Annotated in this window: 105 protein-coding genes, 1 tRNA gene and 4 pseudogenes (2 of these 110 cut by a window edge); 41 read left to right on the plus strand and 69 right to left on the minus strand. The window is 58.9% G+C overall.

Going from position 1 to position 115,343, the window contains the following annotated elements; translation table 11 throughout:
• The 4 genes from ACNAZS_RS04455 to ACNAZS_RS04470 form a co-directional block, all read right to left on the minus strand.
• Positions 1 to 17: the start of an NADH:flavin oxidoreductase/NADH oxidase gene (locus tag ACNAZS_RS04455; protein ID WP_415786541.1), read on the minus strand. The gene continues 1,135 nt to the left of window position 1, outside the view; 17 of the gene's 1,152 nt are visible here — the first part of the coding sequence; its start codon is at positions 15 to 17; its stop codon lies beyond the left edge, outside the window.
• Positions 18 to 66: 49 nt separating this feature from the next.
• On the minus strand, positions 67 to 738 hold the full coding sequence (locus ACNAZS_RS04460; RefSeq protein ID WP_415786543.1) for a TetR/AcrR family transcriptional regulator: 672 nt from the start codon (positions 736 to 738) through the stop codon (positions 67 to 69).
• A 63-nt stretch (positions 739 to 801) separates the two neighbouring features.
• Positions 802 to 1,611, minus strand: coding sequence for an IclR family transcriptional regulator (locus ACNAZS_RS04465; protein ID WP_415786545.1), 810 nt, complete (start codon positions 1,609 to 1,611; stop codon positions 802 to 804).
• Positions 1,604 to 3,733, minus strand: a complete 2,130-nt coding sequence (locus tag ACNAZS_RS04470) for an acetate--CoA ligase family protein (protein ID WP_415787071.1) — start codon at positions 3,731 to 3,733, stop codon at positions 1,604 to 1,606. The genes ACNAZS_RS04465 and ACNAZS_RS04470 overlap by 8 nt, the downstream gene beginning before the upstream one ends.
• Positions 3,734 to 3,948: 215 nt before the next feature.
• Here ACNAZS_RS04470 and ACNAZS_RS04475 point away from each other — a divergent pair, with 215 nt between their 5' ends.
• The 6 genes from ACNAZS_RS04475 (at position 3,949) to ACNAZS_RS04500 (ending at position 8,531) form a co-directional block, all read left to right on the plus strand.
• The gene (locus ACNAZS_RS04475; RefSeq protein ID WP_415786547.1) at positions 3,949 to 5,097 is read left to right on the plus strand and encodes an acyl-CoA dehydrogenase family protein; all 1,149 of its coding nucleotides are present in this window, start codon (positions 3,949 to 3,951) and stop codon (positions 5,095 to 5,097) included.
• Positions 5,094 to 6,245: a thiolase family protein gene (locus tag ACNAZS_RS04480; protein ID WP_415786549.1), complete on the plus strand. Its 1,152-nt coding sequence runs from the start codon at positions 5,094 to 5,096 to the stop codon at positions 6,243 to 6,245. The genes ACNAZS_RS04475 and ACNAZS_RS04480 overlap by 4 nt, the downstream gene beginning before the upstream one ends.
• A gap of 1 nt (position 6,246) precedes the next feature.
• The gene (locus ACNAZS_RS04485) at positions 6,247 to 6,669 is read left to right on the plus strand and encodes a Zn-ribbon domain-containing OB-fold protein (protein ID WP_415786551.1); all 423 of its coding nucleotides are present in this window, start codon (positions 6,247 to 6,249) and stop codon (positions 6,667 to 6,669) included.
• On the plus strand, positions 6,666 to 7,088 hold the full coding sequence (locus tag ACNAZS_RS04490) for a hypothetical protein (protein WP_415786553.1): 423 nt from the start codon (positions 6,666 to 6,668) through the stop codon (positions 7,086 to 7,088). The genes ACNAZS_RS04485 and ACNAZS_RS04490 overlap by 4 nt, the downstream gene beginning before the upstream one ends.
• Positions 7,088 to 7,471 carry a MaoC family dehydratase gene (locus ACNAZS_RS04495; protein ID WP_415786555.1) on the plus strand — a complete coding sequence of 128 codons (384 nt, stop codon included), beginning with the start codon at positions 7,088 to 7,090 and terminating at the stop codon, positions 7,469 to 7,471. Before ACNAZS_RS04490 ends, ACNAZS_RS04495 begins: the two co-directional genes overlap by 1 nt.
• 85 nt (positions 7,472 to 7,556) lie before the next feature.
• Positions 7,557 to 8,531, plus strand: a complete 975-nt coding sequence (locus tag ACNAZS_RS04500; protein WP_415786557.1) for a Bug family tripartite tricarboxylate transporter substrate binding protein — start codon at positions 7,557 to 7,559, stop codon at positions 8,529 to 8,531.
• Positions 8,532 to 8,635: 104 nt separating this feature from the next.
• Here the strand turns inward: ACNAZS_RS04500 and ACNAZS_RS04505 are convergent, their stop codons facing one another.
• Complete coding sequence (locus ACNAZS_RS04505) at positions 8,636 to 9,580, minus strand: LysR family transcriptional regulator (RefSeq protein WP_415786559.1); 945 nt, start codon at positions 9,578 to 9,580, stop codon at positions 8,636 to 8,638.
• A gap of 173 nt (positions 9,581 to 9,753) precedes the next feature.
• Here ACNAZS_RS04505 and pxpB point away from each other — a divergent pair, with 173 nt between their 5' ends.
• From pxpB to ACNAZS_RS04520, 3 genes are read left to right on the plus strand one after another with little or no spacing between them, the layout of a single operon-like run.
• Positions 9,754 to 10,464 carry a 5-oxoprolinase subunit PxpB gene (gene pxpB, locus ACNAZS_RS04510; protein ID WP_415786561.1) on the plus strand — a complete coding sequence of 237 codons (711 nt, stop codon included), beginning with the start codon at positions 9,754 to 9,756 and terminating at the stop codon, positions 10,462 to 10,464.
• On the plus strand, positions 10,461 to 11,465 hold the full coding sequence (locus ACNAZS_RS04515) for a 5-oxoprolinase subunit C family protein (RefSeq protein ID WP_415786563.1): 1,005 nt from the start codon (positions 10,461 to 10,463) through the stop codon (positions 11,463 to 11,465). The genes pxpB and ACNAZS_RS04515 overlap by 4 nt, the downstream gene beginning before the upstream one ends.
• Positions 11,466 to 11,475: 10 nt before the next feature.
• The gene (locus tag ACNAZS_RS04520; protein ID WP_415786565.1) at positions 11,476 to 12,246 is read left to right on the plus strand and encodes a LamB/YcsF family protein; all 771 of its coding nucleotides are present in this window, start codon (positions 11,476 to 11,478) and stop codon (positions 12,244 to 12,246) included.
• Position 12,247: 1 nt separating this feature from the next.
• Here the strand turns inward: ACNAZS_RS04520 and ACNAZS_RS04525 are convergent, their stop codons facing one another.
• The 4 genes from ACNAZS_RS04525 to ACNAZS_RS04540 form a co-directional block, all read right to left on the minus strand.
• The gene (locus ACNAZS_RS04525; RefSeq protein WP_415786567.1) at positions 12,248 to 13,711 is read right to left on the minus strand and encodes an N-acyl-D-amino-acid deacylase family protein; all 1,464 of its coding nucleotides are present in this window, start codon (positions 13,709 to 13,711) and stop codon (positions 12,248 to 12,250) included.
• Between the two features lie 73 nt (positions 13,712 to 13,784).
• Positions 13,785 to 15,398: an ABC transporter substrate-binding protein gene (locus ACNAZS_RS04530; RefSeq protein WP_415786569.1), complete on the minus strand. Its 1,614-nt coding sequence runs from the start codon at positions 15,396 to 15,398 to the stop codon at positions 13,785 to 13,787.
• A 142-nt stretch (positions 15,399 to 15,540) separates the two neighbouring features.
• Positions 15,541 to 16,182, minus strand: coding sequence for a TetR/AcrR family transcriptional regulator (locus ACNAZS_RS04535; protein WP_415786571.1), 642 nt, complete (start codon positions 16,180 to 16,182; stop codon positions 15,541 to 15,543).
• Complete coding sequence (locus ACNAZS_RS04540) at positions 16,169 to 17,101, minus strand: DUF6963 family protein (RefSeq protein WP_415786573.1); 933 nt, start codon at positions 17,099 to 17,101, stop codon at positions 16,169 to 16,171. Before ACNAZS_RS04540 ends, ACNAZS_RS04535 begins: the two co-directional genes overlap by 14 nt.
• A gap of 305 nt (positions 17,102 to 17,406) precedes the next feature.
• On the opposite strand from ACNAZS_RS04540, the gene ACNAZS_RS04545 reads away from it, so the two are divergent.
• From ACNAZS_RS04545 to ACNAZS_RS04565, 5 genes are all read left to right on the plus strand, one after another.
• Positions 17,407 to 17,967, plus strand: a complete 561-nt coding sequence (locus ACNAZS_RS04545) for a tripartite tricarboxylate transporter TctB family protein (RefSeq protein WP_415786575.1) — start codon at positions 17,407 to 17,409, stop codon at positions 17,965 to 17,967.
• Positions 17,968 to 17,969: 2 nt separating this feature from the next.
• Positions 17,970 to 19,481 (plus strand): tripartite tricarboxylate transporter permease, encoded by a 1,512-nt coding sequence (locus ACNAZS_RS04550; protein WP_415786577.1) that lies wholly within the window; start codon positions 17,970 to 17,972, stop codon positions 19,479 to 19,481.
• Positions 19,478 to 20,500: a tripartite tricarboxylate transporter substrate binding protein gene (locus tag ACNAZS_RS04555; RefSeq protein ID WP_415786579.1), complete on the plus strand. Its 1,023-nt coding sequence runs from the start codon at positions 19,478 to 19,480 to the stop codon at positions 20,498 to 20,500. The genes ACNAZS_RS04550 and ACNAZS_RS04555 overlap by 4 nt, the downstream gene beginning before the upstream one ends.
• 61 nt (positions 20,501 to 20,561) lie before the next feature.
• Positions 20,562 to 22,550 carry an oxidoreductase gene (locus ACNAZS_RS04560; protein ID WP_415786581.1) on the plus strand — a complete coding sequence of 663 codons (1,989 nt, stop codon included), beginning with the start codon at positions 20,562 to 20,564 and terminating at the stop codon, positions 22,548 to 22,550.
• 27 nt (positions 22,551 to 22,577) lie between these two features.
• A complete protein-coding gene (locus tag ACNAZS_RS04565; protein WP_415786583.1) occupies positions 22,578 to 23,003 on the plus strand; it encodes a GlcG/HbpS family heme-binding protein in 426 nt (141 codons plus the stop codon).
• Here ACNAZS_RS04565 and ACNAZS_RS04570 read toward each other — a convergent pair whose 3' ends face one another.
• The 22 genes and pseudogenes from ACNAZS_RS04570 to ACNAZS_RS04675 form a co-directional block, all read right to left on the minus strand.
• A complete protein-coding gene (locus ACNAZS_RS04570; RefSeq protein WP_415786585.1) occupies positions 23,004 to 24,449 on the minus strand; it encodes a GAD-like domain-containing protein in 1,446 nt (481 codons plus the stop codon).
• Between the two features lie 200 nt (positions 24,450 to 24,649).
• Positions 24,650 to 25,039 carry a hypothetical protein gene (locus ACNAZS_RS04575; protein ID WP_415786588.1) on the minus strand — a complete coding sequence of 130 codons (390 nt, stop codon included), beginning with the start codon at positions 25,037 to 25,039 and terminating at the stop codon, positions 24,650 to 24,652.
• 381 nt (positions 25,040 to 25,420) lie between these two features.
• Positions 25,421 to 26,059, minus strand: coding sequence for a hypothetical protein (locus tag ACNAZS_RS04580; protein ID WP_415786590.1), 639 nt, complete (start codon positions 26,057 to 26,059; stop codon positions 25,421 to 25,423).
• Positions 26,060 to 26,070: 11 nt separating this feature from the next.
• Positions 26,071 to 26,559 (minus strand): CesT family type III secretion system chaperone, encoded by a 489-nt coding sequence (locus tag ACNAZS_RS04585; protein WP_415786592.1) that lies wholly within the window; start codon positions 26,557 to 26,559, stop codon positions 26,071 to 26,073.
• 333 nt (positions 26,560 to 26,892) lie between these two features.
• Positions 26,893 to 27,348, minus strand: a complete 456-nt coding sequence (locus ACNAZS_RS04590) for a GNAT family N-acetyltransferase (protein ID WP_415786594.1) — start codon at positions 27,346 to 27,348, stop codon at positions 26,893 to 26,895.
• A 163-nt stretch (positions 27,349 to 27,511) separates the two neighbouring features.
• Positions 27,512 to 28,186 (minus strand): hypothetical protein, encoded by a 675-nt coding sequence (locus ACNAZS_RS04595; protein WP_415786596.1) that lies wholly within the window; start codon positions 28,184 to 28,186, stop codon positions 27,512 to 27,514.
• A gap of 11 nt (positions 28,187 to 28,197) precedes the next feature.
• A complete protein-coding gene (locus tag ACNAZS_RS04600; protein WP_415786598.1) occupies positions 28,198 to 28,689 on the minus strand; it encodes a type III secretion system chaperone in 492 nt (163 codons plus the stop codon).
• 165 nt (positions 28,690 to 28,854) lie between these two features.
• Entirely contained in the window at positions 28,855 to 29,448 is a 594-nt protein-coding gene (locus ACNAZS_RS04605; protein WP_415786600.1) for a DUF4202 domain-containing protein, read from the minus strand.
• 91 nt (positions 29,449 to 29,539) lie between these two features.
• Positions 29,540 to 29,809 carry a hypothetical protein gene (locus tag ACNAZS_RS04610; RefSeq protein WP_415786602.1) on the minus strand — a complete coding sequence of 90 codons (270 nt, stop codon included), beginning with the start codon at positions 29,807 to 29,809 and terminating at the stop codon, positions 29,540 to 29,542.
• 602 nt (positions 29,810 to 30,411) lie between these two features.
• Positions 30,412 to 30,831, minus strand: a complete 420-nt coding sequence (locus ACNAZS_RS04615) for a MaoC family dehydratase (RefSeq protein WP_415786604.1) — start codon at positions 30,829 to 30,831, stop codon at positions 30,412 to 30,414.
• A 15-nt stretch (positions 30,832 to 30,846) separates the two neighbouring features.
• Entirely contained in the window at positions 30,847 to 31,302 is a 456-nt protein-coding gene (locus ACNAZS_RS04620; RefSeq protein WP_415786606.1) for a MaoC family dehydratase N-terminal domain-containing protein, read from the minus strand.
• A 104-nt stretch (positions 31,303 to 31,406) separates the two neighbouring features.
• On the minus strand, positions 31,407 to 32,366 hold the full coding sequence (locus ACNAZS_RS04625; protein WP_415786608.1) for a tripartite tricarboxylate transporter substrate binding protein: 960 nt from the start codon (positions 32,364 to 32,366) through the stop codon (positions 31,407 to 31,409).
• A gap of 26 nt (positions 32,367 to 32,392) precedes the next feature.
• Complete coding sequence (locus ACNAZS_RS04630; RefSeq protein WP_415786610.1) at positions 32,393 to 34,090, minus strand: AMP-binding protein; 1,698 nt, start codon at positions 34,088 to 34,090, stop codon at positions 32,393 to 32,395.
• A gap of 92 nt (positions 34,091 to 34,182) precedes the next feature.
• Positions 34,183 to 35,016 (minus strand): SDR family NAD(P)-dependent oxidoreductase, encoded by an 834-nt coding sequence (locus tag ACNAZS_RS04635; protein ID WP_415786612.1) that lies wholly within the window; start codon positions 35,014 to 35,016, stop codon positions 34,183 to 34,185.
• Positions 35,017 to 35,061: 45 nt separating this feature from the next.
• Positions 35,062 to 36,249, minus strand: coding sequence for a lipid-transfer protein (locus tag ACNAZS_RS04640; RefSeq protein WP_415786614.1), 1,188 nt, complete (start codon positions 36,247 to 36,249; stop codon positions 35,062 to 35,064).
• Between the two features lie 360 nt (positions 36,250 to 36,609).
• On the minus strand, positions 36,610 to 37,173 hold the full coding sequence (locus ACNAZS_RS04645; protein WP_415787093.1) for an IclR family transcriptional regulator domain-containing protein: 564 nt from the start codon (positions 37,171 to 37,173) through the stop codon (positions 36,610 to 36,612).
• 48 nt (positions 37,174 to 37,221) lie between these two features.
• Positions 37,222 to 37,446, minus strand: a pseudogene (locus tag ACNAZS_RS04650) (helix-turn-helix domain-containing protein); the annotation flags it as partial.
• 146 nt (positions 37,447 to 37,592) lie between these two features.
• On the minus strand, positions 37,593 to 38,594 hold the full coding sequence (locus ACNAZS_RS04655) for a tripartite tricarboxylate transporter substrate binding protein (protein ID WP_415786616.1): 1,002 nt from the start codon (positions 38,592 to 38,594) through the stop codon (positions 37,593 to 37,595).
• A 61-nt stretch (positions 38,595 to 38,655) separates the two neighbouring features.
• Positions 38,656 to 39,891: a CaiB/BaiF CoA transferase family protein gene (locus ACNAZS_RS04660; protein WP_415786618.1), complete on the minus strand. Its 1,236-nt coding sequence runs from the start codon at positions 39,889 to 39,891 to the stop codon at positions 38,656 to 38,658.
• Positions 39,892 to 39,982: 91 nt separating this feature from the next.
• The gene (locus tag ACNAZS_RS04665; protein ID WP_415786620.1) at positions 39,983 to 40,762 is read right to left on the minus strand and encodes an enoyl-CoA hydratase/isomerase family protein; all 780 of its coding nucleotides are present in this window, start codon (positions 40,760 to 40,762) and stop codon (positions 39,983 to 39,985) included.
• A 21-nt stretch (positions 40,763 to 40,783) separates the two neighbouring features.
• The gene (locus tag ACNAZS_RS04670) at positions 40,784 to 41,827 is read right to left on the minus strand and encodes an acyl-CoA dehydrogenase family protein (protein ID WP_415786622.1); all 1,044 of its coding nucleotides are present in this window, start codon (positions 41,825 to 41,827) and stop codon (positions 40,784 to 40,786) included.
• The gene (locus ACNAZS_RS04675) at positions 41,824 to 42,972 is read right to left on the minus strand and encodes an acyl-CoA dehydrogenase family protein (protein ID WP_415786624.1); all 1,149 of its coding nucleotides are present in this window, start codon (positions 42,970 to 42,972) and stop codon (positions 41,824 to 41,826) included. Before ACNAZS_RS04675 ends, ACNAZS_RS04670 begins: the two co-directional genes overlap by 4 nt.
• Positions 42,973 to 43,401: 429 nt before the next feature.
• Between ACNAZS_RS04675 and ACNAZS_RS04680 the strand changes: the two genes are divergently transcribed.
• Positions 43,402 to 44,574, plus strand: coding sequence for a CaiB/BaiF CoA transferase family protein (locus ACNAZS_RS04680; protein WP_415786626.1), 1,173 nt, complete (start codon positions 43,402 to 43,404; stop codon positions 44,572 to 44,574).
• A gap of 36 nt (positions 44,575 to 44,610) precedes the next feature.
• Here ACNAZS_RS04680 and ACNAZS_RS04685 read toward each other — a convergent pair whose 3' ends face one another.
• Positions 44,611 to 45,063, minus strand: coding sequence for a bleomycin resistance protein (locus ACNAZS_RS04685; RefSeq protein WP_415786628.1), 453 nt, complete (start codon positions 45,061 to 45,063; stop codon positions 44,611 to 44,613).
• Positions 45,064 to 45,273: 210 nt separating this feature from the next.
• A pseudogene (locus ACNAZS_RS04690) lies at positions 45,274 to 45,479 on the minus strand (integrase core domain-containing protein); the annotation flags it as partial.
• A gap of 201 nt (positions 45,480 to 45,680) precedes the next feature.
• On the opposite strand from ACNAZS_RS04690, the gene ACNAZS_RS04695 reads away from it, so the two are divergent.
• The gene (locus tag ACNAZS_RS04695; protein ID WP_415786630.1) at positions 45,681 to 46,109 is read left to right on the plus strand and encodes an ester cyclase; all 429 of its coding nucleotides are present in this window, start codon (positions 45,681 to 45,683) and stop codon (positions 46,107 to 46,109) included.
• A 1,391-nt stretch (positions 46,110 to 47,500) separates the two neighbouring features.
• Here the strand turns inward: ACNAZS_RS04695 and ACNAZS_RS04700 are convergent.
• The 10 genes from ACNAZS_RS04700 to ACNAZS_RS04745 form a co-directional block, all read right to left on the minus strand.
• Positions 47,501 to 47,577 (minus strand) — tRNA-Pro (locus ACNAZS_RS04700).
• Between the two features lie 78 nt (positions 47,578 to 47,655).
• Positions 47,656 to 48,099: a MerR family transcriptional regulator gene (locus tag ACNAZS_RS04705; RefSeq protein ID WP_415786632.1), complete on the minus strand. Its 444-nt coding sequence runs from the start codon at positions 48,097 to 48,099 to the stop codon at positions 47,656 to 47,658.
• Between the two features lie 57 nt (positions 48,100 to 48,156).
• Positions 48,157 to 48,498: an integration host factor subunit alpha gene (locus ACNAZS_RS04710; RefSeq protein WP_415786634.1), complete on the minus strand. Its 342-nt coding sequence runs from the start codon at positions 48,496 to 48,498 to the stop codon at positions 48,157 to 48,159.
• 3 nt (positions 48,499 to 48,501) lie between these two features.
• The gene (gene pheT, locus ACNAZS_RS04715; RefSeq protein ID WP_415786636.1) at positions 48,502 to 50,919 is read right to left on the minus strand and encodes a phenylalanine--tRNA ligase subunit beta; all 2,418 of its coding nucleotides are present in this window, start codon (positions 50,917 to 50,919) and stop codon (positions 48,502 to 48,504) included.
• 13 nt (positions 50,920 to 50,932) lie between these two features.
• Positions 50,933 to 51,955, minus strand: coding sequence for a phenylalanine--tRNA ligase subunit alpha (pheS, locus tag ACNAZS_RS04720; RefSeq protein ID WP_415786638.1), 1,023 nt, complete (start codon positions 51,953 to 51,955; stop codon positions 50,933 to 50,935).
• Positions 51,956 to 52,104: 149 nt separating this feature from the next.
• Positions 52,105 to 52,464 carry a 50S ribosomal protein L20 gene (gene rplT, locus ACNAZS_RS04725; protein WP_415786640.1) on the minus strand — a complete coding sequence of 120 codons (360 nt, stop codon included), beginning with the start codon at positions 52,462 to 52,464 and terminating at the stop codon, positions 52,105 to 52,107.
• Between the two features lie 15 nt (positions 52,465 to 52,479).
• Positions 52,480 to 52,677: a 50S ribosomal protein L35 gene (gene rpmI / locus ACNAZS_RS04730; RefSeq protein ID WP_415786642.1), complete on the minus strand. Its 198-nt coding sequence runs from the start codon at positions 52,675 to 52,677 to the stop codon at positions 52,480 to 52,482.
• Positions 52,678 to 52,854: 177 nt separating this feature from the next.
• Complete coding sequence (locus ACNAZS_RS04735; protein WP_415786644.1) at positions 52,855 to 54,372, minus strand: YifB family Mg chelatase-like AAA ATPase; 1,518 nt, start codon at positions 54,370 to 54,372, stop codon at positions 52,855 to 52,857.
• 154 nt (positions 54,373 to 54,526) lie between these two features.
• Positions 54,527 to 55,714, minus strand: a complete 1,188-nt coding sequence (locus ACNAZS_RS04740) for an acyl-CoA dehydrogenase family protein (RefSeq protein WP_415786646.1) — start codon at positions 55,712 to 55,714, stop codon at positions 54,527 to 54,529.
• An 8-nt stretch (positions 55,715 to 55,722) separates the two neighbouring features.
• Complete coding sequence (locus ACNAZS_RS04745; protein ID WP_415786648.1) at positions 55,723 to 56,679, minus strand: tripartite tricarboxylate transporter substrate binding protein; 957 nt, start codon at positions 56,677 to 56,679, stop codon at positions 55,723 to 55,725.
• Between the two features lie 201 nt (positions 56,680 to 56,880).
• On the opposite strand from ACNAZS_RS04745, the gene ACNAZS_RS04750 reads away from it, so the two are divergent.
• The 4 genes from ACNAZS_RS04750 to ACNAZS_RS04765 are packed head-to-tail and all read left to right on the plus strand — an operon-like array spanning position 56,881 to position 61,084.
• Positions 56,881 to 57,597 carry an SDR family oxidoreductase gene (locus ACNAZS_RS04750; protein WP_415786650.1) on the plus strand — a complete coding sequence of 239 codons (717 nt, stop codon included), beginning with the start codon at positions 56,881 to 56,883 and terminating at the stop codon, positions 57,595 to 57,597.
• A 42-nt stretch (positions 57,598 to 57,639) separates the two neighbouring features.
• Positions 57,640 to 58,683 (plus strand): cyclase family protein, encoded by a 1,044-nt coding sequence (locus ACNAZS_RS04755; RefSeq protein ID WP_415786652.1) that lies wholly within the window; start codon positions 57,640 to 57,642, stop codon positions 58,681 to 58,683.
• A 14-nt stretch (positions 58,684 to 58,697) separates the two neighbouring features.
• Positions 58,698 to 60,299: an AMP-binding protein gene (locus ACNAZS_RS04760; protein WP_415786654.1), complete on the plus strand. Its 1,602-nt coding sequence runs from the start codon at positions 58,698 to 58,700 to the stop codon at positions 60,297 to 60,299.
• Positions 60,300 to 60,310: 11 nt separating this feature from the next.
• Positions 60,311 to 61,084 carry a GntR family transcriptional regulator gene (locus ACNAZS_RS04765; RefSeq protein WP_415786656.1) on the plus strand — a complete coding sequence of 258 codons (774 nt, stop codon included), beginning with the start codon at positions 60,311 to 60,313 and terminating at the stop codon, positions 61,082 to 61,084.
• A 41-nt stretch (positions 61,085 to 61,125) separates the two neighbouring features.
• Here ACNAZS_RS04765 and ACNAZS_RS04770 read toward each other — a convergent pair whose 3' ends face one another.
• A complete protein-coding gene (locus ACNAZS_RS04770) occupies positions 61,126 to 61,383 on the minus strand; it encodes an accessory factor UbiK family protein (RefSeq protein ID WP_415786658.1) in 258 nt (85 codons plus the stop codon).
• Between the two features lie 740 nt (positions 61,384 to 62,123).
• Here ACNAZS_RS04770 and glnK point away from each other — a divergent pair.
• Positions 62,124 to 62,462, plus strand: coding sequence for a P-II family nitrogen regulator (gene glnK, locus ACNAZS_RS04775; protein ID WP_012249555.1), 339 nt, complete (start codon positions 62,124 to 62,126; stop codon positions 62,460 to 62,462).
• Between the two features lie 37 nt (positions 62,463 to 62,499).
• Positions 62,500 to 63,738: an ammonium transporter gene (amt, locus tag ACNAZS_RS04780; RefSeq protein ID WP_415786660.1), complete on the plus strand. Its 1,239-nt coding sequence runs from the start codon at positions 62,500 to 62,502 to the stop codon at positions 63,736 to 63,738.
• Positions 63,739 to 63,837: 99 nt separating this feature from the next.
• On the opposite strand, the gene ACNAZS_RS04785 is transcribed toward amt, so the two are convergent.
• A complete protein-coding gene (locus ACNAZS_RS04785) occupies positions 63,838 to 64,488 on the minus strand; it encodes a TetR/AcrR family transcriptional regulator (protein ID WP_415786662.1) in 651 nt (216 codons plus the stop codon).
• Between the two features lie 93 nt (positions 64,489 to 64,581).
• On the opposite strand from ACNAZS_RS04785, the gene ACNAZS_RS04790 reads away from it, so the two are divergent.
• Positions 64,582 to 65,892 carry an MFS transporter gene (locus ACNAZS_RS04790; RefSeq protein ID WP_415786664.1) on the plus strand — a complete coding sequence of 437 codons (1,311 nt, stop codon included), beginning with the start codon at positions 64,582 to 64,584 and terminating at the stop codon, positions 65,890 to 65,892.
• Between the two features lie 99 nt (positions 65,893 to 65,991).
• Here ACNAZS_RS04790 and ACNAZS_RS04795 read toward each other — a convergent pair whose 3' ends face one another.
• On the minus strand, positions 65,992 to 66,702 hold the full coding sequence (locus ACNAZS_RS04795) for a GntR family transcriptional regulator (RefSeq protein ID WP_415786666.1): 711 nt from the start codon (positions 66,700 to 66,702) through the stop codon (positions 65,992 to 65,994).
• Between the two features lie 130 nt (positions 66,703 to 66,832).
• Between ACNAZS_RS04795 and ACNAZS_RS04800 the strand changes: the two genes are divergently transcribed.
• The 3 genes from ACNAZS_RS04800 to ACNAZS_RS04810 are packed head-to-tail and all read left to right on the plus strand — an operon-like array spanning position 66,833 to position 69,974.
• On the plus strand, positions 66,833 to 67,828 hold the full coding sequence (locus ACNAZS_RS04800) for a Bug family tripartite tricarboxylate transporter substrate binding protein (protein WP_415786668.1): 996 nt from the start codon (positions 66,833 to 66,835) through the stop codon (positions 67,826 to 67,828).
• Between the two features lie 53 nt (positions 67,829 to 67,881).
• Complete coding sequence (locus ACNAZS_RS04805) at positions 67,882 to 68,691, plus strand: enoyl-CoA hydratase/isomerase family protein (protein ID WP_415786670.1); 810 nt, start codon at positions 67,882 to 67,884, stop codon at positions 68,689 to 68,691.
• A 20-nt stretch (positions 68,692 to 68,711) separates the two neighbouring features.
• Positions 68,712 to 69,974, plus strand: coding sequence for a CaiB/BaiF CoA transferase family protein (locus ACNAZS_RS04810; protein ID WP_415786672.1), 1,263 nt, complete (start codon positions 68,712 to 68,714; stop codon positions 69,972 to 69,974).
• Positions 69,975 to 70,034: 60 nt separating this feature from the next.
• Here ACNAZS_RS04810 and ACNAZS_RS04815 read toward each other — a convergent pair whose 3' ends face one another.
• The 14 genes and pseudogenes from ACNAZS_RS04815 to clpS all read right to left on the minus strand — a co-directional run bounded on the left by ACNAZS_RS04815 (position 70,035) and on the right by clpS (position 93,061).
• On the minus strand, positions 70,035 to 70,760 hold the full coding sequence (locus ACNAZS_RS04815) for an ABC transporter ATP-binding protein (RefSeq protein ID WP_415786675.1): 726 nt from the start codon (positions 70,758 to 70,760) through the stop codon (positions 70,035 to 70,037).
• A complete protein-coding gene (locus tag ACNAZS_RS04820; RefSeq protein WP_415786677.1) occupies positions 70,757 to 71,563 on the minus strand; it encodes an ABC transporter ATP-binding protein in 807 nt (268 codons plus the stop codon). The genes ACNAZS_RS04815 and ACNAZS_RS04820 overlap by 4 nt, the downstream gene beginning before the upstream one ends.
• Entirely contained in the window at positions 71,560 to 72,642 is a 1,083-nt protein-coding gene (locus ACNAZS_RS04825; RefSeq protein ID WP_415786680.1) for an ABC transporter permease subunit, read from the minus strand. Before ACNAZS_RS04825 ends, ACNAZS_RS04820 begins: the two co-directional genes overlap by 4 nt.
• Positions 72,639 to 73,568: a branched-chain amino acid ABC transporter permease gene (locus ACNAZS_RS04830; RefSeq protein WP_415786682.1), complete on the minus strand. Its 930-nt coding sequence runs from the start codon at positions 73,566 to 73,568 to the stop codon at positions 72,639 to 72,641. The genes ACNAZS_RS04825 and ACNAZS_RS04830 overlap by 4 nt, the downstream gene beginning before the upstream one ends.
• Positions 73,569 to 73,684: 116 nt before the next feature.
• Complete coding sequence (locus tag ACNAZS_RS04835) at positions 73,685 to 74,830, minus strand: branched-chain amino acid ABC transporter substrate-binding protein (protein ID WP_415786684.1); 1,146 nt, start codon at positions 74,828 to 74,830, stop codon at positions 73,685 to 73,687.
• A gap of 206 nt (positions 74,831 to 75,036) precedes the next feature.
• Complete coding sequence (gene putA / locus ACNAZS_RS04840) at positions 75,037 to 78,858, minus strand: trifunctional transcriptional regulator/proline dehydrogenase/L-glutamate gamma-semialdehyde dehydrogenase (RefSeq protein WP_415786686.1); 3,822 nt, start codon at positions 78,856 to 78,858, stop codon at positions 75,037 to 75,039.
• Between the two features lie 144 nt (positions 78,859 to 79,002).
• Positions 79,003 to 79,650, minus strand: a complete 648-nt coding sequence (locus tag ACNAZS_RS04845; RefSeq protein ID WP_415787073.1) for a PqiC family protein — start codon at positions 79,648 to 79,650, stop codon at positions 79,003 to 79,005.
• A gap of 12 nt (positions 79,651 to 79,662) precedes the next feature.
• Positions 79,663 to 79,943: pseudogene (locus ACNAZS_RS04850) on the minus strand (PqiB family protein); the annotation flags it as partial.
• Between the two features lies 1 nt (position 79,944).
• Positions 79,945 to 81,315: pseudogene (locus ACNAZS_RS04855) on the minus strand (PqiB family protein); the annotation flags it as partial.
• A gap of 26 nt (positions 81,316 to 81,341) precedes the next feature.
• Positions 81,342 to 82,769, minus strand: a complete 1,428-nt coding sequence (locus ACNAZS_RS04860; RefSeq protein WP_415786688.1) for a paraquat-inducible protein A — start codon at positions 82,767 to 82,769, stop codon at positions 81,342 to 81,344.
• A 2-nt stretch (positions 82,770 to 82,771) separates the two neighbouring features.
• Complete coding sequence (gene clpA / locus ACNAZS_RS04865; RefSeq protein WP_415786690.1) at positions 82,772 to 85,081, minus strand: ATP-dependent Clp protease ATP-binding subunit ClpA; 2,310 nt, start codon at positions 85,079 to 85,081, stop codon at positions 82,772 to 82,774.
• A 56-nt stretch (positions 85,082 to 85,137) separates the two neighbouring features.
• A complete protein-coding gene (gene pbpC, locus ACNAZS_RS04870) occupies positions 85,138 to 87,408 on the minus strand; it encodes a penicillin-binding protein 1C (RefSeq protein WP_415786692.1) in 2,271 nt (756 codons plus the stop codon).
• Positions 87,366 to 92,579 carry an alpha-2-macroglobulin family protein gene (locus ACNAZS_RS04875; RefSeq protein ID WP_415786694.1) on the minus strand — a complete coding sequence of 1,738 codons (5,214 nt, stop codon included), beginning with the start codon at positions 92,577 to 92,579 and terminating at the stop codon, positions 87,366 to 87,368. Before ACNAZS_RS04875 ends, pbpC begins: the two co-directional genes overlap by 43 nt.
• Before the next feature lie 167 nt (positions 92,580 to 92,746).
• Positions 92,747 to 93,061, minus strand: coding sequence for an ATP-dependent Clp protease adapter ClpS (gene clpS, locus ACNAZS_RS04880; RefSeq protein WP_415786696.1), 315 nt, complete (start codon positions 93,059 to 93,061; stop codon positions 92,747 to 92,749).
• A gap of 221 nt (positions 93,062 to 93,282) precedes the next feature.
• On the opposite strand from clpS, the gene ACNAZS_RS04885 reads away from it, so the two are divergent.
• Positions 93,283 to 93,528 carry a cold-shock protein gene (locus tag ACNAZS_RS04885; protein ID WP_006220277.1) on the plus strand — a complete coding sequence of 82 codons (246 nt, stop codon included), beginning with the start codon at positions 93,283 to 93,285 and terminating at the stop codon, positions 93,526 to 93,528.
• A gap of 261 nt (positions 93,529 to 93,789) precedes the next feature.
• Positions 93,790 to 94,203, plus strand: coding sequence for a DUF192 domain-containing protein (locus ACNAZS_RS04890; protein ID WP_415786699.1), 414 nt, complete (start codon positions 93,790 to 93,792; stop codon positions 94,201 to 94,203).
• A gap of 103 nt (positions 94,204 to 94,306) precedes the next feature.
• Here the strand turns inward: ACNAZS_RS04890 and pcaF are convergent, their stop codons facing one another.
• The 4 genes from pcaF to xseA form a co-directional block, all read right to left on the minus strand.
• A complete protein-coding gene (pcaF, locus tag ACNAZS_RS04895; RefSeq protein ID WP_415786702.1) occupies positions 94,307 to 95,512 on the minus strand; it encodes a 3-oxoadipyl-CoA thiolase in 1,206 nt (401 codons plus the stop codon).
• Positions 95,513 to 95,630: 118 nt separating this feature from the next.
• The gene (locus ACNAZS_RS04900; RefSeq protein ID WP_415786704.1) at positions 95,631 to 97,031 is read right to left on the minus strand and encodes a chloride channel protein; all 1,401 of its coding nucleotides are present in this window, start codon (positions 97,029 to 97,031) and stop codon (positions 95,631 to 95,633) included.
• Positions 97,032 to 97,135: 104 nt separating this feature from the next.
• A complete protein-coding gene (gene sodB, locus ACNAZS_RS04905; protein WP_415786706.1) occupies positions 97,136 to 97,714 on the minus strand; it encodes a superoxide dismutase [Fe] in 579 nt (192 codons plus the stop codon).
• 132 nt (positions 97,715 to 97,846) lie between these two features.
• Positions 97,847 to 99,202 carry an exodeoxyribonuclease VII large subunit gene (gene xseA, locus ACNAZS_RS04910; protein ID WP_415786708.1) on the minus strand — a complete coding sequence of 452 codons (1,356 nt, stop codon included), beginning with the start codon at positions 99,200 to 99,202 and terminating at the stop codon, positions 97,847 to 97,849.
• Between the two features lie 357 nt (positions 99,203 to 99,559).
• On the opposite strand from xseA, the gene ACNAZS_RS04915 reads away from it, so the two are divergent.
• The 10 genes from ACNAZS_RS04915 to rpsT all read left to right on the plus strand — a co-directional run bounded on the left by ACNAZS_RS04915 (position 99,560) and on the right by rpsT (position 107,407).
• Entirely contained in the window at positions 99,560 to 100,180 is a 621-nt protein-coding gene (locus ACNAZS_RS04915) for a MotA/TolQ/ExbB proton channel family protein (protein WP_415786710.1), read from the plus strand.
• On the plus strand, positions 100,177 to 100,590 hold the full coding sequence (locus tag ACNAZS_RS04920) for an ExbD/TolR family protein (RefSeq protein ID WP_415786712.1): 414 nt from the start codon (positions 100,177 to 100,179) through the stop codon (positions 100,588 to 100,590). Before ACNAZS_RS04915 ends, ACNAZS_RS04920 begins: the two co-directional genes overlap by 4 nt.
• 92 nt (positions 100,591 to 100,682) lie before the next feature.
• On the plus strand, positions 100,683 to 101,723 hold the full coding sequence (gene lpxK / locus ACNAZS_RS04925) for a tetraacyldisaccharide 4'-kinase (protein WP_415787075.1): 1,041 nt from the start codon (positions 100,683 to 100,685) through the stop codon (positions 101,721 to 101,723).
• Positions 101,724 to 101,785: 62 nt separating this feature from the next.
• Positions 101,786 to 101,977 carry a Trm112 family protein gene (locus ACNAZS_RS04930; protein WP_415786714.1) on the plus strand — a complete coding sequence of 64 codons (192 nt, stop codon included), beginning with the start codon at positions 101,786 to 101,788 and terminating at the stop codon, positions 101,975 to 101,977.
• The gene (gene kdsB, locus ACNAZS_RS04935) at positions 101,974 to 102,741 is read left to right on the plus strand and encodes a 3-deoxy-manno-octulosonate cytidylyltransferase (protein WP_415786716.1); all 768 of its coding nucleotides are present in this window, start codon (positions 101,974 to 101,976) and stop codon (positions 102,739 to 102,741) included. Before ACNAZS_RS04930 ends, kdsB begins: the two co-directional genes overlap by 4 nt.
• A gap of 96 nt (positions 102,742 to 102,837) precedes the next feature.
• On the plus strand, positions 102,838 to 103,494 hold the full coding sequence (gene adk, locus ACNAZS_RS04940) for an adenylate kinase (RefSeq protein WP_415786718.1): 657 nt from the start codon (positions 102,838 to 102,840) through the stop codon (positions 103,492 to 103,494).
• 73 nt (positions 103,495 to 103,567) lie between these two features.
• Complete coding sequence (locus ACNAZS_RS04945; protein ID WP_415786720.1) at positions 103,568 to 104,326, plus strand: 3-hydroxyacyl-CoA dehydrogenase; 759 nt, start codon at positions 103,568 to 103,570, stop codon at positions 104,324 to 104,326.
• 54 nt (positions 104,327 to 104,380) lie between these two features.
• The gene (gene murJ / locus ACNAZS_RS04950; RefSeq protein ID WP_415786722.1) at positions 104,381 to 105,940 is read left to right on the plus strand and encodes a murein biosynthesis integral membrane protein MurJ; all 1,560 of its coding nucleotides are present in this window, start codon (positions 104,381 to 104,383) and stop codon (positions 105,938 to 105,940) included.
• Between the two features lie 149 nt (positions 105,941 to 106,089).
• Positions 106,090 to 107,058 carry a FecR domain-containing protein gene (locus tag ACNAZS_RS04955; RefSeq protein WP_415786724.1) on the plus strand — a complete coding sequence of 323 codons (969 nt, stop codon included), beginning with the start codon at positions 106,090 to 106,092 and terminating at the stop codon, positions 107,056 to 107,058.
• An 85-nt stretch (positions 107,059 to 107,143) separates the two neighbouring features.
• Entirely contained in the window at positions 107,144 to 107,407 is a 264-nt protein-coding gene (rpsT, locus tag ACNAZS_RS04960) for a 30S ribosomal protein S20 (RefSeq protein WP_415786726.1), read from the plus strand.
• Positions 107,408 to 107,600: 193 nt separating this feature from the next.
• Here the strand turns inward: rpsT and garL are convergent, their stop codons facing one another.
• The 4 genes from garL to ACNAZS_RS04980 form a co-directional block, all read right to left on the minus strand.
• Positions 107,601 to 108,368, minus strand: a complete 768-nt coding sequence (gene garL, locus ACNAZS_RS04965) for a 2-dehydro-3-deoxyglucarate aldolase (RefSeq protein ID WP_415786728.1) — start codon at positions 108,366 to 108,368, stop codon at positions 107,601 to 107,603.
• Between the two features lie 71 nt (positions 108,369 to 108,439).
• A complete protein-coding gene (locus ACNAZS_RS04970; protein ID WP_415786730.1) occupies positions 108,440 to 109,549 on the minus strand; it encodes an Ldh family oxidoreductase in 1,110 nt (369 codons plus the stop codon).
• Between the two features lie 33 nt (positions 109,550 to 109,582).
• Entirely contained in the window at positions 109,583 to 110,347 is a 765-nt protein-coding gene (locus ACNAZS_RS04975; RefSeq protein WP_415786732.1) for a FadR/GntR family transcriptional regulator, read from the minus strand.
• A gap of 113 nt (positions 110,348 to 110,460) precedes the next feature.
• Complete coding sequence (locus tag ACNAZS_RS04980) at positions 110,461 to 111,498, minus strand: SMP-30/gluconolactonase/LRE family protein (RefSeq protein WP_415787077.1); 1,038 nt, start codon at positions 111,496 to 111,498, stop codon at positions 110,461 to 110,463.
• A gap of 327 nt (positions 111,499 to 111,825) precedes the next feature.
• On the opposite strand from ACNAZS_RS04980, the gene ACNAZS_RS04985 reads away from it, so the two are divergent.
• The 3 genes from ACNAZS_RS04985 to ACNAZS_RS04995 all read left to right on the plus strand — a co-directional run bounded on the left by ACNAZS_RS04985 (position 111,826) and on the right by ACNAZS_RS04995 (position 115,001).
• Entirely contained in the window at positions 111,826 to 112,827 is a 1,002-nt protein-coding gene (locus tag ACNAZS_RS04985; protein WP_415786734.1) for a Bug family tripartite tricarboxylate transporter substrate binding protein, read from the plus strand.
• Positions 112,828 to 112,901: 74 nt separating this feature from the next.
• Positions 112,902 to 113,873, plus strand: a complete 972-nt coding sequence (locus tag ACNAZS_RS04990) for a Bug family tripartite tricarboxylate transporter substrate binding protein (protein ID WP_415786736.1) — start codon at positions 112,902 to 112,904, stop codon at positions 113,871 to 113,873.
• Between the two features lie 171 nt (positions 113,874 to 114,044).
• Positions 114,045 to 115,001, plus strand: coding sequence for a 2-hydroxyacid dehydrogenase (locus ACNAZS_RS04995; RefSeq protein ID WP_415786738.1), 957 nt, complete (start codon positions 114,045 to 114,047; stop codon positions 114,999 to 115,001).
• 101 nt (positions 115,002 to 115,102) lie between these two features.
• Here ACNAZS_RS04995 and ACNAZS_RS05000 read toward each other — a convergent pair whose 3' ends face one another.
• Positions 115,103 to 115,343: the 3' portion of a DUF3579 domain-containing protein gene (locus ACNAZS_RS05000; protein ID WP_415786740.1), read on the minus strand. The gene runs 50 nt beyond the window's last position; only the last 241 of its 291 coding nucleotides appear in the window; the start codon falls outside the window, past its right edge; its stop codon occupies positions 115,103 to 115,105.

Consider the following 115,343-nt stretch of genomic DNA (forward strand, 5'->3'; position numbering starts at 1 on the left):
GTACTGACGTCTTCCATGCGCGGCTTCCTTTGAGTTGTTCAACGACGATGATGAGTGTGGCCAAGGCTAGGCCCCGGACAATCCGTGTGTGACCAGTTTCCGGTAAGCCTCGACCACCCAATCCGGCACATCGTCTCCTGCGCTATCGTCCTGGTTGGCGTAACGCCCCAAATACAGGCGGGCCCCCATCAGCACAAACGCCACGACCTCGAGCTCTTTCTCGGAATAGCCGGGGATCTCGCCCCGTTCCCGCCCTTTCTTGAAAAAGCGCATATAGCCTTCCATGACCATATCCAGATGCGCCTGGTAGGCCTTGGGGGCAAAGCTGGGGGCTTCGTTCAGGATGCGAAAAAAATGGGGGTGAGCCTTGAGAAATGAAAAGAACCCGCGAAACCCCAGTTCTTCTCGCTCGAGCAAGGTTTTGCCCTGCTTGGTGCATTCGCCCACGTGCTCCAGCATGCTCTTGCCCAAGGTAGGCAATAGCTTGTCCAGAATGTCCTGGCGGGAATCGAAATGGTTGTAAAACGTGCCCTGCGCAACCCCCGCGCGTTGCGTAATCAGGGTAATGGACGCATCCTGATAGCCGCGCTCCCCGACGATCTCGCCCGCAGCATTGAACAAGGCCTCGCGGATCAGCCGGCCCCGCTCATTGCGTGAGCTGCCTTCGCGCCAGTCCTGAGTCGCGGGCGGCGGTGCCGGGGGATTGATTTTTTTTGAGGGGCGGCCTCGAGTAGCCATGGCAATTAATGAACAGTGATTCACACATCACCAATAATGAGCTACCTGAGGCGTCTGGTCAACCTACGACGGGCTTTTTCTCCACACCGCGCCACCCGACTTGCCGCCGGAGATGGACAAACTGGCTTCGTGGCAACGCTCCCGCAGGTCTTCGCCCAGAGATTGAATGGCCGACGGCGAAAACCGTGCGGCGATACCCACGGCGCTGATGGCCATCAATGGAATTTGATGTTCGTCCAGAATGGGCGACGACACGGTGGTAATACCTTTTACGAAATGCCCCTCGTCCGTCGCGTAGCCGATCTCGCGCACGTTTTCGACGTCGCGCATGTAGGCCTCGAAACTCGGACCGTCTTCCCAGCGCAACCCACTGATATTTGTTCGCAGCTCGGCCGGCGATAGCGTCGAATAGGCGGCCATGCAGCGGCCCAGCGCCGCAATGTACATAGGCAGGCGCTGGCCAATGCTCAGATGTACCCGCATGGTGGCCCCGCTTTCTGCCAGATCGACCAAGACCACGCGGTCATTCGTCGTGCGTTGCCACAGCGTGATCGTCACGCGATGGCGGCTGGCGAGCTCCTGCAAATGCGGGCGCAGCAGGCGCACATACGAGGCTTGCTCCAGAGAGCCTTTGGCGAGTTCGACCAAACCCAGCCCCATGCGATAGGTCTTGGTATCCTCATCAAAATTCACCAGACGCTCTTGCACGAGGGTCTTTAGCAAGTTAAAGCAGGTGCTGGAGTTCAGGTCCAGATCCCGAGCGATCCGCGTCACCCCCAGCGGCGTCGTCGCGCTCGCCAAATGGCGCAGAATGCTGATACCGGCGCTCAGCGCACCGACTTTTTTTTCGGGCGATGCGGGTGCCTCAGCCATGAGGCGTCACCAATGCATCCAGCGCCCAGGCTTGATCACCCCGCACGGCCAAAGGGTTGATTTCCAGTTCTGTCAACGGCTGCTGTACAAACCACGCGCACAGTTGCGCAACGCGCGCGGCCAGTGCCGGGACATCGGCAGCGGGCCGGCTGCGGAAACCCTCAAGCAGTCGACCGATCCGCAATCCACGCAGCATGACTTCGACATCATGGGCCGACAGCGGCAAGAGCCGACTCACCACATCAGGCCACAACTCTGCCTCGACACCGCCTCGGGCCAGTGTCAGCGTCGCGCCAAATCGTTCGTCCATTCGCAGCCCCAGCAATAACTCGTGATCAAACGGGATCATTTCCTCGACCAGCACCCCTTGACTATCGATATTCAGTTGCTGACCAATGGCTTGCAATCGGCTGATCGCCGCACGCAGCGCATCCGCATCCCGTATCGGCAAAATCACGGCGCCCGCGTCACTTTTATGCAGTAAATCGGACGATTGTAGTTTGGCCACGAGTGGATACGAAAGCCCGTTGATTGTGCCGTCAGGCGAAACACGGATCTCCTCGTCGCTGGCGATCAATTGCCCACACGGTAACGCAATCACCGGACAATGGCGCAACCGTTGTTTCCCGTCCCATTCCGAGATGGGCCGGCCCGCGGCGCGCTGTGGCGCGTCGTTGGGCGGTGGCAGCTTCACCGCCATAGCGGCTCGCTGCCTGTCGCGTACTTGCAAAGACTGCGCGATGGCGCGCATCGCCTGGGGGATATCGAGAAAAACGGGGATGCCTTTATCTTCCAGCGCACGAATGCTGGATTCCAGCGCGCCAATCCACACGACAATGATGGGGCACGCAATCTCGCGGCGAGCCTCGGAGAGTTCGCGCACAAAGACATCCGCGATGCTGTGCATCATGCCGATGAACAAGACAATGCCGTCAATGCCGGGATCCGCCCCCAGCGCGCGAAAGGACGCGCCGATCATTGCCGTGTCTTGCAGCACGTTGCCAGTGATATCGAGCGGATTGGCCGGATGCACAAAGGCAGGCAGCACGGGCGTGAGCGCATCGACCGTGCTCGCCGACAAAGCCGGTAGCGCCAAGCCCAACGATTCGCACGCATCGGCGATCAGCACCCCGGCCCCGCCCGACACGCTCATCACGGCCAGCTTGGGTCCGAGCGGCGTCGCCCCGCGCAGGAAAATGCGGGCGGCGTCCATCATCTCCGTCAAGCTGTCGACCCGCAGCGCCCCGTATTGCTGCAGGCAAGCGTCATATAACGCATCGTCACCGGCCAACGCACCGGTATGAGACGCCGCCGCGGCCGCCCCCGCCTGAGAGCGTCCCGATTTGATGGCGATCACCGGTTTGCCCGCGCGCGCCGCGCGCTGCAAGGCATGGCGAAACGCATCCGGACGCCGAATGTCTTCGATGTAAAGTCCGATCACCTCAGTCCCGGGATCTGAGGCCAGAAAGTCGATTGCTTCGGCCGCATCGACATCGCACTCGTTGCCCGTCGTGATCCACTGACCGGCGCCTATCCCGGAACGCAGCACGATATCGAGCCAATACGCACCTAACGCGCCGCTTTGGCTCACGAACGAAAAACGTCCCGCATGCAGCTTGCTGCTTTCCACCGCCGTCGTGAACGACGCAATCAAACCCGTATGGCTATTCGCCACGCCGAGACAGTTCGGGCCCACAATCGTCACGCCGTGCTCGCGCGCCAGCGCGCCGAGGCGCTCTTGCATGCGGCGGCCCTCTTCGCTCAGCTCGGCGAATCCGGATGAGAACACCACAAACGCCTTGACCCCCGCGGCGACGCCCTCGAGCACAATGCCTTCGACATGTGCACTGGCCGTCCCGATGATGACCAGATCAACGGGCTGGCCTATCGCGGACAGTGAGGGATAACACGGCAATCCCTGAACCTCGGTGCGCGACGGGTTAACAGGAAACAGCTTTCCCTGATAGCCGCTCGCCAGCATGTAAGCCAGTGGCCTGCCGGATATCTTCGAACCATCGGCGCTCGCCCCGACGATCGCGACACTTTGCGCGTTAAGCACACTGGCCAGGCGATGAACGGAGGGTGCAGCCGATGCAGGCGTAGCAGGCTGTTCCGGCTTGATCGAGGCAGCAGATGACACGTGAGGCGTCCTTATCAGAGGTGGCGAAATCTCGATGATGATCGCCTAGTCGTAGAATTTTATTCTATATAAAGAATTTCACTTACCCAAGTCGAATTTTTCATCGCTTTATTTATACGTATAAACCCTATATCTAAACAGTTCTTTCGAATGATAAATTCTCTATATAGAATTTTATTCTTGAAACGAGATATTCGATGAGCCTTGATTTTTCCTTTTCGCCTGAGCATGAAGCCGTGCGCGATACGGTCCGCCGCTTGTGCCGCGAGGAGCTTGCACCCCTCGTCGCCCCCGCCGAGGAAACCGAGACCTTCCCCAAACAGGTATTCAAGCGCTGGGGAGAGCTGGGCTTGTTTGGTGTGCGTTATCCGGAAGCCGACGGCGGCAGCGGCCTGGACAAGGTCAGCGACTGCATCGTACGTGAGGAGCTGAGCTACCTGAGCCAGGCCTTTGCCACGAGTTGGTCGGCTCACTCGCATCTGGGCATCTGGCCCATCTGGAAAATTGGCACCCCCACGCAAAAACAACGGTACTTCGAGCCGGCGTTGTCGGGAGAAAAAATCTCGGGCTTTGGTCTGAGCGAACCGGATGGCGGCTCGAATATCCGCGCGATGAAAACACGGGCGGACAAGGTGCCGGGCGGCTGGAAGCTCAACGGCAGCAAGCTCTATATCACCAACGCGCCGTTCGCGGATTTTCTGTTGGTGGCCGCGCGCACCAGTGCCGAACTCAAGCCCGAGGCCATTAGCCTGTTCATTGTCGACCTGCCCAATCCCGGATTCGATATCCACAAACTGCGCAAAGAAGGCATTCGGTCCTCTGAGACCGGGCTGATCCATATCGAGGATGCTTTCGTCCCGGATGACTGCCTGCTGGGTGAAGTCACAGGGACCTATCCCGTCATCCTGGAATGCCTGAGCGAAAACCGCGTCGGCGTTGCCGCCAACGCATTAGGCATGGCCCGCGCCGCCCTGGACGCCGCGCAATCGTATGCCAATGATCGCATCGTCGCCAACAAACGTATTGGCGACTACCAGGCCGTAGCGCACAAACTGGCGGACATGGCCGCGCAAGTCGAGTCCGCCAAATGGATGGTGTACTACGGCGCCTGGCGCGTGGATCAGGGCAATCTGGACACGGCCACCGCCGCCAAAGTCAAGCTCATCGCCACGGAGACTGCCGTGCAGGTCAGCGAGCAGGCCATTCGCATTCTGGGTGGTGCGGGCATCATGTCCGAGTACCCCGTGAGCCGCATCCACCGGGATGCGCTGGTCTATGTCATCGGCGAAGGCACCAGCGACATTCAGCGCAACATCATCGCGCGCCAGATGGGTTTTAAACCATGACGATGAACGCCTTTATCACCGGCGTGTACGACACGGCCGTGGGCGAGCTGCCCGGCAGCAGCTGCATGTCTTTACACGCGCAGGCCGCCATGGGCGCCATTGACGATGCCGGCCTGCGCCTGAGCGACATCGACGGCGTTCTGTGCGCGTACTCCTTTACCGAACCGCATCTGATGTTGGGCTCGGTATTCTGCGAATATCTGGGCATTCATCCCGGCACGTGTTTCGCCATTCAGGCGGGTGGCGCCAGCGCCTGCATCATGATCATGCAGGCCGCGGCCCTTGTCGCCAGTGGCCAGTGCAATCACGTGCTGGTGGTCACGGGCGACAACCGGCTGACCGGCCTGTCGCGCGACGGTGCCGTCGCCGCGTTGTCCGAAGTCGGGCACCCCCAGTTTGAACGGCCCTTCGGCATCAGCGTACCGGCGTCCTACGCGCTCGTCGCCCAGCGCTACATGCACGAGTACGGGACGACCTCCGAGCAATTGGCCTCTATCGCGGTGGAGCATCGCCGCCACGCCGCTCGACACCCCAAAGCGCATCTTCGCACCCCCTTGTCGGTCGCGGATGTCCTGGCCTCCAAGAAAATCGCCGATCCGCTGCACATGCTGGACTGCTGCCTGATTTCCGACGGTGGTGCCGCGTTGGTGGTCAGCAGTGCCGCCGCCCATCGCGACAGCCCGAGCAAAGCCGTAGAGATACTGGGCGCGGGACAGGGCCACACCCACGAACACATCATCAATGCCCCCAGCCTGGTGGACTTTGGCTGCAAGGCCTCATCGGCCGCGGCCTTCGCCCGCGCGGGCGTACAGGCCAAGGACATCGATGTCGCGCAGATTTATGACTCGTTCACGATCACACTCGCCGTGGAGCTGGAGTCCATTGGCTTTTTCCAACGCGGCGAGGCCGGTGTTGCAGCCGCGACCGGCCAACTGGGGCTGGGCGGCGCCCTGCCCTGCAATACACATGGCGGCCTGCTCTCGTATGGCCACTCCGGTGCCGCGGGCGGCATGTTCCATGCGGTCGAGGCCGTCCACCAGCTGCGTGGCCACGCCCAGGAACGCCAAGTCGCCGATGCACATCTGGCATTCGTTCATGGCGATGGCGGCATTTTGTCGGCCCATTGCTCTCTGGTTTTAGGAGCCTGATATGACAGCGACGCTGGCTCGTCCCCTGCCTCGGCCCGATGCACAGACGCGTCCTTACTGGGACGCTTGCGCGCAGGGACAACTTACGTATCAGTCCTGCACGCGGTGCGGGCGCGTGCAATTTACTCCGCGTGCCTTGTGCGAACAGTGCCAATGCACGGATTTGGGCTGGCATCTGTCCGAACGCATCGGCACCGTCCTCACGTTTACCACTGTGCATCGCGCACCGTTGCCGGTATTCAAGGCCATGACGCCCTACGTGATTGCGCTCATCGACATGAAGGAAGGCTTTCGTCTCATGGCCAACGCGACGGCAGACGTAAGCCAGAAAATAGCCATTGGCAGCACAGTGCAGATTGGTTTCACTGAGGTAAATGGCATGACGTTACCCATCGTTCAATCCCTTATCGAGATGCCACGATGACTATTCCCCACTCGCCTCGAAAAGTTTTTCTGTTCGATGATTTTGTCCCGGGTACCGTGCTGGGAGAAGGCACCGAAACCTATGACGCTGATCAAGTAAAGCGCTGGCAGTCGCTCTTTGGCAATACCGACGCCGACGGTGCATCGGGCCCGGCCGAACAAGCCAGCCTGGCCACTGTGATGATGATGCGGGCGTACCTGAACATCGTCGCCCCCCGACCGCCGGGCAACATCCATGCAGGCCAAAATCTGAATCTTCGTGGGCTGCCACGGCCGAGAGAAACGGTACGGCTGGCGGTGCGCTGCATCGATAAGGCACTGCGCCGAGAACGCCGTTTTGTTGAACTCGGCGTCACCTGCAACGGCGACGATGATCGAGACATCTTCTCGGGAAAACTAACCCTGATATGGGCAGCGTGATGACCGAACCCACCCCTCCCACAAGTTTTAAGACGGCTACGCTGCTCATCACCGAGCAGGCCATTCGCACCTATGCGGAATTGACGAACGACTTCAATCCGCTGCATCTGGACAGCGACTTTGCGGCACAAACCCCCATGGGTCGGGTGATCGCGCACGGCACGCTGTCTTTATGCCTGCTGTGGCAAGCCGTCTATCGAAACTTTCGAGCCGCCGACATCGCGTCGCTAGAACTTGATGTCCGGTTTATCAAACCGGTCTTTATCGGCGACTCGATCACTGCGGGGATTACCCCCAATGCGGATACGCCAGGCGGCTGGCGGGTATGGGTCCGCAACCAGGATGGACAAGATTGCGTCGCAGGAGAAATGCGCTTTTGCTAACGCGACCATGCCGGCAGAAAACCGTTTATTCACCGCAGAAAACTTACAGAAGACCCAAAAAAACACTAAAACTCGGAGACAACTGATGCCCTTTATTTACCGCTCACTGCTGCTATCCATCGCAGGTCTTGCCGCCTGCATCCTCCCCGTACACGCCCAGACCATTCCTGAGGGCAAGCAGGTGCGCATTATTGTTCCCTACTCCGCCGGTGGCACGTCCGATATCCTGGGCCGCAAGCTGGCCGAGCAACTCAGCAAACGACTGGGCCGTGTCGTCATCGTAGAAAACAAGGCTGGCGCAGGCGGAAGCATCGGCACCGAAGCCACCGTCCGTGCCGCCCCCGATGGCACCACGATCTTGCTGCATAGCGGCGCCATTGCGACCGAGCCTGCCATCAAGGCCTCTCTGCCGTATGACGTGACCAAAGATCTGGCCGCCGTCACGACCGCAGTGCGCGGACCATTTGCCTTGCTGGTCAACAACAACGTGCCAGTCTCGAGCGTCGCCGAACTGGTGCAATATGCCCGGGCGAATCCCGACAAAGTGAATTACGGCACACCCGGTGTCGGCACATCTGTGCACTTTGCCAGCGAGTACTTCAAGTCCGCCTCCCAGGCCCCGTTGACGCATGTCCCCTACAAGGGTGCGAGCGCCGCGCTGACGGGCCTGATGGGCGGCGAAGTCCAGGTCGTGATCGATCCCTTGGCTACCGCAAAGAAGTACGCCGAAGCCAGTAAAGTCAAAGCCTTGGCCGTCACCACCAAAGACCGCACGGATCTATGGCCTGAAATGCCGACAGTCGCCGAGTCCGGCGTTCCCGGCTTCGACTCCGCCGTCTGGTACGGACTATATGTGCCCGCCAAAACGCCAGCCGCCACGGTTAATCTGTTAAACGAAAATTTCGTCGCCATTTTAAAGTCACCCGAGATGCAAGAATGGCTGACCGGCCAAGGCCTGGAAGCCGTCGGTAACTCTCCTAAGGAATCTGGCGAGCAACTGGTGACGGAAATCCAGAGTTGGAAAGATCTGGCCAAGACCGCCGGCATTCAGACGCAATAACATCGTTCCTATACAGGCGTCGTACAACCCCGTATGTACAACGTTACAGGAAGCCTCCTGGGACCGGGCTCTGCCCGGTTCTTTGCCTCGTTTTCAGGGCGACCCTAAGCCGGATCGTGCGCCAATATCCACTCCTGCCCGGCGCGCTGATTCACGCTCTGCGCAGCCACATGGCACGAACGCCGGGCATGCTGAAACACCTCATGCACCGCCTTGGTCGCGCTGCGCCGCGCAAACAGCGACATGCTGATAGGCAGGGGCGTCGGCCAGTCCTGCAGCACCAAACTGCCTTCCTGAAGCTCTTTCAATATAAAAGCAGGGGGGATAGCAGCTACGCCATAACTGTTTTGCAATAGCTGCAAAATGGACTCTACCGATGGGAAGTTCTCGATTTTGACCTCTTCCAACCCACGGTCGGCAAGAAACGTCTGCAAATTGGCGTGCGGCAACGAAAACCGCGAAAAGGTCAATACACGCAGATCTGCCAGGCTGGACAAGTCGAAACTCGGCTTGCCTTGTGCAAGGGCTGGCGAGGACACCCATGCCAAGGGATAGTCGCAAACCCCGCACACCATGTAGTCCGTCGAACCAATAGCCGGCAAGAACGGCATATCCTGAATCATCAGATCGATTTTTTTCTGCGTAAAGAGATCTTGCAAATTCCGCGAGGTGTCGACCGTGACAGCCAGCGATATCAATGGAAACTCGGCCGTAATGTCCTGGATCAATTGGCTCAACCACGTCTTCACGACCGTTTCCACCACCCCCACGTGCACCGGACCCGCGCTGGGCTGGTCATTACGCGCCAGCATGCGGATGGATTTCTCGAGATGGAGAATCTTTCGAGCCTGCTCCACGACCTGCTCACCATGGACGGTCAGCTTCAGCTGCCGCGAACTGCGGTCCAGCAAATGCAGATCGAGATCGTCTTCCAAATTGGCGATGCGCTGCGACACCGCCGTCTGGGTGACGTGCAGCGCCTCGGCCGTTTCACGAAAACTGCCGACACGAGCCAGCACAATGAGGGTTTCCAGAAAGCGGGTATTCACGTAGCTATCCCATTAGGTGCATCCCGATCAAACAGACACAGCAGACTTGGCAAAGCCCGCCTCAAGAAAATGTTTTCTTGCAACTCCAAAAAAACTCGTTTGCCAAGGCTGGTGTACTGACAGGATTATCATTATCCCACCATCGCCCACGCATCGACGCCACGACCTCCCGCATGACAGAAATCCTAAGTGAAGAAGCCCCTATCACCGTGCCCGCTGCGTGCACCCCTCGCATGCACGCAGCGGGCGCGGGCGGTGTTTATATGGATTGCGGCGGGGCCGCTATCGACATGGACGTACAGGAACGCATCTGGGCAATCGCCGAACACCTGCGCGGTTCGGCGGCACTACCCGGCATTCGTGAAATCGTCCCGGGGGTCAACAATCTCCTCGTCCTGTTCGACCCGTTACAACTCAACCCCGAGATGGCGCGGGAACACATACTGGCGCTCTGGCAACACACCACACCCGCCAGCCTATCGCACAAAACGCTGAATATCCCCGTGATCTACGGCGGAGAAGATGGAATCGATTTACCGCAAATGGCCGAACAAGCCGGCCTGAGCATCACCGATTATGTCGCTCTACACAGCAGTGCCCACTATCGCGTGGTGTGCATAGGCTCCACGCCCGGCTTTACGTATCTGTCGGGCTTGCCCGAACGCCTGCATGCGCCACGCCGGTCCAGTCCGCGCCTGCGCATCCCCAAAGGCTCGGTCATCATTGGCGGCGTACAGGCCGGCATCATGCCGGGCGATGCCCCGTCCGGTTGGCACATTCTTGGCCGCACGATACTAGAGACCTTTGATGCGCAGCGCGAGCCTGCCTGCCTGCTGGCCCCCGGCGATGTCGTGCGCTTCATTGCGCAGGAGATCAACCTATGATCCAGATCATGACCTCTGGCGCCGTCAATCTGATTCAGGACGAGGGACGGCACGGCTACATGCATTTGGGCGTTTGTACCGGTGGCGCGATGGACAGCTTGTCGCTGCGCTATGCCAACGCGTTAGTCGGCAATGCACCGGACGCCGCGGGGATCGAGATTGTGCTTTTTCCATTCAAAGTAAAATTTGAACGTGACACCGTCTTTGCATGCACGGGGGGCGACGGCCGCATCGAACTCGACGATCAAGTGCTCGCCCCGTGGTGGCGCGGCCACGCCAAGGCCGGCCAGATACTCACCCTGCATCGCCCCAATCGGGGCCTGCGGCAATACTTGGCCGTGTCAGGCGGCATTGACATCGCCCCCGTACTGGGCGCCCGAGCCACCGATCTGAAATCCGGTTTCGGCGGGCTCAATGGCCGCGGCCTGAAACGCCTGGATCGATTGCCGCTAGGGCAACCCCACGGCGATACCATCGCAACAGGGTCGCTGGGTTGCATCCCCAAAGCGTTGCCCGGCCTATTGCGCCAGTTGCATCGAGGGTGTGTCACCGTGCGTGTGATTCCCGCGGCCGAGTTCAGCGAATTCACACCGGACTCCATCAAACAGCTATTCACGTCGCCTTGGCAGGTCACCGCCGATGCCAATCGCCAAGGCTATCGTCTGCAAGGAGAACACTCCTTGAGCATGACAGAACGACGCGAGCTCTTGTCCCACGGCATCGTTCCGGGCACGGTCCAGGTTCCGCCCGCCGGGCAACCCATTATCCAGCTAGCCGAGGCCAACACATGCGGCGGCTATCCCAAAATCGCAACTGTCATCGAGGCCGATCTCTGGCGCCTGGGCCAAGTCCCCAGTGGTTGCGCGTTGAGATTCGAACATGTGGATATCACTACCGCCGTCACCGCGCTACGCGAACAAACCAACGACCTGCAGGCGTTAAACGACAACCTTCCTCTTATGGCCAACCGACGCCGACACGCCGGGCGGCCGATTTCCTAAGGAGCAACGAATGGCAATCAAAGGCACTTCCGTAGACCTGAATTCCGATATGGGCGAAGGCTTTGGCGCCTATCGCATGGGGGACGATCCGGCCATCCTGAAGATCGTGACCTCCGCCAATATCGCCTGCGGCTTTCACGGCGGCGATCCGGAAATCATGGCAAGTACATTTACCCAGGCCAAGGCATTGGGCGTAACGCCGGGCGCGCATCCAGGCTACCCGGACCTATGGGGTTTTGGCCGTCGCGACATGGTTTTTTCCCCCGAGGAAATCGAACGTCTGATCGCCTATCAAGTCGGCGCGGCGCTAGGGGTCTCCACCTACGCCGGCCACCCCATCAAGTACGTAAAAACCCATGGCGCCCTGGGCCATCAAACCTACCATAGCGTGGAAGTTGCCACGGCAGTCTGCCGCGCCGTCAAAGCGGTAGACCCCAGTTTGATTCTGCTTTCTATCGCCAATGGACAACAGGACAAGATCGCCCGTGAGATGGGTATCCCATCCAAGGCGGAAATCTATGCGGATCGAGGCTACGACGAGGCGGGCTTTTTGATCTCTCGCAAGCTGCCTGGTGCACTGTTAAAAGACGCCGACCAGGCCGCGCAGCGCATTTTGCGCATGCTGGAAATGGGGGGTGTGGAAACCGCCAGTGGCAAATACCTGACGACCCCCATCGATTCGATCTGTGTGCATAGCGATACACCGGGCGCGATCGACATGGCCAGCCGAGTACGCGCCCGACTCGAGGACGCGGGCGTCACTGTCAAAGCTTTTGCCTGACTTAACGTGGTATTTCGCCGCCCCGACGCAGCACCTGCCCGGGGCGCGCGCCACTTGCTCGCCCGTCCTGCCACACCACGGCACCATTGACCAACACCGTATCGATACCGATGGATGGGGCGATGGGCTTGGCAAACGTCGCGGCCTCATCCACCGTCTCTGCGTTGAACAACGTAATGTCGGCATAGGCGCCTTCGCGCAACACACCACGATCGACCAAGCCAAAGCGATCGGCCGTCAAGCCGGTCATTTTATGCACGGCCTTTTCGAGGGTAAACAACCCCAGGCCACGCCCGTAGTGACCCAGCACGCGCGGAAAAGTCCCCCATAGTCGCGGATGGGGCTGCTCGTCATGCGGCAGTCCATCCGAACCAATCATCGTGTCGTCGAATTGCAGGATGCGCTGCACATCGGCATCGTCCATCCGAAAATAAATCGCCCCGGCCGGCAAGAGCCGTTCGACTGTCTGCTCTACCGAACATCCCAGTTCCCGCGCGAGCTCATCCAGATCACGGCCAGCGTACTGTGGCAGGCTTTTAGACCAGGTCACCAGCGTGCGCGACGCGCTGAGGGCATGCTTGTACGTCAAGATAGTGGACGACGCCGAATAGGGATAACAATCCAGGCAGACGGGCTGCTGCTTCATGGCCTCGCTGATGCGTTGCAGCGTCTGCACCGAACGGCCATAATTGCTCGCGCCCGCCAGCTTGTGATGCGAGATCACGACCGGCACAGACAACTCGCGGCCGATGCGAAATGTTTCCTCGAGCGACGCCATGATCTCGTCGCTCTCGTCCCGCATATGCGTGCAGTACAGCGCGCCGTACGTAGTCAACGGCCGACAGACCTCGATGATTTCTTCGGCAGTGGCGGCAAAGGCCGGCGCATACGCCAGTCCGGTCGACACGCCGATGGCGCCGGACGCGAGAGCCTCTTCGACATGGCCGCGCATGGCGGCGATCTCCGCATCATTGGCGGGACGCGAAAGATCATCCATCGTGATCACGCGCAAGGTCGAATGGCCGACCAGCATGGCGCAGTTGGTCGCCGCGGGCTGATCACGCAGCGCTTGCAGATAGTCGCCGTAGCGCGCATAGCGATACCACTCGCCCGTGTTGTCCAACAGATCCAGTGGCGGCGTGATCGTCGCCGGCGCGGGTTGCGGCATGGGCGCCAAAGAAATCCCGCAGTTGCCGCCTATGACGGTGGTCACGCCCTGGCTGACCTTGGGCACCATCTCGCCCGCGGACAACATGACACGGTCGTCGTGTGTATGCGCGTCGATAAACCCGGGGGCCGCCACCAGCCCCCGACCATCGATGTCCTGGCGGCCGGCAGCGCCGCCGAGATCGCCCAGACGCGCGATCCGATCGCCATTAATACCAATATCGCCATCGAAACGGGCCGCGCCCGTCCCGTCGACGATTTCCACGTGACGGATCACGACGTCATAAGTAGGTTGCATAATCAGCACCTTATATAGAAACAAGGTAGAAACAGCACTGCGTCATGGCGTTGCCATGACGTATCGACGTTCCTTATTTATCTGCTTTTTCGATATTCCAGAACACCGTCACGGGCGACTCCATCACGCCGCTCAGCTTGGTACTGTACGCTGCGGGAATCGAGAACTGCCCCAGCGGCATGACCACGCCTTCGTCGATCGCCAGCTTCTGGATCTGTGCCGCGATCTCCTTGCGCTCGGCCGGATCGACCGACTTGGCATACTTCAGCCGCAGGGCTTCGATCTCCGGCACGTCGGGCCATCCGGCCCACGATTTGCGGCCCGACGCGGCCAGCGTGGTGTTGCCAAACGGATCGCCACTGGTCGCCAGGATGCTGTAGGTGGAAAAGATATTCCAGCCACCTTCCGACGGTGCCTTCTGATTGCTTTGCTGGGTCACCACCGTCTGCCAATCCATCGGCTTCATATCGACCTTGAAACCCGCCTTACGCAGCGCCGCTCCGATCACGACCGGCTGGGCCGAGAGCATAGCGATATCGGTTGGCTGCAGCAGTACGACGGGCGTCCCGTCGTACTTGGCCTCTTTCAGCAAGGCCTGGGCCTTCTCGATCTTCGCCGGCACGATCCAGTCGGCGCCATAATTATTGGCGTTCGGGTTACCGCAGCCCATGACCGCCGGGCACGTCTTGTAGTAATCCGGATTTCCGACCAGCGCCTTGAGCACATCCTCTTGCGCGACGGCCGCCATGGCCGCCTGACGCACAAGCTTGTTATCGAACGGCGGGTACAGGTGATTAAAGCGGAAGTACGTCCAAGCCCCCAGCTTATCCAACACCGACACCTTGATATCGTCGCGACCCTCCACTAGCGGCAACAGATCAAACGGCACCTGCTGAATGAAATCGACCTCGCCATTCTGCAAGGCATTCAGAGCGGTCATCTGATCGGGCATGCCGATCCACTCCACACGATCGACCTTGACCGTCTTGCCCCCCGACGTCCAGCTCGATTTCTCGCTACGCGGGACATAGTCGGTATTTTTCTCGTAGACGACCTTCAGCCCCGGCTTGAACTCCGAGGTCACAAACTTGAAAGGCCCCGAGCCGATGTACTCCGTAATCGGCGTAGCGGATGACGTCTGGGCAATGCGTTTAGGCATCATAAAGGCCGGCCGCGAGCTGAGCTTGGACAAACCCTCGAGCAACAGCGTGGTGGGCTCTTTCAGCTTGACCTCAAACTGCTTGTCGTCGATCACCGCGATGTCGGCGACCATGGGCATCAACACCTGGCCCGTGGAATCCACGCTGGCCCAGCGCTTGATCGACGCCACGCAATCCTCGGCCTTGACGGGTGCGCCGTCATGCCACTTCAGGCCTTCACGCAGCGTGAAGGTATAGGTCTTGTTATCGTCCGAGACCGTCCAGCTCGCCATTTGCGGATGAATCTTGAAATCGGCATCCACACCCAACAGCGTGTCATAGATCATGTAGCCATGATCACGCGTCAGGAATGCGGTGGTCAGGATGGGATCCATCACACGCAGGCCCGATTGCATCACCACGGTGACCGTCGAGGCCTGCGCGTTCACGCCGGCCAGCAGCGTGCTGGCCAACAAGGCCGCGGAGGCGATGCCGCGCCACGATTGCGGGAGCGATCCCTGCAGCAAATGCGTCTTGAATATTGTCATGTTTACCCCTGATTCAGTGATTAATACGATCTTCGTCAGCGCTGTCGTATGACAGGTGTGGATCTGTTCGGACTTTCAAGGTAGAGCGTGCCCACAGTTCATCGATATTGCAGCAGCCGGGATGTGCTTGAACATCCCGGTGTCATGTAGCGGGCCGGCTGACCGCTTCTAATGCGTTAAGCGACTCAGTTTTCAAATTTTCGGGCAGACTTTGGATCAGTGTCTCCAGCGCCCCATCCAGACGGTCCCAGCCCTCATTCGTGCGCAGCGGCACGCCAAGAAAATGACTCTCTGTCTTGGATCGCAGCATCAGATACAGCACACCCGCCAGCATGATGCTGACGGTCGCCGGCACATCGGCCTCTGTCGTCAAACCGTCCACGCGATCAATAAACCCGCGCGCCGCCCGTTCACGGCGCTGCGCCAATTCCGTCGTGATCGCATTACGCTCAATCAACTCCCAACGGCGCACCTCGCGTAGCGATTCGTTGTTCGCCAGTGCGTCTATCTGCGCACGCAACATTTCCAATATCAGCGCCGCCGGCGTGCGCTGGCTCGACTCGTCGTCTTTCAGCAGCTCCGATCGCCCCGTCCAAAAATCCTGCTCTTTCATCCAGGCCAGCATCAGGCCCGGCATGCCGTCGAAATAGCGATAAATCAGTTCTTTACTGACACCGGCACGCTTGGCGATGGCATTAATGCCGACACCGCCCATGCCGGCCTCACGGATTTGATCGTCGAGGGCTTGCAGAATCTGGCGCTCGGTTCCTTCACGTCGCGACATCGTCCGTCCTCATCAGTAGCGTGTGTTGCGCCAGCTCGGTCAGAGGCGCGGCGATGCCATCGCCCAAATCCGCATAGAGCTCGGTCGCTACATGGCCCAACAGCTCGCCATCACGGCGCACTTCTGCGCCCAGATACACCACTGTGGCTCGCCGATTCAGCGACGGCACATGCGGATCCGCCGACTCCAGCCGCACGATGTCGCCGTTCTCGTCAACGTGCACGCAATCCCGCGCGGCCGCGAGAATAGGTACGCCGCGCGTCAGCCTGAGAAATTGCCACGCCTCGGCACGCTCGTGCAGATGACTCCAGGCTAACTCGGCCAACCTTTCCGACAGATCCGCTGACTGTTCAGCAAAAATGGAATTGTGCAGCAGCGCCAAACGGCCTGTCGCATCGATGCGCTGCGCGGCCCCTTGATCGGGGCGACGGCCCACACGCGCGCTATTGCCCCATCCCAATGCACCATTGGCCGTCACAGCGATCAGTCCGGCATCGACCTCCGCATGGGCGGCCAGCACCTCGTTAATCGCGTCCTGTGGTCCCTGGCCCGCCGCCAGGCGATCCAGCACTGCCTGGTTCAAAGGGGCACCGTCCTGCCCTGCCCGGTTCGGCAGGCGATGTCCGGTGACCAGACCCAGTTGTGACGCACCCGGCAGAAACTGCACCAGCGGCTCGGGTCGGTCAGGCCCACTGGAGATCATCGCCGCAACGCGCGCATCCAGCCATGCTGACGGGATGCCCAGTTGACCTACTCCCCCCTTTTGCGTCACGCGATGATGCAGCTCACCCTGCGCATCCAGGATGGCCATCACGGCAAAGCCCCCAATGGCGCCCCGCCCCAATAACTCTGCGCCCAACACCGCGGCACGCACGGCCGCCCCGGCCCGTGGGCCACTGGCGGCGACTCCAATGGTCATCCCTGAATTCCCCTGGTTGAGCGTGATGCATAGCTCATCGTTTTAGCGATGTGACCAACTGGTCACATCACGAGAATCCTACACCCGGGTGATATGGAGAAACAAGAATTCAGGAGTAGGTAATAACCCGATAAGGCACGTCTCAGAAACGTCCCACCAACGTTTCATCAACGTTCCATGCAACAAAGAAAAGGATAGAGAAAAAAACAAACCCTTTCTAATTCAAGTGCTTATAAAACAGAAGACAGATGGCATAGAACTTGCTTTCACGGCTAGATACAACATAACTATCCCAGAGAGACAAAATGGCAGCACATTCCTCGCCGGCACTTCCGGAGGACAACAAGCTAGCAAGCGACGATCTCCACGCCCCCGGTTGGGTCGACACCGCTGGACGGCGCATCTCAATATCGAGACTTGAGCCCTGGATCGATATCACCTGGATCGTCATCGGCTTGATCCTGTGCCTGTACGCGCAACGTTTGGGAGTGTGGGGAATGTCAGGGCCGGACTCTGGATTTTTCCCAATGCTCGCTGGCGTCATTGTTTTAGCTGGCGGCATTGCCCAGTTGTTGACAACAACGCGGCGACGGCACAGTGCGGAGGATTTGCCGTTCTGGGACAACGCCGGCGCGCCGAGACGTGTACTCACACTGCTAACAGGCATCGTCGCGCTGATATTACTGACACGGTATGCCGGTTTCATCGTGGCTTCGCTGACCATGCTGCCGTTTCTGCTTCGTCAAGTCGAGAAACGCAGTTGGCTATACGCCATCACGGTCGCTGTTATTGCCACCATCGCGGTGCATGTGTTGTTTGTCAAACTGCTCGGTATGCAGATGCCGCGCGGTCCGTTGGGGTTCTAAGCATGGAAGCCTTCGACGGATTACTGACGGGCCTGGGCGTTATCCTGTCGCCCGAGAATCTTTATTACTGCGTGATCGGCAGCATCATCGGCACGCTGATCGGGGTATTGCCGGGTATCGGGCCGTTAGCGGCACTATCCCTGCTCATGCCGGTGACATTCACGCTTACGCCCGTGGCCTCCATTGCCATGCTGGCAGCCATGTTCTACGGCGCAATGTATGGTGGCTCGACAACCTCCATCCTGGTGAACATTCCAGGAGAAGCGGCATCCGTCGTCACCTGTCTGGACGGCTACCAGATGGCCCGTAAAGGCAGAGCCGGCGCCGCACTCGGCATGGCCGCCATCGGCTCGTTCGTGGCCGGCACGCTCAGCCTCGTGGCGCTCACGTTCTTCTCGCCCATGCTGGCAGACGTCGCATTGCGTTTCGGCCCACCCGAGTACTGCGCCCTGATGGTGCTGGGCCTCATCTGCACCATCCTGATGATCCAGGGATCGGCCGTAAAAGGCATCATCATGATCGCCCTTGGTTTTGCGTTCGGCGCTGTCGGACTAGACACGGTCAATGGCACCGAACGGCTGACCTTCGGTCTGCCAGAACTCGCGGGCGGGATTGATCTTGTCGCCGTGGTCATCGGCCTCTACGGTATTTCCGAAATTCTCTTCAATGTCGAACAGTTGGCAAAGAATGAAATAGTGCAGGGCCGCATTCGTGACCTGCTGCCCAATCGCCAGGATTGGGCGGCGTCATGGAAGCCCATCATTCGAGGCTCGGGCCTGGGTTTCTTGCTGGGAGTCGTCCCGGGCGGCGGGCCGGTGACTGCGTCCTTCATGTCGTACGCCTTGGAACGGCGCATCGCCCGAGACCCGTCGCGTTTTGGGAAAGGCGCCATTGAAGGCGTTGCCGGCCCGGAGTCGGCCAACAACTCGGCCGTCTCCAGCGGCATGATTCCGCTGCTTACCCTTGGGCTTCCGGGCAATGCGGTGACCGCCTTGCTGATGGGCGCCTTGATCATCCAGGGCGTACAACCCGGCCCCACGATGATCAGCCAACACGCCGACGTGTTCTGGGGAGTCGTAGCCAGCATGTACGTCGGCAATGTGGTCCTGCTGATTTTGAATTTGCCCATGATCGGCCTCTGGGTCCAATTGCTACGCGTGCCCTACGCCATCCTCTTCCCGGTGATCCTGCTATTGGCCGTCGTCGGCACCTACTCCACCAATAAAAACTTCTTCGATCTCTGGGTGATGTTCGGCTTCGGGGTGTTCGGCTACGTATTGCGCAAGTTCCGCTACGAGATGTCGCCGTTCGTGCTGGCGCTCGTTCTTGCCCCGTTGCTTGAGCAATCACTACGCCAATCACTCGTGATGTCGCCCGAAGGCGCCGCGATTTTCATCAACAGGCCACTCACAGCCACATTGTTGATGCTGTCGTTATTACTCGTGCTGATCATCGTCGTCGGCAGAGTTGGCAAAGTGTTTTTCAAAAGAGCAAACCTAGGAGACAAACCATGAAAAAACTGATTACCGCGTTCGCGACTGTCGGCGCCCTGTGCGGCGCCCTGCCCTTTTCTGTTAGTGCCGCCGACGATGCGCGTACACACATTCAAAGCATCAAGCCAGCGGATTTCCCCTCTGATCCTATCGAGGTCAATGTGGTCTACCCGGCTGGCGGCGGCATGGATATCAACGCTCGCCTGGCAGCAAAGTATTTCGAAAAATGGACCGGTGCGCAGGCCATCGTCAATAACCGTACCGGAGGCGCTGGTCTGGTTGGTCACACGTATTTAGCCAATCAGGCCTCCAACGACGGCTATACCGTCGCCGTCATCGCCAATCTGATCTTTGCCGATTCCATGCTGCGCGCAAAAGGTCGGTGGGACTACAACAAGCTCGAGCCCATCGCATTTCTCAACTACGAAGGTATCAACCTGGTGGTGTCGGCCGATGGCCCCTATCGCGACAAAAGCCTCAAGGAGCTGGTGCAACTGGCCAAGGACAAGCCGGGGACCGTGCGCATCAGTATGCTGCCTGGCACCATGTTCGAGTACATGGTCGAGCAGATAGAACAAGTCTCCGGCGCAAAATTCTTGAAAGTGCCGTTCCAGGGCGGTGCCCCCTCCATCACCGCCGCGTTGGGCGGCAACGTCGACATCGCGCTGGGCTTTTACGGGGAGATTCGCAGCTTCCTGGCCGCAGACAAACTCAAACCCGTCGGCGTATCGAGCGCCGAGCGCTCGCCCTTCCTGAAAGATACGCCTACCGTCAACGAGTCATTGGGCCGCAAGGATATCGTATGGGGAGCTACACGCTGGGTAGCCGTACCCACCGGTGTCGCGCCCGAGCGCAAAGCCTATCTGGCCGCGGGTTTCAGTGCCGCGGCGCAGGACCCCGAGCTTCAGGAAGAGTTTCGCAAGCTAGGCACGATCGTCGATCTATCTCTGGACTCGCCAGAGAAGATCAAGACGCATCTGGACGAACTGGCCACGATGGAACGCGAGTTTTATAAAAAGACCGGCCGACTCGAGCAGTAATGTTGTCAAGCGCGACGCGCTTGACCTGCGCGCCGCGCATTGTCTCGATTACGGAACAGACATGCAGACCCAAACAGATTCCGCCCTGCTCACGCCCCTGAACTTGTCAGGGCAGCGCCTGCGTAACCGCGTCGTGCACACCTCGATGAGCACCTACATGGCTAAGGAGGGCCGCAGCACCAAACGCCTCATCCGCTATTACGCCAATCGGGCACAAGGTGGGGCGTCGATGATCGTGACCGAGCCGTTATCAATGGCTCAGCACCAGGTAGCCTGGAGCCGACCTCGTGTCTACGACGACACACAGTGGGATGATTTCAAGCGTTGGGCCGAGGCGGTTGAGATCCATGACAGCCGGCTGATTGGCCAGATCCAGGATGGCGGCCGCGCACGCCATGAGGCAGGACGCACGTTCAGCGCCATCGGACCCTCACCATTGCCCGACGACTTGAGCTGGTCCATGCCCTATGTGCTGAGCGCCGATGAGATTCGTGGACTGATTGAAGAATTTGCGCAATCGTCACGGCGGCTTCAGCAATGCGGATTCAGCGGTGTAGAGCTGTCCTCAGCGCACGGCCACCTGTTTCACCAGTTTTTATCCCCTTGGGCAAATATCCGCGATGACGAATACGGCGGGAGCTGGGAGGGCCGTACCCGCTTCGTTGCCGAATTGGTCAGCGCCATCCGGGCAGAATGCGGCGACGCCTTCATTATCGGCCTGAAATTGCCCGGCGATGATGGCGTAAACGGAAGCATCGGCCCAGAAGAGGCAGCCACCATCGCCGATCTGCTGACCCGCACGCAACAAGCCAGCTACGTATGCTTTGCACAAGGCGCGCACGCAAAATCGCTGGAAATGCACGTACCCGACCGCCACGGTCCCCCCATGCCCTACATGGACTTGATACGCCGTCTCAAATCCTCGACTAACGGTATTCCCGTGATGGCATTAGGCCGCATCACTGATCCTGCCGAAGCAGAAGGAATCCTCGAGCGTGGCGAGTCAGAGCTGATCGGACTAGGCCGTGCCCTGCTGGCCGATCCCGCCTGGCTACCCAAGGCGCTAGCAGGCAAAACTAACGACATCCGCTATTGCGTATCCTGCAACACCTGTTGGGATACCATCATCACGCACAATCAGCCGTTGGCCTGCATCAACAACCCTCGTGTCGCGGATGAAGCCGAAGTGAACTGGTGGCCCAAACCAGAGGCAATGACCCGACGCATTGTGGTCGTTGGCGCTGGCGTAGCCGGCCTGGAGACAGCTTGGGTGGCGGCCGCTCGTGGTCACGAGGTCATCGTCCTGGGTCGTTCAGCCGAAATCGGCGGCAAAGCCCGGCTGCGCGCACAGCTACCCGGCGGAGAAACCATCACCAGCGTCTACGATTACCAATTCGTCGCTGCGCAGCGTGCCGGCGTCCATTTCGAACTGGGGGTGGAGGCCGATCTACAAACAATTCTCGCCCACCGCCCCGACATTGTGGTGCTGGCAACCGGGGCATCCATGTTCGTCCCTCAATGGATTCCACGCGACATCGCCGAAGACGGCTTGATACCGGATTTCCACGATGCTCTTTGGGAACTAGTACGCCATACGCAGAAACAGCCGGGAACCGCGGTCATCTATGACATGGACCACACGGAAGGCACCTACGCTGGCATCGAGCTATTAGGCAGACTCTTCGACCGCACCGTCGTCGTAACACCACGCGAGAGCATTACACGTGAGGTGTCCGTCGTCGCACGTCAAGGAATTCTACGGCGCTACGCACACTTACCTATCGAGGGAATCACGTTGTCCGAGCCCGTCTGGAGCGACGCCTTTGAGTCGGGCGCGCTGGAAATCCGCAACATCTACACCGATGCGCGCCAGACGATAGATGACGTCGCATTCCTGTCCTATTCCACCCCCCGCGTGCCCAACAAGCAACTAACCGACGCCCTGCGCGCAGCAGGTCTCGACGTCCATCTAGTGGGAGACGCACGTGCCGCACGCAACATTCTCGCCGCCACCGGTGATGGTCACCGACTCGGCAACTCACTCGTATAGCCTTTTGTAGACCTTGGAGAAAAACGCATGTCCAGCACCAGCATTACGACCATTGACGACACCACCGCCCTCATCGCCACCCAGGCCGCCGCCGAAAAGGCCCGCTCGCTCGGGCTAGCCATGAGCATTGCCGTCACCGACACAGCGGGTCATCTCAAGAGCTTCTTGCGCATGGATGGCGCATCGCTCATTTCGCTGCAGATCGCCCAGGACAAAGCCTACACCTCGTCCGCCACGGGCTTGCCCACGCACATGTGGCACGAGTACATCAAAGAGGATGCGCCGCTTTTGCACGGCATTGTGCACACACCGAGATTCATCGTCTTTGGCGGAGGATTTCCGATCAAAGAGAATGGCAACGTCATCGGCGCCATCGGCCTGAGCGGAGGTCATTATTCTCAGGACATGGAATGCGCCCGCGCCGCGTTGGCTGCGATATCTGCTGAGGAATAATCACGCGTCCGGCGAACGCGTCGTCAACACGTCGCCGACGGCCGGGCCATGCTTAATGGCGCCGTCTTCCCCACGCTGGTACTTGATGCCTACTTGGCAGGCATGCGGCGCCATCTTCCAAATCCAGCCAATAAGTTCCCGCCCGGTCTCGTTGGGCGAATACAGCGGCATATTGAAGCGCAAGCCGTCGTCCTCCCCGAGATCAAGCGTGCACATGACCGTCCCTTCGCCCTCCTCTTCATCATCGAGGTTCGGTTCGGCGACGTGCATGATCGTCGGACGTAGCGGCTCGGCGGGGATCAGCGCCTGCAGCACGCGAGGCAAGTCTGCCAATGGCGGCGCCACACGACCGTCATAGGGTTCGTCAACAAAGGCATCCTCAAAGCTCACGCGCCGAAAATAATATTCACTATCGCCCATCACGTCGCGGCCGCCTATCGCGGTTGCCATATTTCCCAGCGCATCCTCTCGCAGCAACAATGTAGTCTCGCCGGAATGCATTACCACCAGGCGCTCATCATTCGCATCGCTGCCCGAAGAATCCGCATGCAGAACAATATCGAGCGCAACCGTTTCGTCACCTTCGGCATTGCGCGAGACCCGGTAAGCGCCACGATAACCCCGCACATCTATGCGCTCGAATGTCTGATAGTGGATGCGCCAGAACAGCAAGCGATACTGACCATCCGGTTGCAGCGCCAACAATCGGTGCCAGTCGCTATGTGACGCCAAATACAGACCGGAGAGTCCCGGCGTCGTAGCAACGTCTGCAAACAGAGAACGATGTGTACCGGGAAGCGAATCGGCGACCGTTGTCGGTGCCTCCTCGACGGGCTTAGGAGCATCCACGGCATCACGCAGGCGACGGTGCGCGTCGAGAGCATCGACCTTCACGATCTGCAGCATCTGCATGGAAAACAGTATTTGATTCACTTCATAGATTTCGCCCGGTGCGAGCGGGCCGCACTCTTTTCGAGCAGACCGCACCAGCGACGGATTCACGATCTCCGCCAGAAGATCCTGCTGGCAAAGGTTTTTGTTGAAAAAATCGTCCAGACTCCACGCCAAAACACTCGTTTCTTTCGACACGGGATCGATGCAGACCACATCCTCATCGGTGGGCGTAACGTTGCGGTAGTACAGCAGCGTGCCGAAAGGAGTCAAGGCGATAGGAATGCGCCGTACCGCGTCGGGTGGCGACACTATCCATCGATCCAACACCGGCTGCCAGACGCGGGGATCGATCAAGGTCAGCGGCAAAGCACCATAAAGCCCGAGGCCCTTTCGGCGCCAGAGTTCGAGTAGGCTCGCAGGGAGCAACTCCTCATACGCGGCGACGAGCTCGCCGGGAGCGGGTGAAACCTGTCTCGACGGAGGATGCTTCTGGACAAAGCGTTCAAGGGCGATTCGTCGAAAAGAATCAAACACTCGGCCAAGCAAGCGCATGCGCGGATCTCCAGATATGGCGGGCTTACCATCTACTCTGGACATCATCGTACTCGACAGCACGAGACGTTATCCTGAGGCACATAGGTAGCGGACTCAAAAGGGTCACGGCACTACCCTATCCTGCATGACACCACGACAACCCGGCCGGTAAACGAGGCCATCCATTCGGACTTGCCTCGTCTACACGGCACAATCGGTTAGGTCCCCGAAGTACTGGGCGTCATCAGCTTGCCGGCGCATATATCGGCAGCGCCATCCACAGGGGCCTTTGCATCGGCAAAGGTCACCCATCCGCCCTCTTCGATCATCGAGTCGCGCTTCCACGAGTCGGCACTTTGCAGCGCCGCCAGCGCCGTTTGCGCGTCCGGAGCCGCCATAAAGCGGTGCACGCAAATACTTGCCGCAAGTTGCGCCACGGCGGCACTAGTAGAGGCTTCGGCCTGCTCAGTGGCTGTTTTCCCGGTCACCCAGCCTCCTGCACTGAATCCCACGACCATCGTGACCACGGCAGCACCCACGCAGGACCATAGCCAGACGGCCTTACTCGGTTTGTAATCGCCCCAGGCCTTCATGATGCTATTGGACATATATCTGTCTCCTAGTTGTTTCACATGTGAACAGTCTTTTCACTGCGTAAATCACTGTAGTGCAGATTGAGGAGCATGTTAGGCGGGGATTACCCTTGTCAGATGTAACACGCGCGTCGTCATACACCGTAACTACCTAGAAACAATGGTGTACCCGTGATTATGGGGGCCAGTGGGGCCTGAAGTTCGTCCGCGCCGCGGACATCTATGCGTTGGAACTGATGGGGCTCAGCATCTAAACCACGTCGAATCCGAGTATTGGCTAGTACACGAAGCAAATTGCGCCCGATTGTCTGGCGACACCGCCGCATAGCAAAAAAGCATTCCGTCGCCGCACACGATGTGACCGGCCGACTCCGACGCCTTGCGATGGCCGACGCATTAGCCCTGCGGGCTCGGCAGGAGGGGCATTGCATTGTGCAGAACGACAGGCACCGCATCCTCCAGAACGAGAGGAGCCAGAGAATGGCGGAACACGGCAGCCGCCACCGCATCGGCACAGCCCGCAACAAACTCAATCGCAGGATTGTCACCCAAACTCACGATGGCCGACAACTTTGCAGCCGATATCGTAGCCCTCAGAAAATCGCCTTGTTGAATATCTGAGGCAAGCTTTGCACATGTCATCAAGCCACTGGTCACGGCACCATACTTTCCAAACCCAAAGGCCACACCGTCCAGAGTAATGGCCATCGTACGATCGAAACCAGATAGCAGGTTTAATCCGCTGGTCAACGCTAGAAATCCATCCGTGGTCTTCCAGTCATCGCTCAGTGCCAATTCGAGAGAATGTCGAAAAATATGCCAATCCATCCCGCGAGCAACGGCATTCGTACAACCGTAGAAAATAGCAGTCCCTTGTTCCGCAGTCACCCCAGTAACACCTGCGGAAATAGTCGTGTCAATAGCACGATTAACATGCCCGATCCACCTGTACTCGGTGCTCGCCCAATAGATTTTGGAGGGCGCCACCGGCATAAGTGCACTCAATGTAGAAGTAACACTATTGATGCTAAGCATTTTATTTTCCTTTAAACCAAATCTGAGAAATCTTCGGCCTCGATGGCGGCGGGATCCGACGAGGATGAGAAGGTCACGAACTGCTCGATCTCTCCGCTCGCAATGAGTGAGGCGAGTGCATCTACGTGTTCGGCAAACGCGGCCAATGCAGCCGCGAACAGTTGCTCTGTCCAGTTCACCTCGACGGGCATCCACGTCAATCGCAATGCGATCTCCCGGGTGTCAGGCACCAGGCCCACACTCCCTGTGCCAGTCAAGCTGGGAGTCATATTCACCGCCAACAGGGCGCGCAGCGTATTGCCACGCATCGCGTCATCGGCAACGCCCAACACTCCCGTGAATATCAACGCCTCTTCAGGCGCGGGCGTTATACCAAACACACGGCCAGCTTTGGTCTTCAATACCAGTGTCCCGCGCTCGTCAACGACCAGAGGAATATTCAGCGCTTGTTCGAGACAAGTACCCCAATCGCGCAATCGCTGTACCACATCGATAGTCATGTCTGCATCCAATCTGAATTGAGAATGCAGACTGAGTAACGGGCAATGGTGTGCGGTTCCTATTCAATTGATGATCTGGCTGCGTACCGGACGGCAGCGTGGGTATACCATCGTCGTAGAACCCACTCGAATCCGTGTATGACAGCGGGCTATTCCTCACATAGGCATAGCGTTCGTACTTCTGGCAATCGTTAAAGATGGGACGATTACCCTGGTACGTATGCGTCGTGGCGAGGCTGACCGTGAGATTGCTCTCAGCAGATCCATGAGGCGCCGCAAGCTGGCATAGCTACGGGAAGTGGCCGTACAACAACAAATCGATGCCGAATAGATTCACAGGCGCAGTGTCATGAAGACACTATTGGGATCCTCGGCGTACTCGCCAAAAGGCCCGCAATACGTAAAGCCGACGCTCTGGTAGAGCCTTTGGGCAGGCTGAAATGCTTGCATCGTGCCCGTTTCAAGGCTCAAACGCTCGTAGCCTCTCGATCGGGCAGCCTCGATGATATGCGCAAGGATGGCTCGGCCGGCACCTTGGCGACGCAGTGCCTTGGGCGTACGCATGGACTTGATCTCGCCATGCTTGCTGTCGAGTTCTTTGAGGGCGCCACAGCCAAGCAATTGTGTATCTTTCCAAGCAGTCCAGAATGTGATCCCTGGCTTGCGAAGCTTCTCAAGGTCCAGTGCGTGGACGCTCTCCGGTGGCGAGAGTTCGTACATGCTCTGCAAATGTTCATTAAGCAGTGAATGAACCTCATCGCGAGAAAGATCGTCGAGTTCAATTTTCAATTGCTACCCCCATACATAGGTAAATAACGCCATATCCTAGCCGTTTATGAGCGCGGTTGCCGTCAGCAGCGTATTGATGGCTTCGTCCCCATTGATTCACTCTGCTCGCGTAATTTGTAGTGGTCTGATTTGGCTTGGCTATTGGACCGCTATCGGAACGAATTTACACCTGCCTGTGGGGATGCTCCGGCTGAGGCGAAACTTTTTGGGGGTTCGCCGCAGCAGCATTCGCCAGAAGGAGATGCGTCGTCAGAAGAGGGGGCGGAGGGGGCGGCGTCGGATACCAAGAGCGGTAGATGTGGCACGTCAAAGCAGCAACGTCCGAGGCTAAATCAATCACAGGATTATTACCCAGGCTCACGATGGCCGACAATTTTGCGGCGGAAATCGTTGCGCCCGAAAGGTCGCCACATTCAATCGCCGAGGCAAGCCTTGCACACGTCACCAGTCCATTAGTCGCGGCGCCATACCCGCCGATCCCAAAATTCGTACCGAACACACCCGCGAAACCACGATCAAAATTAGATAGCCAATTCAACCCGCTGGTCAACGCCAGCAACCCATTGGTATTCATCACACCACCACGATCAAAACACACCTTGAAAGCATCGAGCATCACGGTAAAATTTTGGAAAGCAGAATAACTAATGATCTCAAAGTAGCAAACCGCCGTCGATTCATCCTTGCTCATCGGACTAAAACCGTTGTTCTCTATATGAGACATAGCAGATCTTAAGTTCTCGAGCCATTTGTATTCGGTGCCAGCGTAATGGGTGTCGTATGGCGCTATCCGACTAACTGCGTCCAATGCAGAAGTAACACTATCGGTACTAAACATTTTATTTTCCTTTAAACCAAATCTGAAAAATCCTCGGCCTCGATGGCGGCGGGATCCGACGATGATGAGAAGGCCACGAGCTGCTCGAGCTCTCCGCTCGCAATGAGTGAGGCAAGGGCATCCACGTGTTCGGCAAACGCGGCCAATGCGGCCGCGAACACCTGTTCTGTCCAGTTCACCTCGGCGGGCATCCACGTCAATCGCAATGCGATCTCCCGGGTTTCGGGCACCAGACCCACACTCCCCGTGCCAGTCAGGCTGGGAGTCATATTCACCGCCAACAAGGCGCGCAGCGTATTGCCACGCATCGCGTCATCGGCGACGCCCAATACTCCCGTGAATATCAACGCCTCTTGGTCAGGCGCGGGCGTTATACCAAACACGTGGCCAGCCTTGGTTTTCAATACCAGTGTCCCGCGCTCGTCAACGACCAGAGGAATATTCAGCGCTTGTTCGAGACCAGTACCCCAATCGCGCAATCGTTGAACCGCATCGATAGTCATGTCTGCTTCCAATCTGAATTGAGAATGCAGACTGAGTAACAGGCAATTGCAGGCGGTTCCTATTCAATTGTTGATCTGGCGATCATCCGATTGAACCGAACTTGGTCATGGACCTGAAAGACACGACGCCTGACGTTTACTTCGCTTCTGCCAGCGCCATTGTGATTACTGCGCAGGCAGTGTCGCCAACGCGTCCTTGATATACGCCAGCCCCTGCTCCGAGTACGGTAACGAGAGCGCCGCCTGGTGCCCCGCCGCATCCATTTTCAGCAAGGATTTCCGCAGGATATTGACGATTTTTTCGGCATTGGATTTGTGAAAATTTTCGTACTGGTATTGGAGAAATACCAGACACAGCGCATTTTCCATCACCTGGACATCAGGATCTTGTTTGATGCCGCTTTTCAGTTGTATGGCGCGCACACGTTCGATAACGTCTGCGCCGTATCCTGTTTGTCGCAGGATTTCGTCGGATTTCCGAGCATGATGGCGCATCAGATCCTTGCGCCACGTAAGATAGCCGATGCGGCCGTCCGGATAGCTTTTGCGCGGGATTTCCCAGCGGCCGATATGCTGACTGCGCGACGCCAGAATCAGCGGTTCGCTGGCATGGGGACAGAGCTTCAATACCCATTCATGCAGTTTCTGCGCGAGAAAGTATTCCTGAGGATAAGTCGCGCCGTCCCATTCGAAAAGATTGGGATCTGCCTTGTTGTAAGCGTCGAAGGCTTGCAGTGCCTGATCTAGTTGGGTATTCATGGTCTCAGAACGGCTGGTCGGGAGGGCGCCCTGGCTGCGAACAAGATGGGGGATGACAGACCGATGTATCCACCCCCCGCCTCGCGAGAACTCAACCCAACTGCTGTCCGAGTCGTGCCTCAATCGCGCGCTTCAACCTATCCAGCGTCTCAGTGGAGTGGGGATCGTCAACGTCGACCAACACGTCGGTCCAGTTCTCTACCGGCCTCGCACCGAGTTGTTCGAAGTACGGGGATTTGGAATCTACCGTCCAAACCGGGACGCTGTGGCCGTCGTCGACTCGGTCTTTGATCGCCCCGACGTACTTTACTTGACGAAAATCACCAGTCGGAATCTGGTTTTCCGTAATTATTCGCTGCATAACAGGCTCCGTCAGGATTAAGTAGATCATGATACCCCACAAGGGGCCACGCATTCGGGTCGCGAAGAAGCGTCGCGTGGGAGGAAGAAAACGCCCATGCTTGAGCACCCTAGCCTCTTTAGCACTCACGCCTGAGGGTAAAGAAGCGGGTGTGCAAACACGTCGTGAGACAACCCACGGCAAACAATAATCTAGAAAAAAAGGGATTAGGCATGAAGAAATTCAAGCTGTGCACTCTGGTCGCAGCCTTGCTCATGGCAGGCACGCTTGTCGGTTGTGGTTCAAGCAGCGACGATGACAACACCAAATCACCCTCCACTGAACCGGAATCATCTCCCGGAACTTCTCCCGAGTCTCCTCCCGAAGAGCCCGCCCCCAAGCCCGAACTTGGGTCTGGCGGACTCCAATGCCTTGCGCGGACAGAACCTGAACTTGACCCTGAACTACGACGGCCTGTCGACCACGCGTGATAGCCGTATCCCTGCCCAAACCCCGTAACACGGCCATCAAAGACGAGTATCCGCCCTTAATGGATATATCCAGGGATCGTGCATGAAAGTCGATGGACGAGGTCTGGTCGATCCGTAACGGTGCCCAGAGGCTCACACTGCCGCTACCACTGCGTGACCCGTAATTTTCACCTCACCCTTTTGATTCAGACATTGCACCTCCACACGCAATCGTTGTTCGCCATTCACCTCGAAACGCTCGACTATCTTGCCGATACAAGTCGGCTCATCGTGTACGTGCGTTACACCGGTAAAACGAATCGTTAGTTCACGCATGCGGTCTTGCCCTGCCCAGTCAGTAATCAGACGGCCGACATAGGCGGCCGAAAGCATGCCATGAGCAAACACATCATCAAGACCAGCACTCCGAGCAAAATCAATGTCGATATGCATCGGGTTGTGATCACCGGATGCACCGGCATATAGCGCCAGCATCGTCCGTGAAATGGGGGGAAGTCGCAACGACGTAATACTGTCACCTACATTCAATTGATCGATACTCGAAGTATGCATACAGCCCAATCCTATTTATGCAGAAATATGAAGTTGACGCTGAACCAGACACTTGCGGGTATCAGCTACATGTACCCCGTCCTGATTGGTAATTCTCGATTCGGAAACAACAAACTCTAGTGCGCCATTCTTCTTATCGTAGATGTCCGCTAACTTGGTCTCGTAAGTCAGCGTGTCCCCTACATAGGCCGGCGCGTGATATACGAAAGTCTGTTCAGCATGCAAGATGCGGCGGACGTCGAACTGCACGATCTGCCTAACAGCTGCACCCAATCCGAGCCTGCTTTCTAAGCAGAAAAAGAAAGCCGGAGGCACTCGCACTGCGGGTAAGCCCGCTTTGCGGGCTTCGTGCGGATCGCGGTAGATCGGATTCGATTCACCAATAGCTTTGGCATAATCCTGCAACGAGCAGAGCTCCACGGTAATGCTACGACAACCAAAATCATGGCCTATAAGCGCTTTGTCAAACATGCTTTTCCTTAAATCAACGGCTGCAGTTGGAGATAGCAACGCAAATTAAATAGAAATCACGTTCACGGAACTCAGTCGCAATAGAAACTGGAAACCCTCCAGAATCATTTGTATTCCAGCAACGGAAGAATTTCTTTGTACCGCTGTGCCTCGCTTTCGTAAAACTTAACCGCCTTTTCCCCAGTTAGAGCGATTAATTGACTAGTAGGATTATTCTTTGCTGCGAACGAACGAAAATCCTCGGAAACCAAAATAGTCCTGATTACTTTTTCTAACTTGTCGACAATAGGTTCAGGCGTTTGGCTGCGAACTACCACACCGACCCAGATCGTAAAGTGGTAATCCGAATTGATGCTTTCACCCACCGTAGGTACGTTAGGCAGGGCGGGCAAAGGCTTGGCTGTCGTCGTTGCTAACGCTCTGATTTTTCCATCCCTCACCATGGGCAACGCCGCACCGACATCCACCAAGCCGACATCGGTCGTCTCCCCAATCACATCGTTAATTAACTGCGGGAATGCTTTATAAGGAATCAAACGAAATTTGATACCTCCGCTTTGTCCCATCATGAGCGCACCCAAGCGATAAGTGCTGCTATATAGTCCCAAGGTCACGGACTCTGGTTTTTCACGGCTGGCTTGAACGACCTCGGATATGGTGTTGAAGCGTGACTTCGGTCCCACTGCCAGGAGCAAAGGCCCTTGACTGATTATCGCGATCGAGCGGAAATCCTTCAAAGGATCGTATTTGGCTGCTTTATTCGTCGCCGGTGCGTTTACCGTGGTCAAGCTGCTAAACCCCAGCGTGTATCCGTCCGCCGGTGCGTTCAGAACGCTTTGTGTCGCGACCAACGCGTCTGCGCCTGGCTTGCTTTCTACTATCACGGGTTGGCCGAGCGCGGCGGACATCCGCTCAGCCAGCGCGCGAAAGATGGCGTCTCCGCTACTGCCAGGGCCGATCGGCACCACCATGCGCAAGGGGCGGGCAGGATAATCTTGAGCCCAGGCGGGCTGAATGAGTATGACTGCGAAGAACAACACTGAAGAAAAATATTTAAGAAACATGGCCGTATCTCCTGAAATTTCGTTTTTTATTCTGGACTCATCATGCGGTCCAACCTATCTTGATGAGCCTGCAACACCTTCCACTGAATCTTGCCCGTGGAACTTTTTGGCAAGGCGTTTACGAACTCGATCATGCGAGGCACTTTGTAGGCCGCCATGCTGGCTCGGCACCATTGCTCAAGTTCCGCTGGAGTCAAATTGCTTCCAAGAACCGGTTGCAATACCACCAAAGCTTTCACGGTTTCCCCACGCCGTGTATCCCGTGCTGAAATAACACAAGCATCTTGAACTAATGGATGTTCATGCAATACATATTCAATCTCTCCCGGCCAGACTTTGAGGCCAGAAGCGTTGATCATGCGTTTCAGACGATCGGTGATATAGAAGTAGCCTTCGTCATCGTAGTAGCCGATGTCGCCGGTACGAACAAAAGGCTTACCATCTATTTCGATCATGGCGGCCCGGGTGTCCTGCGGCAGGTTCCAGTAACCCAGAAACAGAGTCACTGTATTCGACACCAATTCACCTTCCTGATTGGGGCCTAACTCTGCCCCAGTTTCAAGATCTAGCACGCGAGAATCCACGTTAATTTGTGGAATACCCGCACAATGACGGCGTGTCGCATGGGGCGGATTGAGATGCGTCGGACCACAGGTCTCGGTCATTCCATAGCTTTCCAACAGTGGTACGTGAAAGTAATGCTCAATGGCATTCGCGAGGGACTCAGGAATATGGGTCCCTCCTGCCATCACCCCTCTAACCGACGACATGTCACGCCACGGACTCGCTTTCAACAGCTCCACCATCTCCGCCATCATGGTAGCCACGCCGCCCACAATTGCGACGCTCCTTCGCTCTATCAACTCCAATGCGGCAACGGCGTCCCAACGTGTCAGCCAAATCATGCAGCGACCCGACGCCAGCGCGGTATTCATCTGACCCATGCCAGCCAAATGGTTGGCTGGCAACGCGGCCAGACTGGTTGGTACATCGCTCAGGCCGAGCCACAACATTCGCTGCTCAACTGAATGTACTAGTGCTCGATGACTGAGCATGGCGCCTTTGGGCTTTCCTGTAGTGCCTGACGTGTATGCAATCACAGCCAGATCACTACCTTTAGCACTTGAACTCGAAGGCGTTAGGCCTGCCGCCAACGCTCCGGGGAACGCGTGCAGACCACGTTGCGGCGACACTGAAAATGGAGCGCTGACAACTTGGGGAATCCGTATGTACGGTACGTGCTCAGCGTCTCCGGCATACTCCGAATATGCCCCGACCACACAGCTTGCCAAGATGCCGTTGCTCAACAAGGGCAACGCCGCCGGCAGCAAATCCTGCGTCGCAATCAGGACCGTCGCACCGCAGTCCGTGGCGTAGTGTTCGATTTCGTCGGTGGCACTCATCGGGCTGAGCGCCACCACCACCGCATCACAACGTAAAATAGCGTAATACGCGATGGCGAATTGTGGACAGTTCTGCATCAGCAGCAGCACTCGGTCGCCCCGGTGAATGTTTAACCGCTTTTGCAAATATCCGGCTAGTCGCGTGGCACCTTGGTACAACTCCTGGTAATTGATCAATCGCCCGTAATACTCGATGGCTGGCTTGCACGGCTGACTGATTGCGTATTGAGCCAGATGATCAAATAGATTTCTATCTGGCACAGCCAGCGTGTGTGGAACACCTGTCGGCCAATGGGCAAGGTGTCTAGTCAATTGCGGCATCGAAGTGTCTCCTTGATGTGCGGTTGAAAAGCCCGTACCAATCCGCAATGTGGGCTGTGCAACCTACGCGACGCAGTCATTTTGCTGTTCGCTCAGAAGCCGCCGCGCCCGCCTCCGCAAATTATGGTTTGACCGGTAACGTAATCTGACTCAGGGATGCAGAACATGTAGATCGCGCCCGCAGCCTCTTCCACAGTTCCCATACGACCAAACGGAATCGTGGCCGACAGAGGTTGTGCACTTGGGTTGACAGGAATACCCACCTTTACCTCGTGTCCATCCACCATAATGGTCTTTTTTTCCGGGACTCGCTCCGTCAGACGTGTGGCGATTGCTCCGTAGGCTACGCAGTTGACGTTAACCCTGAGGCGTCCCCACTCCTTAGCCAGCGTCTTTGTCAAACCCATGACACCTGACTTAGCCGATGCGTAGTTGATTTGCCCGGCGTTGCCCTGTGTACCGGAGATCGATGAAATATTGACCACCTTACGGAACACTTCCTTGCTCTGGTCGGCCTCCGCTTTGCTCATATCACGGAAGTAAGGTTGCACAGCGCGCAGCAGCCGGAACGGCGCCTTCAGATGGCAGTCGATGATCGCTTCGAACTGTTCGTCAGTCATCTTCTGTATAACGTTGTCCCACGTGTAGCCAGCGTTATTGACAATGATGTCGATAGCACCAAGGCGATCCAGCGTAGCCTGCACCAAACGCGTACCGAAATCAGGCTTTGTCACACTATATGGAAACGCCATCCCTTTTCTTCCCATTGCTTCGATTTCGGCCACCACTTCATTGCACGAATCCTCATCAAGATCGTTGACGACCACATTGGCACCTTCCCGTGCGAACTTGAGCGCAGTGGCCTTCCCGATACCTCGACCAGCGCCAGTAACGATGCCAACTTTGCCCTCCAACGGTTTACTCATAATGATGTTCCCTCCTCTGATCCGGTTTAAAAGCTGCAATAAGTCTTAATTCTTGCCATACAGGGTCACCACACAAGCGCCGCCCAAGCCGATGTTGTGCTGCAGGGCAAGTTTCACCCCGGTGACCTGTCGTTTGTCGGCCGTACCACGTAGCTGATTCGTCAATTCATAGCATTGCGCCAAACCCGTGGCGCCGAGCGGGTGCCCTTTGGACAACAATCCACCTGATGGATTGGTCACCACTTTTCCGCCGAACGTGTTGTCACCATCCATGACGAACTTCTCGCCCTCTCCGACGGGACAAAGGCCCAGAGCTTCGTAAGTCAACAGTTCATTGTGTGCAAAGCAATCATGCAGCTCACACACCTTGATGTCTTCCGGGCCTACGCCGGCTGCTTCGTAGACGTGCATGGCAGCCGCCTGGGTCATGTGCGAACCGACAAAACTGATCATCGAAGGCGGGTCGTAAGCATCCTCGGAGTCTGTGGTCAGAGCTTGAGCTAGTATTTGCACATCACTACGCAGACCATGTTTTTTGGCGAAACGCTCCGAAACAATGAGTGCGGCGGCCGCACCACAAGTGGGCGGACACGCCATAAGGCGCGTCATGACACCGGGCCACATAACCTTATCGCTCATCACTTCTTCTGTAGTGAGGATTTTCTTGAAGATTGCCAATGGATTATTGGCAGCATGGCGGCTAGCCTTAGCACGGATAGCAGCAAACGTATCCATCTTGGTGCCATATCGCTGCATGTGTTCGCGCCCTGCACCACCAAAGTTACGAAGCGCTAGTGGCAAATCTGGTACATCGCTTGTGAGCTCATTCACGATCGACATAAAACGCGCTCGCGTCCGAGGACGGTCATCCCAATGTGATTTAAGTGCGCCCGGTTGCATTTGTTCGAAGCCCAGTGCCAGTACGCAGTCTGCTCCTCCCAGTTCCACCATCTGACGCGCCAAGTACAGCGCGGTCGAGCCGGTTGCGCAATTGTTGTTGACATTCACAATCGGAATTCCGCTCATGCCTATTTCATACAGCGCTGACTGGCCACATGTGGAATCGCCGTAGACGTAGCCAACATAAGCTTGTTGTACCTTGTCGTAGCTTAGCCCGGCGTCGTTAAGGGCGAGGCGCACGGCTTCGGCTGCCATCTCCACGTAACTCGGGCTGGCGCCAGGCTTGGAAAATTGAATCATGCCCACACCGCCAACAATTACTTTTTCAAGCATTTCTTAACTCCTACCATGAATAAACTCCGTGAATCAGAAAGGCAGTGGTGCAGCATCTTCACGGCAGAGCCACCACTGGGTTCTGTGATGACCAACGCCGGAATGATTTCATCAGCCTAATCCTTCAATCAGCCGTCTCATGCTTTCGAGTGGGCGTTGAAGAGAATTCCAATACCTAGGCTATCCGGTGACCTTATTTTCATAAGCGTACGGTCTGCCGTCTCGTTGAGTTGCGAGTATTCCTGTACTTGTGCCAGATTTCCATCCATCTGTTCCAAGAAGCGGAATATCAGCCTGCTGCTCGGCCGCAAACTTGGGCCTCGCGAGATGATGCGCGAATACGCGCCACGACACCTTGACTCAGTTTCGTGCGCCCGACTGTTCGTACTCGCTCCAGACAGCCTGAATATCCGCCACGAGCTTATGCAGAACCGGGACAAAATGCGAAACCATTTTTCCTCCGTCCAGGTCTCCAGTGGAAACACTTAAGCTAACGGCATACGTAATACCGTCGGGACCAACTAGCGTGCAAGCAATACCCTCAAGGCCCAGTGAAGTGGAATGGCAATAGCCGTAGCGAGCCAACATGGTCAGTGACTTCTTGATAGCCGCCTGGTGCTCTGGCCATTTTTGACCGCTGGCCTTCGCCAGCCGTGCCAACAGATCCCTTTGTGGCGGGCCTCGCAGAGATCCGATGTAGGAGTGGCCCGCCGAACTCGTGGCCATGGAAAGCCGTTTGCCGGCCGCAATCTCACGTCGCAACGGTCCTCGTGATTCACGAAAGGTATCAAGGTAAATCATCGAAAGATCATCCGCGATCGACAGCGCCACATTCACCCGCAACCCTGTGGCAACCTGGCGCATTAACGGCAACGCTAGATTCAGTTCGGAACGACCCACATGAAAGGTACGCGCAAGTGCCAAAACTACCGGTCCAAGGCGATACCCCTCTGAACCACGTTCGTACTCCAGAAATCCTGACATGACCAGAGAGTGGGTCAAACGACTTACGGTTGAACGGGGTAGATTCGTGCGCTCCGCTAGCTGTGCATTCGTCAATATCGGCGCGCCTGCGGCGAATGCACGCAAAAGACCCAAGCCGCGCTCCAATGATTGCGCTCTACCGGAAGTACGAGTGAATGCGCCGCTTTCGCGTGTCAGGCGGCGCGTCGAAAAGGGCGTATTTTCCTTGTCCATCTGAGCCTAGGGATTAAGATAAAAATACCTTGAACTGGGGGAGTTGATTCTGAAGCGTGGAGCTTCTGATCCTATGACGATACCAGCCAGCGTTAACTCCTCTAGCCTATGGTCCGGGTTTTTAAAAGTCCCTCCAAAGATCATTCCTAGAGCTCGATGGATTTGATTATTTTTCTGTACTTGCTAATTTCATTCCGATAATAGTCATCGGAATACTTTCCGGTATTTCCAACATTGTCAGACTCAGGCCTGTTTTTTCGAAAGTAATCTTTATATTCGCCCATACTGAATACTTCCGCCAAGCCGGATTTAAGTTTTTTGATCACATCTGCCGGCGTACCCTTCTTTACGCCAAACCCCGTCCAGACAAATAACTCGTAGTCCTTTTTCAAAATCTCCCGGACCGTTGGGACTTCCGGCAAAGAACCCAGTCTCTGATCCCCCGCTATCGCAAGGGCTCGCAGCCTGCCCGACCGTATCAAAGGTAGCGCAGCGCCACCGTCAACCAACGCAGCATCTATCGTCTGTCCCATCAAATCATTAATGACCTGTCCGAATGCTTTGTAGTTGATGAGAGTAAATTTTGAATCGGAAATTTTTTCAAAATACTTGACACCAATACGATAGCTATTCGCGTACGCAGCAAAATTAATAGAATTTGAGTTCTCTTTCGACTCGCCAAGAAGTTCGTCCAGCGATTTAAATCTTGAATTCTCCGATGTAACGATCATCGCTGGCGTTCGGCTAGTCATTCCGATCGGAATGATATCTTCCATCGGATCATACTTTGCCGCCTCGTTTGTAAAAGGAACCGTAACGAGCGACAAGCTAGTCAGAATTATGCTGTAGCCATCTGCCGGCGCTTGCAGAACGCTTTGTGTGGCAATCCATGAATCAGCCCCTGGCTTATTTTCCACGATAACCGGAACTTTCAACTTTTCTTGCAACAGATCGGCCACATATCGGACCGTCGTATCTCCTCCGCTTCCGGCCCCAACCGAAACAACAATTCGTATTGTCCTTGTCGGAAAGGAATCCGCGTTTGCGATCAACGGAAATGCCATAAGCCTGGCCCCAAGCAAGGATAGAATCAACGAGCTTGAGAACTTACGACGACCAGCACGGTATGAATGTTCAGATGAACTCATGTGCGTCTCCAGTTTTTGCTTGATTAAATTAGGAAAATTCGCAATACCGACAATCGGCAGTTCATTTACCGATCTCACTCTTCTGCGGCATGGATTCGTAGGCAGCGCCGCAAGAAAGGAGAGCCTCAATTTCCCCCTCATCGAGTCCCGCCTCTTTGAGCACTTGCCGCGTATCTTGCCCCAGACGGCTAACAGAATGGAGCACCGGCAATTGGCCGTTGAAACGCACACCCGGCGTACTCAGCCGGGCGGAGCCCTTGTTGTCCGCTTCGGGTAGATCTTGGAAAAAACCGACAGCGTTCAAATGCGGGTCATCGAGCACTCGATCCAAATCGGTGATAGGGCCAGAAGGAATATCCAAACGTTGGCAAGTATCAAGCCAGTCCTGTGACGTGCGTGTTGTCGCGGCGTCGCCAACAATTGCGTACAGGGCTTCAATGTGTTGAGTTCGGCTCGCCATGGACTGAAACCGTGAATCAACAGCCAACTCCTTCTTTCCGATCTCAGTAAAGAAGCGTTCCCATTGAGCGGTGGTATAGGGCATCAAGCACACATATCCATCTAGCGTGCGATAAGGACGACGCCAGCGTGCCAAGACACGCGCATAGCCGATGCCACTTTCGGGTGGTACGAAGGCATTGCCTCCCCTATGCTCAAGCAGCGTGAAGTCGACCATGCTTTCGAACATCGGTACTTCGACGGCCTGGCCTTCACCTGTTCGCTCACGCGCCCAGAGTGCGGTCAGAATCGCTAGGCCACCCACCAAGCCAGAGATCTTGTCGGCTGCCACGGTTGGCAGATATTGCATTTCGTCCGTTTGTCGACGCATCAGGTCAGCCAAACCGCACATACCCTGGATGATGTCATCGTAGGCCGGTCGGCCACTATAAGGTCCTACCTCGGAAAATCCGGTCAGGCTGACGCAAATGAGACGCGGAAAGCGCGTTCGGATCGTTTCGGAATCAAGCCCTAACGCCCGAATTTTCTGCGGCCTGATGTTGTGCATAAACACGTCGGCACCGTCGAGCAGCTTGAACAAAGCGTCACGCCCCGCGGCCTGCTTAAGATTCAAAACAACGCTGCGCTTGTTTCGATTAATGGTTATATAGCTACCGGCCAGGCCTCGCTCTCGCGCGACTCCGGTCGTGCGTGTCGAATCGCCTTCGGGAGACTCTACCTTGATAACGTCGGCACCGTAGTCAGCCAGCCAACGGCTGGCAAACGGGCCAAACATTACAGTACTGAGATCAACGACCCGCAAGCCTTTCAGGGGCGGGCGGCCGGGAATACAGCTCATATTGGTCAACTTTTAAAAAAGCTAGAAGGCTTATTCAGATAAACAACGCGTCTACTCGCGCAGCGTGCTTATCCCATCCAGAAGGCAAAGTTCACTGGCCACGAAAATTCGGCATGACACGCTGCAACATGGCGGCCGAACCCTCCTTGAAATCGTCCATCAAAAACTGCCAGGATTGTTCGGTAAGTTCGCGCTCTGTTGCGCGCTCTACTTCCTCCGCCAGACCACGCCGCAACGTTTCCCGCACTGACATCACAGATTTCGGCGCCGACGCCGCAATTTCCTTCGCCAACTGCCAAGCTGCATGTCCTACTTCCGACTGCTGCACCAGCACGTCAGCCAAACCTATGCGTACAGCCTCAGCGCCACTAATACGGCGACCTGTATAGATCAACAACGCCGTCTGCTGATGGCCGATCGCACGTGGCAGCGTCGCTGTCAGCCCGAAGCCCGGGTGAGTCCCAAGGCGAGTAAAGTTGGCGCTAAAACGTGCCTGATCACAGGTGACTCGAAAGTCAGCCATCATGGCCAGACCCAGGCCTCCTCCAATCGCCGCACCATGCACCGCCGCAATAATCGGCTTGCGCGTGCGAAACAGGCGCGCCGCCTGCTTGTAGATGTTGCCTCCCGAGCGCACGATAGTTCCGCCCTCACGCGGCTTGGAGAAGTCGGCTCCGGCACAGAAAGACTTGCCTTCAGCAGCCACCACGATCGTTCGGCATTTTGAGTCTTCATCTAGTTTCTCGAACGCGTCCGCCAACTGAGCAACCAGTTGCGCGTCAAGGTGGTTATGCGGCGAACGGAGAATCGTGACAGTGGCGACAAACTGGTCGCATTGCACAGACAAATCGTTGTTTTTGATATCGTTCACGAGTAAATCTCCCTGCGCGTTTCAGTGATAGATCGTCAGGTCGGCCCACAGAGCCTTGCCGCCTCGAGCGATCGCCTCGCGCCCCAATTTTTCCGCCCATTCAGAATCGCCGCCAAACTCAGCACGCCAGGACCACAAACGACGAGTGGCAAAGTGCAGTGTGTGCTCGTAAGTGAATCCGATCGCGCCATGCACTTGGTGCGCAATACCTGCTACTACGCTGGCGGCTTGACCGCACACGACCTTGGCGATCATCGCCTGGCGCTCCCAATTGGGACTCTCCATCGCGTCACAGGCCGTAGCAACGGCCATGCGTGCAGCCACCACATGATTGGCCATCAAACTCAGCTGTTGCTGAATCGCCTGAAATTTCCCGATAGGCTTTCCAAACTGCACCCGGTCACTCGCATACTGCACGCTTTGATTCAAAATGCGCTCTAGCACGCCTGATATCTGAATGGACGTCAACAAAGCACCAAGCAGCTTTGGATCGCCCCCATATCCTCTGCACTGTGCGACAACTGGAGTCCCCTCGAACACCAGTGTGTCGCGAGGTTCTGCGGCGGCGTTCGTCGCCTGTTCGACCTGTACGCCTTCGGAGGGCAACAGCAGCCATACTGGGGAATCGTCGCTCTCATTGCGCACAGCAACCAGCACGTGTTTGATACAACGTCCCCATGGGGCCGAGACTTTGCCCGTAAAGTACCCTGCTCCATGTGACGCGAATTCCACTTCGCCTTTTGGCAAGGCAAGACACATGGCCCCACGCGGCACAGCAATACCCAGTTGACTCAGGATCCAGCCCGCAAGGACCGTTTCAACAAAAGCCACGGGCGTTAAGTTCTTGCTTGCTGCCAGCAATACGGGTAATGCTTCGCTCCATGAAGCAGACGCGCCTTCGTCGCTCTCGGTAACCAACACACGCGTGAGTCCACTATCTTCAAGCTGAGCCCAGAGTTCCGTCGACCATTGACCGGACTCCATGAGCTCGATTTGAGCGACAGTCACTTCGTTTGCAAAAATTCGACCGGCACTTTCTGCCAGCATGATTTCCAGCTCACTCATTTCAGTCCCAACCCTTTTGCGACGATTCCTCGCAGAATTTCACGCGTTCCTCCGCGGATCGAATAGCAAACGGAATATTGCGTCCAGAACGTCTGCGCGCGCTGGAACGAATCGCCGGCTTGCCGCAGTTCTTCGCCAAACAGCTTGTGTGCCAACTGTGGAATGCTCTGCTCGTGCACACCGCCCAGGTCTTTCACTATCGACGTGGCCAGACGCGGGTCTTCTCCACACGTGAGCATTTGACCAATGCCGCGCGACATAGCACGCAGATTGCTTAGTTCCGCCAGGGCTAAGCCCAATTCCACGGCTTGCAACCGATCGTTTTCATCGGCGCGGTCCAGCATCTCCGACAACAGAGGAAGGCTGCTTAGATAGCGATCGGGGCCGCTGCGCTCGAAGACCAGTTCAGTAGTGACCTGCTTCCACCCCTCACCTTCTTGACCGATCAGATGGGTATCCGGTACGAAGACATCGTCAAAAATTACCTCGGCAAAGCCATCGCCTCCCACCATGTTCCGAATCGGGCGGACGGTAATATTGGGTGATTTCATATCCACCACGAACTGAGACAAGCCAGCGTGTTTACTCGGCAAGCCTTGTGCGGTGCGTACCAGTGCGCTCATATAGTGAGTCTTATGCGCATGAGACGTCCAAACTTTGCTTCCATTGATGACCCACCCCCCAGACACGCGCTCAGCACGCGTACGGATAGAAGCCAGATCGGAGCCCGAATCAGGCTCGCTCAGGCCAATGCAGAAATAGATCTCGCCTTTAGCTATGCGCGGCACAATAGCGTCGCACAGCTCAGGTGTTCCATAGCGCATGAGCAACGGACCACACTGTCGTTCGGCCACCCAATGTGCGGACAGAGGAGCGCCTACGGCTAGTAGCTCCTCTAACACCACGAAGCGCTCCAACATCGGGCGATCACGCCCACCATACTGCTTGGGCCAAGTCATTCCCAACCAACCCGCTTCCCCTAATTTTCGGGTGAACTCAGGACAGAACTCATTCCAATACCAAGCCGAACGCGAATCTCTTGGTCCTAGGTTTTCGGCCAGAAATTGCCGTATTTCACGTCGGACTTGTTCTTGTGCCGGCGTACTGCTGGCGGGTTTGATGGCAATCTGTGGTGCTATATCCATAGAGCTTCTTTTATGTGAAAAATGCGGCCGATTCGGCTCATCGACCATTTCAGTATTCTCTAGGCTCCACTTTGCCGCCACCCCCTTATTCCGCAACATGGAATATCGGTCAGCATCGAACCGAAGTGAGGATGCATATCAACGCCGGCCACCCGATCCACCGCACCCGAACATATTGCTCAGGCGTTTTGTCAACATGCTGACACCGAAAGCTCTGAGCTTGCACTGTCATGTATTGCACAGTTCGGAATACAGAAATTGTGATTGGCCGATATAGCGTTAATACTTTGTCTCTTACGCCATCAACGGTGAGAAACCAAGAATAGTTTTCTCTCGTGGAAGATATCGCACACCGCGGGCAACCGGGTATCGCCGCCGACATCGGCACCGAATGAGTCGCCACGTCACCAGAAGAGGACAATGACTGCCATGGGGCCACTCGCTAACCTGAAAATCATAGAGCTTGCCGGCATTGGCCCGACGCCAATGGCCGGCACGGTGCTGGCCGGCATGGGCGCAACCGTCCTGCGCGTCGACCGCACAGTCGTGGCCGATCTGGGCACGCCCAAAGGCGACATCCAGTATCAGCTACTTCGACGCAGTCGCGACAACATCCAGCTCGATCTGAAAAACCCAAAAGCAGTCGAACTGGTACTACGCTTGGTAAAAAGCGCCGACGTCTTGATCGAGGGCTTTCGGCCTGGGGTAACCGAGCGACTGGGATTGGGGCCAGACGTATGTCTGCAACGCAACCCTCGCCTGGTGTATGGGCGCATGACCGGCTGGGGCCAGGACGGCCCGCTCGCCCAGTCCGCCGGTCATGACATCAACTACATCTCCATTGGTGGCGTGCTCGATGCCATCGGACGAGCGGGACAGCCGCCGACAGTGCCACTCGCCCTGATGGGTGACATGGCTGGCGGTGCGATGTTCATGGTTGCCGGTGTGCTGGCCGCAGTGCACGAATCGTACAGCTCAGGCCTGGGCCAGGTGGTAGACGCGTGCATCGTTGAAGGTGCCATCAACCTCTCAACGTCCTTTTATGGAGCAATAGCCAGTGGCAGATGGTCGTTAGAACGCGGCACTAACATTCTGGATTCGGGCGCACCGTTCTACGACGTCTACCAGTGCCAAGACGACAAATGGATATCCATCGGGCCGATCGAGAAACGCTTCCATAACGAACTACTGCAACGCCTGGGCTTCGAGCCCCAAGAGTTCGGCCATCACATGGATCGAAGTAACTGGCCCCGTCTGCGCGAGGTTTTCGCGGCGACGTTCAAGACTCAACCCCGAGACGCATGGTGCGCGCTACTAGAAGGCACCGATGCCTGCTTCGCGCCGGTACTAAACATGTGCGAGGCACCGCAACACCCTCAACTAAAAGCCCGCGGCTCCTTCATTGAAATCGATGGCATAGTACAGCCGACGCCCGCCCCTCGCTTTTCACGTACTCCCAACCCGATCCCGCGCGTACCGGAAGTAGCAACACCGGACAACTTCGTCAGTGCGTTGGCGAAATGGCTACCTGAAGCCGAGATCAAAGATTGGCTCGCCGCCCTACTGAACAGTGATAGCGATCACCCCGAGCATCCCCTTTAACGCTGAAACTGGGCCGTATCGAAAATTAAATGAGACTCAAGGATGAGCGGGAATATGTTTGGCAGGTCGTTCGCCATGTCGTGATGAGAACCGCAATAGATACCCATCCGGGTCTTGAACAATAAATTGGCGAACACCCAGTTCCGTTGAATCCGCGCGATACCACTTAACCTCGGGTTCAAGAAAAAGTGCCCAGTCTGCACGCCGGAGATCGTCGACGATCGGATCAATGTCGCTCACGGTTATTTGAAGATTGACACCCCTGCCAAACGGTCGTTCCATCGGACCCGTGACCCAGTTTCTTATGATTCCTTGTTCCTCTAGCATCACCTGCGCGCCCGCTCGATCTAGATAAGTAAACCCCTCGTCCAATCTGCTATAGGCAACTGAAAAACCACACAGGCCCACCCAAAACCGAAGGCTCTGCGACAGGTTGGTAACGAGTAATTCGGGGACGACGGTTGCCCAACGCGGTTCCATGGTTTTCATTATTTGCATGTTGATTAGGGGGAGTGCGTTTCGGATCATACCCACCTGCAGTTGCGAACAAGACGAGACTGCAAAAGTAGAATAAAGTTGGTCACAGCGGCCAATTCGTGGGCAGCCTTATCTCACTCGATCATCACAGAACTGCGACGCGCAGTGGGACAAAAGTCACCAGAAATGAAAAGTGACCTGCCCCCGGACTTAGTACGGTTTCTAGATAGAGTCCAGGGTTAATAATTTTCGTTGTGTGTGGGCCTGAGCAAACTGCTCGGGTGTTAAATATCCAAGTGCGCTATGTGGCCTGTCGGTGTTGTACTCGACGCGCCAGTCCTCGATCAAGGATTGGCTTGGCGCAACGACATGAACCAGTGCTCGTTCAAGCATTCATCACGGAATTTCCCGTTGAAACTTTCAATGTACCTGCATCGGCCTCTTTGAGCACGCCAAGAATTTGTTCTTCCGTAAATCGCTTCTTCATTGCCGTTCTTTAAGAACGGACTCTACATCGATTTCGTACTAATCATGGGGAGCAGGTCAGGCAGACTCAGGCGGGGCGTGAAAGCCTCTTCGTTGACGCAAAGCAGGTACAAGTCGCGGTGCTATAGTGAAGATCAATCTAAATGTCCCGCCTCACCTTCAGAGCGCACTTAAAGGAAGCTACTGTGAGCAGCGAAAATCTCTCCAAAATATATAGAGACTACATCGCATGCCTGAATGAGCAAGCGTGGCCAGAGCTAGAACAATTTGTCCATGAAGACCTGCATTACAACAATCAACCCATTGGACTCTCAGGCTACAAAGCTCTGTTGGAAAATGACTACGTCCAAATCCCCGATCTCCATTTCAATGTTCAGCTACTGGTTGCGGACTCAGGCACTGTTGCCGCACGTTTAAATTTCGATTGCTCGCCAAAAGGTACATTTCTTGAACTGCCCATCAACGGGAAGAAGGTTCAATTCTCTGAGAATGTCTTTTATGAGTTTCTAGACGGGAAGATTCGAAACGTATGGTCGGTGTTAGACAAAGTAGCCATCGAGGCGCAGCTGTAAAAGGAACATGCCTGCTTCCGAAAACACAGGCAGTCAAGTTCCCAAAGGAAGAAGAGGCAGCTCGAGCGCCCAGAAAAAACCCCGCACATGGCGAGGCTCATAAATTCGGCTGACAACTCGACAGTCTGCGGGATTTATTATGATTCGGGCTAGACGCTTTGGCAACGAGTCTAGACTAAATAGTTGCTGCGCTTGCCATGTGCCGCTCTGGCATTGGCAAATACCCCATCTGAAACGATAGCTGCTTAGTCGCAAACTCCAGCCGGAAGCGATCTGCGACAAATAAGACGGAGAGATAGCGAGCGACTTCGCAAGTGATGCGGCGGTCCCGCGCGGGCTTTTCGTTAGGTAAGTTTTCAGATCCATGACCCAGTTCCGTTTTTACCAAACCGTATGGTCAAGTGTTTACTAATTTAGTGTCTTATAAACTTTGCCCATGAACATCCAAGATATTCGAAAGGCCAACCTCCGTGCGTGGACACAAATCCATGGCGTCCCAGCAAAGGAGAAAAGTTATTTTTCTCAAATTCTGTCGGGGACTGCGGCTATTGGGGAACGCGCGGCTCGACGCCTTGAACTTGGCTATCGAATGGGTTTTCCGCCTGCGGATACCACCTTGAAGAATTTGAGGTCCGTAGTCTCTACTTTTCTGAGGAGGCGGGCTTTTCAGACAATATTCTCGGCGATCACGCCCCGTTTGCGCTACTGTCGGCTAGAAATGCAAAGTACTTCGTCGAACTCGTTGGAACTATCGAGAAGTCCGCACGATTCGAGTTATTTAAGTTCCTCAACGTATCGTTATCCCAACTGGGAGAACAGAAGAGGACCAACGATTCAGCACATAGATCTAGAACCATAGACCGCCTCCGGGCGGTTTTCTTTTGCCTACCGAGTTGATGTGCCGCCAACTCCAACATCGACCGTGCCGTACATCTCCACGCTCCCCTCCGTCTGTCCTGCCTCATTCTTATGTGCGCATCCTGTCAAGCCCACAATCAGCAGTGCGACGGCAACAAAGCGGGGAAGGTTCTCAGAAATCATGCGGGCCCCCTCAAGCTGTTTTGAACCCCCATTCTATGCCACCCGCCCCACTCTAGAGTACGGCCAACGTCAGCCAGGCGCGTCACCCAGCGCAAGGGCCGGCGCCTCCTAGCGGTTTTCTTTTGGGCTATTGGGAGGGCTAATTTGTTAGCGCCGGTGTAATACCGAAGCGTGACGTCGCACTATTCTGCGGCCGAGATCGGCAAGTGGATCGAGTATGCAGACAAGATTGCAGCGACCACAACGCATACACCCGCATTGACGATGCTGAAGCGGCGGATTGCGTAGATGAAGTCACGCAAAAGGAAAAGGGAGTTAGTGACTAATATCACTAACTCCCTCGGTATTGCTGGTCGGGACGGCGGGATTCGAACTCGCGACCCCTTGCACCCCATGCAAGTGCGCTACCAGGCTGCGCTACGCCCCGAAAGAAAAAGAGTATATCAGAACTAAAAAAGGCCTGCATCGAAATGCAGGCCTTTTTGAAAGGGGAACGCGAAATTTTTTACGATGCGTTGCCGCCTGATTGTGCAGCCGTATTGCCCTGCCCCGCGCTGCCCGACGACTGCGTGTTCAGCGCCTCGGCGAGCATCGCGGAGATGTTGCTCAACTCGTTGCGCAAGGACTGAATCTCCGCGCCGCTCAGGCGTACGGCGGCGTCTTGATCATGCACGGTATCGCGTGAGTCGCCGAGACGATTGCGCGCGCCGCTGATCGTGAAGCCTTGCTCGTAGAGCAAGGAACGAATACGGCGGATCAGCAGGACTTCGTGGTGCTGATAGTAGCGACGATTACCACGGCGCTTGACCGGGCTCAGCTGCGTGAATTCCTGTTCCCAATAGCGAAGCACGTGTGGCTTGACGAGACAAAGATCGCTGACCTCACCAATGGTGAAGTAACGTTTGGCGGGAATGGGCGGCAGCGCAACGGAGGGTTCGGGACGAGTCATAGGGGGATTTTATGCCGTGATAGACGATAAGCCGATAACAATTGCCGACAAAGCGTATCACTCCGCGTGAGGATTCGCAGTCGCCGGCTCTACTTGTTCGACCACACTTTTCAATTTTTGGCTGGCATGAAACGTGACGACACGCCGTGCCGCGATGGGTATGGTCTCGCCTGTCTTGGGGTTGCGCCCGGGACGGGGGGGCTTGTTGCGCACCTGAAAATTGCCAAAGCCCGAGAGCTTGACAGCGTCGCCGCGCGCCAGGGCATCGCGGATTTCTTCGAAGAAAGTATCGACGATGTCTTTGGCTTCGCGTTTATTCAGCCCCACTCGCTCGAACAATAACTCAGCGAGTTCGGCTTTCGTCAGCGTACGTGCCTCGGCAAGCATAGCGGTCCTCATGGTTCAAGTACGTTGGCGTGCGCCGTGGGCGCTGACCAGGGCCTGAGTGATTCGGGCCAAACAATCGGCAACGCGGGCTTCGTCCAGCGTGACTTCAGTGTCCTGCAGCCAGAAACGGAACGCGAGGCTTTTTTCGGTGACGGGCCGGCCATGCTGAGGCTTGTCCCGCCATACGTCGAATAACTGCGCGTCCTTTATTACAGCCAATGTAGCATCTGCAGCGATTGTTGCGGTCACTGTATCCAATATGGCCTGCGCGTTGACCGGCAAATCGACCCACAGCGCCAGGTCGCGAACCACGACGGGTTGACGCGACAGCTCGCGTACCTGGGGCAGTTGACCCTGTGACAGGGCGTCGACCTCGAGCTCGAAAACCACGGGCGCGTGCGGCAGATCGGCTTGTTGCGCCCAACGCGGGTGCAGTTCACCGATCCAGCCGACCGGCTGGCCATCGAGGTCAATACGCGCGCTGCGGCCCGGATGCATCGCGGGATGTTCTGCCGCCTCGAAACGCAGTCCACTGGCACGGGCGCCGAACAACGCCAGTACATCCATTTTGACGTCGTAAAAGTCAACCTGGCGTATCGGCGTGCCCCACTGCTCTTCGACGGAGGGCCCCCAGGCAGCACCGGCCAAACGCAATGGCTGGCGGACACCGGCGACCGCGAGCGGGCCGTCTTGCTGGGCCGCATCGCGCAGGAACACGCGACCCAGTTCGAAGACGCGGACGCGCGATTGCTTGCGGTTGGCGTTGTAGTGGATGTTGGCCACCAAGCCGGCGATCAAGCTCGAACGCATGACCGACAGATGGCTCGCGATCGGGTTGAGCAGGCGCACGGGATTGTCATTACCAGCGTAATCACGTTCCCAGTCGGCCTCGACAAAGCTGTAGTTGACGACCTCTTGGTAGTCTTGGGCTGCGGCGAGACGGCGCAAGGTATGCGGGCCACGGCGATCTTCGGGTTGCGAGAACATCTCGGCGCGCGCCATGGGCGGCACACTGGGCAGACGCTCGAAACCGTAGATACGGGCGACTTCTTCGATCAGGTCTTCTTCGATCTCGATATCGAAACGATAGGAAGGCGGCTCGACCGTGAAGTCATCGCCCTCGACCTGGAACGACAGACCCAGGCTCGAGAAGATCTGTGCGACCTCGGTTTGCGTCACGTCGACACCCAGCACACGGTGGCAACGCGACAGGCGCATGCGCACGGGTTCGCGACGCGGCAGATTGACGATCTGGTCATCGACGGGGCCGGCTTGGCCGCCGCAGATATCGATGATCAGGCGCGAGATGAATTCCAGGTGCTCGGGAATGCTGGCGTAGTCGACGCCGCGCTCGAAGCGATGGCTGGCTTCGGAGCTGAATTTGTAGCGACGTGCGCGACCGGCGATGGCCTCGGGCCACCAGAACGCCGCCTCGACATAAATATTGGTGGTGTCTAGCGTCACGGAGGTGGCTTCGCCCCCCATGATGCCGGCCAGGCTTTCGACTTGATCGCCCGCGACCACCACGCCGACCTTGGGGCTCAGCTCTACGGTCTGGCCGTTGAGCAGCGTCAGGCTTTCGCCGTCGCGTGCCCAGCGTACATCGACGTCGCCGCCAATCTTGTCCAGATCGAACACGTGGGACGGGCGTCCCAATTCGAGCATGACGTAGTTGGAGATATCAACGAGCGCCGATACCGACCGCTGGCCTGCCCGTTCGAGGCGGTTTTTCATCCAAGCGGGCGTGGCGGCGCGTGCGTTGACGCCACGGATCACACGACCCGCGAAACGGCCGCACAGGTCGGGTGCGGAGACATTGACCGGCAGGCGATCCTGCAGCGACACGGGTACGGCAACGGCGGTGGGCACCGACAAGGGCGCGCCCGTCAGGGCTGCGACCTCGCGCGCCACGCCAAGAATCGACAGGCAATCGGCGCGGTTAGGCGTGAGCTTGAGGGTAAACAGCGTGTCGTCCAGATCGAGCGCTTCGCGCAACGACTGACCCGGGGCCAGGCTGCCGGGCAGCTCGAGCAGACCGGCGTGATCTTGGGACAGGCCCAATTCGCGCGCGGAACACAGCATGCCCGCCGAAGGCACGCCACGCATTTTAGCGACGCCAATTTGCATGCCACCGGGCAGTTCGGCACCAACACGGGCCAACGGTACAGTCAAGCCCTGCGCCGCATTGGGAGCACCGCAAACGATTTGCAGCAGTTCACCGGAACCATCATCAACCTGGCAAACACGCAGTTTGTCGGCATCGGGATGCGGCTCGATCGACACAATATGGGCCACGACCACGCCCGTGAAGGGCGGCGCGGCCGGCGCGGTTTCTTCGACTTCCAGGCCAGCCATCGTGAGGCGATGAGCCAGTTCGTCGGTTGTGATCTCGGGATTAACCAGGGCACGTAGCCAAGACTCAGGAAATTGCATGATCAGCCGTCGGTTATTCGTTGAACTGGCGCAAAAAGCGCAGGTCGCCTTCGTAGAACTGGCGCAAGTCGTTGACGCCGTAGCGCAACATCGTCAGGCGCTCGAGGCCGGAGCCGAACGCAAAGCCAATGTAACGCTCGGGGTCCAACCCGAAGTTGCGCACGACTTGCGGGTGCACTTGGCCCGAACCAGAGATCTCGAGCCAGCGTCCGCGATTGGGACCCGACGTGAACATCATGTCGATCTCGGCGGAGGGCTCGGTGAATGGGAAAAACGAGGGGCGGAATCGCACGACCAGATCGTCGCTTTCGAAGAAGCGGCGCAGGAAATCGGTATAGACGCCTTTCAGGTCGGCAAAGGAGATGTCCTCGGCGATCCAGAGCCCCTCGACCTGATGAAACATCGGTGAATGGGTGGCATCGCTATCCACGCGATAGGTGCGTCCCGGGGCAATGACTTTGATAGGCGGCTTGTGCATGCGGGCATAGCGCACCTGCATGGGGCTGGTGTGCGTGCGCAGCAGCAGCGGCAAGCCATCGCCGTCTTGCATGTCGACGTAGAACGTGTCCTGCATGGACCGCGCCGGATGATCCAGGGGATTGTTCAGCGCGGTGAAATTGGTCCAGTCGTTTTCGATTTCGGGACCGTCGGCCACGTCAAAACCGATAGAGCGGAAGATTTCCTCGACGCGTTCCCAACTGCGAGCCACGGGGTGAATGCCGCCCATGCCACGACCACGGCCCGGCAAGGTGACATCGATGGTTTCGGCAGCCAGGCGAGCATTGAGCTCTGCCTGCACCAGCTCGGCGCGGCGCTGGTTCAGCAGCGCTTCGATCTGCTGTTTGGCCTGGTTGATGCGCGCGCCCATGACGCGTTTCTGTTCGGGTTCGAGCTTGCCCAATCCCTTGAGCAGCATGGTCAGTGCGCCCTCTTTGCCTAGAAAGCGCGCTTTGGCATTTTCCAGGGCGGCAGCATCCGTTGCCGCAGCGAATCGTTCTCGGGCCTGGGAAACCAGGTCGTCAGCCAATAGAGTCATGGAACATAACCTAAAAAAAACCCCACACTGTGCCTGGCGGCTTGCTGCCCCCTTTGGGGGGTGTTTTGTCGAGGGCGATCATCCCCGACAAAATACAAACGGGGCCGATAAGCCCCGTTTGCAGCGATGCACGATACGATCAGCGCACGTTAGGCAGACAATGCTGCCCTGGCCTGCTGCACAATGGCGGCAAAACCAGCCTTGTCGCGCACGGCCAGATCGGCCAGGACCTTGCGGTCGAGTTCGATCGAAGCCTTTTTCAGACCAGCGATGAACACGCTGTAGCTCATACCCTGTTCACGCACAGCGGCGTTGATACGGGTGATCCACAGGGCACGGAACGTGCGCTTCTTGTTGCGACGGTCGCGATAGGCATATTGGCCTGCACGCATGACCGCCTGCTTGGCGATACGGAAAACATTACCGCGGCGGCCACGGTAACCCTTGGCGGCGGCAATGACTTTTTTGTGACGAGCACGGGCTGTAACACCACGTTTAACGCGAGGCATAGTGGATCTCCTTTATCAAGCGAAAGGCATCATGGCCTTGACGGAGGCCACATTGGTTTCATGGACCGCAGTCGAACCGCGCAGTTGACGCTTGTTCTTCGTGGTTTTCTTGGTCAGGATGTGGCGCTTGAAAGCATGGCCACGCTTGATGGATCCGCTGCCGCGAACCTGAAAGCGCTTTGCGGCGCTTTTCTTGGTTTTCATCTTGGGCATGATGATTCCTACGTTTGTTAATTTATATGGATACACAGGTGCCTGACGCACTGGCTGGCATTCCGCCCCGCCGGCACAACAAGACTTGCCGAACCTGGCACCACTTCTGTTTTCTCCCTGGCGAACCGGGGAAAGCCCTTGATTATATGGTGGTTTTGGGGCGATTGTCCAATTCAATTATCGTAGCCGACAACGATACTGCAGCGCCTCGGCCACATGACGGACCAGGACGCGGGGTTGTTCGTCCAGGTCCGCCACCGTGCGGGCCACTCTCAGGACCCGATGCGTGGAACGCGCCGAGCCATGCAGGCGATGCATGGCCTGGTGCAGCAGATGCTGGCCTTCGGTGTCGAGTTCGCAACAGGCATCGATATCCGACCCTTGTAGTTCCGCATTCGCGCACCCCTGGCGCTGCTGTTGCCGCTCTCGGCAGCGGGCTACGCGCTCTCGCACGGGCGCGGAAGGCTCGCCGGGCGGCTCGGTAAGGCAATCGGTGCCGGTGGCGGGCAGCTCGATCAAGAGATCGAGCCGGTCCAGCAACGGACCGGACAATTTCCCCACATAACGGGTGACCTGATCGGGCGTACAGCGACACGGCCGGCCCGGATGCCCTCGCCAACCACATGGACAGGGATTCATGGCGGCGATCAGTTGAAAACGGGCCGGGTATTGCACCGTATGCCTGGCCCTCGCGATCGCTACCCTGCCCGTCTCCAGCGGTTCGCGCAGCGATTCCAATGACCGGCGGTCAAACTCGGGCAATTCGTCCAGAAACAAGACACCGTGGTGTGCCAGGCTGATTTCGCCGGGACGCGGGTAGGCGCCGCCACCGATCAGCGCCGCGGCGGTTGCACCGTGATGCGGCGCTCGAAAAGCGGGCTGCCCCTGCAATACGGTTTGGCTGCCCGTCAACCCCGCCAGGGCCGCGGCCTCGAGCGCCTGCAGACGCGATAGAGGTGGCAATAGCCCCGGCAGCCGTTGCGCCAGCATGCTTTTGCCTGCCCCGGGCGGGCCTATCATTAATAGGCTATGCCGGCCTGCCGCCGTCACCTCGAGTGCGCGCCGGGCCATCGGCTGGCCCCGCACATCGGACAAACAGGGCGGCATGGCGGCCTCTGCCCAGGCCTTCGGCTGCGCGGCGGGCAACGCCGCACTGCCTGCCAGATGCGCGGCCACGTCCGCCAGGGTATCGGCCGCGAGCACCAACAAACCGGGTACCCACGCCGCCACCGCCGCGCTGACGGTCGGCAACACCATGGTGGCCCCCGGCTGATCGCGTGCGACGGCCAGCGCCAAGGCCAACGGCGCGCCAGCGGACACCAACGCGCCGGTCAGCGATAGCTCTCCCGCAAACACCATGTCCTGCAGGCCTTGCGGCGCGACGTCGCCACGCGCACCGGGCACGGCAATCTGGCCCGAGGCCAGCAGCACACCCAGCGCAATAGGCAGATCAAAACGCGCCGATGCCTTGGGCAGATCGGCGGGCGACAAATTGACGGTGATGCGGCCATTTGGAAATTCAAAACCGCTATTGAGAATCGCGGCGCGCACCCGCTCGCGGCTTTCCCGGACCTCGGTGTCGGGCAAGCCCACAACCGTAAAGGCCGGCAGCCCCGCCCCCAGATGGGTTTCCACGCGCACCGCCGACGCATCAGCGCCGGACAGAGCACGGCTGGCGAGTATGGCGAGAGTCATGGTGGCCCCAAATATCAAAGAGCCGCCAGTATGCGTAAGCCGGTGCCGCTTGGGCGGCGCTAGCAGGACAGCAATGTCACCTTTTCAGCCACAAAATAGCCATTGATGCCGACGCACGCTCATTTTGATCGCATGGCCGCCCCAAAAACGGCCTCTACCCCTTTTTCTCTTTCAGGAGTTCTCTGCTGATAATGAGCTTTTGTACTTCTGTCGCCCCCTCATAGATACGCAGCGCGCGGATATCACGATACAAACGTTCGAGCGGATGATTGCGTTTCACGCCCAGGCCGCCAAACATCTGCTGCATGCGGTCGATCACCCCTTGTGCGCTTTCGGTGGCGCTCATTTTTGCCATGGCCGTCTCGGCCGTTGGCGGTCTTTTTTGTACGTCGCGCACCCAGGCAGCCCGATAGGTCAACAGCGCGCTCTGGTCGATCTCGGTCGCGGCATCGCCAAAGGCGGCCTGGGTAAGCTGCAGATCGGCCAGGGCGCCGCCGAAAATCTGCCTACCCTTCGCGTGTACGAGCCCCTCGCTCAGCGCCTTTCTGGCAAAGCCCACTGCGGCAGCGGCGACGGACGTGCGAAACACATCCAGGGTCTGCATCGCCAATTTGAACCCTTGGTTTACCTGCCCCAACAATTGAGATTGCGGAACACGGCACTGGTCAAAGCGCAGTAAAGCCAGCGGGTGGGGCGAGATGACGTCAATCATCTCCTCGATCACCAGGCCCGGCGTATTGGCGTCGACAATAAACGCGGAAATGCCTCGTGAGCCGGCCTCCGGCTCGGTGCGTGCAAACACACAATAAAAGTCTGCAATGCCCCCGTTGGAGATCCAGGTCTTGTGACCATCCAGAATGTAATCATCACCGTCGAGTCGGGCAGCGCAACTCAGCGCCGCCACATCCGAGCCGGCATTGGGCTCCGAGAGCGCGAACGCGGCGATTTTCTCGCCGCGCGCGACTGCGGGCAGATAGGCCCGCTTTTGCGCGTCGGTTCCCGCCAGGCTGATCGCCCCACTGCCCAACCCTTGCATCGCGAACGCAAAGTCGGCCAAGGCGTGATGACCCGCCAGGGTTTCACGAACGATACACAGGCTCCTGGAGTCCAGTTCGGGCAACGCGCCGCCATAGGCGCCGTCCGGACCAGACGGCACGCAATACCGCAGCCAACCCGCCGCACCCAGATCAGCCACCAATTGGCGGCACGCCTGATCCACGGATGATTCGTCGATGTCACCCAGACTTTGCATGCACCAGGCATTCAGTGCTTTCGCCAATGCACGGTGCGACTCATCCAGAAAGGGCCATTCCAGCCAGGTATCGCTATACGCCTGCGTCATTGTTGTGATTACCCTTTGGTTGCGTACTGTTCGAGCAAAGGACGCCAGGTGGTCAAGGTGTCCTTGAGATAAGCGCCAAAGTCCTGGGCGCCGCGAAAGTCGACCTTGAGTCCGAACTGATCGGCGCAGTTGGCGAACTCGGGCGTTTTCGTGGCGCCTTGGAAGGCATTTTGCAGCTTTTCAACGATAGCAGGATCCATCTTTTTCGGGCCAGCGATACCTAGCAGGCTTGGCGCCACGAGGTCATACCCGAGTTCTTTGAGCGTGGGCGCGTCAAAGCCCTTCATCCGTTCATCGGTATAGACCGCCAACAGACGCAGTCGGCCATCTCGAACGTAGGGTACCCATTCTGCCGTTTGCGCCATGAAATCGACATCGCCGCGCATCAGCGCCGTGATGGCCTCAGGGCCGCTCTTGTAGGGCACGTGGGTCCATTTCGTGCCGGTTTGTTCCGCCAGCCGCTCGGACGTCAGGTGCTGCGGCGTGCCGATGCCCGCCGTGCTGTAGTTGAGTTCCCCTTTCGCTTTGGAGGCGGCGATCAGGTCTTTGACCGACTTATAAGGGGAATCCGCACGCACTAGCATCCCCACCTGATACTGCGCGACCATCGCAATCGGGGTCAGGTCGGTGGTGATGTCGTATTTGGTGCTGGGTGTCAGCACTTGGTTCAATAATCCGCCTGTCGAGAGCGAAGCGATGTGATAGCCATCCGCGGGCTGGCGAATGATGTAGCTCACCGACAGCGAGGAGCCCGCGCCAGGCTTGTTTTCGACAACGAGCGTCTGCCCGATATGCTTGGCCACATCCAGGGCCAGCGCCCGATTGCACACGTCGGTCCCGCCCCCCGCGCCATAGCCCACGACCAGCGAAATCGGATTTTCAGGGTAGTCGGCGGCCAATGCAACGTTCGCCAAGACCGGGGCGCATATCACGGCCAACCAGCGACATAGAGCTTTCAGTTTCATAGGGTGTCTCCTGTTTTTATCGCCATGAAAGGACCGGATCTATGCCGTGCCCATGGCCTGCCCGCTTATCGGACGTCGCCAATTTTGCATATTTAAAAGATCATATATATAGATGTTTGTACTAATATACTTAGCGGCGCGATCCCAATACGCTCTGCGCCATAACCTTGTTAAGCGCCCAACGGCCAAAAGGAGACTACAGTGAAGACAAAGCGAGTGCTGGTGACGGGCGCCAGCAAAGGAATCGGCCGCGCGATCTGCGAGCGATTGATTGAAGACGGCTACTCGGTGGTGGGCGTGGCCCGGACCCGCCCCGCCGATCTACCCGCCAATATCGAATTCCATGCGGTGGATCTCGCCGACTCGACGGCCCTGGATCAATTCCTGGCGACCGTCGGCACGCAACCCTTCTATGGTTTGGTCAATAACGTGGGGTTGGTGCCGATCGCGCACCTGGAAGACGTCCGCCTCGAGGACCTGCATCGCGCGGTTCAGCTCAATATCGAGACGGCCATCCGTTGCACGCAGCAATTGGCGCCCGCCATGAAAGCGGCGCAGCAAGGCCGCGTGATCAATATTGCCTCGCGTGCCGCGTTGGGCAAAGTGGGTCGCACGGTCTACAGCATGACCAAGGCCGGGCTGATCGGCATGACCCGGACATGGGCGTTGGAACTGGCCTCATCTGGGGTCACGGTCAATGCCATCGCACCCGGTCCCATTGCGACCGAGTTCTTTGCCAACGTCAATGATCCGAATGATGCCCCTACCCAATCGCTATTGGCCAGCATCCCCGTCGGTCGCGTGGGCCGTCCCGAAGAAGTCGCCCACGCGGCCTCCTATTTCCTGGACGAACGCTGCGGCTTCGTGACGGGACAAACCCACTTTGTATGCGGCGGCCTCTCCATCGGCGCGGCCTAGCACGAGATCAAACGGCTTAACCATATTTAAGGAGCGAAACAAATGACGCGTTGGACGAAACGGCCAGAAGGGTCGACTTGGGGTGATTTTGGCGAGAGCGACCAATTGGGTCGCGTCAATTTGCTCGGCCCGGAGCAGATTCTCAAGGGCGTACGCGAGGTGCGCGATGGACAGGCCTTTTGCCTGTCATTACCGCTGGATCTGCCGGGTGGCATGGTCTTGAATCCACGTCGCAAGCCCCCGCGCCTATCCGGCACGGAGCGCGATGGCGTGCCCTATATGAATTTCGCGATGGAAACCCTGGATGCATCGGCCATCGATGTGCTCAGCGACGATCAGGTCTTGATGTCCTTGCAGTATTCCACCCAATGGGATTCCCTGGCGCACGTGGGCGCCCAGTTTGATGCCGATGACAACGGCACGCCGCGCAAGGTGTACTACAACGGCTACGCGGCGGGCACCGATGTCCTCGACGCGCCGCACGCTGACGATCACGCAGACTGCTGCGGCAGCGGCGGCCACGCCATGGGCGCACTCAAGCTCGGCATTGAAAATTTTGCGGTCAAGGGCATGCAGGGCCGTGGCGTCCTGGTCGATTTCACGCGGCACTATGGCCGCGAGCGCAAGCTGATCGGCTATAACGAACTGGCCGCCATCCTCAAGTCTGACGGCATTACCGTCGAGCGCGGCGACATGCTCGTACTCCGAACGGGCTTTGCCGAGCTGATCACCGAGATGGCCGGACAGCCGGACCCGGATGTGCTGCACAACGCGTGTAGCGTCCTGGACGGCACGGACGAAAAGCTCTTGCAGTGGATCACCGACAGCGGTATCGCCGCGATTTGCGCGGATAACTATGCGGTCGAGGCCTACCCCGCGCGCGACAGACCGGGCAAGAAATCACTGCTGCCGCTGCACCATCACTGCCTCTTTAAATTGGGCCTGCCGCTGGCTGAGCTTTGGTATCTGAAGGATCTGGCACAGGCCTTGCACGCGAGTGGACGCAATCGATTCCTGTTGACCGCCCCTCCGCTGCGCCTGCCGGGAGCTGTGGGTTCGCCCGTCACGCCGATCGCGACGATCTAAGAGGAAAAAAACACGTGGATTTCTACGCCCTGCTGTCGCAGCATGCCCAGACGGCACCGGATCGGATCGCGATCGATGACAACGCGCGTCAGCTGCACTATGCCGGCCTGTTGGCCGAAGTGGATCGGGTGGCGGCACTCCTGGCGCAGCGGGGTGCGCGCCGGGGCGATCGCCTCGCGCTATGGATGCCCAACTGCGTCGAATGGCTCGTGACCTTCCTGGCCAGTGCTCGACTGGGGATGACCGTCGTCGCCGTCAATACGCGTTTCAAAGAACAAGAGGTGGGCCAGCTCCTCAAACGTGGCCGATGCAAATGGCTGGCTTTCTGGCCGGCATTTAAGGGCCTGCCGTTTATCGAAACGCTCCAACGCGTCGATCCCACTGTCGTCGGGCAGTTGCAAGGCATCCTGACCATCGGAGACGAGTCCGCAGCCCACCCCCTACGCGACCACTGGCCGGCGCTCGACCTGATTCCCTATCCTGGCGTCGCCACCAGTCACTCCCTGAACGACCCCGGCCAGGCGGAAGATGGCGCGCTGGTTTACACCACCTCGGGCACCACTTCCGCACCCAAGCTCGTCTTGCATCGTCAACAAGGCTTGATCCGCCACGGCGGTATGGCGGCCACCGCCTACGGCGTGACGGCGCAAAGCGCGGTGCTCATTGCCGCCCCCCTATGCGGCGCATTTGGGTTCTCCACGATGCTCAGCGGCCTTGTGCCGGGAGCCACCCTGATTTCGTTGGCCGTCTTCAACGCCAAGACGACAGTGCAACAGATTCGTGAACACGCCATCACGCACACGTTTGCAAACAACGAGCTTATTGATCTGCTATTGAAAGAAACCGCGGGCGAGGCGCAACCCTTTCCATCGCTGCAGTACATGGGCTACGCCAGTTTTGCTCCGTCGATGGACGATCTGCCCGAGCGCGCGCAACAAGCCGGCATCCCGATTGCCGGACTATACGGATCCAGTGAACTGCAGGCGCTCGTCGCCGGTCACCGGCTGGACGCGGACTGGCAATATCGGCGCGCCGCCGGCGGTACCCTGGCCTCGCCCGACGGCCGCGTTCGTGCCATCGATCCCGAGAACGGCCACGTACTGCCTCACGGCGCCATCGGACAAATTGAGATCAAGGCGCCAAGCCTGATGTCGGAATACCTCGACAATCCCGACGCCACGAAAATCGCCATTCACCCCGATGGATTCTTCTGCACGGGGGATCTGGGCTTCACCGTGGACGAACGCACTTTTATCTTCCAGGGCAGAGACGGCGAACACCTACGCCTGGCGGGCTTTCTGGTCAACCCAATGGAAATCGAGGCCTTTATCCGCGGCCTCGATGGCGTCCAGGCCGCGCAGGTCGTCGGTGCGGAGCTCAACGGAAAAACGGTGCCCGTGGCGTTCGTCATCGCCTCGACAGAAGCCGACGTGGATGAGGAACGTATCATCAACGCCTGCCAGACGTCCATGGCGAAATTCAAGGTTCCCGCGCGGGTCGCATTTGTCGAGCAGTTTCCGATGGTCCAAAGCGCGAACTCCAATAAAGTGCAAAAGCACGAACTCAAGCGGATTGCGCAAACGCTGCTTGAGGAAAACCCTCACGCTACCCGCTAGAAGGGTCTTCTATGTCGCTACGCCCGACGCTCAAATCCCCGCCCAACGCCCACGCTTCCGAGGTGCTCTCTCGCAGCAAGCAACCGATCTATCTGCAGTTGGTTGCCGAGTTTCGAAGCAATATTGCGCAGGGGGTATGGGCGCCGGGCGCGCAAATCCCTTCGTTAGAAGAGCTCATGGCCAAGTACCGTGTCGCGCGGATGACTATCCGAAACGCGATCGGCATTCTCGAGCAAGAGGGGTACATCCGCCGCGGGCGTGGCATCGGGACCTTTGTCCAGGCCAAAATTCCGACCGTGGCCGAGCTGCAGATCCCGTCCAACTGGGAAGAAACGGTGGCCCTGAGCGACGTGCTCGGCACGGAAAGTCTCTTTGATCGCGAGGATGCCATCGCCGGTCTGCCCGACTTGGGTATGCAATTCAACGGAAACTATGCCCAGGCGTATCGCTACCTATGCCGCCTGCATGTTAAAGACGGTGTGCCCTACTGCTTTAGCGAAGTCTACGTAGCGGACGATCTCTTCAAGGCCCATCGCGCGGCCTTTCTGAAGTCGGCCGCCGCGTCGGTGATCGCCCGCATTCCCGGACTGGCCCTGCACGCCGCCCGTCAAAAGATCACGATTGCGGGCGCGGGGATTCAGTCTGCCAACGCTCTCAACTTGAACGTCGGCGATAGCGTGGCCGAGGTGCGTCGTTACGCCTGTGACGACGCACGCCTGATCTATTTCGCGAGGCTGGAATTTCCGACCAAATTCGTCAAGCTGGAGTTTGATTTATTGCGGTGAGCAGCTTGCACGCATCGGGCGATCCATAACGACTGACGCGCTCAGGCTTGTTTGCTTTCCAGCGCGGTGACGCGCGCCTCGAGTTGCTCGACCTGAGCCGCCAACTGGTCGACGCGCTCACGGGCGCGCGCCAGCAGTTCGGCCTGCACGTCGAACTCTTCTCGAGTGATCAAATCCATTTTCGTAAAAGCCTGCCCCATCACGGCCTTTACATTGCGCTCTAGATCGGCCGCCGGGCTGCGGGCGATCAGGTCAGACAGATTTTTCTGGAAATCTTCGATCCATTGGGTGCGGTTCATGACGTCCTCGCATTCGCTTTTCTCAATGCGACAGTGTAGACCCGAAAGGCTGCCCCAAAAAAACCGCGCCACGTCTTTGGCTTGCTCCGCCCACGTGAACGGATATCCAAAGGTCGGACTCATATCCAATCTTTGGGTCAGTTAAAAAAGGATTTTTTCTTGGGATGGCCGTGCGAAAAAAAATGGGCGGGCCGTACACGGCACCGCCTCAAAGCACAGGAGAAAATCGAATTGCACCAGAAGACTTTGCATTTGGTACGACCCCATTCTTGCTGACCTTGCGCCCCGCAACAAGCCACTTGGTGTAATCCCGCGTTTCAGCGCACTCGATACATTGCTGCGAAAAACGCGGTGAATCTCGCCATTTTTTTCAATGCAAGAATGGCCGAAAATTCGTCGTTTACCCGTATGGGTAGTGTCACAACACCGTCGTCGACCCAAGAACCGTCAACAAACCGGCGTTGCGACACACGTAAGGACCGTCGAAACACGGGCAGCAATTTGATACAACCATCCCGGAAAATTCATATTCTGTTTCAGGCATCCCTGTGTCGGTGCGAGGCACCACAAAAGGGATTAATCGCGGGCATAACAGCACCATTTTGGTGCAATGACAGGCAGGTCACGCACTAACTTAGGACGCGCGCCCACTCAAAACTCAACAATCACGGCCTCAGACAAAGATGGCACGCATATTGCTTATTTCCCCATGCGTGAATGCAACCATCAGAGGAACTGCCATGAAACTCATCATCGCCATCATCAAGCCGTTCAAACTCGACGAAGTACGAGTCGCGCTGTCCGGGATCGGCGTTCAGGGCCTGACCGTCACCGAAGTCAAGGGCTTTGGTCGTCAAAAGGGACACACAGAGCTATATCGAGGTGCGGAATACGCCGTCGACTTCCTCCCCAAACTCCGTGTCGAGGCCGCTGTCCCCGACCATTTGGTCGATCAGGTCATTGACGTCATCGAACAGGCTGCCCGCACCGGCAAGATCGGCGACGGGAAGATTTTTACCGCCCCGCTGGAACAGGTCATTCGTATCCGGACGGGTGAGTCCGGCGAAGCCGCACTGTAAGCACAACGACATAGCAAGATGTATTGGAGCCTGAAAAATGGATAAAGCGGATATTTCCTGGGTGCTCGTCTCAACCCTGCTCGTGTTGATGATGGCTGTTCCTGGACTGGCGTTGTTCTACGGCGGCCTGGTGCGCAGCAAGAACGTACTGTCGGTCTTGTTGCAAGTACTCTGCACGTTCGCGTTAGGCGTCGTGCTGTGGTTTGTGTACGGCTACTCGCTGGCCTTCACAGAAGGCAACGCTTTCTTTGGCGGCCTGTCGCGCACGTTCTTCTCTGGCATGTTCACGCCCGCCGATGGTTCGTATTCGATGTCGGGTTCGCTGCCCGAAATCCTGTTCGCCTCGTTCCAGGCGACGTTTGCCGGCATCACCTGCGCCCTGATCGTAGGCAGCTTCGCCGAACGCGCGCGCTTTTCCGCCGTGCTGGTCTTCACCGTCATCTGGTTTACCTTTGCCTATGTGCCCATCGCACATATGGTGTGGTACGCCTCGGATGCGACCTCGGGCCTGTTGAATGCACGCGGCGCACTGGACTTTGCCGGCGGCACGGTGGTGCACATCAACGCCGGCGTAGCCGGCCTGGTGGGCGCGTATGTGGTTGGCAAGCGCGTGGGCTACGGCCGCGAAGCCATGCAGCCCCACAATCTGCCCATGACCTTCATCGGCGCAGCCCTGCTGTGGGTAGGCTGGTTTGGTTTCAACGCCGGCTCCGCTTTGGCAGCGAGCGACGGCGCCACGCTGGCCTTCTTTAATACGATGATCGCCACCGCGGGCGCCGTGCTGGCATGGTTGTTCACGGAATGGGCCATCAAGGGCAAGCCCTCGATGCTGGGCGCAGCGTCGGGTGCCATCGCAGGTCTGGTGGGGATTACGCCGGCGGCCGGTCTCGTGGGCCCTGGCGGCGCACTGATCATCGGTATCGTCGCCGGTATCGTGTGCGTCTGGGGTGTCAACGGTCTGAAGCGCATGCTGCGCGCCGATGATGCGCTGGACGTATTCGGTATCCACGGCGTGGGCGGCATCGTGGGCGCCCTGCTGACGGGTGTGTTCAACGCGCAGGCCCTCGGTGGCCCGGGTCTGGAAAGCTCGGGCGAAATCCTGGGCCAAGTCTGGATTCAACTGGAAGGTGTCCTGCTGACCATCGTGTGGTCGGGCGTGGTGGCATGGATTGCCTACAAGATCGCCAACATGCTGTGCGGCGTACGCGTGCCGGAAGACCAGGAACGCGAAGGCCTGGATGTCACCAGCCACGGCGAATCCGCGTACCACAGCTAATCAAAGAAAAGGGGATTGACGCCGCAGTCAGATCGCGCGGCAAGCAAACTTCCCAAGGGGAAAACCACCGATGTGAAAGCATCGGTGGTTTTTTTTGCGTTACGCCGGCGTAACGATGCTGGCGTCGATCAGTTGGTTGGCCACGGCGGGAAGATAACGCGCGGGCCCGCCTTGGCCGAACACTTGGCAGGATACAAACGCCCCTTCGAGTAACAGCATCAATCCGTCAGCGAGCATGATCGGGTCCGTGGCGCCCATCTCCGTCGCCAGCACCACCATGCGTGTGCGGAGTTCGGCCTTGTGGGCAACGGCAACCTGATGAGCGGGATGCGTAGAATCGGGGTACTCGACAACGGCGTTGGTGAGCCCACAGCCGCGATAGCGGGTGCCTGAGTCCGATGACGCGGCCTCGCCGGCCGACCGTTGCGCCACCCCCTCGAAATACATCAACAGTATCGCTCGTGGGTCGCCAGGATGGGTGTCTTCACCGGCGTTGAACTTGGCCCAGAATTCCGACTCGTAATCGCGCAGGTACGACGCTGCCAGTTCGTCCTTGGACGAAAAAGTGCGATATAGGCTGGGTTTGGTGACCCCCGCCTCAGCCACTAGCGCGTCTACGCCGACCGCACGAATGCCATCCTTATAGAACATCCGGCGCGCGGTCTGACGAATGCGCTCTGCCGCCAGCTTTGGAGGGGTCGTCTTGGACGATGGCTTAATCGCGGTGGGTAAAGCAGTCTTGCGGGCCATAGTGGTGCTCCTGACATCGACTCAACATTTTACTTGACGATGTTACTGACCGGTACGTAGCATACGAAGTTCCGTAACGTACTGGTCAGTAACATGAGTATATCTCACCTCCCTCGCCCCTTTCGGCATTATGGTCAGCGCTACGCGTTTGTCGTTGTCGCGGTGATTTTTCTTTCGCTGTTGGTGTCGGCGGGCCTGCGTTCCACCCCGAGTGTGCTGCTCCTGCCATTAGAGGAGAACTTTGGCTGGAGTCGCGCCACGACGTCGTTGTCGGCCGCGATAGGGATTTTTCTGTATGGATTGGTCGGCCCGTTTGCCGCCGCCGCGATGGAACGCTTCGGCGTGCGCCGGGTGTTGATCGCCGCGCTGGCATTGATGTCCGTATCGACCGGCGTCAGCAGCTTCATGACGGAACCCTGGCATCTGCTATTGACTTGGGGAGTATTTTCGGGGATAGGCTCTGGCGCAGTCGCCGTGGTGCTGGGCGCGACGATCGTTAACCGGTGGTTCTCATCGCGCCGTGGATTGATGATGGGTTTGCTGACGGCCAGCACGGCCACGGGAACGTTACTGTTTTTGCCCGGCTTGGCCGCCCTCGCTTCATCGGGTGACTGGCGTCGCGCGGTATGGGCCGTCGCGGCGGCGACTGCGGCACTGGTGCCGCTGGCTTGGTGGTTGGTACCCGATCGCCCCGCCAGCGTGGGCCTGACACCGTACGGGTCGCCGCCTGATACCCCCCCGACAGCACCCGCGCCACGTACCGGCTTGTTAGCCGCGACCTTTGGGGCGCTCAATCGTGCGATCCGCATACGTGCGTTCTGGTATTTGTTCGCGACGTTCTTTGTCTGCGGCTTTACGACGAATGGCCTGGTCGGTACCCATTTGATCGCGCTGTGTGGCGACCACGGGATTCCCGAGGTGCGTGCAGCGGGGCTGCTTGCCGTGATGGGGATTTTTGATTTGATTGGCACGACAGCGTCGGGGTGGCTGACCGACCGCTACGATCCGCGCAAGCTGCTGTTCGTCTACTACGGGCTGCGAGGGCTCGCATTGATGTACCTGCCCTACTCCGATTTCTCGTTTTATAGCTTGTCGATCTTCGCAATCTTCTTTGGCCTGGATTGGATCGCGACCGTACCGCCGACCTTGCGACTGGCAACCGAGGCTTTCGGTGATCGCGATACGCCCATTGTCTTTGGCTGGATCGTAGCGGGTCACCAGGTGGGTGCGGCGACGGCGGCCTGGATGGCGGGCTATATCCGCGACACACAAGGCAGCTATTTGATGGCATTTGTGTTTGCGGGCGCCACCGGCATCATCGCCGCCATCCTGGCGTTGATGATCCGACGTTCGACAGGATCCTCGGCGGATACGCCGGAGCCAAATACGCTCGCGACGAGCTAATACGAAATACGGTCCGCCCCTCGAGTGCGGCGGGCTGGAATTTCCTTGTTGTGGGAATTCTGCTTCGGCTCACTACGGTTTACGGGGCGGATTGCCCGCTCACGGCGCCACCGCGGGCGTCGCCCGTACCGCTCTCATCTGATACGATTGGCGGCCTTTCAGGTGGTCTCGGATCAACGATTCCGCCTGTTCCCCGTCGCGGCGCAGCAAGGCGCTGACAAACGCTTCGTGATCGTTCATCGCCTTGGTCCATTCGTCCAGGTCGAAATTTGAGCGATAGCGCAATGCCTGTACTTGCAGATTGAATCGGTCGTAGGCATGCGTCAACGCGGGGTTGTGCGCAGCGCGATTGATCGCGATATGCGTGCCCATGCTGGTCGCATAGTAGGCGCGGATATCCCGGTTGTTGTAGTGATCCCAGGTTTGCGCGTGCAACTGCGCAATATGCGCCAGTTCCTCATCGCTGGCGCGCTCGACCGCGCTGCGTGCGGCGAGCCCCTCCAGCACCGCCAGCACATCAAAAATATTCTCGATATCGGCGGCCGACAATTCCACCACCATCGCGCCACGCTTGGGCTGTAAGGTCAGAAGCCCATCGGAAGCCAACATCCGGTAGGCCTCGCGCAACGGCGTGCGCGAAATTTTGAGGCGATCGCATAGATCGCGCTCGTTTAGCCACGTGCCCGGCTTTAACGTGCCGTCGATGATCAACTGGCGCAGCCGCTCTGCCACGACAGCCGGCAAGGTGGGGTGGTGAATGGCCAGATCCAGGGAGGACTGGTCAGAAACCGAAACGTCAAGGTTAGCCATAGGTTGTTCGCATTTTCTAAATCGACTATCGTTGTATCTGGTATACCAAACACCAAAGGTATACCAAGCCTGTACCCATCATAGAGCAAGCAATGCCAACACAGGTTCACTAACTGAGGAGACATACACTATGCATATCCCTACTCGTGCCTGGGCCAGCGCCCTGGTGACCGCCGTGCTGGTTTCCGCCACCGGCCCCACTCTAGCCCAGGATGCGTCGAAATGGCCGGAACGTCCCATCCGGTTAGTCGTCGGTTTTGTACCTGGCGGCGGTACGGACGTATCCGCGCGAATTCTGTCTGCGAAGCTCTCTGGCATCCTGGGTCAGCAGGTCGTCGTGGAAAACAAACCCGGTGCATCGGGCCTGATCGCGTCCGATTATGTGGCCAAGGCGGATCCCGATGGCTATACCCTGCTGCTTGCCAACATGCAGTCTACGGTAGCCGCGCCCTATGTCGTGCAGTCGACGATCGATCCTATCAGGGACTTCACCGCGGTCCGCTACATCGGCTCGGTACCCAACGTGCTGGTGATCAATCCCACCAAACATAACTACACCAGCGTGCAGAATCTTATCGACGATGCCCGAGCTCACCCCAAACAATTGCTGTACGCGTCATCCGGTCAGGGCAGTCCGCAGCACCTGAGCGCCGCCAGGTTCTCGCAGATTACCGATGTGGAAATGGAACACGTCCCATACAAGGGTAGCGGCCAGGCCATGACCGACCTGTTGGGCGGCAATGTCGACATGAATTTCGACACACTGCCTGGTGCGATTGGCCAGATCCAGGCTGAAAAACTACGCCCACTGGCCGTGACCAGCGCACAGCGCAGCAAGCGGTTGCCCGATGTGCCCACCCTGGCCGAAGCCGGGATCAAAGGGATGGACATCGTGCAATGGTATGCCATTTTGGCGCCCGCCCAATTACCCAAGCCGATTCTGGAGAAGCTCGATAAGGCCTTGTCGCAAACACTGGCGGACCCCGACACTCGCAACAAGCTGACCGAACAAGGTATGAACGTGGGTGATGGTCCGACCACGCCGGCAGCCTTCGCCAGCTATATCCAGGACGAATGGGCCAAGTACGGAAAGATCACCAGCAGCCTGGGCTTGACCAAGCCGTGAACCGCCCCCTACCCGAGGACACGTCGTCCCCGATTAAACGCGGAAGGAATCCTATGAATGCGCCCTCTCCCACCAACGCGGCTGGCGAGTCGCTGGTTCAGGTGCAACGCGATGGCGGCATCGTAACCGTCATCCTGAATCGCCCGGAAAAGCTCAATGCCTTCACCATCGATGGCTGGCGACTGCTGGGCGACACTTTTCTGGAACTGAACGAAGATGACGACGTGCGCTGCATCGTGTTGCGTGGGGCGGGCGAGAAATCCTTCTCCCCAGGCAACGACATCAGCGAATTCGAAACCTCGCGCAGCAATAAACAACAGGCGGTGGCATACGGGGCGCTCATGCGTCGCACGATTGAGTCTCTGGCCAATTGCCGTCACCCGATTGTGGCGCAAATTCATGGGATTTGCGTCGGCGGCGGGCTGGAAATCGCCAGCTTGGCCGACATACGCATTTGCGGTGAAAGCTCGCGCTTTGGCGTGCCGATCAAGAATCTCGGCCTGGTCATGTCGTATTCAGAGTTATCGCCTCTGGTACGCTTGGTAGGACCCACCGTGGCGTTGCAGGTGCTGCTGGAAGGTACGGTTTTTGACGCGGCCGAGGCGCTGCGCTTAGGCGTGGTCACGCGCGTCGCCGCCGATGATCAGGTCGCCGCCGAGGCCCAGACAACCGCGCGCCGCATCGCCGATGGTGCGCCACTGGTGGCGCGCTGGCACAAAAAATTCGTTCGAAATCTGGTTGCAGGAAAGTCATTGACCGATGCTGATCGCGACGAGGCCTTCGATTGCTTTGATACTGAAGACTTCCGCACTGGTTATCGTGCCTTCTTGTCCAAAGAAAAACCACAGTTCAGCGGACGCTGAGTACTGATTCAGGAGCACCTATGCAAAACGATCCATCCGCGACACCTACCCCCCCTGCCGGCGCGGCCAAGGGTGCACTGGCAGGCATGCGCGTGATTGAGCTTTCCCAGATCATGGCGGGGCCGACCTGCGGCATGATGTTGGCCGACATGGGCGCCGACGTGATCAAAGTCGAAAAGATCAACGGCGGCGACGATTCACGGCAATATCGCGACCCACAGATCAATGGTATTTCGGCGCCTTATTTGATGCTGAACCGGAACAAGCGCGCCATCGCGCTGGACTTGAAGCACCCAGAAGGCAAGAAAGTCCTGCTGCGCATGATCCGGGATGCCGATGTGGTCACCGAAAATTTCCGTAAAGGCACGATGGAGAAACTGGGTCTGGGCTACGAGACCCTGCGCCAAGAGAACCCTGGCCTGATTTACTGCGCGGTATCCGGATATGGCTTGTCGGGCCCTTATGCGGACAAAGGCGGTTTTGATTTGGTCGCGCAAGGCTTCTCGGGCCTGATGGCCATTACCGGAGAACCTGGCGGCCCGCCGCTGCGTACCGGAAACTCGGTCGCGGATATCAATGCGGGCCTGCTGGCGGCGTTCGGCGTGTTGGCCGCGTATCAGCACAAGCAGCGCACGGGTGAAGGCCAGATTGTCGAAACCTCGTTGCTGGAAGCCAGCTTGCAGCAACTGTATTGGCACGCAGCCATTTACTTTGGTAGCGGCGTATCGCCCGGGCCGACCGGATCGGCTCATGTCTTGAGCGCGCCATATCAAGCGTTTCCCACCAGTACCGACTGGATCATCATCGGTGGTGCGAATGAAAAGAATTGGCAGCGCATCACGACGGCCATGGGCAAGCCCGAATGGGCGGACGACCCACGCTTTGCGCGTAATCGCGATCGAATGAACAACCGCGATGAGCTCGTTGAATTGATGTCCACGATCCTGAAAACGCGCAGCGCGCAGGAATGGCTGGATGTCTTCGATGAGGCCGGTGTGCCCGCCGGTCCTGTGCATTCGATCGCGCAGGCACTGTCGCATCCACAGACGTTGGCACGCGGCATGGTAGTGGAACAGGAGCATCCCGTCGCGGGCACGGTGCGCACCGTCGGTATGCCCGTCAAGCTATCGGCCACACCGGCGCAATACCATCGCCCGGCACCGCAACTGGGTGAAGACACGATCGCTATCCTCGGCGAATTCGGCTACAGCGCGCAAGAGATCGATACCTTGATCAATACGGGCGTCGTATCCGCAATCAATCGCGAATCCCCCGCTGCCTAAATGATGCGGTGCAGACGAGGGGCCGGGGCATGATGAACGGCCCCGCCCTGCCGCCTGCCGTCAAAGCTCGCCCAGATACGCCTCGCGGACTTTTGGGTTGGTCAGCACGTCACGCGCGGGACCAGACAGCGCCAATTCGCCAGACTCCATCACATAGCCGCGATGGCTGTGCTCCAACGCCAGCTTGGCATTTTGCTCGATGAGCAAAATAGTGACACCCTCGTTGGCAATGGTGCGCACGACTTCGAAGACTTTTTCCACCATGAGGGGAGCCAATCCCATCGAGGGTTCGTCCAGCAACAGCAATTTGGGGCGGGCAATCATCGCTCGGCCCATGGCGACCATTTGTTGTTCGCCGCCCGACAGCGTACCGGCCGCTTGTTTGCGACGCTCGGCCAACCGGGGAAACAAGGTGAACACGCGCTCGGTATCCTGTCGTATCTGCACCGCATCGCGCCGCGTGTACCCGCCCATGGCCAGGTTTTCTTCGATCGTCAGTTGACCGAAAATACCTCGCCCCTCGGGGACCATCACCAAACCGCGACGCACGAGCTCAAACGATTTGCGACCATTGATGGATTGACCATCGTATTGCACATCGCCGCCAGCCAAAGGCACCAGGCCACATATGGCTCGCAGCGTCGTGCTCTTGCCCGCGCCATTCGCGCCGATCAGGCAAACCAATTCGCCGGCATCGACGTGAAGGTCAATACCGCGCACGGCACGAATACCGCCATAGGCGACCTCTAGATTACGCAACGCTAATAAGGGTTGAGATGCGCTCATGGTACGGTGTGCTCCGAATGCGGCGCCTGAATGTCCTGGGCGGCGCCAGCACCTAGATAAGCTTCAATGACTTTCGGATCGCGTTGTACCTGTGCAGGCTTGCCCATGGCCAAGACCTTGCCGTATTCCAGGACGAGCACGCGATCGCATAATCCCATCACGAGTTTCATATCGTGTTCAATGAGGAGCACGGTGATTCCATCGTTACGGATCTTTTCGATCAGCTGGCGCAAGACCACAGTTTCTGATGCATTCATGCCCGCCGCAGGCTCGTCCAGTGCCAGCAGCTTGGGCTCGGTGGCAAGCGCCCGTGCGATTTCCAGGCGCCGTTGGTCGCCGTAAGACAACGAGCGAGCGACATCGTTGGCACGTGGGCCGATGCCGACATAGTCGAGTAACTCGTGGGCACGTCGTTCGATGGCAGCCTCTTCGGCTCGGGTCGCAGACGTACGCAGTACCGCACCCAACACCCCGGCGCGGGTGCGCACGTGTCGCCCGATCATGACGTTTTCGATGGCACTCAGGTTGGCGAACAAACGAATGTTTTGAAAGGTGCGCGCCAGGCCGACTTGGGCAACCTCGTGCGGTTTGCGTCCGGTGAGTGGCTTGCCGTTGAACGTGCAGCTCCCCTCTTCCGGGATATATAGGCTCGTCAATACGTTGAATAGCGTCGTTTTACCCGCGCCGTTTGGGCCGATCAGGCCGTAGATTTCACCGGCTTGAATATCAAAGCTCACGCCGGACAAGGCTTGTAAGCCACCAAAACGCTTGCCCAGACCTTCTGCTTGCAAAATGATGCTCATGCTCGACCTCCGGTCGTGCCTGCCAGCTCGCGCTTGCGCACGGCAGAGGGCCACAGTCCGGCGGGCCGGAACAACATCACGCAAACCATCGCCAGGCCAAACAGCAGCATGCGGATGCCTTCGGGGTCGAGCACGACTTCGCCGAATATCAGCCGCTGCACGGGCTCGACCACGGCACGCAGAAACTCGGGTAAGGCGGCCAACAGCACGGCGCCCAGAATCACGCCGGGGATATTACCCATGCCGCCGAGCACCACCATACACAGAACGGAAATAGATTCGGTCAGGCTAAAACTCTCGGGGCTGACGAAACCCTGCATGGACGCAAACAACGCGCCCGCAACGCCCCCAAAAGATGCCCCCATCGCAAATGCCAGGAGCTTGACGTTACGCGTATTGATCCCCATGGCCTTGGCGGCGATTTCGTCTTCACGTATGGCCTCCCAAGCTCGGCCGATACGTGAATTTTGCAAGCGCATGCACACCAGCACGATCAGCAAGGTAATGCCCAACAGCAAGTAATAGTACTTTTCGGGACCGGTAAAGCGTATGCCAAGCAGCGTTTCTGTACGGCCGAACATGAACTCGCCGACCTTGAAGCCATCTATACGGTTAATGCCCTGCGGCCCGTTGGTGATGTTGATCGGCGCATTCAGATTATTAAGGAAAATGCGGATGATTTCGCCAAAACCCAAAGTCACGATGGCGAGATAATCACCGCGTAATTTGAGCGTAGGTGCTCCCAGCAGTACGCCAAATACGCACGCCACGCCGAGGCTGATCGGCAAGATCGCCCAGAACGGCAAGTGCAAGCCAAAGTGCGGTGACGCCAGCAATGCCCAGGCATAAGCGCCTACCGCGTAAAACGCGATATAACCCAGATCGAGCAAGCCGGCAAAGCCCACCACAATGTTCAGGCCCAGGGCCAGCATCACGTACAGCAAGGCAAAATTGACGATGCGCACCCAGCTTTGCCCGGCCATGCCCAGCACGAACGGCAGCACGGCCAATGCAACACCTATCAGGACAATACCCAGCAGGTTGCGACTCGACACGCCGCGAGACTTAGTCGTCGTCATGCGCGATCTCCTACACGCTCACCGAGCAAGCCCGACGGACGGAAAATCAACACCAGCACGAGCACCACAAAGGCAAAGACGTCTTGATAATGACTGCCCAAGAAGCCGCCGGTGATGTCACCGATGTAGCCTGCACCCAGCGATTCGATGACGCCCAGCAACAGTCCGCCCGCCATCGCTCCGACCATATTGCCGATACCGCCCAACACCGCAGCAGTAAAAGCCTTGAGGCCCAGCATGAAGCCCATGGTGTACTGAGCGACACCGTAATAAGTGGTGACCATCATGCCGGCAATAGCGGCCAACGCTGAGCCAATCAAAAAGGCAGCCGAGATCACCGTGTTGATATTGACCCCCATCAAACCAGCGACTTCGCGGTTTTGCGCGGTCGCACGCATGGCGGTACCCAGGCGGGTCTTGTGCACGACGGCAAACAATGCGCCCATGATCAATGCAGCGATCAGCACAATGGCCATTTGCAACGAGGTTATGCGCGCACCCGCCAGTTCGAAGACCTGGGGCTGCAAGACTTGCGGAAAGCTCAGGTAGTTGCGCCCCCACACCATCATGGCCAGGTTTTGCAAAATGATCGATACACCGATGGCGGTGATCAATGCGGCCAGGCGCGGCGCACGGCGCAGCGGCCGATAGGCCACGCGCTCGGCGGTCCAGCCAACAGCCATGCACAAGGGCACGGCCACAAGCAGGCCCACGCCCAACACAACAACGGCCGATACCGTGGGGTCGCCTCCCACCAGGGAGGTCGCAATCATGGTGGCCGCCATGGCCCCTATCATGACCACATCGCCATGCGCGAAATTGATGAGCCCGATGATGCCGTACACCATCGTATAGCCCAAGGCGACGAGCGCGTACACGCTACCCAGCGTCAGGCCATTGATAAGCTGCTGAATGAAGATATCCATAGGGATGCTGAGCCTTTGAAGTGCTCGTAGAGAAAACGACCGCGCCGCGCGGACCCGATGCCGCGTGACAAGTATGCGGCGGTGNGGGCACCCTGTGCCCGCACGCGATGCCTGGCTTAGTTGGCTTGACTAACCATGGTTTCGACCATTTCCCATTTACCGTTCTTGACTTGGTAAATAGTGACCGAGATTTCTTTCAGATCACCCTTGTCGTCGTAGGCGATGTGTTCGCTGGTCGCGCCTTTGCGCTCGATCGCTGCCAGCTTGGGCAGGTAGTCTTCGGGCTGGGCGGAACCCGCCTGCTCAATGGCCGTGATCATGGTCCAGGCGCCATCGTAGGCATAAGGGGCATAAACACCGGGTGACTTTTTAAAGCGCGCCTCGTAGCGTTGCGCGAAGTCTTTGCCCGCTGCCATCTTGTCCAGCGGTACGCCCGCCAACGACGCATACGTGCCCTCGGCGGCATCACCAGCGAGCTTCAGGAAAGTATCACTGCGGGTCATTTCACCTGACACCAGCGGCGCCTGGATTCCCAGCCTGACCAATTGACGCTTCATCGGACCGGATTGCGCATCCAGACCACCGTAGAAAATCGCATCAGGCGCGGCAGCCTTGATGTTGGTCAGAATGGCGGTAAAGTCATTGGCCTTGTCGGTGGTGTATTCGCGACGCACGATCTCGCCGCCAGCCTTTTTAACGGCCTTTTCGACCTCGTCAGCCAAGCCCTGTCCGTAAGCCGTACGGTCGTCGATGATGGCGACTTTCTTGCCCTTGAGGTTGTCGACGATGAACTTGCCCACGGCAGCACCTTGCTGCGTGTCGCTGGTCATCATGCGAAAGGTCGTGTCGTAGCTCTGGTTGGTGTACTCGGGCGAGGTGGCCATGGCGATTTGCGGCAACCCGGCTTCGTTGTACACGCGCGAGGCGGGAATGGTCGTCCCCGAATTGAAGTGACCCAGGATACCCTCGACCTCTTCGTCAACGAGTTGTTGCGCCACCTGCACCGCCGTGCGGGGATCGGCCTGATCGTCGCGCGACACCAGGATGAATTTGGCCGTTTCGCCATCAACCTTGATGCCTTTTTTGTTGGCCTCTTCGAGCGCCAGCGTCAGACCGTTTTGCATGTCTTCGCCGTAGTGCGATTGCGGACCGGTCAGTGGTGCGGCAAAGCCGAACTTGATGTCTTCGGCATGGGCCATACTGACGAAGCTGGCGGCAGCCAGCGCGGCGACCAGTGCCGGTGGGGAAAATACAAATTTCATGTCAACCCTCCTTTGTGAATGGGGTACTCGGTAGGCATACTGCGGCTTTTGGCACAGGTGCCTTTTCTCATGTAGAAAAAAGGAATGTCGAGCCCTTGCGAGGTCTTTCGAAAAAGCTCAACTTTCCCGTCATTTGCCGATAAAGTTGCACCGGATTTTTGACCAGGTGCAACCTGCTCGGCTATTAGCGATAACCCGTGCGTCACTCAACCAATAGACATCAGGCTGGCGTTTCCGCCAGCCGCGGTGGTGTTCACACTAATGGAACGCTCAGCCACGAGTTGCTCCAACGTATAGGCGGCGCCGGCCGCCAAGGCGTCCGGCGTCAGCCCTTGAACAATCAGGATGGGACCGTTGCGCGACGCAATGCGCTCGTTCCAGGCACGCAAGTTATCTCCGTCGCCCTCGAACAATACGCCCTGAAATACCGCCTCATCAACTTTGTCATCCGCAAGCAGCGTGACGCTGGCTTGCGATCCGGAACCCGCACGCCAAGCCTGTACGGCCGGGGTATCGAGGAACAGCGCCTTGTTGCCGGACGCCTGGGCAGCCGCGTACTGGGCCTGTGCGCCCGCCTCGGTAGCCGCCACGCACAACACAGTGCCACGCGGGTGCAGATGATAGGTATTTTGCTCGCCCGTGGGGCCCGGCAACGTTTGCATGCAGGGTGAGGACAAAGACACGTCCTTCTCGACGCCAGGGGGCAGTCCAGCGGGCCGCAGTGCCAGCAAACGGTACAGATACAGCGGACCTCCCGCCTTCGGGCCGGTACCGGACAATCCCTCGCCGCCAAAGGGCTGCACGCCCACGACTGCGCCTACGATATTCCGATTGACGTACATGTTTCCGGCATGCGCCCGCTGTGTCACATGCCCAATGGTTTCGTCGATACGGCTATGCACGCCAAAGGTCAATCCGTAACCCGTCGCGTTGATCTGATCCAGTACCTGATCCAGGGCGTTACGCTCATAGCGCAATACATGCAACACCGGACCGAAGACCTCGCGGGTGAGCGCGTCCACACTACCGATCTCGATCAACGTGGGAGGTACGAACATGCCGTAGCGGCACTGGCTATCGAGCTCGACCTGATCGATTCGATGGCCGGCGGTACGCATTGTCTCGATGTGACGCAGGATATTGTCGCGGGCATCCGCGTCGATCACCGGACCCACATTGACCGCTAATTGATCGGGATTACCCACGCGCAATTCGCGCATGGCGCCCCGCAGCATGTGCAAGATGTGATCCGCGCTGTCTTCCTGGAGGCACAGCACGCGCAATGCGGAACAACGCTGGCCTGCCGAATCGTAGGCGGAGTTCAACACGTCGAACACGACCTGCTCTGCCAGTGCGGACGAATCCACAATCATGGCATTTTGACCGCCCGTTTCCGCAATGAGCGGAATGGTATGGCCATGATCATCCAGGCGACGCGCCAAGGTGCGCGCAATCAGACGCGCCACATCGGTAGACCCCGTGAACATGACGCCATCGATGGCGGAACTGTCTACCAGTTGTGCGCCGACGGTTTCGCCACGCCCTGGCAACAACTGTACGGCGCCCGCGGGCACGCCGGCCGACCGCAGGATCTGCACGGCCTGCGCGGCGATCAGGCAGGTTTGCTCTGCCGGCTTGGCGATGACGGAGTTACCTGTTACCAGCGCGGCCGCGACCTGCCCGGTGAAAATGGCCAGTGGGAAATTCCAGGGGCTGATACATAGCACCGTTCCCAACGGACGATGGGTATCGTTACCGAACTCGCGCTCGGCCTGATCCGCGTAATAGCGCAGAAAATCGACAGCCTCGCGGACTTCGGCAATGGCGTTGGACAAGGACTTCCCTGCCTCTCGAACGATCAAGCCCAACAGCGGCTGCATGCCTTCTTCGAGAAGTTGCGCGGCGCGACGCAGGCACTGCGCGCGCTCGGCCACCGGCGTGGATTGCCAGATCGGCGCCGTGCTTTCCGCCAGGCGCAAAGCCGCGTCAACCTCGGCGGGCAGTGCCTCGATGACATGACCCACGAGATCGCGTTGATCCGCGGGGTTGCGCACCTCGATCACCCGCGCGGTATCCCAGGCGATACTGGCCTCGCCCAGCATAGGCAGCGCCTGCCACGGGGTGGCGGCACTGGCCAACAACGCGGCCGCGAGCGACCCCAGTCGATGCTCGTTAGTGAGATCCAGGCCCGCGGAATTCAGGCGTGCGCCACTGCTGGCCGGGCCATAGAGTTCACGCGGTAGCGGAATTTGCTCGTGCGGTGCGCCCAGCGGCGAAATGCACGCGGCCACATCGACCGGGTCCGCCACCAACTGATCGATCGAAATGCTTTCATCGCCGATCAGATTCACGAACGAGGTATTGGCGCCGTTTTCGAGCAGACGACGCACCAGATAGGCCAACAAGGTCTCGTGCGTGCCCACGGGTGCATAGATGCGGCACGGCCGGTTCAGCTTGCCCTGTGCGAGCGGCCCGACGACCTGGTCATACAGAGGCTCGCCCATGCCGTGCAAGCACTGGAATTCGTACTGCCCGGGATAGTAATTTTGGCCCGCCAACTGGTACACCGCCGACAGGGTATAAGCGTTGTGCGTCGCGAATTGTGGATACACGGCTTCGGGTGCGCTCAAGAGCTTGCGTGCACAAGCCAGGTACGCTACATCGGTATAGACCTTGCGGGTATACACCGGATAGCCTTCCAGGCCATCAACCTGCGCTCGCTTGATTTCCGTATCCCAATAGGCGCCCTTGACCAGGCGCACCATGATGCGATGCCGGCTGCGGCGCGCCAGATCGATCACATAATCGATCACGAAAGGCGCACGTTTTTGGTAGGCCTGGATCACGAACCCAATGCCATTCCACCCCTCCAGCTCGGGCGCCAGGCAGAGCGCTTCGAGCAGATCCAGGGAAATCTCCAGCCGATCGGCTTCTTCGGCATCGATATTCAACCCGACGTCGTACTGGCGCGCCAGCAGCGTCAACGCCTTGACGCGGGGCAGCAACTCGACCATGACGCGCTCGCGCTGCGCACGCGAATACGTGGGGTGCAATGCCGAGAGCTTGATGGAAATGCCCGGCCCCTCGTAGATGCCGCGACCCGCGGCGGCCTTGCCTATGGCATGAATCGCCTGTTCATACGAGGCGTAATAGCGATCCGCGTCTTCGCTAGTGGTCGCGGCCTCGCCGAGCATGTCGTACGAATACCGAAAGCCTTTGGCCTCGTGTTTGCGGTTGTTGGCCAGCGCCTCGGAAATCGTCTGGCCTGATACGAATTGCTCGCCCATCATGCGCATGGCCATGTTGACGCCCTTGCGCACCAGCGGCTCGCCGCCTTTGCCGATCATGCGCGTGAGCGCTTTTGACAGCGATTGCTCGCTATTGACCGCGACGAGCTTGCCCGTGAGCATCAGCCCCCAGGTGGCGGCATTGACGAACAGCGATTGCGAGCCGCCCATATGGGCGCGCCAGTCGCCGCGCGAGATTTTGTCGCGAATCAGGGCATCGCGCGTGGCTCGATCGGGGATACGCAATAACGCCTCGGCCAGACACATCAATGCCACGCCTTCCTGGCTGGACAGGGAGAACTCCTGAATCAGCCCCTCGACACCGCCACCGCCGCCTTTATCGCGCAACGCCTTCACCAGGCGCGTGGCCATGGCGTGGATTTTCTCGGGATTGGGCATACGCGCCTGGCCCAGCAGCAGCGGCACGCACTCGGGCTCGGGGCGACGATAGGCCGCGGTGATCGCCGCGCGCAGCACCGACTGCGGCTGGACGTCCTGGCCAAATTCAAAGAATGGTGGTGTGGGGGTCTGCGCACCGGCATCGGTATCGCCAATGTCGGCTTTGCCCTGGGAAAGATGCAGGATCTCCGCGGGTAGCTGGCCGCGTTCGATTTTGTCCAGGTATGCCAACAATGCCTGCTTGTGTAGCCAGTGCGGGGTGCAATCCAGTTTCCGCGCGGCGGCCTTCAAGCGGTCACGCAAGGTGTCGTCCACCTTGACGCCCAATGTGGTGCTGCTCATGATGCGTGCAGTTCCTCAGTTATGGCAAGCCACTCGCGGGCGCAAGGCACCACGATACAGGGTTACCCATTCAGTGATACCCGAATACTAAGGAAGATATAACCAATTTTGAATTATGGTTAACCTTTAAGGGTTAACCCTATTTTATTGGGCGCAACCCAGCAGCTGTACTTGTCCGGAGGCCGGTGTCGCACGCGCGCCCCCGGACTGAATCGCCGAGGCAATAGTGTCGGCCAGCAACACAACCGCCTGCTGCTGCGCATGCACCAGCGACCCTACCACATTGATCTGATCGGCAGGCACCTGCACCACCGAGCCGCAAATCAGGGCGCGGCCATTCTTTACATTGATGGGACGCACACGCCACGTGGCATCCAATCGCGCCGGTCCACCCTCGACCATGTCAAAGCGCTGCACATCGACCTGGATGCGCCACACAGGGATGTCCTTGGCGGGCGACAGCGTCTGCACGTTCAGCGCCCCCAGCGTGCGTGTCAGGGTGTCCGTCAGCGCCGAACCGATCTCGTTGCCCAGCGATGCGCTCCAGCGATCCGAATAAAGCGGTGTCAGGGCACCATTGTTCTGCCCTTCTCGCAGCATGATCTGCGGTTGATCGGCCTGCTGCGGCACCGTCACAGGCGCCAGCTCGATTTGATAATCCACGCGCGGCACGTTCGCGGGGGCCGCTTGCGGTGCCGGTTGCAATGTGTAGAAACGTACGGGAGGCGAACTGCCGCAACCGGCCAGGGCGGCTGACAGCGCCAGCAGGGACAAAAACGAAATGCGTCGCATGGCAGACATGGCTTAGTTCCTGACTTGGCCCGGGATGGGATCATCGCCACGGCCGCGAATCAAGGCTTCGGGGTGGACTTGCAGATAGTCGGCCAGGCCGCGCAACGAACGAGCGGCACGACCCAATTCCTTCATGGCCTGCTCGGCGTTGGTCGGCAGGGATCCGTCTTGCGCCAACAACTCATTGATGGCATCGAGCGACTTGCGGGCGGCCTGGACGGTGTTGCGCAACTCGGGAGCCAGGTTCTTGTCCAGCGTAGTCAACAATCTCGACGCGCTCGACAAGGTCGAGCNCAGATCCGTGCCGATCTGATCGAACGGGATCTTGTCGATCTTGTCGACGATGTTGGTGATCTGCTGCTGCAGTTGTTCCAGATTGCCCGGGATCGTGGGTATCTGAATCGGATCCGTGATCTTGAATTCGACGGGCTCGACCTTCGGGAAATTTTCGAGCACGATATACAACTGACCGGTCAAGAGGTTAGACGTACGCAACTGCGCCCGCAAACCGTATTTCACCATGACCGCCAGCAAGCGTCCGCCGGTCTTGTCGCCATCGGCCTCGGCACGCGCATGCATCCTGTCATACACGGGTCCTAGACGCTCGGGATACAGAACGGCATCAACCACGGCGAAGAAGCGTTTTTTGTCGTTGTCGAAATCGATGCTGATCTTGGTGACATGACCCAGAGCAATACCCTGGAAATCGACCATCGCGCCGACAGCCAAGCCCCGAATAGTCTGATCAAAACGCATACGGATCGGGAATGGTTCACCATCCGGGTTCGCCTTGGCCTCGTCCTCCGTGTCATAGAGTTCGTAGCTGGCGCCGGGTTCGGCGAGCTTCGTATCATTGACATTGACGGACTCAAAAGCCACTCCCCCCAACGCCAGGGACATCAAGGACTGGGTATGCAGCTTCAGCCCGCTCGCGTCTACCTGCAGATCGATCCCGCTGGCATTCCAGAAACGCGTACCGGTCGTGACGAACTTGTCGTTGGGCGCATCGACGAAGACTTCGACATTGACTGCTTCTCCGCTGTCATCAAGCTTGTATCCAATAACGCGCCCCACGTTGATGCGACGGAAATACACCGGCGAGCCGATATCCAGCGATCCTAAATCTTGCGCTTTTAGGATAAAACGCTTGCCAGCACGATCGTTGGTCACGGCCGGCGGCGTCTCCAGGCCCACAAAGTCGAATTTGGTCGCGGAGGTTTCGGCCCCTGCCCCGTCCCGGGCGTCCACATCAATATAGGCGCCAGACAGCAGGGTCCCCAGGCCCGACACCCCATTGAGGCCCAGGCGTGGACGTACCACCCAAAAATTCGTTCCCTCTGCGGCCAGCCCCGCGGCGTTTTTGGATAATTGAGCTGTCACAATGACTTTGGAGCGGTCTTCGTTGAACTTAATCCGTTGCACCATGCCCACCACCACGTCCTTATAGCGGATTTGGGTTTTGCCAACATCGAGACCTTCGGCGGTTTCAAACACAATGGAAATCTCGGGCCCCTCTTGCATCCAGGTGCGCAGCACAAGCGATAAGGCAATCAGCGCCGCAACCACCGGCACCAACCACACCCAGTTGATGCGTCGTTGTTTTTTGCGTACCACCTCTGGCGCGGCAATACCGTCATCAGGGGGCGGGGATTTTTGATCGACCATGATTTGAATGCGATGCCTGAATTTGTCTATGCCGTATCGTGCCGAGAAGCCACGGGGCCGGTCCCGGTGTGAGTCATACTCGGCGCCTCGTGATCACTCGGGTCTTGTGCCCTGCGTGAAGCGATTGCCGTATTGCTTGCTTCGTTCGTTTCGTCTGATTCGTGTGTCTCAAGATCCCACGCCAGGCGCGGATCAAAGCTCATGGCGGCCAGCATGGTCAAAATGACTACCAGGCCAAACGCCCCGGCCGCCGGCCCCGCTGAAATCTCCATCAGCCCCTGAAAATGCGCCAGCGACGCGAGCAGTATCACGACAAAAACGTCCAGCATCGACCACTGCCCGATGAACTCGACCATTTCATACAGGCGAGTGCGTTGGCGCAGATTAAACTGACTTTCCCGTTGTACGCTACCGGCAAGTATTGCCAGAGCCAACATTTTGGTCAGCGGCACGACAATACTGGCGATAAACACGATCAGTGCGATATCCCACGAACCGGTCTGCCATAACTCGACCACCCCACCCAGAATCGTATGGCCGCTGTCGCCCAAAAACAGGGATTGGATGTTCATGATGGGCAGCACATTCGCCGGCACATAAAGCGCCGCCGCCGCGACTAACAATGCCCAGGTACGGGTCAGGCTTTGAGGCTTGCGTGCATGCACGATCGCGTTGCAACGGACGCAGTGATGTGAGTCGCCCTCGTGCTGATGATCGATAGCATGTACGTGATAGGGCTCATGCGACGATGATGAGCCGTCAGGCACAGGCACGGCCTGTACCTGCCCGCAGACATGGCAACCCGTCAGTGTCTGCCCGGGTGCGGGCCGCGGCACATGGACAGGTGTGACGCCTGCCTTCTCGACATAACGCCATAATGCATGCGGCGACAAGCGCTCAAGCGTTGCCAGCAGCACGACCAGGGCGCCAAAGGCGTATAAGCCCGGCGCCGGGCTGACTGACGCCATGCCCGCCAATTTGACCACCGATACCAATACCCCCAGCAAGAACACCGGCACCATGCACCAGGGACGCAATATGCCCAAGAGGCGTACGGCGGGTCGCAAACCCGCTGGCTCGCGGCCGAGCGCCAGCGGCCATAACACCCACACCAAGATAATCAGATGCAAGAAAGGCAAGGCAAAGCCCGCCAGCCCGGTCATCATGGCTGTCCATACGTAACCCTGATCCCAGGTCATGATCACCGCGGTGAGTAACGACGCCTCACGTGTCATGCCCTGCACTGACATGCTGATGACCGGGTACGCATTGGCAATCGCAAAAACGATCAGGGCGGCCAAGCTCAACGCTAGCCACCCCGATACACTGATCCCACTATACCGCCACAGAATGGTACCGCAGCGCGCGCACGTGGCCGTTTCGCCGTGCTGCAGCTCGTGCCGCCGGAAAATACTGCCACAGTGCTCGCAGGAAATCAGCGGTTTGGGGGACAAGGTCAATCAACCAACTCGACTTCCTGACGGTCCGGCGGCGTCTTGGAGTCTGCCGACTTGCCTGATCCATCAAAGTTAAGTTGCACCTTGCCATCGGCATCCAGATCGACGGTCACCGTGCCACCATCGACCAGCTTGCCAAACAACAGCTCGTCGGCCAACGCGCGCCGTATGGTGTCCTGGATCAGGCGTTGCATCGGCCGTGCACCCATGAGCGGGTCGAAACCCTCTTTGGCCAGATGTGCACGCAAGGCCTCGGTAAAGACCGCCTCGACACGACGTTCGTGCAATTGGTCCTCAAGCTGCATCAGGAATTTGTCGACCACGCGCAAAATGATATCGCGCGACAAACTGTCAAACGGGATGATGGCATCGAGGCGATTGCGGAACTCGGGCGTAAACATGCGGCGGATCTCGGCCATTTCGTCGCCGGTGACACGGCTGTTCGAAAAACCGATGGACGGCCGATTCAACGTTTCGGCACCCGCGTTGGTCGTCATGATGATGATGACATTACGGAAGTCCGCCTTGCGCCCGTTGTTGTCGGTCAGGGTGCCATGATCCATGACCTGCAGCAGAATGTTGAACACATCCGGATGGGCCTTTTCGATCTCGTCGAGCAGCAGGACGCAGTGCGGTTGCTTGGTGATGGCTTCGGTCAACAGACCGCCCTGATCAAACCCGACGTATCCGGGAGGCGCCCCGATCAGGCGAGACACGGCATGGCGCTCCATGTACTCGGACATGTCAAAGCGCAACAACTCGACCCCCAAGGTGAACGCCAATTGGCGTGCGACTTCGGTTTTACCCACACCGGTCGGGCCCGAGAACAAGAACGAACCAATCGGACGGTCTGGCTTGCCCAATCCGGAACGCGCCATCTTGATGGAGGCCGACAGCGCCTCGATCGCGTTGTCCTGGCCAAACACCACGGTTTTCAGGTCGCGATCCAGCGTCGCGAGCTTGCTTCGATCATCGTTGGACACGGATTGCGGCGGAATGCGCGCAATTTTGGAAACGATGTTTTCGATGTCGATCTTGCCGATGAGTTTCTTTTGGCGCGAGCGCGGCAGCAGCCGCTGGGCGGCGCCGGCCTCGTCAATGACGTCGATGGCCTTATCGGGCAAATGACGATCATTGATATAACGCGCGGACAATTCGGCCGCGGCCGTGAGCGCCGCCGCGGAATACCGCACGCTGTGGTGCTCTTCGAAGCGACTCTTGAGGCCGCGCAAAATCTGCACGGTTTGCTCGACACTGGGTTCGGGCACGTCAATCTTCTGGAAACGACGCGACAAGGCGTGGTCTTTTTCGAAAACGCCGCGGAATTCGGTATAGGTCGTCGCGCCGATGCACTTGAGCTGACCCGACGACAAGGCGGGCTTGAGCAGGTTGGACGCATCCAGCGTGCCACCGGACGCCGAACCGGCGCCAATCAGCGTGTGGATCTCGTCGATGAACAGAACGGAGTCAGGATTACCGCGAATCTGCTTGAGCACGCCTTTGAGGCGTTGCTCGAAATCGCCGCGATATTTGGTACCGGCCAGCAGCGCGCCCATATCCAGCGCATAGACATGCGCGGCCTGCAGAATCTCGGGGACCTCGCCGCGCGTGATGCGCCAGGCCAATCCCTCGGCGATGGCAGTCTTGCCCACGCCGGCTTCGCCCACCAGGAGGGGGTTGTTTTTACGACGGCGGCACAGCACCTGAATCACGCGCTCGACCTCGTGCTCGCGGCCAATCAGTGGATCGATACGACCCGCCAGCGCCGCCGCGTTCAGGTCGGTCGCATATTGATCCAGCGGCGACTGACGCGCCTCGGTGTTTTCTTCGACACCGGGTTGTTCTTTCGGGGCGGCGGCTTCTTCTTGAGGTTGCTTGGTGATGCCGTGTGACAAGAAGTTGACCACATCCAGGCGTGTGACGCCCTGCTGTTGCAGGTAGTACACAGCGTGCGAGTCTTTTTCGCCAAAAATAGCCACCAGCACATTGGCGCCTGTGACCGGTTTCTTACCCGTCCCGCCTGCCGACACGTGCATGATCGCGCGTTGAATGACGCGTTGAAATCCTAGCGTAGGCTGCGTGTCGACCTCCGCGCCGGTGGGAATGACCGGCGTATTTTCAGACACGAACTGACGCAAGTTGCCGCGCAAATCATCCAGATTCGCGGTGCAAGCACGCAGGACCTCGATGGCCGAGGCATTATCGAGCAGCGACAGCAGCAGATGCTCGACGGTAATAAATTCATGCCGGGCCGAACGGGCCTCGACGAAAGCCATATGCAGGCTGACTTCAAGTTCTTGAGAAATCACGCTTCCTCCATAACGCATTGAAGCGATCGAAAAATACGACTCATATTCTAAGCTGATCAGGGCGTAACGCCAGTGATTTCAAAAACCACACGGTCATGTCGGCCTTGCTCATCCATCACAGTCAGGGTATAGCGACCATTTTGCACCATAGACAGATTTATCGGGGCAGTAGCCACACTGCGCTGCTGGACTAAGCCATCCAGCATCCACCAGACCTGCCCCCGCGCGCCGTCCACGCGCACCTCTATTGATACGGCGTCACGGCCCGGCACAGGGCGCAACACCGATCCATTGGCCACCCCCTGCAAGCGCAGTGGCCCACTTGCAATATCAGCATAACCGGCAAACGTCGGCGGCACCGTATCGTCCAGTGACCAGGCGGTGCGCGGCTGGGTACATGCCCCCGCCTGCGGACTGCCCTGGCGCCATCCCAACGGCCAGCAGGTCACGACGGGCTGTACGGTCGCCGGTCGTTGCCGCGCGATCGGCGGCCCTGCCGGCAACGCGGCGACCAGATCAGTCAGCAAGGGTGCTGCCACATTGGCTCCAAAGAAACCCGGGTTGGGGGTGCCATCGGGCCGCCCCACCCAGACGCCAAGCGTCCAGTGATCGGTCACCCCGACGGCCCAGGCGTCGCGAAATCCGAAACTGGTACCGGTTTTCCAGGCCAAACGACGACCTGTTTGCTCCAGCGGACGATCGGGATGCCCCCCTCCCTCGAGAATATCGCGCACGATCCACGCGGCGCCCGCGCTCATCATTCGCGATTCGACCCGAGGCTCATCCGGGGACAAACGAGGCCGTCCGGCCAGACCGCCCCGTGCCAAGGCACGGTACGCGCCGACCAGTTCCTCTAAGGTGGTGCCACCCCCGCCTAAAATCAAGCTCAAATTGGGTTCGGCTCCCGCCGGCATACGTAACTGTACGCCGCCCGCCAACATCATGGATGCAAAACGATGAGGCCCCACCCGGTCCAGCAAATCCACCGCAGGCACGTTCAGCGAGCGCTGCAAGGCCCGGGACACGCTGACCGGCCCGGAGAATGACGCCTGAAAGTTACCGGGTGCATAGCCGCCAAAGGACAGCGGCGCATCCATGAGCATACTTTCCGAATGCACGATGCCGTCGTCCAGCGCCTGGGCGTAGAGAAAGGGCTTCAACGTGGACCCTGGCGAACGCACGCCGCGCACCATGTCCACGTGCGAATAGCGACTGTCATCGGCAAAGTCCGCCGAACCGGCGTACGCCTTGACCTCCAGGGTATTGTTGTCCATGATCAATACGGCCATCGACACTTTGGGCGGCAAGGCATCGATGCGATCCAGCAACATGTGCTCGGCCGTGGCCTGGATATTCGCATCCAGAGTAGAGGTGACGATCTCGGCGCGCTCACCCGTGCGGCGTTGCTCGATCTGCAAGCGTTGAGCGGCCAGCGGCGCCAGCCAACGTGCCCGCAGCGGCGGCGCCAGCACGTTTTCTATTTTAGCGTCCGCGACGGCCTCGGCGCTCCATTGGCCGTTTGCCGCCATGCGGTCCAGCACTTTATCGCGCGCGATTTGCGCGGCCAGCGGATGACGATCGGGCCGCAGGCGCGATGGCGCTTGTGGCAATGCCGTCAGCAATGCGGCTTCGGCCGGGCTGATATCCATCGAGGACTTGCCCAGCCACAGACGCGAGGCCATCTCCACCCCCTCGACGATGCCGCCCATGGGCGCATGCGTCAGATAAAGGCCCAGGATTTCATCTTTGCTGTAGTGCAACTCCAATTGCAGCGCACGCGCCATTTGGCGCAGTTTGGCCGACAAGACGCGCGAGGGCTGGCCCGCCAGCTCGGGATCCAGCAGCCGTGCGACCTGCATGGTGATCGTGGAGCCGCCCGACACAATGCGCCCATGCGTGAACCATTGCCACGCCGCGCGTGCCAGCGCGACGGGATTGACGCCGGGATGCCAGTAAAACCAGCGATCTTCGTAACCCAGCAAGGTTTCCAGGTAGTACGGGGATACCTGCTGTGGCGTCACAGGATAACGCCACATGCCGTCACGGCTGGGATAGGTGCGCAGTGGCGTACCATCGGCGGCGACCACTACTGAAGCCCCTCCGCCTCCCACCGACGGCAGGGGAAACAGCCGATCCAGGATCAGCACCACGGCAGCCGCGATGACGATCGCCAGCGCCAGCGCTCCCCCACCCCGCCGAAGGACTTTACCGATACTCGGGCGTCGCGTGCGATTGCGCCCGGGCTGAGGAGGTGGTCCCTTTTGGGTCGGCTCCTCAGCTCCGGTTAGCGAACCGGCATGCGATCGCGAACCTCGATCGGGCTCCATCGTTCGCCTACGCCTCGCAGTTCGGGTCGGTACATGTCCTCGGCCACCGTGGACGGCACGGCGTAACGTCCCGGGGTGACCGCACGCACCATATAAAACACCTCGGTCGCGCGACGGTCCAGCGACACCGCCGCGACATAACGGTCATCGCGAAACTCACGATGTTTGATCGCCGGATTGGCCATCGCATCTGCCACCTGTATGCCGCCGATTTGCCAATCTTGCATCTCGGGGCTTTGCGACAGGTTCAGGTTTTCGATTTCCAGGCCCGCCGGCACGCGATCGACAATCAATGCATCCGGAATCGATTGATTCGCAGAGGCACTGAGCCTGACGACCAACATGTCGCCCGTGCGCAACACCCCGCCGTCCCATGCCCGGCCGTCGGGCGTATACCAGCGCCGCTGCAACGAAATCACGCTGCTCTGCGGCGCGGGGGCTTCCTGGCGCGTGCCCTGTAAATCGAACTCTACAAACAAAGGCTGTGATCCGGTGTTGGTCAACTGCAGCGATGGCAGATCGGCAAACTTGAGTGAAACCGTTTGATCCTGGGCGCTGGCCAGATCCTGTTTCCCCGACTCCGTTGTCAGCGCCGCTGCCCATGGCTTTTCCGCGTCGCCGCCCGCGGCACGGGCCGCCAGCACCAAAGCCATCTGCTCTTGCGTCGACAGATACGAACGATCGCGCATGTAGCCATCGAGTTGCGACATCAGGGACTCGCGGCCTTGCGGCGCCAGCTTATAGGTCGTCGCCAGCGCATAGCCGAGGGCGTAATCCCGCACTGCACTACCGTAATCGCCCAGCCATGCCGTCACGTAGAACTTGCCCCGAACCGGATAGCCATAAGGCCGCGCCAGAGCCAGCGCCATGGCCTTTTCCATACGAGCGGTGTCGCCCATCAACTGGAAGGCGACGGCAAACTGGATCAGGGGCAAGGGCGATAACGAGCGTTCTTGATAACGATCAAACAACTGGCGCAGTGTAGCCAGCGACGCCTGGCGATCACGTGCCAAGACCAGCGCCGCCGTCGCATAGCCCGCGAAAAGACGATGATCGCCGCGCATCATGGCGTGATAACTGCTATTGACATCGCCTTTTTCGAACGATTGACGCAAGGCTTCGGGCCACGTTCCGAAAGCGCCCAAGCTTTGCTGCAATTGCGCTTGCAACCATTGCCGCGAACGATCCAGGGACTGCTCGGGCACGCTAAAGCCCTGATCGCGCGCATCCTGCAGGAAGCCCACCGCATAGGCGGTCAACCAGATATCGCGTGCGGAACCCGGGTCGCCCCACAGCGAATAGCTACCCATGGCGTTGCGCATGCCGGCCAATCGTCCCACAGCGTAGGCGACCTTTTCCGCGCGCTGCTCTTTCGTCTGAATGGGCAGGTCGAAACGCTTGCCATCGGCCTCGTCCATGAGTACCCACGGATACGCCGAACTGATCGTTTGCTCCGTGCAGCCATAGGGGTACCGCAGCAAATCCTTGACCAGACGAGAGACGTTGATGGGCGGGCGGTTCGACATGCTGATATTGGCCGAAACGGAATCGACGTAATAACCCGTGACCGCGCCCGGAGCAAAGCTTTCGCTCGGGGCCAAGCGCACGCGCTGAATCAGATTTTCCGCGGCATGCGACGGCTGCACTTGCAGCACGGATTCTCGTTCGATATGGATGGGTTTCTCACCACCCTTGCCATCGATCGTCAAACGCACCAATCCCAAGCCGTACGATCCTGTCGGAGTTGCCGTAAAACGCACTGTCGTGCGTTGACGATCCTTGAGGGTCAGGGTGCGCGTGCCCCCATCGGCGATGGACAAGGGATCCAACGCCTGCAAATTCACCGTGATCTGCTGCGCGGCACCGCTCAGGTTGGTGACATCGACTGCCACGGTCGCCCGGTCGCCGGGCGTAATAAAGCGCGGCATATTCAACTCGGCCACGATCGGTGCGGCCACCACCATTTCCTGATCGGTATGGCCATATTGCGCATCGCTGAACGCGACGGCCATCAAACGCAGCGTGCCATTGAAGTCCGGCAAGTCCAGCGGGATGTCGGCTTCGCCTTGCTCGTTCAGCGTCACGGGCCCCGAGAACAGATCCACCAGCTTGACCTTTTTGGGCAGGCTTTGGCTATCACCGCGCATGGCGGCGTCGCCCCCCCATTTCAGGCGGCCCTTGGTGCCATCCATCTTCTCGATCAGCTTGCCGTACATGTCGCGCAATTCGGCGTCATAACGGTGCTTGCCAAAGTAGAAGTCCATCGGATCGGGCGTGGCGTACTGATTGATGTTCAAAATACCCACGTCCACGGCGGACAACGTGACATGGACCCCCTTGTCCTGCGCACCATCGACCTTGACGCGCACGGTGGTGCGCTTTTCGGGTTCGACTTTGGCGGGCGCCGTCAGCGCGACATTGAGCTTGCGCTCGTCGCTGGCAATAGGCAGGAAGCTCAACCCCACGGCGCGCGCGGGCGTGACACGATCCCCCTCGCTGCCGGGCCGAAATACCACGGCGGCGACGTAAAGATCGTGACGTTTCCATGAGGCATCCAGAGGGATGTCAACGGTCGTTCCCGCGACTTTGACCGGCACCCATTTCGACCACAGCATGCGGTCGCCTTCGACCGTGATGAGAGCTTCGCCGTCATGGGGCGGCGTCACGGTCAGTTTGACGTTATCGCCGGGGCGTGCAGGCACGCCTTCGAGTTTCATCTGGACACGATCGGGACGGTTGCCCATCGCGTCCGAGTCTTGCGCATCCCACCCGGCATAGAAGCGGTAACGCATGACTTGGCCAGTTTCCGGGTCGGTAATTTCGAGACGATAGCGTCCCCACTTGACCGGCAAGGTCAACGACGTACGATCAGGTAACGCGATCGTGCGCGAGTCCTCGAGGTCCTCGGTCTCGGTATAGCCACTGTTCCAGCCACGCTGATCGTCGTAGCGCCAGTAATAGTTACGCTGTTCCCGGAAAAAACGGACTTGCGCCTCGGCCAGCGGCACCACCTCACCGGATGCATTCAGGCGCACGACTTCAAAACCCGCGGGCGCGCCCTCGCGGGTAACATCGTTGTCAAACAAGGGCCGCACCGCGATCAGTTTGTCGGCCGGCCAGACACTGCGCTCGATCGAACGCACCACCGGGCGTCCGCCCGACTCGAGCAAGCTGGCGGACATACGCACGCTGAGCGGGGATTTCGCCTCGCCGACAGATTTGAGGTCGATCGCCAACTCGACCGCGCCCCCGTCATTCAAGGTTGTTTCCGGTAGCTCTTCGTAGTGGCGCAGCTTGTCATCGGCGACATCGCCAAAAATGAAGCCCGGCCATTTTTGATTCAGCGCATAGCGGTCACGCTTTACCTGAAAACTGGACAACAGGCGGTTACCCGCAGCTGGAGCGCCGTAGAGATAGTCGCCCTGTACATCGATCTTCCAGGTTTCTCCCGGGGACAGCACGGCCTGATCGGAATCCAGATGCAGTTTCATGCGCTCGGGCAGGAATTCCTCGACCTGGAACCACCAGGCGGCATCAGGCGATTTGGCTGCCGGATCGACGCGCAGTTCAAGCAGCCATTTGCCGGTTTGCGCATCGACCGGCAGGTCAATGGCGTGCTCGATATAGTTGGCGATTTTTTCGCTGGGTTGCCAGAGCTCGCTGCGCACCGTACGGCCATCGGGCCGCTTCAGGACGGCGGTCAGCGGCGCGGATTTCAGCGGCCGGCCGTCCAGGTCGCGCGGCAATACCGACACCTGAAAGGTCTCGCCAGGTCGATACAAGTTGCGGCCGGAATAGACGAATAGATTATTTGGACGAGAAGGTTGGCCGCCGATGTCGTACTCGGACAGATCCAGCGCGGGCTCGGCCAGCGACAGCATCGTTAACTCATCGCCACGCGCAGCGCGTATCAAGCGCGCACGGGACGAATCGCCATCAATGCGCACATGCCCCCCCTCGTCAGAGGTTGCTTTAGCCAGGACTTTGCCTGCAGCATCCACCAACTCGACCTGGGCGTCCTTGACGGGCTTGCCTGTTTTCAGCGACACGGTATAGGCCTCGATACGGTCGGAATAACGACGCATATGCAGGCCCATATCGCTGATATAGAAATAGGTCACCTGGTATTCGTAGCGAAAACGACCAGGCTCGCTCATGATGGCCACGTAAATGCCGGGCTGCTTCAGCTCGTTGATGTTTTCGACGGGCAAGAAGGTCACGTGGCGTCGGTTGGGCTTGTCATCGGTGACAAAGCGCCCCTGATACACACTCTTTGTCAGGGTATGCAGACGATCGAGATCCCAGTTGCTGACCGAACCCTTCAGGCTGCGATTATCGGAATACCGCCATTCGTCGTCCTCGTTGGACGTGTCGCTCAAACCCAATACTTCATCGAAAAATTCGGGCATATGCTCCGGCGATACGCGCAAGAATTCCACGTCGACTTCGGGCGTATTGACGGTGGCCACGGGCAAACCGCCGTTTTGTCCGGCGGGCAGCACGACGCCACGGCTTGCAAAGTAAAACGACGGCGGCATGGCCTCGGTTTGAACCGTGCAGTTGCCCTCGACCCCTAGGGTCGAGTTTTTTTCAGCACCTGGGAAACCTGCATCGACCCGGATCGCATAAGCACGCTGCGGCTGGACATAGGGGAAATACACGATGCGCGGGTTGTCGCCCACCGACCAGGCACCCTCCACGACTTTGCCTTGCTTGGCAGCGTCGTTCTGCTTGTCGGCGTCGTTCTGTTTGGTGGCGTCGTCCGTACTGTCGGTTTGCCCGGACGGCTGAGTGTCGTCGGACGTCGTTGCCTCGCCGGTATCGACCACCCGGATAAACCGTGTCAGATCGTCCTTGCGGTCAACGGGCTGTGTAAAGGTGATGGCCAGTGCCATCGAGTCGCGAAACTCGCGCGGTTTGCAATCCAGCAACGCAAAGGGATCGGCCTGGCCAATCACGGTCGAGGCGTTGGCCGGCTCTTGAGCGGTCGTCGATGCAGCAGCATCAGTTGTCGGTGACGCTGCTTTGGTAGCGACGGTCGCAGGCGTGGCACTCGACGCTGGCGAGTCCGCGCTCGTGGGCGCATCACCACGCCCTGCCCACCATCCCAACCCCACCGCGATGGCCACCACCAACGCCCCAATCCCAATCACGCCACTTTTTTTACTCACGGGCTTGCCTCTGATCAATATTGTTGTTAGGGCGTGCGGCCACGCTGCAGGGCCAAGACTCGCCTTGTGGGTCTCGCAAAAACTACGCCAGAACCGTTTGCCTGGCTACTGCACGCCTGGCGCTGCGCGGCTCCCCGCATGGGATTCCGCGGTCATGGTGCTGGGCATTACACGGGTTCCATGACGCACTGCAACGGATGCTGGCGCTCGCGCGCGTACTGCGCGACTTGGGCAATGCGCGTGGACGCCACATCTCGCGGATAAACACCACAGACACCGCGCCCTTCATGGTGCACTTGCAGCATGATCCGGGTCGCGTCTTCCTGGTTTTTACCGAAGAACTTCTGCAGGACCTTCACCACGAATTCCATCGGCGTGTAGTCGTCGTTCAGCAACAGAACCTGGTACATGGGCGGCGGCGCAGTGCGCGCCGTCTCTTTTTCCACGGCCACGTCGTGTTGTGTATCTAGGGTCGAACTCATAGAGCGGAATTGTATTGAAACAATGGGCAAACTCGTCGCTGATTACTTAAAATTACACGTACAGATGCGTAATTTCCACACTTGACGTTATGAAGAAAAGCAGAGCATTATCCACGCAATCGGGGGCAGCCTTGTGAAAACAAACGCCGCCGGAAGCCGGAAGGCACCGGCCCGGGCCGAATGCTTTCTGTCAAACATACGATTCAAATGAGGCAGTCCGCATGTCTGATACGACCGCAACCGCCGTCCAAGGGGACAATCCCAAATCGACGGGCACCGTCAAATGGTTCAACGATGCAAAGGGTTTTGGCTTCATTACACCCGACGATGGTGGTGAAGATTTATTCGCGCATTTTTCGTCGATCCAGATGAACGGGTTCAAAACCCTGAAAGAAGGCCAAAAAGTGGCATTCGAGATAATTCAGGGACCTAAAGGCAAACAGGCTTTGAATATAACGGCGGCCTGACGCCCACTATCTATATCACGCTACCCGATAGACCGGCCCGGTTTTCAGTCGTGCGGTTTCGAAGGTAGCGTTATTACCCGGGCGGGGCAAAATGCCCCGCCCTGTTATTTTCTGTTGTTTACCCGCCCCATGTCGATTCGTAGTTGTACGCGGCTTGCCCGCGCCTTATCCCGCCTTGTCGCGGGACATTTCCACCCACCTGTTCTCAATCAAAGGCGCGTTCAAGCGTCGCTTGCGATAGCCGCCCTTGTAGGCAGCCTGATGCTCGTCGTCCCGGCGGCACAGGCGCAAGTTGCGCAAGGCAGTCCGCAAACAGGCTTACCTGTGGTGGCGCTGACAGCGGGGATTCACGTGATTCGCGCGGAAATCGCCAGTACCGAGGACACACGCCGTCTCGGCCTGATGCACCGTCAAAGCCTGCCTGACAACAACGGCATGCTGTTCATTTTCGAACAGCCCGAGGTACAGTGCTTTTGGATGCGCAATACGCCCCTGCCCTTATCGATCGCGTTCATTGCGGACGACGGCGCCATCGTCAATATGGCGGATATGGCGCCCCAGACCGATACGCCCCACTGCTCGGCCCAGCCGGTGCGCTATGCGCTGGAGATGGCCCAGGGTTGGTTTGAGTCGCATGGCATTGCGGCCGGCCTGCGCCTGGGCGGCTTGCCCTGATCTCCGAGCCGCCTTCACAGCAAAAAAGCCGGTCTCCCGGCTTTTTTGCTGTACCTGAGCGCCCCGCTCAGGCATCCACGGTACGAACGCTCGCAGCAATGAGTTAGACGCGCTCAAGCACCACGGCGATACCCTGGCCGACGCCGATGCACATGGTGCACAGCGCATAACGGCCACCGCTGCGATGCAGTTGATTCACCGCCGTCGTCGCCAGACGCGCACCGCTGGCCCCCAGCGGATGACCCAAGGCAATCGCACCTCCATTCGGGTTGACGCGCGCATCATCGTCGGCAATACCCAAATCGCGCAACACAGCCAGGCCTTGGGCGGCAAAGGCTTCGTTCAACTCGATAACGTCCATCTGGTCCAGCGTCAGGCCGGTGAGCGCGAGCACCTTGCGCGTCGCCGGCGCCGGGCCCATGCCCATGACACGGGGAGCGACCCCTGCCGTCGCCATCGCGACGACGCGTGCACGTGGCGTCAGACCGTGACGAGCCGCAGCACGTTCGTCTGCCAGCAACAGCGCTGCTGCACCATCGTTGACCCCGGAAGCATTGCCCGCCGTTACCGTACCGCCCTCGCGTACTACGCCCTTCAGGCGGGCCAGGGACTCGAGGCTGGTTTCGCGCGGATGTTCGTCTTTGCTCACCACGACCGGGTCGCCCTTGCGTTGGGCGATGGACACCGGTGTGATTTCGGCGTCAAACACGCCGGTTTGCTGCGCACGGGCCGTCTTGGCCTGGCTGGCCAATGCGAATTTGTCTTGGTCTTCGCGGCTGATGTTGAAGTCGTCGGCCACGTTTTCCGCCGTTTCCGGCATCGAATCGACGCCGTACTGGGCTTTCATCAGCTTATTGACGAAGCGCCAGCCGATCGTGGTGTCGTAAATCGCCGCACTGCGCGAAAACGCGCTTTCAGCCTTGCCCATGACAAAGGGTGCACGGCTCATGCTTTCAACGCCACCGGCCAACATCAGGCCTGCCTCGCCCGCGCGGATCGCACGAGCGGCCGTGCCAATCGCATCCAGACCCGAGCCGCACAGGCGGTTGATCGTGCCGCCCGGCACATCGATCGGCAAGCCGGCCAACAAAGCGGCCATACGGGCCACGTTGCGGTTGTCTTCGCCGGCCTGGTTGGCACAACCCAACAGGACGTCAGCCAGTTCTTCCCATTGAACGCCCTGATTGCGCGCCATCAGGGCCTTGATCGGCACAGCGGCCAAGTCATCGGCGCGCACGGGCGCCAAAGAACCGCCGTAACGGCCAAAAGGGGTACGAATGGCATCACAAATGTAAGCGTGCACGGTCATAGATCGAAGCTCGTAAAAAAAGTGAATATGACAAAGAAAAATGATGAAGATGATCTTACGCTAGCCTGGCATGCGCCATACTCGCCCATGGCCATCCTGTCCATGCGACGGACACTGTCTAGCTGCCGGACGTTTTATCATTCGTCGCACGGCCCGCCTCTACCTGGGCCTGCCGGCGAAAACGCCCGGCGGCAAAATGGTAGAACGGCCTCGGACAAAACTGCCGTGCCACGAGCGACGCCGACAAGGCCCCCAACAACAGCCAGAACAGCATCGGCTGGCTACCGGTCATTTCCATCACGATTACGCTGGCAGTCAAAGGAGCTTGTGTCGCCGCCGCTAAAAAGGCTGCCATACATATCAATACCAGGACGCGACGGTCGACGTCGCCCCCGACGAGCTCCCAGATATGCTGACCGATGCCCGCACCGGTCGTCAGCGCAGGCGTAAAAATACCGCCGGGAATGCCCGCCCAATACGATGCCACCGTGGCGCCCAGCTTGGCCAAGCCAAACCCTGTGGGCGCCTCACCATTGCCCGACAACAGTTCACCAGCCACTGCGTAGCCGGTGCCATAAACCGTATAGCCGCTCAACGTCCCCAGGCATGCCAGCACCAACCCCATGGCGGCGGCCGTGTAAAGCGGATGCCGCCGGATCCACGCACGCCAGGCCACCGGTGCGCTGCCCGACACTCCTTTGCTTAACAATCGACTGAAAATACCGCCCAGTGCCCCATTGATCAGACCGCACAGCACCACCCACAGCAACATGTTCCGCGGCAAGGTTTCCCCGGTAAAGGTGCCGAAATAAGGATTGTTGCCGTCCACGGCCACTACCAAAAAGCCAGCGGCCAAGACGCCGATCAGCACGAGACGCTGCCAACGCAGCGCCGTACTGCGCCCCAACTCTTCAATCGCAAAGATCACGCCGGCCAGTGGTGCGTTAAAGGCCGCCGCCAACCCGCCGGCCGCGCCGGCGGCGATCAGCTCGTTGGCACGGAAACCGCGCAAGGGAACACCTCGACGCAACCAAAAATTGCCCCAGGCCAACATGAGCGCGGCACCCACCTGTACCGATGGCCCCTCGCGCCCCGCCGAAGCGCCCGCAGCCAGGCCCAGGAAAGTCAGCGGAATCTTCCATAGGGTTTGGCGCATGGACACCAGACTGGTCTGTGCTGCGCCGGACGGCATCGACAGCGCCCCGATGACCTGCGGAATACCGCTGCCCGCGGCATTGGGCGCGTAACGCATGGTCAACCAGCGTAGCAACGCAAAAGCGAGCGGAATCACAATAAATGCCGCCCATCCGAAACGCGTCGTCCAGGCATGGTTCCACTCGAGCGCCAAATCAGCCAGCCAGGTGAAACCCAGAGACACCAAGGCCACTAGAGCGGCTCCGCCCAACAGCAAGAACAAGTGCAGGCTTTTGCGCGACAAACGACTTAGCTGCCGAGTCTTGCGACGCGCAATCAACTTGAGACCAGTCAAACCATGGCGCGTGGGAGACATATCGGGCATCGCGGTATTTTGCCAGAGCGACCCGCCCGTGAGGGGAATTCATGTTTAAAAAACGAAAACGCCCGGCCGAAACCGGGCGTTGCGCACTATAGCAAAGTGGCTGCTTAGGCGAAATTCTTGGCCGCGAAGTCCCAGTTCACCAGTGCCCAGAAGTTTTCCAGGTACTTGGGACGAGCGTTGCGATAGTCGATGTAATAGGCGTGTTCCCACACATCACAGGTCAGCAGCGGCTTGTCAGTGGTGGTCAGCGGGGTCGCGGCGTTGCTCGTATTGACGATGTCCACCGAGCCGTCTTCTTTCTTGACGAGCCAGGTCCAACCCGAACCGAAATTTCCAGCCGCCGACTTGTTAAAGGCATCTTTGAAATTATCGAAGCTGCCCCATTTGGCGTTGATAGCATCGGCCAGTGCGCCACTGGGCGCGCCACCAGCCTTGGGAGCCAGGCTGTTCCAGTAGAACGTGTGGTTCCAGATTTGGGCAGCGTTGTTGAACACGCCGCCGGAGGAGTTCTTGACGATGTCTTCGAGCGACGAGTTTTCGAACTCGGTACCAGGAATCAGGTTGTTCAGATTGGTAACGTACGTTTGGTGATGCTTGCCGTAGTGAAACTCGAGGGTTTCTTTGGAAATGTGCGGCGCCAGAGCATCAAGCTCGTAAGGCAAAGGGGGAAGAGTATGTGCCATGAGGATTCCTTCGTAGTTGATTGCACGATCAAGCCATAAGATTGTATCGACTCTTGCGCGGCAAACCCGTGTTAACCCATTACAGCGCGGGGTTACGCGAAAGGAGAATCAATCCATAAATTCACACGCCCCTCAGGACGAGTGCGTGTCCAGGACTTCGACTTGTGCTCCACCCTGCGCAAACGTCAGGCTCAATGCCTGGCCGCGCGCTAAGGGCGCGGCATCACGCAAAATGTGGCCGTCGGCGTCGCGCACAATCGCGTAGCCGCGCGCCAGGGTGTGCTGAGGATCCAGCGCGCGCAGATGGGCGCTGATCGCCTCGGTACGAGCCACGCGCGTCGCCAATTGGCGTTCCTGAGCCTGATGCAAGCGACGCGCCAGGGCCGCCAGGCGCTCACGCGCGCGTCCCGTATCGGGCGTGGCATGCGACAGGCGCTGCACTGACATGCCCAGCCGCGCGACGCGGCGACCTTGAGGGCCCTGCCAGGCCGAGACCAGACGATGACGCAGCGTATTCAGGCACTCGGCCTGGTGCGCGAGACGGCGACGGGGCGACACTAGTTGGGCCGCGGCGCGATCCAGTCGCTGTGCTGCCTGATCCAGCCGGCGTTGCTGGCCTCGCAGCAAGCGCTGCGCGGCGTGATCAATCCGCGCCAACAGATCCGCGCGCGGCACGCAGGCCAGTTCGGCCGCAGCCGTCGGCGTCGGCGCGCGCAGATCGGCCACAAAATCCACAATCGTGAAGTCCGTTTCGTGCCCTACCCCACTAATAATAGGGATAGCGCTCGCTGCCACCGCCCGCGCCAGGGCCTCGTCATTAAAACTCCACAGGTCTTCGATGCTGCCCCCGCCACGCACCAGCAACAGCGTGTCGACCTCCTGGCGCTCGTTAGCCTGCTGGACCTGAGCCACCAATCGCGGCGCGGCATCGGCGCCCTGCACCGGCGCGGGGTACACAACCACGGGCACCTGAGGCGCACGCCGGGCCAAAGCGGACAACACATCGCGCAACGCGGCCGCATGCAGCGAGGTGATCACACCGATAGCGCGGGGCAACGCGACAGGCGCACGTTTGGCGGTTTCGTCAAACAAGCCCTCCGAGGCCAACTGGGTCTTCAAGCGCAGAAAGGCCTCGTACAAATTTCCCAGGCCCGCCCGCCGCATCGCGTCGGCCTGTAATTGATAATCGCCGCGTGGCTCGTACAACGAGACGCGCGCGCGGACTTCGACCTGATCGCCCGCCCGCGGCACAAATCCGACCGCGGAGGCACGACTGCGAAACATCACTGTCCGTACGGCGGCGCGACTGTCTTTCAGCGTAAAGTACCAATGTCCCGATGCCGCTTGGGTGAAGTTGGAAATTTCACCGCGCACCCATAAGAGCGGAATATTGCGCTCCAGCAATTGGCCCACTGACTGATTCAGCTGGGCAACTGTCAGGATATCCCGCGTAAATACGTCATTTGTGACTGGAAACTCAACTGTCATAAGGCTTTCCAGAGAGATAGCTGTCCACAGGGTGGGCCGAACGGGCCGCGATGATACCGCAAGCCGATAAATCTTGCAGCGCCGGCCGGAACGCTAGCAAAATAGATATAACCCACTGTTTTATATAAAAAAATATATTCATCACCGATGATCGAAAATCGCTCAATCCAGCGCAAAGCCAGCATTTATCCGCGTCTAGGGTAAGTTTTGCACAGAATTATCCACAAAATCTGTGGATAGATTCTGGGCCGGCCGGCCAGTTCCAGCGGCCTTGCCACAAAGCCTGTCCGACCGGTACAGTGCGCCCTTAAAATCGGGTGTCGCCACGCAGGCGCTGCCGAACTTCGGAGTCACTCCTTGCTGTCCATTATCCGCGAAGCGGGCTGGCCGATCTGGCCCCTGCTGATTACCTCTGTCCTTTGTGTGGGCCTCATCGTCGAGCGCCTGCTGTCCCTTCGGCACAAGCTGATCGTGCCGCACGGGTTGCCTGATCAAGTCATGGAAATGCAGCGCAACGGCCAGGACGGTCCCGAGGCACTGACCCGGCTGGAACAGCATTCGCCCCTGGGGCGCATCCTGGCCGAAGTCCTGCGCCAACGTCACGAGCCGCGCCACGTACAACGCGCCGCCGTCGAAGACGTGGGTCGCGCGGTCGCGCACGACCTGAACCGATACATTCCCGCGCTGGGCACCATCGCCGTCATCGCCCCGCTGCTGGGGCTGTTTGGCACGGTGATCGGCATGATCGAAATTTTCGCGTCCTACACACCCGCGGGCGGCGACCCGGCGCAACTGGCGCGCGGCATATCCATCGCCCTGTACAACACGGCATTCGGCATCCTGATCGCCATACCCGCCATGATTGCTCACCGTTATCTACGCACCCGCGTTGATAATTTGCTCAACGCCCTGGAGCAGGCGGCGGCGCGCCTCGCCCGCGCGACCAACACATTGGCCACCGGCCGGGTCCAACCATGAATTTCCGTGGCCAGCGCGGCGATCGCGACGAACTCGACATCAACCTGATTCCGTTGATCGACGTTTTGTTGGTGATCCTGATCTTTCTGGCGGCCACCACGTCGTTCGCCCGCTATACGCAGTTGGAGATCGCCCTGCCTGAAGCCGCCATCGAGCAAGACACCCCGCCCGCGCTTGAGATCGCCGTCAGCCGTGATGGGCGTTATGCCGTTAACGGCACGGTGATCGACGCCGCCACGCCCGCCGATATCGCCCATCGCCTGGCCCTGGCGGCGGCAGGCAAGGACGAGACGCTTCTGCTGATCAATGCCGATGCCCAGGCCTCGCATCAATCGGTCGTCAACGTCATGGAAGCCGCCCGCATGGCAGGCATAAGCCGCGTCAATTTCGCTGCCCAAAACGCTCGGTGACACATCCCTTGCCGCCCGACACACCCGCCTCGCCTTCGTCCCGCGCCGGCTTTGTGCAACGCCACTGGCAACATGACGGTTGGCTCGCGGCCATGCTGCGGCCTCTGGCCGCGCTCACGGGCTGGCACGTGGCGCGACGACGCGCGCAGTTTTTACGAGGCGAACGGCCGATACACCGCCCTCCCGTCCCCGTCGTCGTCATCGGCAATATCTATGTCGGCGGCACCGGCAAGACGCCGGTGGTCATCGCCACCGTACAAGAATTGCGCGAACGAGGCTGGACTCCCGGTGTCGTCAGCCGAGGCTACGGCGCCAAAATTGGCCCCCAACCCCGTGTCGGCCACGGCGAGTTGAATCCCGCCGACGTTGGCGACGAGCCCGCACTGATCGCCCACGCGACGGGCGCTCCCGTGGCCGTGCACCCCCGCCGCGCCCTCGCGGCCCAAGTCTTGCTGGAGCAGTATCCGCAGACCGACGTGATCGTTTCCGACGATGGTCTGCAGCATCTCGCCCTGGCCCGCGATGTGGAGTTCGTCGTGCAGGACGAGCGCGGCGTCGGCAATGGCCGCCTGCTGCCCGCCGGCCCGCTGCGAGAGCCGGCAAGCCGATTGCAGTCCGTCGACGTCATCATCACCAACTGCTCGACGCATGATGCGACGCCACCCGGGCCGGCTGTGCCACCGCCGACGCCTGGCGACTCGTCCGCGCAGCGCGCCCCAGCCGGGCACACTGGCCCGCGACAAGCCGATATGCACTTGCAACCGGATGGCGCCCGCCACTTACAGACCGGCGAGCATCGGCCCCTGAGCGATTTCGCCCGTCCCACCGTCTTCGAAAACGTCGCGGCGGCGGCGGGCATCGGCAACCCCGGTCGTTTTTTTGCGACTCTGCGGGCCGCAGGCGTGCAACCGATGGCGTGCATGCCCCTGCCCGATCATTACGACTACCAACGCTCGCCGTTCGACGCGCTGCCTGCCGAGGCGATTCTGATCACCTCGAAGGATGCCATCAAATGCCGCGGCTTCGCTGACGCACGCCTCTGGGAAGTCCCCGTCCAGGCACAGTTTTCCGACCCGACCCTATTCGATTGGCTGGACAAATATCTGCGCCAAGCCGCCATCGCCCTGCGCTGAAACGCCGTATGCGGGACGTTACGGCGTCCGTTTCTCCCCTAAACTGCTTTAGAATTGTGCTCATGGAACCCCGCCTTCTCGACACGCTCGTGTGCCCGCTATGCAAGGGCCGCCTTAACTACGACCGCACGCAGGCCGAACTGATCTGCCGTGCAGACCGCTTGGCTTATCCTGTGCGTGATGGCATTGCCGTGATGCTCGAATCCGAAGCCCGCTCTCTGGATACGTCTCGTTCAGACACGGCCACATCGTGAGTTTTGTCGCCCTGATCCCCGCCCGCATGGCGTCTACACGCTTGCCCGACAAGCCGCTAGCCGATATTGCCGGCAAGCCCATGGTCGTGCGTGTGGCCGAACGCGCCGTGCGTTCGCAGGCAGGGCAGGTATATATCGCCACTGACGATACGCGCGTCAAGGCCGCCGCCGTCGAGCACGGCTATACCGCGGTGTTGACCCGTAACGATCACCCCACGGGCACCGACCGCCTGGCCGAGGCGGTCGAGCAGTTGGGCCTGGCTGACGATACGATTGTGGTCAACGTACAGGGTGACGAACCCCTGATCGACCCCGAGCTGATCGACGCCGTTGCCACGCTACTGCACGACCGTCCCGATGCCGATATCGCGACCTGCGCATGCCCGCTGGCCGACGCCGAGGCACTCTTTAATCCCAACGTCGTCAAGGTCGTGTGTGGCACTGACGGGCGCGCCCTGTATTTTTCGCGCGCACCGATTCCCTGGGCACGCGACGCCCTGGCTACCGGAGAGCGCATGCTGGCCACCGGACTGCCGGCCCTGCATCACATTGGCTTATATGCGTACCGAGTCGGATTTTTGCGACGCTTTCCCGTACTGCCCCAAGGCACGCTCGAGCGCTACGAAGCCCTCGAGCAACTGCGCGCCCTCGAACACGGCCACACTATCGTCGTATACCGTACACCCGAACCCCCTATGGCCGGTGTCGACACACCCGCCGACCTGGAACGCGTTCGCGCCTGGTATACCCATCACTCGCAATAGCGGGTTTTCCCTGACCTAGGTAACCACACTGTAGACAGTGTTGCGGCATAATCGTCCCCGACCTTAAAAAACATCCCATCATTCAGGAGCTCTTCCATGCGTCTCATTCTGCTTGGTCCGCCCGGTGCCGGCAAAGGCACTCAGGCTGCTTTCGTCACCCAGCAGTTCGCCATTCCGCAAATTTCCACCGGCGACATGTTGCGCGCGGCTGTCAAAGCCGGCACGCCGCTCGGCCTGGAAGCCAAAAAGGTAATGGACGCAGGCGGCCTGGTATCTGACGACATCATCATTGGCCTCGTACAAGACCGCCTGAAACAGCCGGATTGCGCCAATGGTTACCTGTTTGACGGTTTTCCGCGCACCATTCCTCAAGCCGACGCACTCAAGAGCGCCAGTGTCGCGCTCGATTACGTCGTCGAAATCGCCGTACCCGAAGAAGAAATCATCGAGCGCATCAGCGGTCGACGTGTCCACCCCGCCAGCGGTCGTAGCTACCATGTGCACTTCAATCCACCCAAGGTCGAGGGCGTGGACGACGTCACGGGCGAGCCCCTGGTCCAACGCGACGACGACAGCGAAGAAACCGTGCGTAGCCGCCTGACCGTTTACCAGAACCAGACTCGCCCCCTCGTGGACTACTACTCGTCCTGGGCCGACTCCGGCGATAGCCGGGCGCCGAAATATCGCAAGATTGCCGGTGTCGGTGCAGTCGAAGAGATCAAGGCCCGCCTGTTTGAGGCCCTGGCCAGCTAAGTCCGCGGACGCGCCGTTTAGGCGCCGCGGCCTGCCACGGCGCTTTACTAAACTCTTATCTTAAAGATTCAAAATGGAAATCGCGAACAAGGTATTCATTGTGACGGGCGGAGCGTCCGGCCTGGGGGCTGGCACCGTGCGTATGCTGACCAGCAACGGCGCCAAAGTCGTCATCGCCGACGTCCAAGATGAGGTCGGCGAAGCCCTGGCCAAAGAACTCAACCAGCGCTACGTGCACTGCGACGTTACTCAGGAAGCCGACGGCAAGAACGCGGTCGCTGCCGCCCTGGAGCTAGGCTCCCTGTTTGGCTTGGTCAATTGCGCGGGTGTCGCGCCGGCCGCCAAGATCGTCGGCAAAAACGGCGCTCACCCCCTGGAACTATTCCAGAAAGTCGTCTCGATCAATCTGATCGGCAGCTTCAACATGATGCGTTTGGCCGCCGAGGCCATGAGCGCCAACGCGCCCGAGTCCACGGGCGAACGCGGCATTCTGATCAACACCGCCTCGGTCGCCGCGTTCGACGGCCAGATCGGTCAGGCCGCTTACGCCGCCTCCAAGGCGGGCGTTGCCGGCATGACGTTGCCCATCGCGCGCGACCTGTCCAAGGCCGGCATCCGCTGCATGACCATCGCCCCGGGGATATTCGGCACGCCGATGGTCTTTGGCATGCCTCAAGAGGTGCAAGACTCGCTGGCGGCCAGCATCCCGTTCCCCGCTCGCCTGGGCCGTCCGGACGACTACGCCAAACTCGTGCATGCCATCGTCACGAACGATATGCTCAACGGTGAAACGATCCGCCTCGACGGCGCGATTCGTATGCCGCCCAAGTAACCCGGCCACCTCAACACCGCCCCCGCCCACACGGGGGCCATTTTTTTAGATTCCATGAGTTTGTTCCGCTCGGCGGCTACCGTCAGCACCTTTACTCTGCTGTCGCGTATCACCGGCCTGGTCCGTGACATTCTGATAGCCCGCGCGTTTGGCGCCGGGCCGCTCACTGACGCCTTCTGGGTGGCGTTTCGTATTCCGAACTTACTGCGGCGCCTGTTCGCCGAAGGGGCATTCGCTCAAGCCTTCGTGCCCATTCTGGGGGCCGCCCGCAACGAACGCAGCGACGCCGAGGTCCGCACCTTGCTCGACCGCGTTGCCATGCTGCTAACGATCTCGCTGATGACCATCACCCTCATCGGCATCGTGGCGGCCCCCTGGGTCGTTACCGCCATGGCCACCGGCCTGCGCGGCGAAGCTCGGGGTACCGAATTCGGCGCAGCGGTCTGGATGACCCGGGTGATGTTCCCGTACATCCTGTGCATGTCGCTGATCGCCTTTGCGTCGGGCGTTCTGAATACCTGGCGGCGCTTTGCCGTGCCGGCCTTTACCCCCGTACTGCTCAACCTGTCCATGATCGCGGCCTGCCTGTGGCTGGCCCCTCGGCTGGACATCCCCATTTACGCTTTGTCCATCGGCGTCATGGCAGGCGGGGTCGCCCAGTTGGTAGTGCAGTGGATCGCATTGGCCCGATTGGGCATGACGCCCCGACTCGGCACCAATCTGCGACAAGCCTGGGGCGATGCCACAGTCAAGCGCATTCTCAAGCAAATGGCCCCGGCCACACTGGGCGTCTCCGTCGCCCAGATTTCATTGCTGATCAACACCAACATCGCCACCTGGCTAACGCCGGGCAGCGTCACATGGCTGTCGTTTGCCGACCGTCTGATGGAGTTCCCCACCGCCCTGCTGGGTGTGGCGTTAGGCACGGTACTGCTACCCAGTCTGTCGGCCGCTCATGCCAAACAGGACGTAGCGGGCTATTCCGCTTTGCTGGACTGGGGCTTGCGTCTGGTCATCATGCTGGGGCTGCCGGCTGCCCTGGGCCTGGCGCTCCTGTCTGACGGTCTGGTGGCGACACTGTTTCATTACGGCGCGTTCCAGGCGCAAGACGTGGCACAGACGCGCGTGGCGGTGATGGCCTATTCCGTGGGTCTGATCGGCATTCTCAGCGTCAAGATTCTGGCGCCCGGCTTCTATGCCCAGCAGGATATCCGCACCCCGGTCAAAATTGCCATCGTGGTGCTGATTGCTACCCAACTCATGAATCTGGCACTGGTCCCCATGCTGGCTCATGCGGGTCTGGCGCTCGCCATTGGTCTGGGCGCGACGCTCAACGCCGCAGCCTTGCTCGTCGGCCTGCTGCGTCGCGGCACTTATCGCCCCGCTCCTGGCTGGCTGCGATTTGCCTTGCGTTTGTTACCGGCCTTGGCAGCTCTGGCCACCATCCTGTGCTATGCCGATCGCCATCTGGACTGGGTGGCATTACAGGCCCAGCCCCTGCACCGCGCGCTTTGGCTGGCGGCCGTTGTCATCGCCAGCGGCGTCGCATACTTTGCCGCGCTGTTCCTCTGCGGCTTTCGCCTGCGAGACTTTGGCCGTCGGCGCGCCAGCTAACTCCCGCCCCAACGTCCCAACGTCCCAACGTCCGCACCCAGGGCAGGCATACCTTCCCAAACCTTTAAAAAAGTTCCAAAACTAATGTAAACTAACGTAAAAGTTGCATTACCATTTATCCATTGCCTGGCTGCTATTCGGATTCGCTTATGGGAACTACCCATCCCTTCAGCTCCCCATCTCCCCTGGCAAACCAAGCCATCAATTGGCTTTTATTGCTGCGTTCAGGCCGTGCCACTCAGCACGACTATGCCGCCTTTCGCGCCTGGCGCGACACGACTCCCCAGCATCACGAGGCCTGGGAGCACCTGACGAACACCCTGGATGGCGCCGCTGCCGACGAAGCGCTCGCCGCACTGAACGAGCCTCCCTTAGCACCCTCGGTATCACGCACCCGCCGTCGCTTTCTGGCGGGGGCCGCCCTGCTGGCCGTCGGAGGCACCTCGGCCGCCTATGTCGGTAACCTTTACTATCCTCTGCAACGCCTGACCTCCGACGCTGTTACCGGGACCTCCGAACGACGCCGTTACACCCTGTCCGATGGCAGCAAGCTCTTGCTGGATGCCCGCAGCAGTGTAGATCTGGCCTATACACCTCATACGCGCACACTCAACCTCCAAAATGGCGCGGTGGCCGTGACGGCCGCAGCCCACGAATCCCGTACGTTCACCGTCAAGACCAGCGAAGGCCTGATCCGGTCGTCCGGCGCACGTTACATGGTGCGTCAGCAGCCGCATCGTACCTTGGTGGTGGCGCACGACGAGCCCCTCGAGATCGAGACCCTGGCCGGTGCCCGTACGTACCTCGACCCGGGCATGGGGATCCGCTTTGATATGTTGCGCCTGGGGCAACCCAGTTACGAAATGGCCGCACAGGCAGCATGGGAACACGGGCGTATTGATGCGCGCGGCGTTACCCTTAGCGAAATCGTTGCAGCGCTGCGCCCATATTATTCGGGAGCACTACGCGTTTCTATGGCAGCAGGCGGCCTACCCGTATCCGGCCATTACTCGCTGGATGACGTCGACGCAACGCTCCTCCACCTCGAGCAAAATCTGCCCATCGTGGTTCAACGCTTCACCCCCTGGCTTACGACCATCTCCGTGGCGGCAGCCTAAGACGCCTAATACACGAACCCCTTGCAATCCCCGGTAAACTTGCTAAAATACTGGACTTTGCCGAATTCACTGAAAATATCACAACATGGCCAATACCGCCCAAGCCCGCAAGCGCGCTCGTCAATCGGTCGAGCGCAACAAGCACAACTCCAGCCTGCGCTCGATGCTGCGCACCGCCATCAAGCGCGTACGCCAATCGATCGACGCCGGTGACAAGGCGGCGGCTAACGAAGTGTTCCAGAAAGCCACGAGCGTGATTGACCGCGTGGCCGACAAGAACATCATTCACAAGAACAAGGCCGCTCGCCACAAGAGCCGCCTGGCCTCTGCCATCAAGGCGCTGGCTTAAGCCATTCTGCTGTCCCGCTCTTCATGGCGGGGCTGCATGAATACGGCAAAACAAAAGGATGCCCCGTGAGGCATCCTTTTGTTTTGCCTGGCATTTGGTTTGGCGCTTTTTTGTGGCGCCTGGCTTGGCGTGTTGTCTAAAAGCCTGGCAAATACGAGACAATCGGCCGAATCATCGGCCGGCCTCCCCTTGTTTAGCCCGCAAAGGTCTCTCGCAACGCGAACGTGGCCTGCTTGAACACGCCCAGATCCGTCCCCACGGCGACAAAGTGCATGCCCATATCCAAATAACGACGAGCATCTGCCTGCACAGGCGCCAATGTCCCTACGGCCTTGCCATGCGCCGTAATTCGCTCATACAAATGGCGAATGGCTTCCTGTACTTCCGGGTGACCCGGATTGCCCAAATGCCCCAGGCCAGCCGCCAAATCCGACGGGCCAATAAAGACGCCGTCCACGCCATCCACCGCGGCAATCTCATCAACGGCCTCGACACCCGCGCGGCTTTCGATCTGCAACAACACGCAGAGGTTGTCGTTGATCGTCGTCAGATAATCCGATGCCGTGCCGTAGCGATTGCTGCGCTGCATACCCGCCACTCCGCGGATGCCTTGCGGCGGATAACGCGTCGCCGCCACGGCCCGACGCGCCTCGTCGGCCGACTCGATAAACGGAATCAACAGGTTGTAAAACCCAATATCCAGCATGCGTTTGATCTCGACCGGATCATTCCATGACGGCCGACCAATCGCCGCACTGCTGCTGCCCTGCAACGCCTGCAACTGCTGCAGCATCAGGGATATCTCATTCGGTGAATGCTCGCCATCGATCAGCAACCAGTCATAGCCAGCCAGTCCGGCCAGCTCGGCAGTAATGTGGTTGGACATGCACATCCAAAAACCAATCAGCCGCTCGCGGGCCAGAATTTTCTGGCGAAAACGGTTAGGCAACGGTGAACTCATGGTGACTTCCTTGGCTAATTAAGAGGTAGGTTTTAATCAAGCGTGATGCCGGACGCTTTGGTCGGCCTCATTCAGTCGGCCAGCATGTAACTCACGCCACTGCGCTCGCATATCGCGCGCAAACGCTGTTCCAGCGCTGCGGAAATGGGAATCCCGTCGCGCAGACGACGCTCGCGCTCGGCGGCCTCCGGCTCGCCCGCCACCTGCACGGGCACCGCAGGATCGACAGGAGGTGTTTCGTGGAGCGTATCGATGACCTCGTCCAACTCGTCCTCAAACGAGCCCGACTCACGAAAGGCATCCGGATTCAGGGCCAAAAAGAAATGACCCACATCGTCCGGGTCGCCGGGTTGACGCGTCACCGCTTTACGGGCCGCCATCGCGCTACCACTCAACGTGCCCCCGAGAATCTGCGCCATCATCGCCAGGCCATAGCCCTTATGACTGCTCATCTCCGGGGTTCCTCCCAACGGGCTCAAGCCGCCCTCGGCGTGATCAAAAATGTAGCGCATGGCCTCGGCGGAGTCCGTGACGCTACGGCCCTGGCCATCCATTGCCCACCCTGCGGGCAAAGGTTTTCCATAAAAGTCATATACCTTGACCTTGTTGGCCGCCACCGTCGTGGTCGCCATATCCAGCACGAATGATTCGTTCTGCGCCGCCGGGGCCGCAAACGCAATAGGATTGGTCCCCAGCACCGGTATCGCGCCATGGGTGGGCACCATGATCAACGTGGTCGCACTGCTGGTCACCAGGCCCACCGTGCCGCGCCGTACCGCGATACGCGCATACACGCCCGCCGCGCCGAAATGATGCGAGTTCCGCACCGACACCGCCCCCACGCCATGCGCCAGCGCCTTGTCTACCGCCAGATTCATGGCCTGGGCTGCCACGGGATATCCCAATCCCCCCATACCATCGAGCAGCGCAGTCGCCACCGAATCGCGCACTAGCCGAGGACGCGCGCCAATATGCAAGGTCCCCGCGCGCAATTTGGCCTCATACGAAGGCAGCATGGAAATACCGTGCGAATCGATCCCCAACAAATCCGTCTCGGCCATCAGGTCGGCCGTCGTGGTCGCCAAATCTTCGGGCATTCCCCACGCCACCAGCACCTGCTGAATCTGCTGGCGCACCCGCGCTGCCGGCACCTCTATCACGTGACTGCTACCACCCTGCACTGCTGTTCTCCTTCGGGCTCATTGCCCTTACTTTTAATCTCGTTCCCGATCGACCAGACGATGACGCGCCTGGCCCAGGTGAAACTGCATCGTCACCCTGGCCCGTTCACCATCCTGCTCGCGTATCGCCGACAAAATGGCCGCGTGCTCGTCCGCCACGCGCTGCGCGCGTTGACGTGACCCCGTACGCGTCAAACTGAGCGTCAGGCGCATAAAACCGCTGATCGACTCATGAATGGACTCCAGCACACCCAGGTAGTAGTCATTGCCTGTCGCTTGCGCAATGCTGGCATGAAAAGCCAGATCGGCCTCTTGCGACACATGGCCGCGTTCCAGTTCGTCCACAAAGGCCGCATGCGCCTCGGTGATGTGGCGCAGTTCCTCATCGGTACGACGCATCGCGGCCAGCCGGGCGGCATCGCCCTCGAGTGCAACCCGTACCTCTTGCGCACGTAAATACGCACTGACGTTTTTCACATCACTGAAGGTCTTTAATCGTGGCGCCGGCTGGTGACTGACAAAAGTGCCCAACCCTTGATGCGCCGTGACCAGGCCATCGGCGCGCAAGCGCAACAGCGCCTCGCGCACCACCGGCCGCGACACGCCAAAGCGATCACAAATCTCATGCTCGGACGGTAGCTTGTCGCCGACATTCAGGCCGCCCTCAACGATTTGCTCAAAAATCTGGCCATACAACTGATCCGCCAGACGCACGCGCTGGCCGCGCTCTAGCACCAGCTCGACGCCCTCTGCTGCCGGCGCGGCCTTCTGCAATTTTGCTGCCTGCTTGCGACTCATGCCGCGCTCCCATCTACACCACGAGACGCGCGCATGCACGACTCAAACGTTTGCAGGATCCGATGCGCCACGCACATCCGACCCTGCGACGATCAATCCTTATCCGCGATTGATCACGAACCGGCGCCCGCCTCTTGTGTATTCACATACAAGGCATAGACCGAATGCGACGACGTCATGAACAGGCGATTGCGCTGAGCGCCGCCAAAGCACAGATTCGCGCAACGCTCGGGCAAATGAATATGCCCCAGGCGCTTGCCCTCGCGCGACACCATCATCACGCCGTCCTTGCCCTCGCCCATGCCCCAACCCAACCACAGGTTGCCGTCGGCATCGCAGGCCATGCCATCGATCGTGCCACCTTGCGCGTCGAGAAATACCTTGCCCGCGGACAGCTTTTTCCCACCTTCTGTCACATCATAGACATGAATCAGGCGATTGGGCGTTGCCCGCCCTTCGACCACGTACAACAGCGACTCATCCGGGGAAAAACACAAGCCATTCGCCCCCTTCAGGTCGGTGATCATGGCCTCACCCTTGCCCGTCTCGGCGTCGATCCGATAAACCGTATGCGGCAGCTCGGGCGTCGCCTTGCGACCCTCGTAATTGCCGCCGATACCGAAGGGCGGGTCGGTAAACCATATCGAGCCATCCGAATGGCAGACCACGTCATTGGGCGAATTCAGCGGCTTGCCGTCATAACTGTCCATCAACACGGTGATTGAGCCATCGTATTCCGTACGGGTCACTCGGCGCGTCAAGTGCTCGCACGTGATCAAGCGTCCCTGGCGATCGCGCGTATTGCCATTGGAAAAATTAGAGGGCTTGCGAAACACGCTGACCGCGCCGGTTTCTTCTTCCCACTTCATCATGCGGTCGTTAGGAATATCGCTCCACAACAAATAGCGACCATCCCCAAACCACACCGGGCCTTCGCTCCACACCATGCCGGTAGCAATGCGCTCGATACTGGCATTGAACAAGCGGTATTTCTCAAACGCAGGATCCAGCACCTGTATCGCGGGGTCAGGATACGCCTGCGCGGGTTCCCATCCCCGGGCCATAGCCGGCAACGTGATCGCCGCGGCGCCCGCGCCTGCCAATAAAGCACGTCGCCCCTGGTTCACCGAGTCGCCATGAGCTTGACACATTTGGCCAGACGGGCCTTCGGTCGCCGTCCGCTGCGTGAAGGTATCGCGCATACATTGTCTCCGGATCGTGATTATTGTTTGTCGTGTAAGGGACCCACACCATAGGGTATTCACTGCCCTAAATGCCGTCTTTATCTGCGTGCAATATAGGCTCGAAAAAGTATACTTGGTTGACAAGCAAACCCTCAATACCTATATTTGTTTTACAAGAAAATCCCCTGGTCATTACCCCATACAGAGGATGAGTTTCATCGAGAAAGTTCATAGCGAAACATTCGCAGAGACAAACACAAGATGCGCGCACTGCGCACTCCAGGAGACACCTGTATGCCTGTTCAATTTTCTCGTCGCACCTTATTGGCGGGGCTGTGCGCAGGTGCGGCTCTGGCAGCCATGCCCGTCGTCCACGCAGCCGACGCCTATCCGACACGCCAAATTACCATCCTGGTGCCGTTCCCAGCTGGCGGCACGACAGACATTGCGGCCCGCGTCGTCGCCAGCGAGCTCGGCAAAGCCTGGAATCAACCCATCGTGGTCGAGAACCGAGCGGGCGCCGGAGGCAATGTAGGCACCGCCGAGGCTGCGCGCGCCAAACCCGACGGCTACACCTTGTTGATGGGCACCGTCAGCACGCACGCGATCAATCAATCACTGTACGCCGAGCTGCCCTACGACACCGTGCGTGACTTTACCCCTGTCACTCTCGTCATTCCGGTGCCCAACATTCTGGAATTGAACAACGCCTTCGCCGAGAAACATAAGATCAGCAACGTCAAAGACCTGATCGCCTACCTGAAAGCCAACCCCGGCAAGGTCAACATGGCGTCCAGCGGCAACGGCACCTCCATTCACATGGCGGGCGAGCTGTTCCAGTCGATGACCGGCACGAAAATGACCCATGTGCCCTACAAAGGCAGCAGTCCGGCTTTGGCGGACGTGATGGGCGGCTCCGCCGATTTGATTTTCGACAACCTGCCGTCATCCATGGGTTTCATCAAGGCCGGCAAGTTACGCCCTCTGGCGGTGACCACCACAGAGCGCTCCCCTGCGCTGCCTGATGTACCTACGATGGCCGAAGCCGGCGTGCCCGGCTACGACGCCGCGAGCTGGTTCGGTCTGTTTGCGCCAGCAGGTACCCCGACAGAGATCGTTGACAAGATCCAGGTCGAAGTCGCGAAGATCCTGAAAATGCCCGCCGTACGTCAACGCTTTGAATCGTTAGGCGCCACGCCGTCGGGTATGACCTCGGCCGAATTCAAGAAATTCATGGCCGCCGAAGGCGTCAAATGGGCCGAAGTCGTCAAGCAATCCGGCGCGCGGATCGACTAATCCCCCTCTATTTCCCCAGCTGCCGGATCGCGTGGGCCGGCGGCAATCTCACAACACGCGCACCAGGAGACATTGTGAAAAAACTGATCAGCGCTATTGCAACCGCCAGCCTGACCGTGCTGGGCGGCACCGCCGCCCACGCGGCGAACTACCCTGAAAAACCCGTCACTGTCATCGTACCGTTCGTACCAGGCGGCTCCTCCGATATCACGGCTCGCTCGGTGATGCCGGGCATGCAAAAACTCTTGGGTCAGACCTTTGTGGCCGAAAACAAGCCCGGCGCCAACAGTGCGATCGGCGCCCAGGCCCTGGCACGCTCGACCCCCGATGGCTACACCATGATGGTGGGCTCGATCGGTACATTCGCCATCAACGAAGCCCTGTACAAAGAGCTGTCGTACAACCCCAGCAAGGATTTCATCTATCTGACCCAGGCCGTGCGCAACCCCAACATTCTGGTCGCGCCACCTTCGTTCCCGCCAAACACGGTGGCCGAACTGGTGGAATACGCCAAGAAAAACCCGGACCAAATCTCATACGCCTCATCGGGCACGGGTTCGTCTGATCACCTGTCGGCCATTCTGTTTCGCCAACGCACCGGCACGACCGGCGTCGACGTCCCGTATCGCGGCGGCGCCGCAGCCATTGCCGACTTGCTGGGGGCACAGGTCAACGTGTCATTCCAGAACTTGGGCGCCGTGCAAAAACACGTCCAGGCCGGCAAACTCAAGGCCCTGGCGATCACGGGTAGCGAACGCTCGCCCGATCTGCCCGACGTGCCCACGCTGGGCGAAGCCGGCGTAAAAGACATGGTCGTCTACTCCTGGCAAGGCTTTGCCGTGCCCAAAGGCACGCCGGCCCCCATCGTCAAGACCCTGTCCGAATCGCTGCGCACCTCCCTGCGCGACCCCGGCGTGACCAAGACGCTCAATGGCCTGGGCTTCGAGGTCGTCGCCAACACACCCGAAGAGTTCGCCAAATTCCAGCAAGAGGAAGTCGCACGCTGGAAAAAAGTGATCAAAGACGGCGGCATCGAGTTGCAGTAATACCTTGCTCCACGCGCACACGCTGCGCGATGAGGGCGCAAGATCCCGGTATCGGCAAGATCCGGGGCTTACGCCCTCATACCGACCGCGGTTACACCTGACCCACTGGTCTTTAGACAAACGACTTAATCAAGTAGCATCACTCTTTCTCCCACCCCATTACGCAACGATATGACCACCAAGCCCCGCGTTCTTCAGGTCGGCTCCTTCTCCGGCTCCCCTTCCGCCAACCAACGTCTTGCAAAAGACTACGATGTGTTCGAGCTGTGGAAACACGCCGATCGCAAAGTCGCCCTGGCCGAATACGGCAAAGGCATCACGGCCATGGTGACCTCGGCCAACATGGGTGCGAACGCCGAGCTCATCAATGCGCTGCCCGACCTCAAGGCCATCTGCAGTTGGGGAGTGGGCTACGAAACCATCGACGTCCAGGCCGCCCGCGAGCGCGGTGTTCTGGTCAGCAACACCCCCGACGTCCTCACCGATTGCGTGGCCGATCTGGCCTGGGGTTTGCTGATCTCCGGTGCACGCCGCATGAGTCAGGGCGATCGCTTTGTGCGCGCCGGCCGCTGGGGCCAGGTCCACGGCGGCATCCCGCTCGGCACCCGTGTCAGCGGTAAAAAACTCGGCATCATCGGCCTGGGCCGCATTGGCCAAGCCATCGCCCGGCGCGGCGATGGCTTTGACATGGAAGTCCGCTACCACAACCGCCGCGCCCGCAACGACGTTCCGTATGGCTACGAAGCCTCGCTCGTCGATCTGGCGAAATGGGCGGATTTCCTGGTAGTCGCCACCGTCGGCGGCCCGGAAACCCGTCATCTGGTCAATAAAGAGGTCATCGAGGCACTCGGCCCCAAGGGCGTCATCATCAATATTGCACGCGGCCCCGTCATCGACGAGCAAGCCATGACTGCCGCGATCGAGAACGGCAAACTGGGATGCGCCGCCCTGGACGTATTTGAGTACGAACCCAAGGTACCCGAGGCCCTCATCGACAGCGACAACACCGTCCTGTTGCCGCACATCGGCAGCGCCAGCTACGAGACCCGCCTGGCCATGGAAGACCTGATGCTGGAAAACCTCCAGTCCTACTTCCAAGATGGAAAACTGGTCACCCCGGTCGAATAAGCCACCCGCACAGCCGCCACGCGGCGGCGCCGCAAATCACACAGGCCCGATGGAGGACGTCTCCATCGGGCCTGTGTATCTTTTTCCGCCGGACGATCGCTTCAGCGCTCGCGCTCTTCGGTTTTGAGGTTATTGTCCCGGGCGAAATCCACCACGAACTTGTACGCCAATGGCTCGAGCTCTCGCAAGCGTTGATCGACCACCACCCCCCTGACCCCCTCAATCATGACGGGTAACACATAAGGCGAATAGGTCAGGTGACTGCCGACCGTGCCGGGCGGGCGGAACTGGGCCATCACGCCGGCCAAGCGTTCGGCCCAGTCGCTGGGGCGAAATCGGGCG

Origin of the sequence: Bordetella tumulicola (genome assembly GCF_965138755.1) — a bacterium.
GTDB classification, from domain to species: domain Bacteria; phylum Pseudomonadota; class Gammaproteobacteria; order Burkholderiales; family Burkholderiaceae_B; genus Bordetella_A; species Bordetella_A tumulicola.

Excerpts from the sequence above, each read along its gene's own strand:
- ACNAZS_RS04995 (WP_415786738.1), top strand. The coding sequence starts at position 114,045 with ATGACCACCAAGCCCCGCGTTCTTCAGGTCGGCTCCTTCTCCGGCTCC.
- ACNAZS_RS04520 (WP_415786565.1), top strand. The coding sequence starts at position 11,476 with ATGGCAATCAAAGGCACTTCCGTAGACCTGAATTCCGATATGGGCGAA.
- rpmI (WP_415786642.1), bottom strand. The coding sequence starts at position 52,677 with ATGCCCAAGATGAAAACCAAGAAAAGCGCCGCAAAGCGCTTTCAGGTT.
- ACNAZS_RS04640 (WP_415786614.1), bottom strand. The coding sequence starts at position 36,249 with ATGCTTGAAAAAGTAATTGTTGGCGGTGTGGGCATGATTCAATTTTCC.
- ACNAZS_RS04465 (WP_415786545.1), bottom strand. The coding sequence starts at position 1,611 with ATGGCTGAGGCACCCGCATCGCCCGAAAAAAAAGTCGGTGCGCTGAGC.
- ACNAZS_RS04595 (WP_415786596.1), bottom strand. The coding sequence starts at position 28,186 with ATGTTTAGTACCGATAGTGTTACTTCTGCATTGGACGCAGTTAGTCGG.
- ACNAZS_RS04620 (WP_415786606.1), bottom strand. The coding sequence starts at position 31,302 with ATGTTTGACAAAGCGCTTATAGGCCATGATTTTGGTTGTCGTAGCATT.
- ACNAZS_RS04560 (WP_415786581.1), top strand. The coding sequence starts at position 20,562 with ATGCAGACCCAAACAGATTCCGCCCTGCTCACGCCCCTGAACTTGTCA.
- ACNAZS_RS04565 (WP_415786583.1), top strand. The coding sequence starts at position 22,578 with ATGTCCAGCACCAGCATTACGACCATTGACGACACCACCGCCCTCATC.
- ACNAZS_RS04605 (WP_415786600.1), bottom strand. The coding sequence starts at position 29,448 with ATGAATACCCAACTAGATCAGGCACTGCAAGCCTTCGACGCTTACAAC.
- ACNAZS_RS04540 (WP_415786573.1), bottom strand. The coding sequence starts at position 17,101 with ATGACCATTGGAGTCGCCGCCAGTGGCCCACGGGCCGGGGCGGCCGTG.
- ACNAZS_RS04515 (WP_415786563.1), top strand. The coding sequence starts at position 10,461 with ATGATCCAGATCATGACCTCTGGCGCCGTCAATCTGATTCAGGACGAG.
- ACNAZS_RS04675 (WP_415786624.1), bottom strand. The coding sequence starts at position 42,972 with ATGGATATAGCACCACAGATTGCCATCAAACCCGCCAGCAGTACGCCG.
- ACNAZS_RS04830 (WP_415786682.1), bottom strand. The coding sequence starts at position 73,568 with ATGGATATCTTCATTCAGCAGCTTATCAATGGCCTGACGCTGGGTAGC.
- rpsT (WP_415786726.1), top strand. The coding sequence starts at position 107,144 with ATGGCCAATACCGCCCAAGCCCGCAAGCGCGCTCGTCAATCGGTCGAG.
- pcaF (WP_415786702.1), bottom strand. The coding sequence starts at position 95,512 with ATGACCGTGCACGCTTACATTTGTGATGCCATTCGTACCCCTTTTGGC.
- pheT (WP_415786636.1), bottom strand. The coding sequence starts at position 50,919 with ATGCAATTTCCTGAGTCTTGGCTACGTGCCCTGGTTAATCCCGAGATC.
- ACNAZS_RS04495 (WP_415786555.1), top strand. The coding sequence starts at position 7,088 with ATGACCGAACCCACCCCTCCCACAAGTTTTAAGACGGCTACGCTGCTC.
- ACNAZS_RS04815 (WP_415786675.1), bottom strand. The coding sequence starts at position 70,760 with ATGAGCGCATCTCAACCCTTATTAGCGTTGCGTAATCTAGAGGTCGCC.
- ACNAZS_RS04655 (WP_415786616.1), bottom strand. The coding sequence starts at position 38,594 with ATGAGTTCATCTGAACATTCATACCGTGCTGGTCGTCGTAAGTTCTCA.
- ACNAZS_RS04555 (WP_415786579.1), top strand. The coding sequence starts at position 19,478 with ATGAAAAAACTGATTACCGCGTTCGCGACTGTCGGCGCCCTGTGCGGC.
- ACNAZS_RS04740 (WP_415786646.1), bottom strand. The coding sequence starts at position 55,714 with ATGACGCAGGCGTATAGCGATACCTGGCTGGAATGGCCCTTTCTGGAT.
- ACNAZS_RS04795 (WP_415786666.1), bottom strand. The coding sequence starts at position 66,702 with ATGGCTAACCTTGACGTTTCGGTTTCTGACCAGTCCTCCCTGGATCTG.
- ACNAZS_RS04810 (WP_415786672.1), top strand. The coding sequence starts at position 68,712 with ATGCAAAACGATCCATCCGCGACACCTACCCCCCCTGCCGGCGCGGCC.
- ACNAZS_RS04985 (WP_415786734.1), top strand. The coding sequence starts at position 111,826 with ATGCCTGTTCAATTTTCTCGTCGCACCTTATTGGCGGGGCTGTGCGCA.
- ACNAZS_RS04800 (WP_415786668.1), top strand. The coding sequence starts at position 66,833 with ATGCATATCCCTACTCGTGCCTGGGCCAGCGCCCTGGTGACCGCCGTG.
- pheS (WP_415786638.1), bottom strand. The coding sequence starts at position 51,955 with ATGACTCTATTGGCTGACGACCTGGTTTCCCAGGCCCGAGAACGATTC.
- ACNAZS_RS04530 (WP_415786569.1), bottom strand. The coding sequence starts at position 15,398 with ATGACAATATTCAAGACGCATTTGCTGCAGGGATCGCTCCCGCAATCG.
- ACNAZS_RS04765 (WP_415786656.1), top strand. The coding sequence starts at position 60,311 with ATGTCGCTACGCCCGACGCTCAAATCCCCGCCCAACGCCCACGCTTCC.
- ACNAZS_RS04610 (WP_415786602.1), bottom strand. The coding sequence starts at position 29,809 with ATGCAGCGAATAATTACGGAAAACCAGATTCCGACTGGTGATTTTCGT.
- pxpB (WP_415786561.1), top strand. The coding sequence starts at position 9,754 with ATGACAGAAATCCTAAGTGAAGAAGCCCCTATCACCGTGCCCGCTGCG.
- ACNAZS_RS04890 (WP_415786699.1), top strand. The coding sequence starts at position 93,790 with ATGCTCGTCGTCCCGGCGGCACAGGCGCAAGTTGCGCAAGGCAGTCCG.
- sodB (WP_415786706.1), bottom strand. The coding sequence starts at position 97,714 with ATGGCACATACTCTTCCCCCTTTGCCTTACGAGCTTGATGCTCTGGCG.
- ACNAZS_RS04570 (WP_415786585.1), bottom strand. The coding sequence starts at position 24,449 with ATGCGCTTGCTTGGCCGAGTGTTTGATTCTTTTCGACGAATCGCCCTT.
- ACNAZS_RS04670 (WP_415786622.1), bottom strand. The coding sequence starts at position 41,827 with ATGAGTGAGCTGGAAATCATGCTGGCAGAAAGTGCCGGTCGAATTTTT.
- rplT (WP_415786640.1), bottom strand. The coding sequence starts at position 52,464 with ATGCCTCGCGTTAAACGTGGTGTTACAGCCCGTGCTCGTCACAAAAAA.
- ACNAZS_RS04525 (WP_415786567.1), bottom strand. The coding sequence starts at position 13,711 with ATGCAACCTACTTATGACGTCGTGATCCGTCACGTGGAAATCGTCGAC.
- ACNAZS_RS04805 (WP_415786670.1), top strand. The coding sequence starts at position 67,882 with ATGAATGCGCCCTCTCCCACCAACGCGGCTGGCGAGTCGCTGGTTCAG.
- ACNAZS_RS04825 (WP_415786680.1), bottom strand. The coding sequence starts at position 72,642 with ATGACGACGACTAAGTCTCGCGGCGTGTCGAGTCGCAACCTGCTGGGT.
- ACNAZS_RS04945 (WP_415786720.1), top strand. The coding sequence starts at position 103,568 with ATGGAAATCGCGAACAAGGTATTCATTGTGACGGGCGGAGCGTCCGGC.
- ACNAZS_RS04660 (WP_415786618.1), bottom strand. The coding sequence starts at position 39,891 with ATGAGCTGTATTCCCGGCCGCCCGCCCCTGAAAGGCTTGCGGGTCGTT.
- ACNAZS_RS04480 (WP_415786549.1), top strand. The coding sequence starts at position 5,094 with ATGACGATGAACGCCTTTATCACCGGCGTGTACGACACGGCCGTGGGC.
- ACNAZS_RS04835 (WP_415786684.1), bottom strand. The coding sequence starts at position 74,830 with ATGAAATTTGTATTTTCCCCACCGGCACTGGTCGCCGCGCTGGCTGCC.
- glnK (WP_012249555.1), top strand. The coding sequence starts at position 62,124 with ATGAAACTCATCATCGCCATCATCAAGCCGTTCAAACTCGACGAAGTA.
- ACNAZS_RS04625 (WP_415786608.1), bottom strand. The coding sequence starts at position 32,366 with ATGTTTCTTAAATATTTTTCTTCAGTGTTGTTCTTCGCAGTCATACTC.
- ACNAZS_RS04630 (WP_415786610.1), bottom strand. The coding sequence starts at position 34,090 with ATGCCGCAATTGACTAGACACCTTGCCCATTGGCCGACAGGTGTTCCA.
- ACNAZS_RS04580 (WP_415786590.1), bottom strand. The coding sequence starts at position 26,059 with ATGCTTAGCATCAATAGTGTTACTTCTACATTGAGTGCACTTATGCCG.
- ACNAZS_RS04920 (WP_415786712.1), top strand. The coding sequence starts at position 100,177 with ATGAATTTCCGTGGCCAGCGCGGCGATCGCGACGAACTCGACATCAAC.
- ACNAZS_RS04930 (WP_415786714.1), top strand. The coding sequence starts at position 101,786 with ATGGAACCCCGCCTTCTCGACACGCTCGTGTGCCCGCTATGCAAGGGC.
- ACNAZS_RS04695 (WP_415786630.1), top strand. The coding sequence starts at position 45,681 with ATGTCCCGCCTCACCTTCAGAGCGCACTTAAAGGAAGCTACTGTGAGC.
- ACNAZS_RS04710 (WP_415786634.1), bottom strand. The coding sequence starts at position 48,498 with ATGAGGACCGCTATGCTTGCCGAGGCACGTACGCTGACGAAAGCCGAA.
- ACNAZS_RS04460 (WP_415786543.1), bottom strand. The coding sequence starts at position 738 with ATGGCTACTCGAGGCCGCCCCTCAAAAAAAATCAATCCCCCGGCACCG.
- ACNAZS_RS04575 (WP_415786588.1), bottom strand. The coding sequence starts at position 25,039 with ATGTCCAATAGCATCATGAAGGCCTGGGGCGATTACAAACCGAGTAAG.
- ACNAZS_RS04635 (WP_415786612.1), bottom strand. The coding sequence starts at position 35,016 with ATGAGTAAACCGTTGGAGGGCAAAGTTGGCATCGTTACTGGCGCTGGT.
- lpxK (WP_415787075.1), top strand. The coding sequence starts at position 100,683 with ATGCTGCGGCCTCTGGCCGCGCTCACGGGCTGGCACGTGGCGCGACGA.
- ACNAZS_RS04785 (WP_415786662.1), bottom strand. The coding sequence starts at position 64,488 with ATGGCCCGCAAGACTGCTTTACCCACCGCGATTAAGCCATCGTCCAAG.
- ACNAZS_RS04745 (WP_415786648.1), bottom strand. The coding sequence starts at position 56,679 with ATGAAACTGAAAGCTCTATGTCGCTGGTTGGCCGTGATATGCGCCCCG.
- ACNAZS_RS04485 (WP_415786551.1), top strand. The coding sequence starts at position 6,247 with ATGACAGCGACGCTGGCTCGTCCCCTGCCTCGGCCCGATGCACAGACG.
- ACNAZS_RS04820 (WP_415786677.1), bottom strand. The coding sequence starts at position 71,563 with ATGAGCATCATTTTGCAAGCAGAAGGTCTGGGCAAGCGTTTTGGTGGC.
- pbpC (WP_415786692.1), bottom strand. The coding sequence starts at position 87,408 with ATGGAGCCCGATCGAGGTTCGCGATCGCATGCCGGTTCGCTAACCGGA.
- ACNAZS_RS04535 (WP_415786571.1), bottom strand. The coding sequence starts at position 16,182 with ATGTCGCGACGTGAAGGAACCGAGCGCCAGATTCTGCAAGCCCTCGAC.
- ACNAZS_RS04735 (WP_415786644.1), bottom strand. The coding sequence starts at position 54,372 with ATGACTCTCGCCATACTCGCCAGCCGTGCTCTGTCCGGCGCTGATGCG.
- ACNAZS_RS04790 (WP_415786664.1), top strand. The coding sequence starts at position 64,582 with ATGAGTATATCTCACCTCCCTCGCCCCTTTCGGCATTATGGTCAGCGC.
- ACNAZS_RS04680 (WP_415786626.1), top strand. The coding sequence starts at position 43,402 with ATGGGGCCACTCGCTAACCTGAAAATCATAGAGCTTGCCGGCATTGGC.
- ACNAZS_RS04755 (WP_415786652.1), top strand. The coding sequence starts at position 57,640 with ATGACGCGTTGGACGAAACGGCCAGAAGGGTCGACTTGGGGTGATTTT.
- adk (WP_415786718.1), top strand. The coding sequence starts at position 102,838 with ATGCGTCTCATTCTGCTTGGTCCGCCCGGTGCCGGCAAAGGCACTCAG.
- ACNAZS_RS04685 (WP_415786628.1), bottom strand. The coding sequence starts at position 45,063 with ATGAAAACCATGGAACCGCGTTGGGCAACCGTCGTCCCCGAATTACTC.
- ACNAZS_RS04845 (WP_415787073.1), bottom strand. The coding sequence starts at position 79,650 with ATGCGACGCATTTCGTTTTTGTCCCTGCTGGCGCTGTCAGCCGCCCTG.
- ACNAZS_RS04600 (WP_415786598.1), bottom strand. The coding sequence starts at position 28,689 with ATGACTATCGATGCGGTTCAACGATTGCGCGATTGGGGTACTGGTCTC.
- ACNAZS_RS04705 (WP_415786632.1), bottom strand. The coding sequence starts at position 48,099 with ATGACTCGTCCCGAACCCTCCGTTGCGCTGCCGCCCATTCCCGCCAAA.
- clpS (WP_415786696.1), bottom strand. The coding sequence starts at position 93,061 with ATGAGTTCGACCCTAGATACACAACACGACGTGGCCGTGGAAAAAGAG.
- ACNAZS_RS04885 (WP_006220277.1), top strand. The coding sequence starts at position 93,283 with ATGTCTGATACGACCGCAACCGCCGTCCAAGGGGACAATCCCAAATCG.
- ACNAZS_RS04955 (WP_415786724.1), top strand. The coding sequence starts at position 106,090 with ATGGGAACTACCCATCCCTTCAGCTCCCCATCTCCCCTGGCAAACCAA.
- ACNAZS_RS04550 (WP_415786577.1), top strand. The coding sequence starts at position 17,970 with ATGGAAGCCTTCGACGGATTACTGACGGGCCTGGGCGTTATCCTGTCG.
- putA (WP_415786686.1), bottom strand. The coding sequence starts at position 78,858 with ATGAGCAGCACCACATTGGGCGTCAAGGTGGACGACACCTTGCGTGAC.
- murJ (WP_415786722.1), top strand. The coding sequence starts at position 104,381 with ATGAGTTTGTTCCGCTCGGCGGCTACCGTCAGCACCTTTACTCTGCTG.
- garL (WP_415786728.1), bottom strand. The coding sequence starts at position 108,368 with ATGAGTTCACCGTTGCCTAACCGTTTTCGCCAGAAAATTCTGGCCCGC.
- ACNAZS_RS04980 (WP_415787077.1), bottom strand. The coding sequence starts at position 111,498 with ATGTGTCAAGCTCATGGCGACTCGGTGAACCAGGGGCGACGTGCTTTA.
- amt (WP_415786660.1), top strand. The coding sequence starts at position 62,500 with ATGGATAAAGCGGATATTTCCTGGGTGCTCGTCTCAACCCTGCTCGTG.
- xseA (WP_415786708.1), bottom strand. The coding sequence starts at position 99,202 with ATGACAGTTGAGTTTCCAGTCACAAATGACGTATTTACGCGGGATATC.
- ACNAZS_RS04975 (WP_415786732.1), bottom strand. The coding sequence starts at position 110,347 with ATGAGTCGCAAGCAGGCAGCAAAATTGCAGAAGGCCGCGCCGGCAGCA.
- ACNAZS_RS04615 (WP_415786604.1), bottom strand. The coding sequence starts at position 30,831 with ATGCATACTTCGAGTATCGATCAATTGAATGTAGGTGACAGTATTACG.
- ACNAZS_RS04545 (WP_415786575.1), top strand. The coding sequence starts at position 17,407 with ATGGCAGCACATTCCTCGCCGGCACTTCCGGAGGACAACAAGCTAGCA.
- ACNAZS_RS04585 (WP_415786592.1), bottom strand. The coding sequence starts at position 26,559 with ATGACTATCGATGTGGTACAGCGATTGCGCGATTGGGGTACTTGTCTC.
- ACNAZS_RS04500 (WP_415786557.1), top strand. The coding sequence starts at position 7,557 with ATGCCCTTTATTTACCGCTCACTGCTGCTATCCATCGCAGGTCTTGCC.
- ACNAZS_RS04900 (WP_415786704.1), bottom strand. The coding sequence starts at position 97,031 with ATGCCCGATATGTCTCCCACGCGCCATGGTTTGACTGGTCTCAAGTTG.
- ACNAZS_RS04490 (WP_415786553.1), top strand. The coding sequence starts at position 6,666 with ATGACTATTCCCCACTCGCCTCGAAAAGTTTTTCTGTTCGATGATTTT.
- ACNAZS_RS04770 (WP_415786658.1), bottom strand. The coding sequence starts at position 61,383 with ATGAACCGCACCCAATGGATCGAAGATTTCCAGAAAAATCTGTCTGAC.
- ACNAZS_RS04475 (WP_415786547.1), top strand. The coding sequence starts at position 3,949 with ATGAGCCTTGATTTTTCCTTTTCGCCTGAGCATGAAGCCGTGCGCGAT.